At 75.5% G+C, this 112,197-nt stretch carries 115 protein-coding genes and 3 tRNA genes (2 of these 118 cut by a window edge); 63 read left to right on the forward strand and 55 right to left on the reverse strand.

The window, feature by feature from the left end:
- The 7 genes from gyrA to HL054_RS16970 form a co-directional block, all read left to right on the forward strand.
- On the forward strand, positions 1-1,943 hold the 3' portion of the coding sequence (gyrA, locus tag HL054_RS16940) for a DNA gyrase subunit A (RefSeq protein WP_369140209.1). It extends 526 nt beyond the left edge of the window; 1,943 of the gene's 2,469 nt are visible here — the last part of the coding sequence; the start codon falls outside the window, past its left edge; it ends in the stop codon at positions 1,941-1,943.
- A gap of 155 nt (positions 1,944-2,098) precedes the next feature.
- Positions 2,099-3,109, forward strand: coding sequence for a DUF3566 domain-containing protein (locus HL054_RS16945; protein WP_369140210.1), 1,011 nt, complete (start codon positions 2,099-2,101; stop codon positions 3,107-3,109).
- Between the two features lie 197 nt (positions 3,110-3,306).
- A tRNA-Ile gene (locus HL054_RS16950) sits at positions 3,307-3,380 on the forward strand.
- A gap of 115 nt (positions 3,381-3,495) precedes the next feature.
- Positions 3,496-3,639: a DLW-39 family protein gene (locus HL054_RS16955; RefSeq protein WP_369140211.1), complete on the forward strand. Its 144-nt coding sequence runs from the start codon at positions 3,496-3,498 to the stop codon at positions 3,637-3,639.
- 45 nt (positions 3,640-3,684) lie between these two features.
- Positions 3,685-3,757: transfer RNA gene (locus tag HL054_RS16960), tRNA-Ala, on the forward strand.
- 69 nt (positions 3,758-3,826) lie between these two features.
- On the forward strand, positions 3,827-4,363 hold the full coding sequence (locus HL054_RS16965) for a peptidylprolyl isomerase (RefSeq protein WP_369140212.1): 537 nt from the start codon (positions 3,827-3,829) through the stop codon (positions 4,361-4,363).
- Between the two features lie 158 nt (positions 4,364-4,521).
- Entirely contained in the window at positions 4,522-5,265 is a 744-nt protein-coding gene (locus HL054_RS16970) for a rhomboid family intramembrane serine protease (RefSeq protein ID WP_369140213.1), read from the forward strand.
- Positions 5,266-5,271: 6 nt separating this feature from the next.
- On the opposite strand, the gene HL054_RS16975 is transcribed toward HL054_RS16970, so the two are convergent.
- The gene (locus HL054_RS16975) at positions 5,272-5,673 is read right to left on the reverse strand and encodes a PH domain-containing protein (protein WP_369140214.1); all 402 of its coding nucleotides are present in this window, start codon (positions 5,671-5,673) and stop codon (positions 5,272-5,274) included.
- An 87-nt stretch (positions 5,674-5,760) separates the two neighbouring features.
- Here HL054_RS16975 and HL054_RS16980 point away from each other — a divergent pair, with 87 nt between their 5' ends.
- Positions 5,761-6,918: a thiolase family protein gene (locus HL054_RS16980; RefSeq protein ID WP_369140216.1), complete on the forward strand. Its 1,158-nt coding sequence runs from the start codon at positions 5,761-5,763 to the stop codon at positions 6,916-6,918.
- Between the two features lie 570 nt (positions 6,919-7,488).
- Here HL054_RS16980 and crgA read toward each other — a convergent pair.
- On the reverse strand, positions 7,489-7,761 hold the full coding sequence (gene crgA / locus HL054_RS16985; RefSeq protein ID WP_369140217.1) for a cell division protein CrgA: 273 nt from the start codon (positions 7,759-7,761) through the stop codon (positions 7,489-7,491).
- A 153-nt stretch (positions 7,762-7,914) separates the two neighbouring features.
- Between crgA and HL054_RS16990 the strand changes: the two genes are divergently transcribed.
- Positions 7,915-8,670, forward strand: a complete 756-nt coding sequence (locus tag HL054_RS16990; protein ID WP_369140218.1) for a DUF881 domain-containing protein — start codon at positions 7,915-7,917, stop codon at positions 8,668-8,670.
- A 56-nt stretch (positions 8,671-8,726) separates the two neighbouring features.
- Entirely contained in the window at positions 8,727-9,392 is a 666-nt protein-coding gene (locus HL054_RS16995; RefSeq protein ID WP_369140219.1) for an aminodeoxychorismate/anthranilate synthase component II, read from the forward strand.
- Between the two features lie 50 nt (positions 9,393-9,442).
- On the opposite strand, the gene pknB is transcribed toward HL054_RS16995, so the two are convergent.
- From pknB to HL054_RS17030, 7 genes are all read right to left on the reverse strand, one after another.
- Positions 9,443-11,221, reverse strand: coding sequence for a Stk1 family PASTA domain-containing Ser/Thr kinase (gene pknB, locus HL054_RS17000; RefSeq protein ID WP_369140220.1), 1,779 nt, complete (start codon positions 11,219-11,221; stop codon positions 9,443-9,445).
- Positions 11,222-11,339: 118 nt separating this feature from the next.
- Entirely contained in the window at positions 11,340-13,109 is a 1,770-nt protein-coding gene (locus HL054_RS17005) for a serine/threonine-protein kinase (RefSeq protein WP_369140221.1), read from the reverse strand.
- Positions 13,109-14,563 (reverse strand): peptidoglycan D,D-transpeptidase FtsI family protein, encoded by a 1,455-nt coding sequence (locus HL054_RS17010; RefSeq protein WP_369140222.1) that lies wholly within the window; start codon positions 14,561-14,563, stop codon positions 13,109-13,111. The genes HL054_RS17005 and HL054_RS17010 overlap by 1 nt, the downstream gene beginning before the upstream one ends.
- A complete protein-coding gene (locus HL054_RS17015) occupies positions 14,560-15,972 on the reverse strand; it encodes an FtsW/RodA/SpoVE family cell cycle protein (protein ID WP_369140223.1) in 1,413 nt (470 codons plus the stop codon). Before HL054_RS17015 ends, HL054_RS17010 begins: the two co-directional genes overlap by 4 nt.
- 70 nt (positions 15,973-16,042) lie before the next feature.
- On the reverse strand, positions 16,043-17,446 hold the full coding sequence (locus HL054_RS17020; protein WP_369140224.1) for a PP2C family protein-serine/threonine phosphatase: 1,404 nt from the start codon (positions 17,444-17,446) through the stop codon (positions 16,043-16,045).
- Positions 17,443-17,904 carry an FHA domain-containing protein FhaB/FipA gene (locus tag HL054_RS17025; RefSeq protein ID WP_369140226.1) on the reverse strand — a complete coding sequence of 154 codons (462 nt, stop codon included), beginning with the start codon at positions 17,902-17,904 and terminating at the stop codon, positions 17,443-17,445. Before HL054_RS17025 ends, HL054_RS17020 begins: the two co-directional genes overlap by 4 nt.
- A 34-nt stretch (positions 17,905-17,938) precedes the next feature.
- Positions 17,939-18,763, reverse strand: a complete 825-nt coding sequence (locus tag HL054_RS17030; RefSeq protein ID WP_369140227.1) for an FhaA domain-containing protein — start codon at positions 18,761-18,763, stop codon at positions 17,939-17,941.
- Between the two features lie 246 nt (positions 18,764-19,009).
- On the opposite strand from HL054_RS17030, the gene HL054_RS17035 reads away from it, so the two are divergent.
- Positions 19,010-19,092, forward strand: a tRNA-Leu gene (locus HL054_RS17035).
- Between the two features lie 79 nt (positions 19,093-19,171).
- On the opposite strand, the gene HL054_RS17040 is transcribed toward HL054_RS17035, so the two are convergent.
- Entirely contained in the window at positions 19,172-19,693 is a 522-nt protein-coding gene (locus HL054_RS17040) for a DUF1707 SHOCT-like domain-containing protein (protein WP_369140228.1), read from the reverse strand.
- Positions 19,694-19,848: 155 nt separating this feature from the next.
- Here HL054_RS17040 and HL054_RS17045 point away from each other — a divergent pair, with 155 nt between their 5' ends.
- Genes HL054_RS17045 through HL054_RS17055 form a run of 3 tightly spaced genes read left to right on the forward strand, consistent with a single transcriptional unit; the run spans position 19,849 to position 21,744 of the window.
- A complete protein-coding gene (locus HL054_RS17045) occupies positions 19,849-20,784 on the forward strand; it encodes an aldose epimerase family protein (RefSeq protein WP_369140229.1) in 936 nt (311 codons plus the stop codon).
- Positions 20,781-21,509, forward strand: coding sequence for an MOSC domain-containing protein (locus HL054_RS17050; RefSeq protein ID WP_369140230.1), 729 nt, complete (start codon positions 20,781-20,783; stop codon positions 21,507-21,509). Before HL054_RS17045 ends, HL054_RS17050 begins: the two co-directional genes overlap by 4 nt.
- Positions 21,510-21,528: 19 nt before the next feature.
- On the forward strand, positions 21,529-21,744 hold the full coding sequence (locus tag HL054_RS17055) for an RNA-binding S4 domain-containing protein (RefSeq protein WP_369140231.1): 216 nt from the start codon (positions 21,529-21,531) through the stop codon (positions 21,742-21,744).
- A gap of 156 nt (positions 21,745-21,900) precedes the next feature.
- On the opposite strand, the gene HL054_RS17060 is transcribed toward HL054_RS17055, so the two are convergent.
- On the reverse strand, positions 21,901-22,872 hold the full coding sequence (locus HL054_RS17060; RefSeq protein WP_369140232.1) for an endonuclease/exonuclease/phosphatase family protein: 972 nt from the start codon (positions 22,870-22,872) through the stop codon (positions 21,901-21,903).
- 113 nt (positions 22,873-22,985) lie between these two features.
- Here HL054_RS17060 and HL054_RS17065 point away from each other — a divergent pair, with 113 nt between their 5' ends.
- Positions 22,986-24,572: a CYTH and CHAD domain-containing protein gene (locus HL054_RS17065; protein ID WP_369140233.1), complete on the forward strand. Its 1,587-nt coding sequence runs from the start codon at positions 22,986-22,988 to the stop codon at positions 24,570-24,572.
- A gap of 24 nt (positions 24,573-24,596) precedes the next feature.
- Positions 24,597-25,814 (forward strand): metallophosphoesterase, encoded by a 1,218-nt coding sequence (locus HL054_RS17070; protein ID WP_369140234.1) that lies wholly within the window; start codon positions 24,597-24,599, stop codon positions 25,812-25,814.
- Positions 25,815-25,922: 108 nt separating this feature from the next.
- On the opposite strand, the gene HL054_RS17075 is transcribed toward HL054_RS17070, so the two are convergent.
- Positions 25,923-26,951, reverse strand: a complete 1,029-nt coding sequence (locus HL054_RS17075) for an ATP-dependent 6-phosphofructokinase (RefSeq protein WP_369140235.1) — start codon at positions 26,949-26,951, stop codon at positions 25,923-25,925.
- 84 nt (positions 26,952-27,035) lie between these two features.
- Here HL054_RS17075 and HL054_RS17080 point away from each other — a divergent pair, with 84 nt between their 5' ends.
- Positions 27,036-27,776: a GntR family transcriptional regulator gene (locus HL054_RS17080; RefSeq protein ID WP_369140236.1), complete on the forward strand. Its 741-nt coding sequence runs from the start codon at positions 27,036-27,038 to the stop codon at positions 27,774-27,776.
- Positions 27,777-27,811: 35 nt separating this feature from the next.
- Here HL054_RS17080 and HL054_RS17085 read toward each other — a convergent pair whose 3' ends face one another.
- Positions 27,812-28,921, reverse strand: a complete 1,110-nt coding sequence (locus HL054_RS17085) for a GAF domain-containing protein (protein WP_369140351.1) — start codon at positions 28,919-28,921, stop codon at positions 27,812-27,814.
- Positions 28,922-29,072: 151 nt separating this feature from the next.
- Here HL054_RS17085 and HL054_RS17090 point away from each other — a divergent pair, with 151 nt between their 5' ends.
- Positions 29,073-30,911 (forward strand): EAL domain-containing protein, encoded by a 1,839-nt coding sequence (locus HL054_RS17090; protein WP_369140237.1) that lies wholly within the window; start codon positions 29,073-29,075, stop codon positions 30,909-30,911.
- Here HL054_RS17090 and HL054_RS17095 read toward each other — a convergent pair.
- Entirely contained in the window at positions 30,872-31,510 is a 639-nt protein-coding gene (locus HL054_RS17095; RefSeq protein ID WP_369140238.1) for an MBL fold metallo-hydrolase, read from the reverse strand. The genes HL054_RS17090 and HL054_RS17095 overlap by 40 nt on opposite strands.
- Positions 31,511-31,651: 141 nt before the next feature.
- Here HL054_RS17095 and HL054_RS17100 point away from each other — a divergent pair, with 141 nt between their 5' ends.
- A complete protein-coding gene (locus tag HL054_RS17100) occupies positions 31,652-31,870 on the forward strand; it encodes a hypothetical protein (RefSeq protein ID WP_369140239.1) in 219 nt (72 codons plus the stop codon).
- Positions 31,871-31,906: 36 nt separating this feature from the next.
- Here the strand turns inward: HL054_RS17100 and HL054_RS17105 are convergent, their stop codons facing one another.
- Positions 31,907-32,686 carry an enoyl-CoA hydratase-related protein gene (locus HL054_RS17105; protein ID WP_369140240.1) on the reverse strand — a complete coding sequence of 260 codons (780 nt, stop codon included), beginning with the start codon at positions 32,684-32,686 and terminating at the stop codon, positions 31,907-31,909.
- A gap of 210 nt (positions 32,687-32,896) precedes the next feature.
- Here HL054_RS17105 and efeU point away from each other — a divergent pair, with 210 nt between their 5' ends.
- From efeU to HL054_RS17125, 4 genes are all read left to right on the forward strand, one after another.
- Positions 32,897-33,775 (forward strand): iron uptake transporter permease EfeU, encoded by an 879-nt coding sequence (efeU, locus tag HL054_RS17110; RefSeq protein WP_369140242.1) that lies wholly within the window; start codon positions 32,897-32,899, stop codon positions 33,773-33,775.
- Positions 33,768-34,916: an iron uptake system protein EfeO gene (gene efeO, locus HL054_RS17115; protein WP_369140243.1), complete on the forward strand. Its 1,149-nt coding sequence runs from the start codon at positions 33,768-33,770 to the stop codon at positions 34,914-34,916. The genes efeU and efeO overlap by 8 nt, the downstream gene beginning before the upstream one ends.
- Positions 34,917-34,929: 13 nt before the next feature.
- Entirely contained in the window at positions 34,930-36,219 is a 1,290-nt protein-coding gene (efeB, locus tag HL054_RS17120) for an iron uptake transporter deferrochelatase/peroxidase subunit (RefSeq protein ID WP_369140244.1), read from the forward strand.
- A gap of 68 nt (positions 36,220-36,287) precedes the next feature.
- Positions 36,288-37,652, forward strand: coding sequence for an NAD(P)/FAD-dependent oxidoreductase (locus HL054_RS17125; protein ID WP_369140245.1), 1,365 nt, complete (start codon positions 36,288-36,290; stop codon positions 37,650-37,652).
- A gap of 7 nt (positions 37,653-37,659) precedes the next feature.
- On the opposite strand, the gene HL054_RS17130 is transcribed toward HL054_RS17125, so the two are convergent.
- A complete protein-coding gene (locus HL054_RS17130; protein WP_369140246.1) occupies positions 37,660-38,103 on the reverse strand; it encodes a winged helix-turn-helix transcriptional regulator in 444 nt (147 codons plus the stop codon).
- 83 nt (positions 38,104-38,186) lie between these two features.
- Here HL054_RS17130 and HL054_RS17135 point away from each other — a divergent pair, with 83 nt between their 5' ends.
- The 4 genes from HL054_RS17135 (at position 38,187) to HL054_RS17150 (ending at position 44,621) form a co-directional block, all read left to right on the forward strand.
- Positions 38,187-39,611: an MFS transporter gene (locus HL054_RS17135; protein ID WP_369140247.1), complete on the forward strand. Its 1,425-nt coding sequence runs from the start codon at positions 38,187-38,189 to the stop codon at positions 39,609-39,611.
- A 9-nt stretch (positions 39,612-39,620) separates the two neighbouring features.
- Positions 39,621-40,757, forward strand: coding sequence for a glycerate kinase (locus HL054_RS17140; RefSeq protein WP_369140248.1), 1,137 nt, complete (start codon positions 39,621-39,623; stop codon positions 40,755-40,757).
- Positions 40,758-40,902: 145 nt separating this feature from the next.
- Positions 40,903-42,639 carry a serine/threonine-protein kinase gene (locus HL054_RS17145; RefSeq protein ID WP_369140249.1) on the forward strand — a complete coding sequence of 579 codons (1,737 nt, stop codon included), beginning with the start codon at positions 40,903-40,905 and terminating at the stop codon, positions 42,637-42,639.
- 104 nt (positions 42,640-42,743) lie between these two features.
- The gene (locus HL054_RS17150) at positions 42,744-44,621 is read left to right on the forward strand and encodes a SpoIIE family protein phosphatase (RefSeq protein WP_369140250.1); all 1,878 of its coding nucleotides are present in this window, start codon (positions 42,744-42,746) and stop codon (positions 44,619-44,621) included.
- Here HL054_RS17150 and HL054_RS17155 read toward each other — a convergent pair.
- Positions 44,614-44,949, reverse strand: a complete 336-nt coding sequence (locus tag HL054_RS17155) for a hypothetical protein (protein ID WP_369140251.1) — start codon at positions 44,947-44,949, stop codon at positions 44,614-44,616. The two genes, HL054_RS17150 and HL054_RS17155, sit on opposite strands and share 8 nt — an antisense overlap.
- Positions 44,946-45,878, reverse strand: coding sequence for a hypothetical protein (locus tag HL054_RS17160; RefSeq protein WP_369140252.1), 933 nt, complete (start codon positions 45,876-45,878; stop codon positions 44,946-44,948). Before HL054_RS17160 ends, HL054_RS17155 begins: the two co-directional genes overlap by 4 nt.
- A gap of 113 nt (positions 45,879-45,991) precedes the next feature.
- On the opposite strand from HL054_RS17160, the gene HL054_RS17165 reads away from it, so the two are divergent.
- The 5 genes from HL054_RS17165 to HL054_RS17185 all read left to right on the forward strand — a co-directional run bounded on the left by HL054_RS17165 (position 45,992) and on the right by HL054_RS17185 (position 52,883).
- Complete coding sequence (locus HL054_RS17165; protein ID WP_369140253.1) at positions 45,992-47,275, forward strand: competence/damage-inducible protein A; 1,284 nt, start codon at positions 45,992-45,994, stop codon at positions 47,273-47,275.
- Between the two features lie 156 nt (positions 47,276-47,431).
- Entirely contained in the window at positions 47,432-49,726 is a 2,295-nt protein-coding gene (locus HL054_RS17170) for a hypothetical protein (protein WP_369140254.1), read from the forward strand.
- A 327-nt stretch (positions 49,727-50,053) separates the two neighbouring features.
- Entirely contained in the window at positions 50,054-50,455 is a 402-nt protein-coding gene (locus tag HL054_RS17175) for an SRPBCC family protein (protein ID WP_369140255.1), read from the forward strand.
- Positions 50,456-50,478: 23 nt separating this feature from the next.
- Complete coding sequence (locus HL054_RS17180) at positions 50,479-52,110, forward strand: acyl-CoA dehydrogenase family protein (protein ID WP_369140256.1); 1,632 nt, start codon at positions 50,479-50,481, stop codon at positions 52,108-52,110.
- A 68-nt stretch (positions 52,111-52,178) separates the two neighbouring features.
- The gene (locus HL054_RS17185; protein ID WP_369140257.1) at positions 52,179-52,883 is read left to right on the forward strand and encodes an NYN domain-containing protein; all 705 of its coding nucleotides are present in this window, start codon (positions 52,179-52,181) and stop codon (positions 52,881-52,883) included.
- A 60-nt stretch (positions 52,884-52,943) separates the two neighbouring features.
- On the opposite strand, the gene HL054_RS17190 is transcribed toward HL054_RS17185, so the two are convergent.
- The 4 genes from HL054_RS17190 to HL054_RS17205 form a co-directional block, all read right to left on the reverse strand.
- Positions 52,944-53,291: a PRC-barrel domain-containing protein gene (locus HL054_RS17190; RefSeq protein WP_369140259.1), complete on the reverse strand. Its 348-nt coding sequence runs from the start codon at positions 53,289-53,291 to the stop codon at positions 52,944-52,946.
- A 270-nt stretch (positions 53,292-53,561) separates the two neighbouring features.
- Complete coding sequence (locus HL054_RS17195; RefSeq protein ID WP_369140260.1) at positions 53,562-54,041, reverse strand: ATP-binding protein; 480 nt, start codon at positions 54,039-54,041, stop codon at positions 53,562-53,564.
- Positions 54,042-54,139: 98 nt separating this feature from the next.
- Positions 54,140-54,496 (reverse strand): STAS domain-containing protein, encoded by a 357-nt coding sequence (locus HL054_RS17200; RefSeq protein WP_369140261.1) that lies wholly within the window; start codon positions 54,494-54,496, stop codon positions 54,140-54,142.
- A gap of 180 nt (positions 54,497-54,676) precedes the next feature.
- On the reverse strand, positions 54,677-55,648 hold the full coding sequence (locus HL054_RS17205; protein ID WP_369140262.1) for a nucleoside hydrolase: 972 nt from the start codon (positions 55,646-55,648) through the stop codon (positions 54,677-54,679).
- 1,159 nt (positions 55,649-56,807) lie between these two features.
- Here HL054_RS17205 and HL054_RS17210 point away from each other — a divergent pair.
- Together HL054_RS17210 and HL054_RS17215 are read left to right on the forward strand one after the other, a co-directional pair.
- Positions 56,808-58,628, forward strand: a complete 1,821-nt coding sequence (locus HL054_RS17210) for a gamma-glutamyltransferase family protein (protein WP_369140263.1) — start codon at positions 56,808-56,810, stop codon at positions 58,626-58,628.
- Positions 58,629-58,710: 82 nt separating this feature from the next.
- Positions 58,711-61,269 carry a SpoIIE family protein phosphatase gene (locus HL054_RS17215; RefSeq protein WP_369140264.1) on the forward strand — a complete coding sequence of 853 codons (2,559 nt, stop codon included), beginning with the start codon at positions 58,711-58,713 and terminating at the stop codon, positions 61,267-61,269.
- A 1-nt stretch (position 61,270) separates the two neighbouring features.
- Here the strand turns inward: HL054_RS17215 and HL054_RS17220 are convergent, their stop codons facing one another.
- Positions 61,271-61,711 carry an ATP-binding protein gene (locus HL054_RS17220; RefSeq protein ID WP_369140266.1) on the reverse strand — a complete coding sequence of 147 codons (441 nt, stop codon included), beginning with the start codon at positions 61,709-61,711 and terminating at the stop codon, positions 61,271-61,273.
- Positions 61,712-61,956: 245 nt separating this feature from the next.
- On the opposite strand from HL054_RS17220, the gene fabG reads away from it, so the two are divergent.
- Positions 61,957-62,712, forward strand: a complete 756-nt coding sequence (gene fabG, locus HL054_RS17225; protein ID WP_369140267.1) for a 3-oxoacyl-ACP reductase FabG — start codon at positions 61,957-61,959, stop codon at positions 62,710-62,712.
- A gap of 147 nt (positions 62,713-62,859) precedes the next feature.
- Here the strand turns inward: fabG and HL054_RS17230 are convergent, their stop codons facing one another.
- Positions 62,860-63,630 (reverse strand): SDR family NAD(P)-dependent oxidoreductase, encoded by a 771-nt coding sequence (locus tag HL054_RS17230; protein WP_369140268.1) that lies wholly within the window; start codon positions 63,628-63,630, stop codon positions 62,860-62,862.
- Between the two features lie 24 nt (positions 63,631-63,654).
- Here HL054_RS17230 and HL054_RS17235 point away from each other — a divergent pair, with 24 nt between their 5' ends.
- Positions 63,655-64,143, forward strand: a complete 489-nt coding sequence (locus HL054_RS17235; RefSeq protein ID WP_369140269.1) for a hypothetical protein — start codon at positions 63,655-63,657, stop codon at positions 64,141-64,143.
- Here the strand turns inward: HL054_RS17235 and HL054_RS17240 are convergent.
- The 4 genes from HL054_RS17240 to HL054_RS17255 form a co-directional block, all read right to left on the reverse strand.
- Positions 64,104-64,772, reverse strand: a complete 669-nt coding sequence (locus tag HL054_RS17240) for a DUF5701 family protein (protein WP_369140270.1) — start codon at positions 64,770-64,772, stop codon at positions 64,104-64,106. The genes HL054_RS17235 and HL054_RS17240 overlap by 40 nt on opposite strands.
- Before the next feature lie 79 nt (positions 64,773-64,851).
- Positions 64,852-65,409 (reverse strand): dihydrofolate reductase family protein, encoded by a 558-nt coding sequence (locus HL054_RS17245; RefSeq protein ID WP_369140271.1) that lies wholly within the window; start codon positions 65,407-65,409, stop codon positions 64,852-64,854.
- A 140-nt stretch (positions 65,410-65,549) separates the two neighbouring features.
- Positions 65,550-66,848 (reverse strand): Nramp family divalent metal transporter, encoded by a 1,299-nt coding sequence (locus tag HL054_RS17250; protein WP_369140272.1) that lies wholly within the window; start codon positions 66,846-66,848, stop codon positions 65,550-65,552.
- A 120-nt stretch (positions 66,849-66,968) separates the two neighbouring features.
- The gene (locus tag HL054_RS17255) at positions 66,969-67,577 is read right to left on the reverse strand and encodes a GNAT family N-acetyltransferase (protein WP_369140273.1); all 609 of its coding nucleotides are present in this window, start codon (positions 67,575-67,577) and stop codon (positions 66,969-66,971) included.
- Between the two features lie 161 nt (positions 67,578-67,738).
- Between HL054_RS17255 and HL054_RS17260 the strand changes: the two genes are divergently transcribed.
- Positions 67,739-68,341 carry an ATP-dependent Clp protease proteolytic subunit gene (locus tag HL054_RS17260; RefSeq protein WP_369140274.1) on the forward strand — a complete coding sequence of 201 codons (603 nt, stop codon included), beginning with the start codon at positions 67,739-67,741 and terminating at the stop codon, positions 68,339-68,341.
- A 41-nt stretch (positions 68,342-68,382) separates the two neighbouring features.
- Positions 68,383-69,150 (forward strand): MBL fold metallo-hydrolase, encoded by a 768-nt coding sequence (locus tag HL054_RS17265; protein ID WP_369140275.1) that lies wholly within the window; start codon positions 68,383-68,385, stop codon positions 69,148-69,150.
- Here the strand turns inward: HL054_RS17265 and HL054_RS17270 are convergent.
- Genes HL054_RS17270 through HL054_RS17280 form a run of 3 tightly spaced genes read right to left on the reverse strand, consistent with a single transcriptional unit; the run spans position 69,143 to position 70,447 of the window.
- The gene (locus HL054_RS17270; protein ID WP_369140276.1) at positions 69,143-69,658 is read right to left on the reverse strand and encodes a PaaI family thioesterase; all 516 of its coding nucleotides are present in this window, start codon (positions 69,656-69,658) and stop codon (positions 69,143-69,145) included. The genes HL054_RS17265 and HL054_RS17270 overlap by 8 nt on opposite strands.
- A gap of 10 nt (positions 69,659-69,668) precedes the next feature.
- Entirely contained in the window at positions 69,669-70,136 is a 468-nt protein-coding gene (locus tag HL054_RS17275; RefSeq protein ID WP_369140277.1) for a PTS sugar transporter subunit IIA, read from the reverse strand.
- The gene (locus HL054_RS17280) at positions 70,133-70,447 is read right to left on the reverse strand and encodes a glucose PTS transporter subunit EIIB (RefSeq protein WP_369140352.1); all 315 of its coding nucleotides are present in this window, start codon (positions 70,445-70,447) and stop codon (positions 70,133-70,135) included. The genes HL054_RS17275 and HL054_RS17280 overlap by 4 nt, the downstream gene beginning before the upstream one ends.
- A 151-nt stretch (positions 70,448-70,598) precedes the next feature.
- Here HL054_RS17280 and HL054_RS17285 point away from each other — a divergent pair, with 151 nt between their 5' ends.
- The 5 genes from HL054_RS17285 to HL054_RS17305 are packed head-to-tail and all read left to right on the forward strand — an operon-like array spanning position 70,599 to position 75,181.
- Positions 70,599-71,882 (forward strand): PTS transporter subunit EIIC, encoded by a 1,284-nt coding sequence (locus HL054_RS17285; RefSeq protein WP_369140278.1) that lies wholly within the window; start codon positions 70,599-70,601, stop codon positions 71,880-71,882.
- Between the two features lie 23 nt (positions 71,883-71,905).
- On the forward strand, positions 71,906-73,060 hold the full coding sequence (locus HL054_RS17290) for an N-acetylglucosamine-6-phosphate deacetylase (protein WP_369140279.1): 1,155 nt from the start codon (positions 71,906-71,908) through the stop codon (positions 73,058-73,060).
- A gap of 2 nt (positions 73,061-73,062) precedes the next feature.
- Complete coding sequence (nagB, locus tag HL054_RS17295) at positions 73,063-73,860, forward strand: glucosamine-6-phosphate deaminase (RefSeq protein WP_369140280.1); 798 nt, start codon at positions 73,063-73,065, stop codon at positions 73,858-73,860.
- Between the two features lie 44 nt (positions 73,861-73,904).
- Entirely contained in the window at positions 73,905-74,636 is a 732-nt protein-coding gene (locus HL054_RS17300; RefSeq protein WP_369140281.1) for a GntR family transcriptional regulator, read from the forward strand.
- Positions 74,637-74,638: 2 nt separating this feature from the next.
- Positions 74,639-75,181 carry a GNAT family N-acetyltransferase gene (locus tag HL054_RS17305; RefSeq protein WP_369140282.1) on the forward strand — a complete coding sequence of 181 codons (543 nt, stop codon included), beginning with the start codon at positions 74,639-74,641 and terminating at the stop codon, positions 75,179-75,181.
- 25 nt (positions 75,182-75,206) lie between these two features.
- Here HL054_RS17305 and HL054_RS17310 read toward each other — a convergent pair whose 3' ends face one another.
- Positions 75,207-75,860 (reverse strand): FMN-dependent NADH-azoreductase, encoded by a 654-nt coding sequence (locus HL054_RS17310; RefSeq protein ID WP_369140284.1) that lies wholly within the window; start codon positions 75,858-75,860, stop codon positions 75,207-75,209.
- Between the two features lie 110 nt (positions 75,861-75,970).
- Between HL054_RS17310 and HL054_RS17315 the strand changes: the two genes are divergently transcribed.
- A complete protein-coding gene (locus HL054_RS17315; RefSeq protein WP_369140285.1) occupies positions 75,971-76,324 on the forward strand; it encodes a winged helix-turn-helix transcriptional regulator in 354 nt (117 codons plus the stop codon).
- A 3-nt stretch (positions 76,325-76,327) separates the two neighbouring features.
- Here HL054_RS17315 and HL054_RS17320 read toward each other — a convergent pair whose 3' ends face one another.
- Complete coding sequence (locus HL054_RS17320; RefSeq protein ID WP_369140286.1) at positions 76,328-76,774, reverse strand: rhodanese-like domain-containing protein; 447 nt, start codon at positions 76,772-76,774, stop codon at positions 76,328-76,330.
- 301 nt (positions 76,775-77,075) lie between these two features.
- Here HL054_RS17320 and HL054_RS17325 point away from each other — a divergent pair, with 301 nt between their 5' ends.
- Together HL054_RS17325 and HL054_RS17330 are read left to right on the forward strand one after the other, a co-directional pair.
- Complete coding sequence (locus tag HL054_RS17325) at positions 77,076-77,729, forward strand: GntR family transcriptional regulator (RefSeq protein ID WP_369140287.1); 654 nt, start codon at positions 77,076-77,078, stop codon at positions 77,727-77,729.
- The gene (locus tag HL054_RS17330; protein ID WP_369140288.1) at positions 77,719-78,735 is read left to right on the forward strand and encodes a 1-aminocyclopropane-1-carboxylate deaminase; all 1,017 of its coding nucleotides are present in this window, start codon (positions 77,719-77,721) and stop codon (positions 78,733-78,735) included. Before HL054_RS17325 ends, HL054_RS17330 begins: the two co-directional genes overlap by 11 nt.
- Positions 78,736-78,798: 63 nt before the next feature.
- On the opposite strand, the gene HL054_RS17335 is transcribed toward HL054_RS17330, so the two are convergent.
- The 6 genes from HL054_RS17335 to HL054_RS17360 form a co-directional block, all read right to left on the reverse strand.
- The gene (locus HL054_RS17335) at positions 78,799-80,001 is read right to left on the reverse strand and encodes a hypothetical protein (RefSeq protein ID WP_369140289.1); all 1,203 of its coding nucleotides are present in this window, start codon (positions 79,999-80,001) and stop codon (positions 78,799-78,801) included.
- Between the two features lie 106 nt (positions 80,002-80,107).
- A complete protein-coding gene (locus tag HL054_RS17340; RefSeq protein WP_369140290.1) occupies positions 80,108-80,965 on the reverse strand; it encodes a hypothetical protein in 858 nt (285 codons plus the stop codon).
- Positions 80,966-81,127: 162 nt separating this feature from the next.
- Positions 81,128-81,844 (reverse strand): alpha/beta fold hydrolase, encoded by a 717-nt coding sequence (locus tag HL054_RS17345; protein ID WP_369140291.1) that lies wholly within the window; start codon positions 81,842-81,844, stop codon positions 81,128-81,130.
- A 2-nt stretch (positions 81,845-81,846) separates the two neighbouring features.
- The gene (locus HL054_RS17350; RefSeq protein WP_369140292.1) at positions 81,847-82,053 is read right to left on the reverse strand and encodes a hypothetical protein; all 207 of its coding nucleotides are present in this window, start codon (positions 82,051-82,053) and stop codon (positions 81,847-81,849) included.
- Between the two features lie 103 nt (positions 82,054-82,156).
- Complete coding sequence (locus HL054_RS17355) at positions 82,157-83,176, reverse strand: NADP-dependent oxidoreductase (protein WP_369140293.1); 1,020 nt, start codon at positions 83,174-83,176, stop codon at positions 82,157-82,159.
- Complete coding sequence (locus HL054_RS17360) at positions 83,173-83,940, reverse strand: SDR family NAD(P)-dependent oxidoreductase (RefSeq protein ID WP_369140294.1); 768 nt, start codon at positions 83,938-83,940, stop codon at positions 83,173-83,175. Before HL054_RS17360 ends, HL054_RS17355 begins: the two co-directional genes overlap by 4 nt.
- A gap of 141 nt (positions 83,941-84,081) precedes the next feature.
- On the opposite strand from HL054_RS17360, the gene HL054_RS17365 reads away from it, so the two are divergent.
- Together HL054_RS17365 and HL054_RS17370 are read left to right on the forward strand one after the other, a co-directional pair.
- Positions 84,082-85,206 (forward strand): class I SAM-dependent methyltransferase, encoded by a 1,125-nt coding sequence (locus tag HL054_RS17365; RefSeq protein ID WP_369140295.1) that lies wholly within the window; start codon positions 84,082-84,084, stop codon positions 85,204-85,206.
- Between the two features lie 105 nt (positions 85,207-85,311).
- Positions 85,312-86,895, forward strand: coding sequence for a methyl-accepting chemotaxis protein (locus HL054_RS17370; RefSeq protein ID WP_369140296.1), 1,584 nt, complete (start codon positions 85,312-85,314; stop codon positions 86,893-86,895).
- Positions 86,896-86,914: 19 nt separating this feature from the next.
- Here HL054_RS17370 and HL054_RS17375 read toward each other — a convergent pair whose 3' ends face one another.
- From HL054_RS17375 to uraD, 4 genes are read right to left on the reverse strand one after another with little or no spacing between them, the layout of a single operon-like run.
- Positions 86,915-87,409 carry a phosphoribosyltransferase gene (locus HL054_RS17375; protein ID WP_369140297.1) on the reverse strand — a complete coding sequence of 165 codons (495 nt, stop codon included), beginning with the start codon at positions 87,407-87,409 and terminating at the stop codon, positions 86,915-86,917.
- A 9-nt stretch (positions 87,410-87,418) separates the two neighbouring features.
- Complete coding sequence (gene pucL / locus HL054_RS17380; RefSeq protein WP_369140298.1) at positions 87,419-88,324, reverse strand: factor-independent urate hydroxylase; 906 nt, start codon at positions 88,322-88,324, stop codon at positions 87,419-87,421.
- 48 nt (positions 88,325-88,372) lie between these two features.
- Positions 88,373-88,690: a hydroxyisourate hydrolase gene (uraH, locus tag HL054_RS17385; RefSeq protein WP_369140299.1), complete on the reverse strand. Its 318-nt coding sequence runs from the start codon at positions 88,688-88,690 to the stop codon at positions 88,373-88,375.
- Complete coding sequence (uraD, locus tag HL054_RS17390; RefSeq protein WP_369140300.1) at positions 88,687-89,217, reverse strand: 2-oxo-4-hydroxy-4-carboxy-5-ureidoimidazoline decarboxylase; 531 nt, start codon at positions 89,215-89,217, stop codon at positions 88,687-88,689. Before uraD ends, uraH begins: the two co-directional genes overlap by 4 nt.
- A gap of 20 nt (positions 89,218-89,237) precedes the next feature.
- Between uraD and HL054_RS17395 the strand changes: the two genes are divergently transcribed.
- The 4 genes from HL054_RS17395 (at position 89,238) to HL054_RS17410 (ending at position 93,103) form a co-directional block, all read left to right on the forward strand.
- Positions 89,238-90,443: a DUF6986 family protein gene (locus tag HL054_RS17395; RefSeq protein WP_369140301.1), complete on the forward strand. Its 1,206-nt coding sequence runs from the start codon at positions 89,238-89,240 to the stop codon at positions 90,441-90,443.
- A gap of 183 nt (positions 90,444-90,626) precedes the next feature.
- A complete protein-coding gene (locus HL054_RS17400; protein ID WP_369140302.1) occupies positions 90,627-91,625 on the forward strand; it encodes an anti-sigma factor RsbA family regulatory protein in 999 nt (332 codons plus the stop codon).
- Positions 91,626-91,704: 79 nt separating this feature from the next.
- Positions 91,705-92,547 (forward strand): SDR family oxidoreductase, encoded by an 843-nt coding sequence (locus HL054_RS17405; RefSeq protein WP_369140303.1) that lies wholly within the window; start codon positions 91,705-91,707, stop codon positions 92,545-92,547.
- Positions 92,548-92,587: 40 nt separating this feature from the next.
- Complete coding sequence (locus tag HL054_RS17410; protein ID WP_369140304.1) at positions 92,588-93,103, forward strand: MarR family winged helix-turn-helix transcriptional regulator; 516 nt, start codon at positions 92,588-92,590, stop codon at positions 93,101-93,103.
- Here HL054_RS17410 and HL054_RS17415 read toward each other — a convergent pair.
- The gene (locus HL054_RS17415) at positions 93,100-93,477 is read right to left on the reverse strand and encodes an STAS domain-containing protein (RefSeq protein ID WP_369140305.1); all 378 of its coding nucleotides are present in this window, start codon (positions 93,475-93,477) and stop codon (positions 93,100-93,102) included. The two genes, HL054_RS17410 and HL054_RS17415, sit on opposite strands and share 4 nt — an antisense overlap.
- Before the next feature lie 87 nt (positions 93,478-93,564).
- Between HL054_RS17415 and HL054_RS17420 the strand changes: the two genes are divergently transcribed.
- Positions 93,565-94,155 carry an NADPH-dependent FMN reductase gene (locus HL054_RS17420; RefSeq protein WP_369140306.1) on the forward strand — a complete coding sequence of 197 codons (591 nt, stop codon included), beginning with the start codon at positions 93,565-93,567 and terminating at the stop codon, positions 94,153-94,155.
- 21 nt (positions 94,156-94,176) lie between these two features.
- Here the strand turns inward: HL054_RS17420 and HL054_RS17425 are convergent, their stop codons facing one another.
- Positions 94,177-94,701 (reverse strand): NUDIX domain-containing protein, encoded by a 525-nt coding sequence (locus HL054_RS17425; protein WP_369140307.1) that lies wholly within the window; start codon positions 94,699-94,701, stop codon positions 94,177-94,179.
- A gap of 34 nt (positions 94,702-94,735) precedes the next feature.
- Here HL054_RS17425 and HL054_RS17430 point away from each other — a divergent pair, with 34 nt between their 5' ends.
- The gene (locus HL054_RS17430) at positions 94,736-95,239 is read left to right on the forward strand and encodes a J-domain-containing protein (protein WP_369140308.1); all 504 of its coding nucleotides are present in this window, start codon (positions 94,736-94,738) and stop codon (positions 95,237-95,239) included.
- A gap of 3 nt (positions 95,240-95,242) precedes the next feature.
- Here HL054_RS17430 and HL054_RS17435 read toward each other — a convergent pair whose 3' ends face one another.
- Entirely contained in the window at positions 95,243-95,383 is a 141-nt protein-coding gene (locus tag HL054_RS17435) for a hypothetical protein (RefSeq protein ID WP_369140309.1), read from the reverse strand.
- 124 nt (positions 95,384-95,507) lie between these two features.
- On the opposite strand from HL054_RS17435, the gene HL054_RS17440 reads away from it, so the two are divergent.
- The gene (locus HL054_RS17440) at positions 95,508-95,687 is read left to right on the forward strand and encodes a hypothetical protein (RefSeq protein WP_369140310.1); all 180 of its coding nucleotides are present in this window, start codon (positions 95,508-95,510) and stop codon (positions 95,685-95,687) included.
- A 60-nt stretch (positions 95,688-95,747) separates the two neighbouring features.
- Here the strand turns inward: HL054_RS17440 and HL054_RS17445 are convergent, their stop codons facing one another.
- Together HL054_RS17445 and HL054_RS17450 are read right to left on the reverse strand one after the other, a co-directional pair.
- On the reverse strand, positions 95,748-97,607 hold the full coding sequence (locus HL054_RS17445; RefSeq protein WP_369140311.1) for a hydantoinase B/oxoprolinase family protein: 1,860 nt from the start codon (positions 97,605-97,607) through the stop codon (positions 95,748-95,750).
- The gene (locus tag HL054_RS17450) at positions 97,604-99,676 is read right to left on the reverse strand and encodes a hydantoinase/oxoprolinase family protein (RefSeq protein ID WP_369140312.1); all 2,073 of its coding nucleotides are present in this window, start codon (positions 99,674-99,676) and stop codon (positions 97,604-97,606) included. Before HL054_RS17450 ends, HL054_RS17445 begins: the two co-directional genes overlap by 4 nt.
- Positions 99,677-99,766: 90 nt before the next feature.
- Between HL054_RS17450 and HL054_RS17455 the strand changes: the two genes are divergently transcribed.
- Complete coding sequence (locus HL054_RS17455) at positions 99,767-99,958, forward strand: DNA-binding protein (protein WP_369140313.1); 192 nt, start codon at positions 99,767-99,769, stop codon at positions 99,956-99,958.
- Positions 99,959-100,003: 45 nt separating this feature from the next.
- Positions 100,004-100,381, forward strand: coding sequence for a VOC family protein (locus HL054_RS17460; RefSeq protein WP_369140314.1), 378 nt, complete (start codon positions 100,004-100,006; stop codon positions 100,379-100,381).
- A 53-nt stretch (positions 100,382-100,434) separates the two neighbouring features.
- Here HL054_RS17460 and HL054_RS17465 read toward each other — a convergent pair whose 3' ends face one another.
- Positions 100,435-101,256: a dienelactone hydrolase family protein gene (locus HL054_RS17465; RefSeq protein ID WP_369140316.1), complete on the reverse strand. Its 822-nt coding sequence runs from the start codon at positions 101,254-101,256 to the stop codon at positions 100,435-100,437.
- A gap of 128 nt (positions 101,257-101,384) precedes the next feature.
- Complete coding sequence (locus tag HL054_RS17470) at positions 101,385-101,861, reverse strand: MarR family winged helix-turn-helix transcriptional regulator (protein ID WP_369140317.1); 477 nt, start codon at positions 101,859-101,861, stop codon at positions 101,385-101,387.
- Positions 101,862-101,936: 75 nt separating this feature from the next.
- Between HL054_RS17470 and HL054_RS17475 the strand changes: the two genes are divergently transcribed.
- Positions 101,937-103,760, forward strand: coding sequence for an ABC transporter ATP-binding protein (locus HL054_RS17475; protein ID WP_369140318.1), 1,824 nt, complete (start codon positions 101,937-101,939; stop codon positions 103,758-103,760).
- 85 nt (positions 103,761-103,845) lie between these two features.
- Here the strand turns inward: HL054_RS17475 and HL054_RS17480 are convergent, their stop codons facing one another.
- Complete coding sequence (locus HL054_RS17480; protein WP_369140319.1) at positions 103,846-104,667, reverse strand: SDR family oxidoreductase; 822 nt, start codon at positions 104,665-104,667, stop codon at positions 103,846-103,848.
- A gap of 147 nt (positions 104,668-104,814) precedes the next feature.
- Between HL054_RS17480 and HL054_RS17485 the strand changes: the two genes are divergently transcribed.
- From HL054_RS17485 to HL054_RS17505, 5 genes are all read left to right on the forward strand, one after another.
- On the forward strand, positions 104,815-105,897 hold the full coding sequence (locus tag HL054_RS17485; protein WP_369140320.1) for an alkene reductase: 1,083 nt from the start codon (positions 104,815-104,817) through the stop codon (positions 105,895-105,897).
- Positions 105,898-106,050: 153 nt separating this feature from the next.
- Positions 106,051-107,526, forward strand: coding sequence for an MFS transporter (locus tag HL054_RS17490; RefSeq protein ID WP_369140321.1), 1,476 nt, complete (start codon positions 106,051-106,053; stop codon positions 107,524-107,526).
- Positions 107,527-107,539: 13 nt separating this feature from the next.
- A complete protein-coding gene (locus tag HL054_RS17495) occupies positions 107,540-107,830 on the forward strand; it encodes a hypothetical protein (RefSeq protein WP_369140323.1) in 291 nt (96 codons plus the stop codon).
- Positions 107,827-108,168: an iron chaperone gene (locus HL054_RS17500; protein ID WP_369140324.1), complete on the forward strand. Its 342-nt coding sequence runs from the start codon at positions 107,827-107,829 to the stop codon at positions 108,166-108,168. Before HL054_RS17495 ends, HL054_RS17500 begins: the two co-directional genes overlap by 4 nt.
- A gap of 50 nt (positions 108,169-108,218) precedes the next feature.
- Complete coding sequence (locus tag HL054_RS17505) at positions 108,219-108,452, forward strand: hypothetical protein (protein ID WP_369140325.1); 234 nt, start codon at positions 108,219-108,221, stop codon at positions 108,450-108,452.
- Positions 108,453-108,465: 13 nt separating this feature from the next.
- On the opposite strand, the gene HL054_RS17510 is transcribed toward HL054_RS17505, so the two are convergent.
- The 4 genes from HL054_RS17510 to cutA form a co-directional block, all read right to left on the reverse strand.
- Complete coding sequence (locus HL054_RS17510) at positions 108,466-108,699, reverse strand: hypothetical protein (RefSeq protein ID WP_369140326.1); 234 nt, start codon at positions 108,697-108,699, stop codon at positions 108,466-108,468.
- Between the two features lie 38 nt (positions 108,700-108,737).
- On the reverse strand, positions 108,738-109,316 hold the full coding sequence (locus HL054_RS17515; protein ID WP_369140327.1) for a hypothetical protein: 579 nt from the start codon (positions 109,314-109,316) through the stop codon (positions 108,738-108,740).
- A 336-nt stretch (positions 109,317-109,652) separates the two neighbouring features.
- Positions 109,653-110,330: an SRPBCC family protein gene (locus HL054_RS17520; protein ID WP_369140328.1), complete on the reverse strand. Its 678-nt coding sequence runs from the start codon at positions 110,328-110,330 to the stop codon at positions 109,653-109,655.
- Positions 110,327-112,197 carry the 3' portion of an aerobic carbon-monoxide dehydrogenase large subunit gene (gene cutA, locus HL054_RS17525; protein ID WP_369140329.1) on the reverse strand. The gene runs 538 nt beyond the window's last position, so 1,871 of the gene's 2,409 nt are visible here — the last part of the coding sequence; its start codon lies off the right edge, out of view; the stop codon is at positions 110,327-110,329. The genes HL054_RS17520 and cutA overlap by 4 nt, the downstream gene beginning before the upstream one ends.

Here is a 112,197-nt window from a genome sequence, read left to right on the forward strand (position 1 = left end):
TCGCCGTCGGCATGGCCACCAACATGCCCCCGCACAACCTGCGCGAGGTCGCGGCCGCCGTCTTCTGGGTGCTCGACCACCCCGAGGCCGAGGCCGAGGAGGCGCTCACCGCGTGCATGGAGCGGGTCAAGGGCCCGGACTTCCCGACCCACGGCCTCATCGTCGGCCGCGAGGGCATCGAGGACGCCTACCGCACCGGTCGCGGCTCGGTGCGGATGCGCGCCGTCGTCACCGTCGAGGAGGACAGCCGGGGCCGGGTGCAGCTCGTCGTCACCGAGCTGCCCTACCAGGTCAACCCGGACAACCTGGCCGAGGCGATCGCCGAGGGCGTCAAGGACGGCCGGCTGCAGGGCATCAGCGAGATCGCCGACGAGTCCTCCGACCGGGTCGGCCGCCGGCTGGTCATCACGCTGCGCCGCGACGCCGTGGCCAAGGTCGTGCTGAACAACCTCTACAAGCACACCCAGCTGCAGACGACGTTCGGCTGCAACATGCTGTCCATCGTCGACGGCGTGCCCCGCACGCTGCGGCTCGACGAGCTCATCCGGCTCTGGGTGACCCACCAGATCGAGGTCATCGTCCGGCGCACCCGCTACCGGCTGCGCAAGGCCGAGGAGCGCGCGCACATCCTGCGCGGGTACGCCAAGGCCCTCGACCACCTCGACGAGGTCATCGCCCTGATCCGCCGCAGCGAGTCGGCCGAGGCCGCCCGCACCGGCCTGATGGAGCTGCTGGACGTCGACGAGATCCAGGCCGTCGCCATCCTGGACCTGCAGCTGCGCCGGCTGGCCGCCCTGGAGCGCCAGCGGATCCTCGACGAGCTGGCCGAGATCGAGGCCCGGATCGCCGAGCTGCAGGCCATCCTCGACTCCCCCGAGCGGCAGCGGCAGATCGTGCACGACGAGCTGGCCGAGATCGTCGAGAAGTACGGCGACGACCGGCGCACGCAGTTCGTCGCCAACGACGGTGACGTCTCGATGGAGGACCTCATCGCCGAGGAGCAGGTGGTCGTCACGATCACCCGCACCGGCTACGCCAAGCGCACCAAGGCCGACCTCTACCGCTCCCAGCGCCGCGGCGGCAAGGGCGTCATGGGCGCGCAGCTCAAGCAGGACGACCTGGTCCAGCAGTTCTTCGTGGGCTCCACCCACGACTGGATCCTGTTCTTCACCAACAAGGGCCGGGTCTACCGGGCCAAGGCCTACGAGCTGCCGGAGGCGGCGCGGACCGCCCGCGGTGCGCACGTGGCGAACATCCTGGCCTTCCAGCCGGACGAGAAGATCGCCCAGGTCATCCAGATCAAGGACTACTCGGTCGCGCCGTACCTGGTGCTCGCCACCGCCCGCGGTCAGGTGAAGAAGACCCGGCTGACCGACTTCGACTCCCCCCGCAGCGGCGGCGTCATCGCGATCAACCTCCGCGAGAACGACGAGCTGGTGGGCGCGGCGCTGATCAGCCCCGAGCAGAACCTGCTGCTGGTCACCCGCAAGGCGATGTCGATCTGCTTCAAGGCCGACGACGCGCAGCTGCGCCCGATGGGCCGGGCCACCGAGGGCGTCCGCGGCATCTCGCTGGCCGACGACGACCAGCTGCTGTCGATGATCGTCGTCACCGAGGGCGTCGACGTGCTGGTGGCCACCGAGGGCGGCTACGCCAAGCGCACCGGCATCGAGCACTACCCGGAGCAGAACCGCGGCGGCAAGGGCGTGCTGACCGCCGACCCGAAGGCGCGCAAGGGCGTCCTGGTCGGTGCGCTGGCCGTGGTGCTCGGCGACGAGCTGTACGCGATCACCTCCGGGGGCGGCGTGATCCGCACCCCGGTGAACGGCGTCCGGCACACCCGCGACCGCGCCACCATGGGCGTCAAGCTCATGAACTTGCCGGACGACGTGTCCATCGTGGCGATCGCGCGTACGACGGACAACGACGAGCCCGACGCCTAGTCTGAGGCGGATGCCAGACCCCGGTGGCGGACGACGTCGTCCGCTCCCGGTGCTGCGCAACGACCACGGCAGTGACCGGGCCGTCGTCGCCTTCAGCGACGGCGGTCCGGTGGGTGCAGCGACGCGGCGAGGGCCGCTGGGGACAGGAGACTGGGATGAGCGACCGGGCGCGCAGTTCGGTGCGTACCGGGACCCGTGACGGGTCCGGGACGTCCGACGTGGTGCCGGAGGCCGCTGCTCCGGTCGACGACGCAGCCGCGTCCGCGGCGACCCCTCCGGCCAACGGCTCCTCGGCCGGCGGCACCGCTGCCTCCCGCGGTGCGACCTCGGCCGGGAAGGCAGCAGCGGCGCCGGCCGCCGGTGCCGCCCGCGACAAGGCCGACGCCGCGGCGGCCAAGCGGCCGGCCTCCCGGGCCGCCGAGGCAGGGCCCGCCGAGTCCGGCCCGGCCGGCGCCGTCGCTGCGCCGTCCGGAGGGGCAGCCCCGGCCGCCCACCCGGTCACCCCGCTGGGGCCCACCGGCGCCAGCGGCACCCGCTCCCGGCCGGCCGACAACGCGGCGCGTCCGGCGTCCGCACCGCCCGCGCCGGCCACCGGCGCCGGCCGCGCGGTCGGCTCCCGCGGCGGCGCCCCGGAGTCCGGGCAGCTGCCGATCGACTCGACCCAGGCGGTCAGCGTCCCCCCGGCCGCCCGCCCGGTCGACACCTCGCGCCCCCCGGCCGCCCGGACGGCCGCGGCCGCCGCTGCCGGGGCCGCCGCCGGAGCCGCCGCTCGCCCGTCGCGGGCCCGCTCGGGCAAGGGCCCGCGTCGCGCCCGGCTGCAGCTGCGCCACATCGACACCTGGTCGGCGCTGAAGATCTCGCTGGTGCTGTCCATCGCGCTGTTCTGCGTCTGGATGGTGGCCGTCGGCATCCTCTACGGCGTGCTCGGCCAGCTGGGGGTCTTCGACACCCTCAACGACCTGATCGGCCAGCTGGGCAGCTCCTCCGGTGAGGAGGCGGCGACCGACGACGTGATCAACGCCCAGATCGTGCTCGGTGGGGCTGCGGTCATCGGCGCGGTGAACATCGTGCTGCTGACGGCGCTGTCCACGGTCAGCGCGTTCGTCTACAACCTGTGCTCGGACCTCGTCGGTGGCCTCGAGGTCACCCTGGCCGAGCGCGACTAGGCACATCGCGACCCTCCGGGCCGCACCGCGGCCAGGAGGCGTCCCCGGTCGTCGCTGAGCTGTTGGCTCCGTCCCGACCGGGGACCCCCCGGGCCCCGCGGTCGAGACGGAGAGCGGCCTCCGGCCGCACCGTCCCCGGCTGGTGGCCCCCCGCGTCGATGGTGATGCGGGGCCAGGTAAGCTCTTCTTCGGTCCACGGGCCTGTAGCTCAGGCGGTTAGAGCGCATCCCTGATAAGGATGAGGCCGGAGGTTCAAGTCCTCCCAGGCCCACCCGTGCACCGCCGGCGGGACGACCGGCACCCCTCGGGGTCCGGTCCCCCGCTCCCCGGTCGCCCGCAGCGGTTCCCGGCGCAGCGGTGACCACCACCGATCGAGGAGGTCCCGCGTGCTGAAGCAGCTGGCGGTGGCAGCGCTCGCTGCCAGCGCCGTGGTCGCCGTCCGCAAGCGGGGCGCCGGCAAGGGCGAAGCCGACCTGTGGGCCGAGGCCACCCGCGGCCCCGGAGCGGTCAGCACGCCCCGCACGCCCTGATCAGCACCGCCTGAACGGGGGGCGCGGCAGGCCCGCGCCACCTCCGGGGACGTAGCTCAATTGGCAGAGCACCGCCTTTGCAAGGCGGGGGTTAGGGGTTCGATTCCCCTCGTCTCCACCCACCGCACAGCGCCCGCCCACCGGGTACCCGGCACCTCGACGGCCGGGGAGTGGGAGAGTGGTGCCCGTGACTGAACAGACTCCTGCCGCACGGCGCGCCGTCCTGCACACCAACCGCGGCGACATCACCGTCGACCTGTTCCCCGACCACGCACCCAAGACGGTCGCCAACTTCGCCGAGCTGGCCGAGGGCACCCGCGAGTGGGTCGACCCCCGCACCCGGGAGAAGACCACCGCCAAGCTCTACGACGGCACGGTCTTCCACCGGGTCATCGACGGCTTCATGATCCAGGGCGGCGACCCGCTCGGTCAGGGCACCGGCGGCCCCGGCTACCGCTTCGGCGACGAGTTCCACCCCGACCTGGCCTTCAACCGCCCCTACCTGCTGGCGATGGCCAACGCGGGCCCCGGCACCAACGGCTCGCAGTTCTTCATCACCGTCACCAGCACCCCGCACCTGAACAACAAGCACACGATCTTCGGCGAGGTGGCCGACGACGCCGGCCGCCAGGTCGTCGACGCGATCGCCACCACCCCGACCGCCCGCGGTGACCGCCCGGTCGAGGACGTCGTGATCACCTCCGTCGAGGTGCAGCGCAGCTGAGCGCACCTGACGGCACCCCGGCCGAGGGGCACGGGGGCACCGGGGGCGCCGGCGCGGGTGGACCGCAGCCGGCGCCTCCGGCCACCTGCTACCGGCACCCCGACCGGCCGACCGGGATCCGCTGCGTCCGCTGCGGGCGGCCGATCTGCCCGGAGTGCATGAACCCCGCCGCAGTCGGCTTCCAGTGCCCGGACGACGTCGTCGCCGGCAACGCGGGCATCCGGCAGCCCCGCCGGACCACCGGCCTGCGGCGGGCGGGGCGCCGCTGGGGCCCGGTCACGCTGACCTTGATCGGCGTCAACGTCGTCATGTTCCTGCTGACCGCGCTGCTCACCGGCATCGACGGCCAGGACCCGACGCAGAACTACCGGGCCGCGCTGTTCCAGCAGCTCGCCCAGGTGCCGGTGTTCGTCGACGCCGGCGACTGGTGGCGGCCGTTCACGGCCGCGTTCCTGCACTACGGCCTGCTGCACCTCGCGCTCAACATGGTGTCGCTGCTGGTCTTCGGCTCGGAGCTGGAGCGGCTGATGGGCCGCGGCCGCTACCTCACCGTCTACCTGGTCTCGATCGTGGGCGGCGCCGCGGCCATCCAGCTGTTCGGCCAGCCCTTCGGTCAGGTCGCCGGCGCCTCCACCGCGATCTACGGCCTGATGGGCGCCTTCGGCGTCGTCCTGGTGCACCAGAAACAGGACCTGCGCGGGCTGCTGACGCTGCTGGGCATCAACCTGGTGATCAGCTTCCTGCCGGGCGTCTCGCTGATCGGCCACCTCGGCGGCCTGGTCGGCGGCGCGGCGGCTGCCGGGGTGCTGGTCGCCGCCCGGCGGTCGCGGCCGGCCACCGTCGGCGGGGTCGCGGCCCTCACCGCGGTGCTGCTGGCGCTGGTCTTCGCCGGCCTGGGCTGAGCCGGCTCAGGAGCCCGCGCCTCCGGCCTGCAGCGCCTGGGCCACCAGCGCCGGGTCGGCGCCGAGCTCACGCCGGCCGAGCACCACCAGGACGGCGTCGTCGGCGGTGTCCTCCAGCTCCAGGGTCCGGGCCTGCAGCCCCCACCGGCGCTGGGTGCGCAGCCGGGCCCGCAGCCGCGGCCAGGGGATGCTGGCGCCCCCCGACAGCGCCCGCACCGTGACGCCGTCCGGACCGGTCTGCAGCCGGGGGCGGACCAGGGCGTCCCGGAGGGCGAGCCCGAGCAGCAGCAGGGCCGCGCCGCCCACGAGCACCCGGCCGACCGGGTCCACCAGCAGGGCGGCGACGCCCAGGCCGAGGCCCGCGACCGCCGTCCCGGCGACCTCACCGGCCCGGGGTGACCACTGCACCCACCCAGCTTGTCAGCCCCCGCTGGTACACCGGTCCGCGGCGCCTAGCATCGATGCACAGGCAGCGTCGCCGAACGAGGAGTGGTCATGCGAGATGCCGTCATCTGTGCCGCCGTCCGCACCCCGGTGGGCAAGCGGGGCGGGGGCCTCTCCGGCGTGCACGCCGCGGACCTCTCCGCCGCCGTCCTCACCGCGCTGGTCGAGCGCACCGGGCTCGACCCGGCCGTCGTCGACGACGTCCTCTGGGGCTGCGTGAGCCAGGTCGGCGAGCAGACGTACAACATCGGCCGGGTCGCCGCGCTGGCCGCCGGCTGGCCGGAGTCCGTGCCCGGCACGACCATCGACCGGCAGTGCGGGTCCAGCCAGCAGGCCCTCGCCTTCGCCGCGGCCACCGTCGTCAGCGGTCAGGCCGACGTCGTCGTGGCCGGCGGCGTGGAGTCGATGAGCCGGGTGCCGATGGGGTCCTCGGTGGGGGACGGGTCCACCGGCCGGCCGCTGGGCCCGGCCTTCCTCGCCCGCTACGGCGGGGTGGCGCCCAACCAGGGCGTCGGCGCCGAGATGATCGCCGCCCGCTGGGGCTTCTCCCGCAGCCGGCTCGACGAGTTCGCCCTCCGCTCGCACGAGCGCGCGGCCAAGGCCCAGGCCGACGGCGCCTTCGACGACCAGATCGTCCCGGTGCACACCCCGGACGGCGTGGTGACCGCCGACGAGGGCATCCGGGCCGGCGGCACCCTGGAGAAGCTGGGTGCCCTGAAGACGCCGTTCCAGGCCGACGGGGTGATCAGCGCGGGCAACGCCAGCCAGATCTCCGACGGGGCCGCGGCGCTGCTGGTCACCACCTCGGAGAAGGCCCGGGAGCTCGGCCTCACCCCGATCGTCCGGGTGCACACCACGGTGGTGGCCGGCGACGACCCGGTCATCATGCTCACCGCCCCGATCCCGGCCACCGCCAAGCTGCTGGCCCGCTCCGGGGTGCCGCTGTCGGAGATCGGCGTCTTCGAGGTGAACGAGGCCTTCGCGCCGGTGCCGCTGGCCTGGCAGCACGACGTCGGTGCCGACCTCGAGCTGGTGAACCCCCACGGCGGCGCCATCGCCCTCGGTCACCCGCTCGGTGCCTCCGGTGCCCGGATCACGACCACGCTGGTGCACCACATGCAGGCCTCGGGCACGCGCTACGGGCTGCAGACCATGTGCGAGGGCGGCGGCATGGCCAACGCGACCCTGCTGGAGCTCGTCACCGACTGAGCCGTCCCGCACCCGCGCTGGGTGCGCGACCGGGGCCGGTGGACCCGGCTGTGGGTGGGATGGGCGTCGCGACGGTGTGGAGAGGTGCCCCGGGAGTCGACAACACGCCCGGACACGCGCGGGACCGGCCCGTCACGCTGGCCGTTTGCGCAACCGGGGTGGGGGTAGTAAAGGCGTGCCCGGCCCCTCCGCTGTCCACGTTTACCCACAGGTGTGTACACAGCTGGGGAGAACTTCCAGCGATGTAGTTACCTCGCTGCCGTTCCCGTCCCACGAGTCACAGCGGGACCATCTGCCCAGGTCAGGCCGGTGGCGAGCGGTGCGGACACTCCACATGTCGTGGACAACCCTGAGGACGGGCAGCCGGGCCCCCTGTGGACGGGCGAGCGCGCTGTGCACAGTCGATCACCTGTCCGGTCGGCCGACGGGGGTCTGACCTGCGGGTTGACCGTTTGTCGACTCCGCGAGGCGGTGACCCACAGCGCTGGTCCGGTCACCGGACGGTCGCGGACACGACACAGGCCCCTGTCCCGGGCGGGACAGGGGCCTGTGGAAGGACCTGGGGGCGCGTCAGCGCCAGCGCATCGACATCACGAGGCCGGCGACCATGGCGCCGAAGCCCACGGCGAAGTTCCAGGCGCCGAGGGACACCATGAAGCCGATCCGGTCGCCGGCGACGTAGTAGACGACGATCCACAGCAGCCCGACGAGCATCAGCCCGATCATCACGGCGGCGTACCAGCGGGGGCTCGGCTCGGCGGCCTTGGCGCGTGCCGCGCGCGAGGGCAGGACGCCCTCGGGCGGCGTGTACACCGACTTCTTGCGCACCTTCGACTTGGGCACCGTGCGGACTCCCTCCCGGGCCGGTGGCCTGTCGCCCCGGCGTGTGGTCGCACCAGCCTAAGCTGACCGCCGAGCAGACCTGCCCCGCGGCGGGCGCGCGTCACCCTCCGGGCCGCGCGCACGGCCGCCGGCGACGCCAGCCAGGAGGTGACCGTGCCGCGCACCCGACGCCTGCGGCGCCCCTCGCTGTGGACGGTGCTGGTGCCGGTCGTGGCCATGCTGGCCGGCCTGCTGTTCGCCACCTCCAGCCGCACCGCCCTGGGCACCGACCTGCGGGCCGGGGAGAGCTCGCAGCTGTCCGGCCTGATCGAGCAGCGGGACGACGCCGTGGCCCGGCAGCAGGACGAGCTGGCCCTGCTGCAGCAGCAGATCCAGCTGCTCACCGACCAGGCCGCCGGCCGCAACGGTGCGGTGGCCGAGGCCGCGGCCGAGGGGGAGCAGGGGCTCGCCTCGGCCGGCCTGACCCCGGTGAGCGGTCCCGGGCTCACCGTCCGGCTGGACGACGCCCAGCAGCAGACCGGCGACGGGCTGCCCAGCGGTGCGACCGGCGACGACCTGGTGATCCACCAGTCCGACGTCCAGGGCGTGGTGAACGCGATGTGGGCGGCCGGCGCGGACGGCGTGGCCATCATGGGCCAGCGGCTGATCAGCACCAGCGCGGTGATCTGCGTCGGCAACACCCTGCTGCTGCAGGGGCGCAAGTACTCCCCGCCGTTCGTCGTCACCGCGGTGGGCGACCCCGACGAGATCCGGCGGCAGCTGGCGGCCTCCTCCGAGGTGCAGCTGCTGCGCTCGGCGGTGCAGCAGTACGGGCTGACCTACCAGGTCGCCGACGAGCGCGAGGTCAGCCTGCCGGCCTACGAGGGCACCCTGGAGATGCAGTACGCCGCGCGGGCCGAGGCGGGGTAGCGGCCGTCCCTCCAGCGGGTGTGACGGAACGGCGGGCGGGCGTGTACACCTGTCCTGTGGTCCTCCCCGATGCCCTGCGGCCGGTGCTCGTCGTCGACAACTTCGACAGCTTCGTCTACAACCTCGTCCAGTACCTGGGTCAGCTCGGCGTGCCCAGCCTGGTGCGCCGCAACGACGCCGTGACGACCGAGGAGCTCGCCGACCTCGACGTCGCCGGGGTGTTGCTCTCCCCCGGCCCCGGCACCCCCGTGGACGCCGGCGTGACGGTGCCCATGGTGCGGGCCGCCGCGGAGGCCGGCCTGCCCGTGCTGGGCGTCTGCCTGGGCCACCAGGCCATCGCGGAGGCCTTCGGTGGCGTGGTGGGCCGGGCGCCCGAGCTGCTGCACGGCAAGACCAGCCAGGTCGTGCACGACGGGGTCGGCGTGCTCGCCGGGCTGAGCTCCCCGTTCACCGCGACCCGCTACCACTCGCTGGCGGTGGAGTCCGACAGCGTCCCCGCCGAGCTCGAGGTGACCGGCCGGACCCCCTCGGGGATCGTGATGGCCCTGCGGCACCGGGAGCTGCCGATCGAGGGCGTGCAGTTCCACCCCGAGTCGGTGCTCACCGAGGGCGGGCACCAGCTGCTGGCGAACTGGCTCGCCGGGTGCGGGATCGCCCCCGACCCCGAGCTGGTCGAGACGGCCGCGGCCGGCGCCCGGCGCCTGACGGTCGCCACCGTCTGACCCGGGGGCCACCCCCGCCGACACCGGACCCGCCTCGGGGCGGCCCGCCGTCAGCTCGTCGGGGTGGGCGTGCCCGTGGGGGTGGGAGTCGGGGTGGCCGGCGGTGCGCTCGGCGGCGTCGACGGCGTGGTCTCGACCGGGACGGCGACGGCCACCAGCAGGGTGATCTCGTCGCCGGCGGCGACCGCGGAGCGGGCACCGGGCTGGGTGCCGGCGACCAGGCCGGGGGCGACGTCGCCGGTCTCGGCGTTGTTCTCGACGATGTCCGTGGCGGCGATGCCGAGCGCGACCAGCTGGGCCCGCGCCTCGGCCGGGGTCTTGCCGACCAGGTCCGCCGGCAGGTCGATCGTGCCGGTGGAGATGCCCAGCGTGAAGCCGGCGTCCGGCGGCGCGGCGGAGCCCTCCGCGGGGTCGATGGACACGACCGTGCCCTCCGGCTCCAGCGAGTCGACCTGGTCGGTGCTGATCGAGCCGGTGAACCCGGCGCTCTCCAGGTTGCTCACCGCCCGCTCGCGCGACAGCCCGACGACCTGCGGGACGTTGATGGTGTTGGGGCCGCCGCTGAGGGTGAGCGCGACCGCGGTGCCCTCGTCCACCTCGGTGCCGGCGGCCGGGTCGGAGCCGATGACCCGGCCCTCGGGGACGGTCGGGCTGGCCTCGGTGGCGACGGTGCCGACCTCGAGGCCGACCCGGGCCAGCGCCGCGGTGGCCTCCTCCTGGGTGCTGTTGGCGAGCACCGGCACGGCCACCTGGGTGACCGGCGGCGGGGCGTCGTCGCCGCTGGTGAGCGCCAGCGCGATGCCGACGGCGGCGCCGATGAGCACCAGGGCGCCGACCACCACCGCGATGACCCGGTTGCGCTTGCGCTTGCGGTCGGCCTCGTCGTCTCCGTCGCCGTCCCACTCGTCGGCGTTGCCGTAGCCACCGGGGGTGACGCCGATGATGGTGGTCTTCTCCGCGTCGCTCATCACCGGCGTCGCCTCGACCCGCTGCCCGGCGACGGCACGGAGCAGGTCTGCGCGCATGTCGGCGGCCGACTGGTAGCGGTTGGCCGGGTTCTTGCTCATCGCCTTGAGCACGATCGCGTCGAGCTCCGGCGGGATCTCCGGGTTGATCGACGACGGCGTCCGCGGGTCCTCACGCACGTGCTGGTAGGCCACCGCGACGGGGGAGTCGCCGGTGAACGGCGGGGTCCCGGTGACCAGCTCGTAGAGCAGGCAACCGGCCGAGTAGACGTCCGAGCGGGCGTCGACGCCCTCGCCGCGGGCCTGCTCGGGGGAGAGGTACTGGGCGGTGCCGATGACGGCGGCCGTGGAGGTCATCGTCGCGGCCGAGTCGGAGACGGCACGGGCGATGCCGAAGTCCATCACCTTGACGGTTCCCTGCGGCGTGATCATCACGTTCCCGGGCTTCACGTCCCGGTGCACGATGCCGTTGCGGTGGCTGAAGTCCAGCGCGGCGCAGATGTCGGCGGCCAGCGACATGGCGCGGTCGGGGGACAGCCGGCCCTCGCGGCGGATGACGTCGCGCAGCGTCTCGCCCTCGACGTACTCCATGACGATGTAGGGGGTCGCCCCCGCGGGCCCGCGGTCCTCGCCGGTGTCGTAGACCGCGACGATCGCCGGGTGGTTGAGCGAGGCCGCTGCCTGCGCCTCGCGCCGGAAGCGGACCTGGGACGACGGGTCGCGGGCGAGGTCCTGGCGGAGCACCTTGACGGCGACCTCCCGGCCCAGCCGCAGGTCCCGCCCGCGGTGCACCTCCGCCATGCCGCCACGGCCGAGCACCCCGCCGATCTCGTAGCGCTCACCGAGCACTGAGGGCGTGGTCATCGGAGGTCCTCTCGGGCAGTGCGGCGGACGGCTGGGGTGGGCTGCACCACGCCGTCCGGGAGCCTAATCGCTGGCCGGGCGCCCGCCGGCGCGACGCGGGGTACCCGGGGCGGGTGTGTCACGGGGTGTCCACGAGCCGAGCCGACTCGTTCTGCACGGTCCCCGACCCCGACTCCAGGTCACCCTGGGCGTCCTCGTCCCCGTCACCGCCGACGGCATCCGACGACGACGGCACGCTCGAGGTCGTGGTGGTCGGCGGAGCGGAGGAGGAAGAGCTGCTCGACGACGACGTGTTGCTGCGCGAGCTGGAGACCGACGAGCTGCCGCCCGGGGCAGGGACACCGGCACCGCCGCCTCCCGTCGGCGCTGCGGACGTCTGCGCACTGGTCGGCTGGTCGGGCGCGGACGACTCCCCGTCGTCCCCGTCCTCGCCGTCCTCGGGGGTGTACGGGGCACCGGTGACGAACAGCGTCACCGTGTCGCCCTGCGCGAGGGGGCCGGTGGTCGGGTCGGCGGTCACCACGACGTCCTCGTCGAGCTGACGGGCCAACGCGGCCAGCTGCGCCCCGGTGGCCTCCTCCCGGCCGACCTCGAGACCCAGGCCCCTCAGCTCGTCCTCCACGTCACCGGCGTCCCGGCCGACGTAGGCGGCCACGTCGAACTCGATGCCGCCGGTGGCGTTGGTGGTGGCGGGCGGTCCGGTGGGAGCGGTGGCCGACGCGCTGGGGGCGGCCGTGCCCCCCCCGCCGCCGCCACCGTCGTCGCCGCCGGAGAGCAGCACCGCGGCGCCGCCGCCGACCACCAGCAGCAGCGCCAGGGCGGCCGCCGCCCAGATCAGCCGGGTGCGCCGTCGCTTCGTGTCGTCGGCGTCCTGGCCCGCCCAGTTCTCGTCGCCGTCGCCGTCGTCGCCGTCGACGGGCGGGCCCTGCAGCGGCGGCATCACCCGCGGCGCGGTCGAGGGACCGACCACCCGGGTGCCGCCCGTCGCCGGGATCATCGCGGTCGCGGCGTCGTCCCCGCCGACGACCGTGGTCATCGCCGTGGGCGGCGGGACGAGCCGGCCGGCCGCCACCGCCCGGACGGCGTCGGCGAACTCACCGCCGTCCGGGAACCGGGCGGCCGGGTCCTTGGCCAGCGCCCGCTCGATGAGCGCGCGCACCTGCGGCGGCACGTCGGCGGGCAGCGGCGGCGGGGGCCGGTTGATCTGGGCCAGGGCGATGGCGACCTGGGACTCGCCGTCGAAGGGCCGCGCCCCGGCCACGCACTCGTAGCCGAGCACGCCCAGCGAGTAGACGTCCGAGGCGGCGGTGACCACGTGGCCCTGCGCCTGCTCGGGGGACAGGTACTGCGCGGTGCCCACGACCATGCCGGTGCGGGTCAGCGGCGCGGCGTCCCGGGCGTAGGCGATGCCGAAGTCGGTCAGCTTCACCACGCCGTCCGGGCGGACCAGCAGGTTCCCGGGCTTGATGTCGCGGTGCACCATGCCGGCGGCGTGCGCGGCGGACAGGCCGTCGCCGGCCTGGCCGAGGACGTCGAGGGTCTGCTCGGGGGTGAGCCGGCCGCGCTCGGCCAGGATCGTGACCAGCGGTTTGCCCTCGACGAACTCCATGATCAGGTAGGCCAGCCGCTGGCCCTCGATCGTGGTCTCGCCGTAGTCGTAGACCGAGGCGATGTTCGGGTGCGACAGCGCCGCGGTGTGCCGGGCCTCGTTGCGGAAGCGGATGAGGAAGCTGGAGTCGCCGGTGTACTCGCTCTTGAGGACCTTGACCGCGATGGTCCGGCCCAGGGTGCGGTCCCGCGCCTTCCACACCTCGCCCATGCCGCCGGTCGCGATCGGTGCGGTGATCTCGTACCGGCCGGCCAGCACGGTGCCCACGTGGACGGCCATCAGCCCCCGGCTCCCTGGGCGTCGAGGTAGGCCTCGATCACCGAGCGCGCGATCGGCGCCGAGGTGTCGCCCCCGGTGCCACCGCCGTTGCGGATGAAGACCGCGACGGCGATCTGCGGGTCGTCGGCGGGGGCGAACCCGATGAACCAGTTGTGGTCGGGGGCGTCGGTGCCGGTCTCCGCCGTGCCGGTCTTGCCGGCCACCTCGACGCCGTCGATCCGCGCCCGCCGGCCCGAGCCGTTGTCCACGACGCTGACCATCATCTCCGTCAGCTGGCCGGCGACGTCGGCGGAGAAGGGCTCGCCGAGCTCCTCCGGGTCGGTCTGGTCGATGACGGTGAGGTCGGGGGCCTGGACGGCGTCGACCAGGTACGGCTTCATCAGCGTGCCGTCGTTCGCCACCGCGGCGGCGATCATCGCGGCCTGCATCGGGGTGAGCGCGACGTCCTTCTGCCCGATCGAGGTCTGCCCCAGCGCGGCGTCGTCCGGGATGTCGCCGATGGTGCTGGGCGACACCGTGAGCGGCATGTCGAAGCCCTCGCCGTCGATGCCGAACGCCTCGGCCATCTCCCGGACGGCGTCCTCGCCGAGGTCGATGCCGAGCTGGGCGAAGGCGGTGTTGCAGGAGATGGTCAGCGCGTCGATCAGCGGCTGCTCGCCGCTGGGGCTGCAGGCCTCGTCGCCGAAGTTCCGCAGCTGGGTGCTGGTGCCCGGCAGCGTGTAGTCCTGCGGGGCCGGGACGACCGTCTGCGGGGTGTACTCGCCGCCGGCCAGGGCCGCCGCCGAGACGATGACCTTGAAGATCGACCCGGCCGGGTAGCGCTCGTTGATCGCCTGGTTGACGCGGGGGTCGGTGTCCAGCGCGTCGAGCTCGGCGTCGTAGGCGCGCATGTCGGCCGGGTCGTGGCTGGACAGCCGGGCCGGGTCGTAGGTCGGCGTGCTGGCCAGGCCGAGCACGGCGCCGGTGGACGGGTCGAGCGCGACGACGGCGCCGGTGACGCCCTCGAGGCCGCTCATCGCCGCCTCCTGCACCGCGGGGTCCAGGGTCAGCTCGACGTTGCCGCCGGAGGGGTCGCGGCCGGTGAACAGGTCGCCGAGCCGGCGCAGGGCCAGCCGGTCGTCGGTGCCGGCGAGGACGTCGTTCTCCGCCCGTTCGAGCAGCGTGTTGCCGAACAGCACCGAGTAGTAGCCGGTGACCGGGGCGTACAGCGGGCCTTGCGGGTAGGTGCGCAGGTAGGTGAGGGAGTCCTCGGTCTCCACCGAGGAGGCGACCTCGTTGCCGGCGACCACGATCGCGCCGCGCTCGCGGTCGTACTCCTCGGTGAGCACCCGGGTGTTGCGCGGGTTCTCCCGCAGCGACTCGGCGCGGACGACCTGGATGACGTTGACGTTGACGATCAGCAGGGTGAACAGCACCAGCACGCTGATCGCGACCTTGCGCAGCGGCGCGTTCACGGTCGGACCACCTCGGTCGGGGCGTCCACGAGCTTCGGCGGGGTGGGCTGCGCGGCGGCGGCCGGCCGGCGGGCCGCGTCGCTGATCCGCACCAGCAGGGCGACCAGGCCGAAGTTGGCGACCAGCGAGGAGCCTCCGTAGGCCAGGAAGGGGGTGGTCAGGCCGGTCAGCGGCAGCAGCCCGGTGACGCCGCCGAGGACGACGAACACCTGCCAGGCCACCGCGAAGGCCAGCCCGGCGGCCAGCAGCTTCCCGAAGCCGTCGCGGACCACCAGCGAGGTGCGCAGCCCGCGCTCGACCAGCACCAGGTAGAGCACGATCACCGCGACCAGGCCGAACAGGCCCAGCTCCTCACCGATCGCCGAGGCGATGAAGTCGCTCTTGGCCACCGGCACCTGGTCCGGCCGCCCGCCACCGAGGCCGGCGCCGAACAGGCCGCCGGTGCCGAGGCTGAACAGCGACTGGACGATCTGGTAGCCGCCGGTGTCGACGTAGGCGAACGGGTCCAGCCAGGTGTCCACCCGGACCCGCACGTGGGCGAAGACCTGGTAGGCGACGAAGGCGCCGCCGGCGAACAGCAGCACGCCGATGACCAGCCAGCTGGCCCGCTCGGTGGCGATGTAGAGCATCACCACGAAGATCCCGAACAGCAGCAGCGAGCTGCCCAGGTCGCGCTCGAAGACCAGCACCAGGATCGAGGCGACCCAGGCCAGCAGCACCGGCCCCAGGTCGCGGCCTCGGGGCAGCTCCAGCCGCAGCACGCGGCGGCTGGCCAGCGCCAGCACGTCGCGCTTGTCGACCAGGTAGGCGGCGAAGAAGACGACCAGGCAGATCTTGGCGAACTCACCGGGCTGGATGGAGAAGCCGGCCACCCGGATCCACAGCTTGGCGCCGTTGATCTCGGAGTTGGGCAGCACGGCCGGGATGGCCAGCAGCACCAGCCCGATCAGCGCCAGGGTGTAGGCGAAGCGGGCGAGCACCCGGTGGTCGCGGACGACGACCAGCACGGCGACGAACAGCACCAGCCCGACCGTGGCCCACAGCAGCTGGACCGGGGCGTCCTCCCCGCTGCTGTTGCCGCCGAGCTGGTCACCGGCGATGTCCAGCCGGTGGATCATGGTCAGCCCCAGGCCCATGAGCACCGCCACGCAGGGCAGCAGCAGCGGGTCGGCGTAGGGCGCGAAGCGGCGGACGACGACGTGCGCGATGCCCCACAGCGCGGAGAACCAGGTGCCGAAGGTGGCCAGCTCCGGGCTCAGCGACCCGGTGACGGTCAGGTCGACGATGCACTGCGCGGCCAGCGTGATGAGCACCGCGAAGCCCAGCAGCAGCAGCTCGGTGCCGCGCCGGGTCGGGACCGGGCCGCTGCCGGCCGCAGCCGCCCGCGGGTCGGTGCCGGGGCCGCTCACCGGGAGGCCTGCCCGGTCACGCGTCGGGCGGCGGGTCGGGCGGCGGGGCTGTCGGCTGGTCGGCGGGCCATCAATCGGCCTCCCGGCAGTCCACTCCCGGCTCACCGGAGCCGGACGACCCCGCGCTCGTCGTCGATCCCGTGGGGGAGGCCGTCGTCGGGGTGCTGGGCACCGGGGCCGCGGTGGCCGCGGGGTCGGTCACGTCGGTGGGCACGGCGTCCGAGGGGGCCGCCGAGGTGGTGGCGGGGGTGCTCGAGGACGTCCGGCACGGCTCCAGCCGCTGGTCGCGCAGGTTGGCCAGGATGCGCTCGGCGTCCGCGCGGTCGCTGGCGTCGATCCCGCCGGCGACCCGGCTGCGGGCCGCCTGGGTGAGGTCGGTGGTGGCCAGCCCGGTGGCGTGGTCCAGCCGGTAGAGCTCGATGCCGACGAAGGAGGCGTCCAGGCCCTGGAACACCGCGACCTCGCCGCCGTCGGCGGTGCCGCTCACGCCGACGAACCAGTGGTCCATCACGAACAGGTAGGCACCGACGGCGGCGGCCCCCAGGACGACGACCGTGGCCAGCGCGACGAGGGCGGTCCGCACCGGCCGGCGACGGCGGGGCGGTGGCGAGCTGCTGGCCACCGCCGACGCCTGCTGCGCCGGTTGCGGGTCGGCCAGCGCCGCGCGGCCGGCCGCCGACCGCGGGTCGACCTCGCGCTGGCCGCGGTTGTCGCCGGCGGCGCCGTCGACCACCGGGTCGATCAGCGCACCGCGGCCGTCGTCCTCGACCACGTCGGCGACGATGCAGGTGATGTTGTCCGGGCCCCCGCTGCGCAGCGCCAGCTCGATCAGCCGGTCGGCGGTGGCCTGCGGGTCGGGGTCGGACATCGCCGAGGCGATGGTCTCGTGGCTGACCACGCCGGACAGGCCGTCGGAGCAGATCAGGTAGCGGTCCCCGGCCCGGGCGTCGCGCATGGACAGGTCCGGCTCGACGTCCTGGCCGTTGAGGGCACGCAGCAGCAGCGACCGCTGCGGGTGGCTGTTGGCCTCCTCCTCGGTGATCCGGCCGTCGTCGATCAGCGACTGGACGAACGTGTCGTCGTGTGTGATCTGGGCCAGCTCGCCGTCGCGCATCAGGTACGCGCGGGAGTCGCCGACGTGGCACAGGCCCAGCCGGCCGCCGGCGAACAGCACGGCGGTGAGCGTCGTCCCCATGCCCTCCAGGTGCGGCGACTCGCGGATCACCTCGCGCAGGTGCTCGCTGCCGTCGAACACCGCCTGGCGCAGCGCCTGCAGCAGGTCGCCGGAGGGCGCGTCGTCGTCCAGGTGCTCGAGGGCGGCGATGACCACCTTGCTCGCCACGTCGCCGGCGGCGTGGCCGCCCATGCCGTCGGCGACGGCCAGCAACCGGGGCCCGGCGTACACCGAGTCCTGGTTGGTGCCGCGGATGAGGCCGCGGTCGGAGCGCGCGGCGTAGCGCAGGACGAGTGTCATGAACGGAGCTCCAGCACGGTCTGCCCGATCCGGATCGGCTGGCCGGGGGAGACCAGCAACGGGCCCTGCACGCGCTGCTGGTCGAGGTAGGTGCCGTTGGTCGAGCCGAGGTCCTCGACGTACCACTGGCCGGTGCGGTTGGTCAGCCGCGCGTGCCGCGACGAGGCGAAGTCGTCGGTGAGCACGAGGGTGGAGTCGTCGGCACGGCCGATCAGGATCGCCTGCTCCCCGAGGGTGATGCGGGTGCCGGAGAGCGGCCCCGCGGTGACGACCAGGTGGCGGGGGCCGCGGGCGCCGCGCTTGCGGCCGGCCGGTGCGGCCCGGGGTGGGACGGAGGCCACGCGCCCGGCCCGGCCGCCGAAGAGGTCGGCGCGGACGACGCGGAACGCGGCGAAGATGAACAGCCAGAGCAGCAGCAGGAAGCCGAACCGGAACACCTGGACGAAGATCTCCGCCATCAGCGGTCCGCCCCCGGCCGCGGCGCGGCCACGGTCATGCGCCGTCCTGCCGGTAGACCAGCACGGAGTGGCCGATGCGGATGACGTCGCCGTCGGCGAGGTCCTGGCTGGCCACCCGGCGGCCGTTGACCAGCGTGCCGTTGGTGGAGCCCAGGTCCTCGACGACGACCGTGGTGCCGTGCAGCTGGACGTCGGCGTGCTTGCGGCTCACCCCGGTGTCGGGGAGCCGGATGTCGGCCTCGGTGCCGCGGCCGAGCACGTTGCTGCCCTGCTCGAGCACGTGCTTGGTGCCCGGGCCGTCGACGACGAGGACGTGCAACACCCGCTGGCCGGGGCGGCCGACGACGGGAGGCTCCTGGGCGCCGGTGTCGGTGGCGTGCGTGCGCATGCCGGGCAGCGGGGGCAGCGGCGGCAGCCCGGGCATCGCCGGGGGGACGGCGGCCGGGGGCTCGGCGCGGAGCGGTGCCCCGGCGCGGTGCGGTGCCCCGGCGCCGGCGACGTGCGAGGCGACCTCGAAGACGCCGGTGCGCAGCTCCTCGTCGCGCTCCAGCCGGACCTCGATCTCGCCGAAGGTCTGGTAGCCCTCGGACTCGATGTGCTCGGCGACCATGTCGGCCAGCTCACCGGCCAGCTGCTCGGACCACTCGGCCAGGTTGTCGAAGTCGACCGGGCCGAGGCTCACCACGAACAGGTTGGGCGAGAGCACCCGCCCGCCGCTGAGCACCGACCGCTGCTCGTCGGCCTCGCGCTGCAGGGCGTGGGCGATCTCGGCCGGGTGGACCTTGCCCTTGAAGACCCGGGCGAACGCCAGACCCACCATGCCCTCGAGGCGTCGCTCGAAGCGCTGCAGCACACCCACAGTCGCTCCCTCGCGTCTCGGCTCGACCTCCCACTGCCCTGAGCCCCGATCGTAACCGGGGGAGGGTGGCCGGACCGGTCGGGAAGCGCGGGACGCCCCGGACGATCTCGTCCGGCCGACGTCCCGGGCACTGTCTACCAGCGCGGCCGCCGGCGGCTGCAGGGCGCGCCGGAGCGGGCGCCCACGACCGGCCCGGGGGTGGCGGCGAGAGGTCCCGTCGTCGGCTGCTAGTGTCCTTCCTCGCCAGGGCAAGTGGCGGAATGGCAGACGCGCACGGTTCAGGTCCGTGTGTCCGAGAGGACGTGGGGGTTCAACTCCCCCCTTGCCCACCCGTGATCCTCCCCGCAGAGGGCCGACGAGAGCGCCGGAGACCCAGGGTCCCGGCGCTCTCGTGCGTCCGGGGCCGGGTCAGCGGCCCCGCTCGGGTGCGTCCGAGCGCAGCTCCGTGCGCGACCGGTCGCGGCCGGGGCCGGCTCCGAGGCTCTGGGCCAGGAGGACGACGCCCCACGGGCCGATCACCCAGACCGGCCACGGGTAGAGGACCTGGCCGGACGCGACCGAGGTGACCAGCCAGATCCCGACCACGATCACCGCGGTGGTCAGCCAGCTCCCCCAGGCAGCCCGCAGCCCGCCGTTGCCGGCCCAGCCGCCGTGCCAGCCGGCCGCCCAGCCGTGCACCCCGCCCGGGCCGCCGCAGCCGGCCGGACCGGTGGCCGGTGCGGGCCGTGCCGCCGGTGCGGGTGCCGGCTGGGTGCTCGGCAGGTCGGTGGTGAGCTCGGCGAGCTCGCCGTAGGTGCGTGCGGCGTAGGCGCGGGACAGCCGGTCGTCGTACTCGTCCACGGTCAGCCGGCCGGCGGACAGGTGGCCGCCCAGGACCTCGGCGACCGCGGCACGGTCGGTGTCGGCGGCGCGCAGGTGGGGATCGGGCATGTCCGGGCTCCTCGGGTGGTCGCTGCGACCAGTCTGCTGCCGCGGACCGGCCCGGGACCACTGACGTCCGTCACCAGTCCGCCGTGCAGTTCCACGTGGAACCGGCCGCTCCGGCTGTGGTGAGCTGTCCGGACCTGATGTCCGAGGAGGACCGCATGTCGCTGGACCAGCCGTGGCCGTCCACCAGCCCCCGGGACGCCGAGGTGTCCGCCGGGGCCGCCCGGCTCACCGTCGACCTCCGCGGCGGGGGGCTGCGGGAGCTCGTCGTCGGCGACTGGCACGTGCTCGACGGCTACCCCAGCGGCACCGTGCCGGCGGCCCGCCGGGGCGGGGTGCTGCTGCCCTGGCCGAACCGGCTGCGCGACGGCCGGTGGAGCTGGGCCGGCCGGGACCTGCAGCTGGACGTGGTCAGCGGGCAGTCGCCCAACGCGGTGCACGGCCTGGTCACCGCCCAGCCCTGGGCCGTGCTGGCGCAGGCCGACGGCGCGGTGACCCTGGGCACCGTCGTCGAGCCCCGGGCCGGGTACCCCTTCCGGCTGGCCGCGGCGGTCGACTACGAGCTGACCGGGGAGCGGCTGTCGGTGACCGTGCGGGTGCGCAACGACGGCGACGCCGACGCCCCGCTGGGCGTGGGCATGCACCCGTACTTCGCCGTGGGCGGCGGCCCGGTGTCGGACCTGCCGGAGGGGGCGGTCGACGACGCGGAGCTGACCGTCCCGGCGCGGACGGCGATGGACACCGACGGCGGCCTGCCGACCGGGAGGACGCGGCCCTTCGACGGTGCCGTCGGCCGGATCGGCGACCGGGTGCTCGACGTCCCGCTCACCGACCTGGTCCGCGACGACGACGGCTGGGCGCGGGTGCACCTGCGCGGCGCGGCCGGCGCGCTGGAGCTCGCGGTCGACGGGGCCTGGCGGTGGCTGCAGGTGTTCTCGGCCGACACCCTGCCGGCCGGCCAGCGGCGGCGGAGCCTGGCCGTCGAGCCGATGACCTGCCCGCCCAACGCGCTGGCCGACGGCGCCGACCTGGTCGTGCTGGCCCCCGGGGAGGCCTGGTCGGGCACCTGGACGCTGAGCTGGACGCCGGCGTGACCGACGAGCTGCGGGTGCTGGAGATCTGGCGGTTCCCGGTGAAGTCGCTGCTCGGCGAGCGGCTGGACCGGTCCGGAGTGGAGCCGGAGGGGCTGGCCGGCGACCGCGGCTGGGCGCTGTTCGACGTCGCCACCGGGTTCGGGCTCACCGCCCGCCGGGTGCCCGAGCTGCTGTTCGCCGCGGCCCGGCTGCGCGCCGACGGCGGGGTGGAGGTGGTGCTGCCCGACGGCACCGTCACCGCGGACGACGCCGTGCTCTCCCGCTGGGCGGGCCGGCCGGTGACGCTGCGCCCGGCGGCCGAGGTCCGCGGCGACCGGCGGTACGAGAGCCCCGACGACGACGAGCAGGAGGACGCAGCCCGGTGGAACCCGTTCGCCGGCGCGGACGGCGCGTTCCACGACAACGCCGGCGCCCGGGTGACCCTGGTGTCCACCGGCACGCTCGGCGGCTGGGACCGGCGGCGGTTCCGGGCCAACGTGGTCCTGGCCGGCGCCGGTGAGGACGCGCTGGCCGGCACCCGGGTCCGGCTGGGCACCGCCGAGCTCGACGTCGTCGAGGGGGTGCCGCGCTGCGTGATGACCACCCGGCCCCAGGCCGGCGGCATCGGCCGGGACACCGGGGTGCTGCGGACGATCCACCGGGAGCGCGGCGGCACGCTGGCGGTCGGTGCGCTGGTGGCCCGGCCGGGGGAGCTCGCCGTGGGCGACGTCGTCACGCCGGTCTGACCGGGGGAGGATCGGTCCCGTGCGCACCATCGAGCTCCGCTCCGGCGAGGAGTCCATCCGGCTCGGTCAGCTGCTGAAGCTGGTCGACGCCGTCCCCTCCGGCGCCCAGGTCAAGGACGTCCTGACGTCCGGCGACGTGACCGTGAACGGGGAGCCCGAGGAGCGCCGTGGCCGCCAGCTGCGCCGCGGCGACGTCGTCGCGGTGGCCGGCCAGGAGGACGTGCGGATCGGTTGATCGCGCAGCGTCGATTGCAGCTGGCGCTGCGTCACCCCACGCCGGGCGACGCGCGTGTTCACACAGATGTCACACAGCGAGGGTGCGTCCCGGCCGGTCCGGGGCATGGCGGGACAGCCCGGGCGGCGGTGGTGCGGAACCCGCCGCCCGGGGCTCTCACCCCGCCGGCGGCAGCCGCAGGTCGGCCACGAGGGCCCGGTGGTCGGTCCCGGGCACGCGCACCACGCGGAACGCGGCGACGCCGATCCGGGGGTCGACCAGCACGTGGTCCAGGCTGAGCCGCGGCACCGGGCACCGCTGCGGCGCCCAGGTGGGGCGCAGCCCCTGCCCGGTGGCCCGGGCGGCGTCGACCCAGCCCCGGCGGAGCAGCCGGCGGAACGCCGCGTGGTCCGGCGTCGCGTTGTAGTCCCCCGCCAGCACCCGCAGCACGTCGGCGTCCGGGTCGGGCAGCAGGCGCAGGTCACCCTCCCAGCGGTGCACGTGGTCGGTGTTGCGGGCCGGCGGGTGCGTGTGCACCGCGGTCACCTCGACGTCCAGCCCGCCCGGGACGGCCAGCCGGGCCGCGGGCTGGCCGAAGCGGCCGGGGACGACGGTGCGGGACAGCACCTCCAGCCGGGTCCACAGCGCGCCGCCGGCGCCGCGGGGCTGCCCCTCGCCGGCCGGCACCACGTGCGCGTTCGGCAGCCGGTCGGCCACGCCCGCCTCGACCAGGGCGGTCACCGCCTCCGGGGTCACCTCCGACAGCGCCAGCACGTCGGCGGCGCACTCCGCGGCCAGCGCGACGACCGTGGCGGCGTCCGCCCGCCCGTAGAGCATGTTGAGCGACACCAGGCGCAGCGGCCGTCCCTCGGGTGCCGACCCCGCGGTCCGGCGGGCGCCGGCCAGCACGGTCGGGCCGAGCACCGAGCCGGCCAGCACGGCCGCCGCCCCGCCGGCGACCAGCGCCGCGGCCCGCGAGCGGGTCAGCGCTGCGGCTGCGAGCGGGAGCAGGCTGGTGCCCGCCGCGTAGCGGGTGAAGGCCATCGCGGGCACCAGCGGGTACCCGCGGTCGGCGCCGGCTGCGCGGGCGAGCGCCCACCCGGCCCAGGGCAGGGCGAGGGTCAGGGCGGCGCGTCGGGGGAGGGGCACGGCACCATCCTGCCCACCCCCGTGGGGCGGCCCTGACGTGGCCGTTCACCTCCGTCGGGTAGACCCTGGACCTCCGGGCCGAGATGAACGGCCCCTGGACGAGGAGTGGACGCGTGGCTGTGCAGCATCTGGAGATCGAGCGCAAGTTCGACGTCGAGGAGACGTTCGTGCTGCCCGACCTGACCGGGGTGCCGGGCGTGGCCGAGGTCCGTGAGCCCGTCGAGCACGCCCTGGAGGCGGCCTACTACGACACCGCGGACCTGCGGCTGGCCCGCGCCCGGGTGACCCTGCGCCGGCGGACCGGGGGCACCGACGCCGGGTGGCACGTGAAGCTGCCCGCGGTGGCCGGCGCCCGCCGGGAGCTGCACTCGCCGCTGGGCCGCAGCGCCCGGACGCCACCCAAGGCGGTGCTCGACCCGGTCCTGGGCATCGTGCGCCGGGCGTCCGCGGTCCAGGTCGCGACGCTGCGGACCCGCCGGGTGCTCACCGAGCTCGTCGACGCGGACGGCCGGGTGCTCGCCGAGGTCGCCGACGACCACGTCACCGGCACCGCGCTGCCGGCCGAGCCGGGCGAGGCCGCCGTGGTCACCGCCTGGCGCGAGGTCGAGGTCGAGCTGGTGGACGGCGACGACGAGCTGCTGGCGGTCGTCGCGGCCGCCCTCGGCGAGGCCGGCGCCCGGCCCGCCGACTCGCCGTCCAAGCTGAGCCGGGTGCTGGCCGACCGGCTGGCGGCGGTGGTCGGCCCCGAGCTGCCGCCGGCCGCCGCGGAGGCGGAGGGCACCAAGAAGGGGAAGAAGAAGGGCAGGAAGAAGGCCAAGGGCCGCACCTCCAGCGCCCCGGCCGGCGAGGTCGTGCGCGCCGCGCTGCAGCTGCAGGTCCGCGCGCTCCAGGACGCCGACCTGATGGTGCGCACCGGCCAGCACGACGGCGTCCACCAGGTGCGGGTCGCCTGCCGCCGGCTGCGCAGCACGCTGGCCGCCTTCCGGCCGGTGCTCGACCGGGCCCAGACCGACCCGCTGCGCGCCGAGCTGGCCGCGGTCGGCACGGCGCTGTCCCCCGCCCGGGACGGGGAGGTCGCGCTGGCCCACCTCCGCGAGCTCGTCGCCGCCCAGCCGGTCGAGCTGGTGCTCGGCCCGGTCGCCGCCCGGCTGCAGCAGGCCGCCGTCAAGGACGAGCAGGTCGGGGACGCCGGCGCCCGCAAGGCGCTGGCCTCCCCCGCGTACCTGCAGCTGCGGGACGACCTGGACGCGCTGGTCGCCGAGCCGCCGCTGACCGAGGACGCCGCCCGGCCCGCCGACGACGTCCTGCGGGAGGTGCTCGCGCACACGGCGAAGCGGCTGCGGCGCGCGGTCGACGCCGCGCAGGACAGCGACGACCCGGAGGCGCTGCACGAGGTGCGCAAGGCGGCCAAGCGGGTGCGGTACACCGCCGAGGCCGCCGTGCCGGTGCTGGGCCGGCCGGTCGCCCAGCTGGTCAGCGTGCTCAAGGGCGTGCAGGAGGTGCTCGGCGACCGGCAGGACACCTACGTCACCCGCCCGCTGTGCACCCAGCTGGGGCTGCAGGCCTTCGCGGCCGGCGAGAACGCCTGGACCTGGGGCCGGCTGCACGCCCTCGAGCAGGCCCGGGGCGAGGCGGCCGAGCGCGAGTTCTGGCAGCGCTGGCCCCAGCTCCGCCCGGTGCTGACCAGCTCGACCAAGTAAGGGGGCGGGCACCGGGAGGAGCCGGTGGGCCTCATCGAGGTGCTCGGCTTCGGCGTCGTGGTGCTGCTGGCGATGGCGCTGCTGCACGGCTACCTGTGGTGGCGGCTGGTCCGCGGCACCACGCGGCCCGGGCGGGCGCGTCGGCGGCTCACGCTGCTGACCGTCGTCCTGGCGCTGCTGCCCGCCCTGGCGGTGGTGCTGCGCGGCCGGCTGCCGACGGGCGTGGCCGCCCCGCTGGGCTGGGTCGGCTTCATCTGGCTCGGGCTGGCGTTCTACCTGTTCCTGGCCGTGCTCGCGACGGAACCGATCCGGGTGGCGCTCCGGCTGTTCCGGCGCAGCCGGGACGAGGCCGACGCCGACGCGGACCGGGCGGCTGCCGAGCGGGCGGCCGTCCTCTCCCGGCGCCGGTTCCTGGCGGTGGCGGCCGGAGCCGTGGCCGTCGGCGTGGCCGGTACCGGGGTGGCGTACGCCAACTCCGCCCCGGTGGTCCGCCGGGTGCCCGTCCGGATCCCCCGGCTGGACCCGGCGCTGGCCGGGCTGCGGATCGTCACCTTCTCCGACGGCCACCTCTCCGCCACCTACGGCGGGCGCCGGTTCGAGCGGCTGGTGGAGACGGTGAACGCCCAGCGGCCCGACGTGGTGGCGATCGTCGGTGACCTGGTCGACGGCGACGTCGACGAGCTGCGGGAGGACGCCGCGCCGCTGGCCGACCTGGTCAGCGAGCAGGGCGTCTTCTTCGTCACCGGCAACCACGAGTACTTCGTCGACACCACCGGCTGGCTGCGGCACCTGCCGACCCTCGGCGTCGACGTGCTGCGCAACGAGCGGGTGCCCATCCGCCGGGGCGGCGCCTCGTTCGACCTGGCCGGCATCGACGACCGCACCGCCGCGGCGTCCGGGCTGCCCGGGCACGGGGCCGACCTGGACGCCGCGCTGGACGGCCGGGACGACGACGTGCCCGTGGTGCTGCTGGCGCACCAGCCGGTGATGGTCGAGCAGGCCCGCTCGGCCGGGGTCGACCTGCAGCTGTCCGGGCACACCCACGGCGGGCAGCTGTGGCCCTTCGACTACGCCATCCTGCTCGACCAGCCGGTGGTGGAGGGCTGGTCGCAGCAGGGGGACACCCAGCTCTACGTCACCGCCGGCGCCGGCTACTGGGGCCCGCCGATGCGGGTCGGCGCCCGCCCGGAGGTCACCGTCATCGAGCTCCAGCCCGGCGCCCCGACCCGCCCACCCCGCTGACCCCTGCGGACCCCACGGCTCAGGACCCCACGGCGGAGATGGCCATGTTCGCCCCTGTCCTCAGGGGCGGACATGGCCATCTCCGCCCCGGGGGGAAAGGGTCCAGGGTCAGCCGGTGAAGGCGGTGGTCTCCTGGAGGCGGGTCTTCGGGACGGTCTTCAGCTCGGCGACCGCCTCGGCCAGCGGCACCAGCTCGATCTCGGTGCCGTGCAGGGCGACCATCTGACCGAAGTGCCCCTCGTGCGCGGCGATCGCGGCGTGCAGCCCGAAGCGGGTGGCCAGCACCCGGTCGAACGAGGTCGGGGTGCCGCCGCGCTGCACGTGGCCGAGCACCGTCGTCCGGACCTCCTTGCCGGTGCGCCGCTCCAGCTCGTCGCCGAGCTGCTGGGCGACGCCGGTGAAGCGGCGATGGCCGAACTCGTCCATCCCGCCGTCGCGCAGCGGCATCGTGCCCGGCACCGGGGTGGCGCCCTCGCTGACCACGCCGATGACGTGCCGGTGGCCCCGGTCGAAGCGGGCGGTCACCAGCCGGCAGACCTCCTCGATGTCGAAGGGCTCCTCCGGCGTGATGGTCAGGTGCGCCCCGGAGGCGAGCCCGGCGTTCAGCGCGATCCACCCGGCGTGCCGGCCCATCACCTCGACCAGCAGCACCCGCTGGTGCGACTCGGCGGTGGTGTGCAGCCGGTCGATCAGGTCGGTGGCGATGCTGACCGCGGTGTCGAAGCCGAAGGTCAGGTCGGTGCCGTGGATGTCGTTGTCGATGGTCTTCGGGATGCCGATCACCGGCACGCCCTCCGAGGCCAGCCAGGCGGCCGCGGTGAGCGTGCCCTCCCCGCCGATCGGCAGCAGCGCGTCGACCCCGTGGGCGTCGAGCACCTCGCGCATCCGGCCCAGCCCGTCGCGCAGCTTCTGCGGCGCCACGCGGGCCGAGCCGAGCACGGTGCCGCCCCGGGTGAGCAGTCCGTTCACCACCGGCCGGTCCAGCACCATGGCGTCGTCCTCGAGCAGGCCGCGCCAGCCGTTGCGGAAGCCGACGACCGTGCTGCCGTACTCCTTCTCGGCCGTACGGACGACGGCCCGCAGTACGGCGTTGAGGCCGGGGCAGTCGCCGCCGCCGGTCAGCACTCCGATGTGCACGTGCTCTCCTCCGAAAGGGTGGGCGGGCAGGTGAACCGTACGTCATGACGTCTAGACGTCTCCTGGTGCAGTACCTTTCACGGCGTGGCGACTGTCGAGGCGGGGCCCAAGTACCTCGCCGTCCGTGAGGCGCTGCGGCGCCGCGCGTCCGCCTTGCCGGAACACACCCTCCTCCCCCCGGAGCCGGTGCTGTGCGCCGAGTACGGCGTCAGCCGGATCACCCTCCGCCGGGCCGTCGACGGCCTGGTCGCCGACGGCCACCTGGTCCGTGAGCAGGGCCGCGGCACGTTCGTCAGCCGCCCCGGCATCCGGCACGAGTACCGCGAGAGCTTCGTGCACCGGATCGCCGGCTTCCACTCGGTGATGACCGAGCAGGGCGCGCAGGTGGGCACCACGGTGCTCGCCCAGCGGGTCGTGCCGGCCGCGCCGGCCATCGCCGTCGAGCTGTCCATCGCCACCGCGGACGACGTGGTGGAGCTGGTGCGGCTGCGCAGCGTGGACGGCCTGCCCAACCACGTGGTGCGCAGCTTCCTGGCCGCCGGCCGCTACCCCAAGGCCGCCACCGAGGACTTCGGGCACGGCTCGCTCTACGAGTTCCTCCGCCGGGAGTACCAGGCCGACCTGGCGCACGCCCGGCTGGTCGTCGACGTCGGCACCGCGGCCGCCGACGAGGCGGAGATCCTCGACGTCATCACCGGGTCGCCGCTGCTGGTCGTCCGGACGACGGTGCGCGACAGCGCCGGCCGCCCGCTCGTGCACAGCTTCTCCCGGCTGCGGCCGGACGTCAGCCAGGTCGAGTTCGAGGTCTCCGTCGGCGGTCGCTGACCTCGTCGGTCAGGCGGTCACGGCGGTCATGTCGGTCAGGCGGTCACCGACAGCGGGGCCGACGGCGCTCCCAGCGCCAGCCGCTGCTCGCGCAGCAGCACCCGCTCCAGGGCGTGGCCCACCGGCCGGGCCAGGTCGCCGACCACCACCTGCACCTGCTCGTCGAGCTCGCGGGGCAGCCCCCAGCCCACCAGCAGGCTGCCCGACGAGCTGTGCTGCCCGAGCCCGAGCGGCACCGTCAGCGACGTCTGGGCGCCACCGGCCGGCAGCCGCAGCAGCCCGGGGTGCGCGGACTCCCCGGCCGCGCGGCTGGGCACCGGCACCGCCCGGCGCTCCCGGACCGCCACCGCCAGCGGGTGCGCGTCGGTGACCAGCAGGCCGGTGCGGGGCGTCAGCGAGGGCGGGGCGCCCGCGGCCAGCGCCCACACCCGCACCTCGGGCCGGCCGGCCTCGGTGAGCGCCAGCAGGGCCACCACGGCGCCCAGCGGTGAGCGGAGGAACCGGTCGACGGCCCGCAGCACGTCCAGCAGGCTCTCCGCGGGCAGCAGCTCCTGGCTGAGCCGGGCCACCACCCGGGCCCGGTCCGCGGCGGCCTCGGCCTCGACCAGGGCGGCGGAGGCGGCGACCGAGGCCTTGTGCGCCGCGCCGTCGGCGCGTTCGGCGGCGGCCGTGGCCTCGCGTTCGGCCACCTCCAGCGCCCGGAACTGCAGCCGGCGGCTCGCCTCGGCCGCCGTCCGGTGGAGGGTGCGGAGCTCGGCCGCCGTCCAGTCCCGCACCCGCTCGTCGGAGACCGACAGCACGCCGATCGGATGGCCGTGGACGTCGGTCAGCGGCATCGCGGCGTAGCCCACGACGGCGTGCTCGCGCACCCCGATGCGGGCGCTCAGCTCCGGGTCCAGCCGGGCGTCGCGCAGCACCACGGGCTCGCCGGAGGCCACCACCCGCAGGCTCATCGACTCGGTGAGCGGCAGCGACCGGCGGCTCGCCCACGGCTCGGGCAGGCCGAAGGCGCCGGGGTAGACCTGGCCGCCCTTCGACACCAGCACCACCAGCACGCGGGTGACGTGCAGCTCGGTGGCCAGCCGCCGGGCCAGCTCGTCGAAGTCGGCGTCCGGGCGGGCCGGCAGCGCTGCCCAGGTGGGCAGCTCCCAGCCGGTGCTCTCCGTGGCCGTCGCCCCTCTGTCGGTGGTCGTCGGGCCGGTCGCCGCGGGTGTCCGCTCGCGTGCGCTCCCCCGGTGGTGTCACGTGGATGCTGTCAGACTCCAGACCGAGGTGCCCGGGTCCGATGGGGGCGACGTGGAGCAGATCCAGCGCGCACCGGTGCGGACTGCCCGGGCGGTGGTCGAGGCCGGCGCGGTGACCAGCGTGTTCCAGCCGATCGTGGAGCTCGACAGCGGCCGGGTGGTCGCCTACGAGGCGCTGGCGCGCGGACCGGAGGGCCCGCTGGGCGCGCCCGACGAGCTCTTCGCGGTGGCCCGCGCCGAGGGTTTCCTCACCCAGCTCGACCAGGCCTGCCGGGCCGCCGCGCTGCGCGGCGCGGTCGAGCAGGGGCTGCTCGCCCCGCTCACCGTCTTCGTCAACGTCGAGCCCGACGCGCTGGACGACGCCCCGCTCGCCGCGCTGTTCGACCTCCCCGACCGCCTCCCCGACGACCTGCAGGTGGTCCTGGAGATCACCGAGCGCGCGCTGGCCGCCCGCCCGGCCGAGCTCCTGCGCACGGTGGCGCGGGTCCGCGAGGCGGGCTGGGCGATCGCCCTGGACGACGTGGGCGCCGAGTCGCTGTCGCTGGCCTTCATGCCGCTGCTGCGGCCGGACGTGGTCAAGCTGGACCTCCGGCTGGTCCAGGAACGCCCCGGCCCGGCCATCGCCGAGATCATGAACGCGGTCAACGCCTACGCCGAGGCCTCCGGCGCGGTGCTGCTGGCCGAGGGGATCGAGGACGGGCGGCACCTGCGGATGGCGCGGGCGCTGGGCGCCACCCTGGGCCAGGGGTGGCTGTTCGGCCGCCCGGGTCCGGGCCCCGTCCCGGGGCAGCGCACCGGGGCGCTGCGGCTGCCCGAGGCCCGGCCGGCGGACGCCGACGCGGCGGAGGTCTCGCCGTTCGCCTGCCTGCCGCCGGAGGTCGCGGTGCGGGAGGCCCCCAAGGCGCTGCTGATCGAGCTGAGCAAGCAGCTGGAGCGCCAGGCGATGCGGCTGGGGGAGACCTGCGTCGTCGCCTCGACGTTCCAGGAGTCCCGGCACGTCACCCCGGCGACCCGGCTGCGGTACCGGGACCTGGCCGAGCGGGTGGCCTTCGTCGCCGCCGTCGGCGAGGACCTGCCGGTCGAGCCGCTGCCCGGGCTCCGCGGCGCCGACCTCGCCCCCACCGACCCGGTGCGCGGCGAGTGGGACGTCGTGGTGCTCAGCCCGCACTTCAGCGCGGCGCTGCTGGCCCGCGACCTGGGGGACGACGGGCCGGACCTGGACCGGCGGTTCGCGTTCGCCCTGACCTACGAGCGGGACACCGTCGTCCGGGCGGCGAACTCGCTGCTGTCCCGGGTCGCCCCGCACTCCGGGGAGCGGGCACCGGCGGCGCCGCCCGCGGAGCCGGCGGCGACGACCGCGCACCGGCTGCTCGCCGGCGCCGGTGCGGGCCGCCCCGGCGTGGCCCTGCTGGAGCAGGCGCTGGCCGTCGTGGGGTCCGGCGTCACGATCGTCGACCTGCGGCTGCCCGACCAGCCGCTGGTCTACGTGAACCCGGCCTTCGAACGGCTCTCCGGCTTCCCGGCCCGCGAGGTGCTCGGCCGCAACTGCCGCTTCCTGCAGGGCGCCGACACCGACCCGGCCGCCGTCGCCCGGATGCGCGCCGCCGTCGCGGCGGGGGAGCCGGTGCAGGAGGTGCTGCTCAACCTGCGCGCCGACGGCAGCAGCTGGTGGAACGACTGCTCGCTGACGCCGGTCCGGGACGCCACCGGCGCCGTCGTCCAGTACATCGGCGTGCAGGCGGACGTGACCGCCCGGGTCGAGGCGGAGCGGGCGCTGGCCACCGAGCAGGACCGCTCCCGCGACCTCGAGGCGCAGCTCGGCCCCCGGCTGCGCGCCGACGGCCACCCCGGTCAGACCTCGGCGGTCTCCCCGGGGGCCAGCCGCTCGTAGGGCGTGGGCTGTCCCGGCCCGCGCGCACCGAACAGCCCGCTGAGCAGCCCCTGGCCGGTGTCGTTGAGCAGCCCGTCGTGCACGGCCAGGGCCCGCTGCGCCTGCACCGCGCGCAGGTAGTCGATCAGCTCCGAGGTCTTCGACCACGGCGCGTGCGCGGGCAGCAGCAGGGTCGGGACGGCGACCTCGGGGACGGTGAGCGCGTCGCCGGGGTGGAACACGGTGCCCTCGACCAGGAAGCCGACGTTGCGCACCACGGGCAGCTCCGGGTGGATGACCGCGTGCCACTCGCCGTGCACCGAGACGTCGAAGCCCGCCGCGGTGAACGTGTCGCCGGCGCCGACGACGTGCACCCGCGGGCCGGCGCCCTCCAGCAGCGCGGCGACCGAGGAGTTGGTCCACACCTCCAGGGCCGGGTCGGCGTCCAGCGCGGCCCGGACCCGGTCCGGCACGAGGTGGTCCATGTGCTCGTGGGTCACCAGCAGCGCCGAGGCACCGGCCCAGGCGTCGTCCGCGGTGAAGGCGCCGGGGTCGATGAGCAGGCGGCGGTCCTGGTCGGTCAGGACGACGCAGGCGTGTCCGTGCTTGGTGAGCTGCACCGGGTCCTCCTCGGGATGCGGGGTCTCCCGGGCACGGTGCCAGGCGGGCCGGAGGACGGCCGGACCGGGGCCGTCCCCCGATCGGGTGAACGGCCGGCGGGGCCGCTGTGCCGGCGCTGCGCGGTTGCCGACCACCAAGGGGTGACCGAGACCACGACCACCCACGTCGCCGCCCGCAGCCGCGCACACGGGCCGACGGCCGCCCTCTGGCACGCCGTCGAGGTGCACCGGACCGCCGCCGACCTCGACGGCGCCTGCGAGCTCACCGTCTGCGGCGCCCTCGCCCGCGTCACCACCGAGCGCGCCTGGCCGGCCGCCGGCACCGACGTCTGCCCGGCCTGCGCCACCTCCACCCGCTGACGGCTGGCCCGTTCCACGTGGAACGGGGCAGCAGGCTCAGCGGCCGGTGAACTCCGCGGGCCGCTTGGCCAGGAACGCCTCGACCGCCTCGCGGTGGTCGGCGGTGGCGCCCAGCCCGCTCTGCAGCGACGCCTCCAGGGCGAGGGTGTCCTCCAGCGAGTCGGTGGCGGCGGTGGCCAGCACCGTCTTCAGCGCCCGGAAGGCCAGCGTCGGCCCGGCCGCGAGCCGCGCGGCCAGCGCCCGCGACTCGGCCAGCACCTGGTCGGGCTCGACCACCCGGTGCACCAGCCCCCACATGCCCGCCGTCTCGGCGGTGAACGGCTCGGGGAGCAGCAGGATCTCGGCGGCCCGCGAGCCGCCGACGCAGTGCACCAGCCGGGACGCCAGCCCGGAGTCGCTGGACAGGCCGATGGCGGCGAACGCGGTGGTGAACTTCGCGCCGGCCGCCGCCACCCGCAGGTCGCCGGCGAGCGCCAGGCCCAGGCCGGCCCCGGCGCAGGCGCCGTTGATGCCCACCACCAGCGGCACCCGGAGCGCCGCCAGCGCCAGCACCAGCGGGTTGTACTCGGCCTCCACCACCGACAGCGACGCCTCCGCGTCCCCGCGGAGCACCTCGACGTGCTCGGCGAGGTCCTGACCGACGCAGAAGGCCCGGCCGGTGCCGGTGAGCAGCACGGCGCGCACCGAGGCGTCGTCGGCGACCGCCCGCACGTGCTCGAGCAGCTCCGCCCGCAGCCGGGTGGAGAGCGCGGGGCGCTGCAGGGTCAGCGTCGCGACGCCGTCGGCATCGGTGCGGGTGACGGTGGGCTCGGGCATCGTCGTCCTCTCAGCGGTGGTCGGAGGAGCCGCGGCCGGTCGTGCGGCCGGGTGCGCCGGCCGCCACCCTGCCACGCGGCGGCTGCGGCGGACCGGTCGCCGTCGTGCCCGCGGCGGGACGGGTGTGTACGCGGCCCGGGGGACTGTCTAAGGTGAGCCTGCCCTACGTCACCGGACGCGGGGAGACCCCGTCCGTCCGGAGGTGCAGCCATGCGGCCGGTGTTCACCGCCAGCTACCTCATCGGTCTGCGTGAGGGCCTGGAGATGGTCCTCATCGTCAGCGTCCTGGTCGCCTACCTCGTCAAGACCGGACGGCGTCAGCACCTGCTGCCCGTCTGGGCCGGCGTCGGCGCCGCCGCCGTGCTGTCGATCGGCTTCGGCTGGGCGCTGAGCTACGTCTCGACCACGGTCCTCGGCGGCCCCGGGCAGGAGCTCTTCGACGCGATCACCTCGGTGCTCGCCGTCGTCCTGGTCACCTGGATGGTCTTCTGGATGCGCCGCACGGCCCGCCGGCTGTCCGGTGAGCTGCGCGGCCGGCTGGACGGCGCCATCGGCCTCGGGGTCGGCGCCGTCGTCGGCATCGCGTTCCTCTCCGTCGCCCGCGAGGGGCTGGAGACGACGCTGCTGTTCTTCGCCTCCGCGCGCGGCGCCACGTCGTCCTCGCCGCTGCTGGGGCTGGGCGCCGGGCTGCTGACCGCGGTGGTCGTCGGCGTGGGCCTGTACGCCGGGGCCATCCGGATCAACCTGTCGCGCTTCTTCATGGTCAGCGGCGGCCTGCTCGTGCTGGTCGCCGCCGGCATCTTCAAGTACGCCGTGCACGACTTCCAGGAGGCCGGCGTCCTGCCCGGCCTGTCCACCTACGCCTTCGACGCCACCGGCTGGCTGGACCCCACCAGCTGGTACGGCGCGCTGGCCGCCGGGCTGTTCAACATCACCCCGCAGCCCACCGTGCTGGAGACGATCGCCTGGCTGGCCTACCTGGTGCCGGTGCTCGTCCTGTTCCTCCTGCCCACCCGCACCCGCACCACCCCGGCCGCCGTCCCGGCGCCGGCCCCTGACGCAGTCCCGGAGAGCACCCCGCATGTCTGATCCCGCGCGTAGCCGCATCGCCCTCCTCACCCTGACCGGGCTGACCGCGGTCACCCTGGCCGCCTGCGGCGGTGACGACGGCGCCTCCGAGGGCTCCGGGGGCGCCACCGACGACATCGCGGTCGCGGCCGCCGACGACAGCTGCGAGGTGGCGACGACCGAGCTGGACGCCGGCGTGCACCAGTTCACCGTCACCAACTCCGGCAGCAAGGTCACCGAGTTCTACGTCTACGCCGACGGCGACCGGGTGATGGCGGAGGTCGAGAACATCGCCCCCGGCGTCGCGCGTGAGCTGCGGGTCGAGCTGCCGGCCGGGGAGTACGAGACGGCCTGCAAGCCCGGCATGGTCGGCGACGGCATCCGCTCGGACCTCGTCGTCTCCGGTGAGGCCGCGACCCTGTCCGAGGACGAGACGCTCGCCCAGGCCGGCGTGGACTACCAGCGCTACGTGCAGTCTCAGACCGGCGCCCTGCTGGAGCAGACCACCGCCTTCACCGACGCGGTCAAGGCCGGCGACATCGAGGGCGCCAAGGCGCTGTTCCCGGTCTCCCGCACCTACTGGGAGCGGATCGAGCCCGTCGCGGAGATCTTCGGCGACCTGGACCCGATCATCGACGGCCGCGAGGGCGACCAGGCCGAGGGCGAGGACTTCACCGGCTTCCACCGGATCGAGAAGGCGCTGTGGGAGGCCGGCGACGTCTCCGACATGGGCCCGTACGCCGACAAGCTGAAGGCCGACGTCGAGGAGATCGTGGCGCTGGCCAACGACGTCACCCTCGACCCGCTGCAGCTGGCCAACGGCGCCAAGGCGCTGCTCGACGAGATCGCCACCGGCAAGATCACCGGCGAGGAGGACCGGTACTCGCACACCGACCTCTGGGACTTCTCCGCCAACCTCGAGGGCTCGGAGGCCGCCGTCCAGGCGCTGCGCCCGTACCTCGAGGAGAACGACCCGGACCTGGTCGCCGAGATCGACGAGCGCTTCGCCGCGACCGAGGCGGAGCTGGAACAGTACCGGTCGGGCGACGGTTGGACGTCGTACGACCAGCTGACCGACGAGCAGCTGCGCGGCCTGAGTGACAGCATCACCGCCCTGACCGAGTCGGTCAGCCAGGTGGCCTCGGTCGTCGCGGGGAAGTGAGACCTGACCAGCGATGAGCACTGACGCGCGCTCCGGCGGCCTGTCCCGACGCCGCTTCTTCGGCCTCGCCGGGGCCGGCACCGCCGGGGTCATCGCGGCCGGGGCGACCGGCGGCGTGATCGGGCGGGCCACCGCCGACGAGCAGGCGCCGTCGCCGTCCGCCGCCGCCGACGACGCGGTGCCGTTCACCGGTGAGCACCAGGCCGGGATCGTCACCCCGGCGCAGGACCGGCTGCACTTCGTAGCCTTCGACGTGATCACCGACGACCGCGCCGAGCTGGTCGAGGTGCTCCAGGCCTGGACGGCGGCCGCCCGCCGGATGACCGCGGGCTCCGACGCCGGCGAGGTGGGCGCGGTGGGCGGCGGCCCGTACGACGTCCCGGACGACACCGGCGAGGCCCTCGGGCTGCCCGCCAGCGGCCTGACCCTCACCGTCGGGTTCGGCCCGACGCTCTTCACCACCGCCGACGGCGTCGACCGGTTCGGCCTGGCCGCCCGCCGGCCCGCGCCGCTCGCCCCGCTGCCGGCCTTCCCCGGCGACGCGATCGACGAGGCCATCAGCGGCGGTGACCTCTGCGTGCAGGCCTGCGCCAACGACCCGCAGGTCGCGGTGCACGCGATCCGGAACCTGGTGCGGCTGGGCGCGGGCGTGGTCAGCGTCCGCTGGTCCCAGCTCGGGTTCGGCCGGACGTCGTCCACGTCGAGCGCGCAGGCGACGCCGCGGAACCTCTTCGGGTTCAAGGACGGCACCGACAACCTCAAGGCCGAGGCGCCGAAGGCGCTGGACCAGTTCGTCTGGGTGGCCGACGGCGACCCGGGCGCCGACTGGCTGGCCGGCGGCTCGTACGTGGTGACCCGGAAGATCCGGATGCGGATCGAGCCCTGGGACACCTCGACGCTGGCCGAGCAGGAGGCGACCATCGGCCGGACGAAGAAGGCCGGGGCCCCCCTGGGCCAGCAGGCCGAGTTCGACCCGGTCGACTTCACCACCCAGGTGGACGGCGACTTCGCGATCCCGCAGACCTCGCACGTCTTCCTCGCCCACCCGACCAACTCCGGGACGGCGATCCTGCGGCGCGGCTACAGCTTCGTCGACGGCTCCGACGGGCTGGGCCGGCTCGCCGCGGGGCTGTTCTTCATCGCCTACCAGCGCGACCCGGACACCGGCTTCACCCAGGTGCAGCGCAACCTGCGGCTGGACGCGATGAACGAGTACGTCCAGCACACCTCGTCGGCGGTGTTCGCCTGCCCGCCCGGGGTGCGCGGCGACGACGACTGGTGGGGCCGCGCGCTGTTCTCCTGACCGGCGTCCCGGCGCAGCCCCGGCGGGCGGCGCTGGACGGCCGGGGGCCGAACGGCCAGGCTGGGCCCATGGTCGAGGGCACCCCGCGCATCGTGGTCGTCGGCGGCGGGTTCGCCGGGTTCTACGCACTCCGGTACCTGCACCGGCGCCTGGCCGCCGAGCAGGCCGAGCTGGTGCTGGTGAACCCGACCGACTACCTGCTCTACAGCCCGCTGCTCCCCGAGGTGGCCACCGGCGTCATCGAGGCCCGGCACATCGCCGTCTCGCTGCGGCGGGCGCTGCCCCGGGCCCGGCTGGTGCTGGGCCACGTCACCGGCGCCGACCTCGCCGCCCGGACCGTCACGGTGACGTCCGCGCCGGCGTCCGGGCCGACCGAGGTGACCCGGGAGCGCTGGGACCGGCTGGTGCTGGTGCCCGGCTCGATCACCCGGCAGTTCGACATCCCCGGCGTGGCCGAGCACGCCCGGGGGCTGAAGACGCTGGTCGAGGCCGTCTACCTGCGCGACCACCTGATGCACCAGCTGGACGCCGCCGACGCCGAGCCGGACACCGACGAGGGCCGGGCCCGGCGCCGTGAGCGGCTGACCGTCGTCGCGGTCGGGGCGGGCTACACCGGCACCGAGTTCGTCGCGCAGACCCAGCGCTGGCTGCGGACCATCGAGCGCCGCTGGAACCGCACCGGTGCCGGTGACATCCGCTGGATCCTGGTCGACCTCGCCCCGACGGTGCTGCCCGAGCTGGGCCCCGACCTGGGCCTCCTCGCCCTGGACCTGCTGCGCGACCGGGGCGTCGACGTCCGGCTGGGGGTGAGCGTGGCGTCCGCCGACGACCGCACCGTCACGCTGACCGACGGCACGGTCGTGGCCACCCGCACGCTCGTCTGGGGGGCCGGGGTCACCGCCAGCCCGCTGGTGGCCGGCCTCGGCCTGCCGACGAGCAAGGGCCGGCTGCAGGTCGACGCCGACCTGTCCGTGCCCGGCGTGCCGAACCTCTGGGCGGCGGGGGACGCCGCCGCCGTCCCCGACCTGGCGGCCGCGCTGCCCGCGGCGACGCCGCCGCCCACCCCGCCGACCGCGCAGCACGCCCAGCGGCAGGGGACGGCGCTGGGCCGCAACGTCGCCGCGAGCCTGGGCGTGGGCACGGCGCGGCCCTACCGCCACCGCGACCTCGGCCTGGTCGCCGACCTCGGCGGGCGGGACGCCGTGGCCAAGCCGCTGGGGGTGCCGCTGACCGGTCCGCTGGCCAAGGTCGTCACCCGCGCCTACCACCTGTACGCGCTCCCGGCGATGGCCAACCGGCTGCGGGTGGCCACCGACTGGCTCTGGCAGGCGGTGCTGCCGCCCGAGAGCACCCAGCTCGACGTCGTCCGCCCCGAGGACGCCCGGCTCGCCGCCGCCCAGGGCACCCGCGTGTACGGGTCACCGGCCGGCTGACGTCCGGTCAGCCGGCGGGGGTGTTGGCCTGCGTGTGCACCTCGCCGGCGCGCACCCGCTCGCCGCAGGTCGCGCAGACCGTCGTCGGCTGCAACGGGTGGTCGTGGTGCAGCAGCGTGACCGGCGGGGTCTCGACGGCCCACCGGTCGCCCCAGGCCATCAGCGAGCGCAGCACCGGCACCAGGTCCCGGCCGGAGGCGGTCAGGTGGTAGTCGAACCGCGGCGGCGCGTCGGAGTACTGCCGCCGCTCCAGCACCCCGGCCTCGACCAGGGCCTTCAGCCGGGCGGAGAGCCGGTCCCGGGGGGCGCCGGTGCCCGCCAGCACCTCACCGAACCGGTGGTGGCCCAGCGAGACCTCGCGGACGGCGAGCAGCGACCAGCGGTCGCCGACCACCTCCAGGGCGGCAGCGATCGAGCAGAACCGTCCGGGCAGCTCCGTCACCAGCGTCACGCCTCGAGGTTTGCACATCAAACCGACGCGCGCTAACGTCCGCCGCGTCAGTCCGAGGACCAAACCGACCGGTAGGGGCTCGCATGCCGGACAGCGCCGACGTCCGTCCCCGCCGCGGCAGGGCGGCCCGCCCGGAGCCGGCGACGCCGGTCCAGGTCCGCACCCTGGCGATGGCGTCCCTGGCCACGGTGCTGGTGCTGGTCACCTTCGTCACCCCGCTGGCCACCGCCGTCCGGACGTCGGTGTCCCTGGACGCCGGTCCGGGCGCCCAGGCGTGGCTGCTGAGCGCGATGAGCGTGGGGCTGGCCACCGCGCTGCTCACCGTGGGCGTGCTCGCCGACGACCTCGGCCGGCGGCGGGTGTTCTGCGCCGGCCTGGTGGTCCTCGGCCTGGGCGCGGTGCTGGTGGCGGTGTCGGGGTCGCCGGCGGTGTTCGTCGCCGGCCGGCTGCTCCAGGGCGTCGGCGGCGCCGCGGTGCTCGCCGGCGCGCTGGGCGTGATCAGCCACGTCTTCCCGCTCGGCCCCGCCCGCGCCCGGGCGGCCGCGGCCTGGGGCGCCAGCGTGGGGGCCGGCACCGGCCTGGGCGGGCTGGTGGCGGTCGCGCTGGACCACGGCCAGGGCTGGCGGACGACGTACTGGGCCACCGCCGCCGCGGCCGTCCTGCTGGCCGTCGTCGCCCGGTGGGCGCTCCTGGAGTCCGGGGGCCGGGCCGACCGCCGGGTCGACGTCGCCGGCATCGTGCTGCTCGCCGGCGGCATCAGCACGCTGCTGAGCGGGCTGGTGGAGTCGCGCAGCGGGTGGGCGCAGCCCGAGGTCGTCGTCCTGCTGCTGGGCGGCGCCGCGCTGCTGGCCCTCTTCGTGGTGGCCGAGCTCCGGCAGACCGCGCCGATGATCGACCTCCGGCTCTTCCGGGTCCCCGGCTTCCTGGCGGCCACCATCGGCGCGTTCGTCACCGGCGCGACGGTCGTGGGGCTGTGCTCCTACGTGCCCACCGTGCTGCAGCGCGGCCTGGGCGAGAGCCTGCTCCAGGCCACCCTGCTGGTGCTCGCCTGGTCGGCGGTCAGCACCGTCACCGCGCTCGCCGTCCGGCTGGTGCCCGGCCTCGACGGGCGGGTGCTGCTGGCGATCGCCCTCGCCGTCTCGGCGGTGGGGCTGTGCGGCTTCGCCGTCCTCGGCGTGGGGTCTTCCGGCGCCCGGCTCCTCCCCGGCCTGGTGGTCCTGGGCGTCGGCTACGGCGCCGCGAACGCGGCGCTGGGGCGCGAGGCCGTCGCGCACGTGCCCCCGGCTCGGGCCGGGATGGGCAGCGGGGCCAACAACACCGCGCGGTACCTCGGTGCCGCCGTCGGGGTCACGGTGGTGGTGCTGGTCGTCGGCACCGGCACGCCGGCCGAGCTGCTGGCCGGCTGGGACCGGGCGGCCATCGGCGGGGCGGCGCTCACGCTGCTGGGCGCGCTGCTGGTCGCCGTCATCCGGCCGGCCCGGGCGCTCCGGACGGCCACCGCGCCCTAGGGTCGGCCCATGGTCGCCGACGCCCACCCGCCGATGCGCGTGGTCGTCGCGCCGGACTCCTTCAAGGGCACGCTCGGCGCGGCCGAGGCCGCCGACGCGCTGGCCGCCGGGTGGCGCGTCGTCCGGCCGGACGACGAGGTGCGCACCGTGCCGCTGGCCGACGGCGGAGAGGGCACGCTGGAGGCGCTGGGGCACGAGCTGCCCGCCGACTGCTGGCGCACCGCACCGGTCACCGGCCCTGACGGCCGGCCGGTGGACGCCGCCTGGCTGCTGCTGCCCGACGGCACCGCGGTGGTGGAGATGGCGCGGGCCGCCGGCCTGCCGCTGCTGGACCGGCCCGACCCGCTCGGGGCGACCACCCGCGGGCTCGGCGAGCTGCTCGCCGCCGTCGTCGCCACCGGGGTCGACCGGGTGCTGCTCACCCTGGGCGGGTCGGCCACCACAGACGGGGGCACCGGCGCGCTGGCGGCCCTCGGCGCCCGGTTCCTGGACGCCGACGGCGCCGACCTGCCGCCCGGTGGCGGGGCGCTGGCCCGGCTGGACCGGGTCGACCTCGACGGGCTCGTCCCGCCGCCGCCGGGCGGGGTGCGCTGCCTGGTCGACGTCACCGCGCCGCTGCTGGGCCCGCTCGGCGCCGCCGGCCAGTTCGGTCCGCAGAAGGGCGCGTCCCCGGAGCAGGTCGCCGTCCTGGACGCCGCCCTGGCCCGGCTGGCCGACCTGCTCGGCGGGGACCGGGCGGCGCCGGGCGCGGGCGCGGCCGGCGGGACGGCGTACGGGTTCGCGGCGTGCTGGGGCGCGGAGTTCGTCAGCGGCGCCGCCGCGGTGGCCGAGGCCGCCGGGCTCGACGAGGCGCTGGCCGGCGCGGACCTGGTGCTCACCGGGGAGGGCCAGTTCGACGCCCAGTCGCTGCGCGGCAAGGTGGTCGGGGCCCTGGTCGAGCGGGCCGATCGCGCCGGGGTGCCGGTCACCGTCGTCGCCGGCCGGGTCGACGCCGCCGGTGTGGACGGGGAGGGGGACCGCCCGGTGCACCGGGCGGTCTCCCTGACCGACCTGGCCGGGTCGGTCGCCGCGGCGATGGCGGAGCCCGCCCGGTGGCTGGCCGAGGCCGGTCGGCAGGAGGCGCGGGAACAGTCCGTCACACCGTGACGTTCCCCGCTACGGTCGACAGGGCCTCCGAACGCATGTGTGAGAACGCTCCACCTGGGCACCCCCCGGTCGGTGCGTCCAGCCCGCCAGCGGCCGGTCGGTCGGGGTCCGTACCGGACGAGCAGGCAGGACGAGGGGACAGCACGTGGTGGAGCCAGCGAGGAAGACCCTCGCCGACCGCTACGAGCTCCGCGGGCTGCTCGCCGCCGGGGGCATGGGCCAGGTCTGGCGCGCGCACGACCAGCTGCTCGGCCGCCCGGTCGCGGTCAAGGTGCTGCGCAGCGAGTACACCGGCGACGAGCTGTTCCTGGCCCGCTTCCGCGCCGAGGCCCAGCACGCCGCCGCGCTGAGCCACCCGAACATCGCCGCCGTCTACGACTACGGCGAGGAGCCGGCCATCGACGGGTCGGGCGAGCACCTCGCCTACCTGGTCATGGAGCTGGTGGAGGGCGAGTCGCTGTCCAGCCTGCTGGCCCGCTCCGGCTCGCTGAGCCCCGAACGGACGCTGGACATCCTCCAGCAGACGGCGGCCGCGCTGGCCGTCGCGCACGAGGCCGGCGTCGTCCACCGGGACGTCAAGCCGGGCAACGTGCTGGTCCGCTGGGACGGCATGGTCAAGATCACCGACTTCGGCATCGCCTGGTCGGCGGGCAGCGTGCCGCTGACCCAGACCGGTCAGGTGATCGGCACCGCCGCCTACCTCTCCCCCGAGCAGGCGGCCGGCGCGCACGCCACCGCGGCCAGCGACGTCTACGCCCTGGGCATGGTCGGCTACGAGTGCCTCGCCGGACGGCGGGCCTTCGACGGCGACAACTCCGTCGCCATCGCGCTGCGGCACCTGCGCGACCAGCCCGACCCGCTGCCGGAGTCGGTCCCGGCCGGCATCCGCACGCTCGTCGAGCACGCCCTGGTCAAGGACCCGGTGCAGCGCTACCCGGACGGTGCGGCCTTCCTCACCGCCGTCGACGAGGTCCTCGCCGGCCGGCAGCTGCCGCCGGTGCACCGCACCGACACGCAGAGCTTCTGGCTGCTCCCCGACGCCGCGGCGCTGGCCGGCGCCGCCCCGGCCACCGGCGCGACCCGACGTCCGGCGGTGGGCGTCCGCAACCGGGTCGGCCGGCTGCTGGTGCCGGTCGTCGCGCTGCTGGTGGGCGCGGGTCTGGCCGCGCTGGTCCTGCAGCCGGAGACCGCCGTCCCGTCGCCGGCCACCACCGCGGCCACCGCGCCGGCCACCTCCAGCCCCGTTCCGGCCCCGCTGGTCCTCGAGGGCGCCGACTACCTGGGCCGCCCGGTGGAGGCCGTCCGGCAGCAGCTCGAGGCGATGGGCCTGCTGGTGCAGCTGGAGGCCGTCGAGACCGCGGACAGCGCCCCGGACACCGTCGTCGACGTCGCGCCGCTGTCGGTGGGCCTGCAGCCCGGCCAGACCGTGCTGGTCACCTACGCGGTCGCGCCCGCGCCCCGCAGCAGCACCCCGCGGGCGCCGGCCGAGGCCGTCGTCCAGGCCCCGGAGCCGGCTCCCATCCCGACCACGCCGGCGCCCACCACCACCTCGCCGGCGCCGGTCGACACCGCCGCGCCGGGGACGACGGACGGGCAGCCCGGCGGCGAGGGCACCGACGGCGGCACGGACAGCGGCGACGAGGACCCGGCTGACGGCTCGGACGACGGCTCCGACGACGGCTCGGACGACGGCTCGGACGACGACGGCGGGGACACCGCCGCCCCGAGCCCCGGCGGCACGACGACCGGCTCCTCGACCGGCTCCTCGACCGGCTCCTCGACCGGCTCCTCGACCGGCTCCTCGACCGGCTCCTCGACCGGCACGTCGGGCGGGTTTGCGGGCGGCTCGTCGACCGGCTCCTCGGTCAGCGCCCGGGGCTGAGCGAAGGCGCGCTGCGGCGGCCGTCCGCCGGTATGTTCTGCGCCACGGGCCCGCCGCAGCGTGGCGGTGGACCCCGGGGGTCGTGAGGGGCCGTGGTCGCGCGGGTGGACGAGCCGGAGGACGCGCCCGGCTCCGCCGCGACCGGGGTCGACCACGCCGCCGTCTTCACCGCGATGCCCACCCCGTACCTGGTGCTCACGCCGGACCTGGTCATCGCCGACGCCAACCCCGCGTTCCTGGCGACCACCGGCCGCACGCTCGGCGAGCTCGTCGGCCGCGGCGTCTTCGAGGCCTTCCCGGGGAACCCGAACGACGCCGAGCCCGACGGTGGGGCGGCCAAGGTGCGCGCGGCCATGGAGCGCGCCCGGGACTCCGGCCGGGCCCACCCCATGTCAGTGCAGGAGTACGACATCCCGGACGGCACGGGCGGCTTCGAGAAGCGGTTCTGGAGTCTGATCAGCGTGCCGGTGCTCGACCCGGGCGGGGGCTGCCGGTACCTGCTGCAGCGCGCCGACGACATCACCGACTACGTCCGCGAGCAGGCCCAGGCGGTGCACCCCAGCGGCACCGGCAAGAAGTGGCAACGCCGGGTGCTGGAGGTGGAGAGCGACCTGTACGCCCGCGGCGCCGAGCTGCGGGCCGCCCGGGAGGCCGAGGCCGACACCGCCCGCCGGCTGGCCGCGCTCTCCGGGGTGGCGCTGGCGCTGGGCCGGGCGGAGACCCTCGACGACCTGGCCCGGGCCGTCACCGAGCGCGGCCTGGTCGCGCTCGGTGCCCGCGGCGGCGCCGTCGCGGTCTACGAGGGCGACGACGACCTGCGGCTCGTGCTCACCGAGGGGATGAGCCCCATCGGCGTCGGCCCGGACGCGCTGCTGCCGCTGACCGCGCCCTACCCCGGCTGCGTGGCCGCCCGGACCGGGGAGCGGGTGCTGCTGGTCGACCGCGCCGGCAGCGAGGCGTTCTCCCCGGAGCTGGCCGAGCTGGTCGCCACGACCGGGGTGCAGGCGTGGGCGGCGGTGCCGCTGGAGAGCGCCGGCCGCCGGATCGGCTCGCTGAGCGTCGGCTGGACGTCCCCGCAGGTGCTCGCGCCGGCCGACGACGAGCTGCTGGGCGCGCTGGCCGCGCAGTGCGCGCAGGCGCTGGAGCGGATCCGCGCGCGGGACGCCGAGCGGGAGCGGCACGCCGCCGTCCAGGGCATGGCCGAGGCGCTGCAGCGCAGTCTGCTCACCGCGCCGCCGGAGCCGGACCACCTGCAGATCGCCGTCCGCTACCTGCCCGCCGCGTCCCAGGCCCAGGTCGGTGGCGACTGGTACGACGCCTTCCTCCTGCCCGACGGCCGCACCGCGCTGGTCATCGGCGACGTCACCGGGCACGACCGGCACGCCGCCGCAGCGATGGCCCAGGTGCGCAACGTGCTCCGCGGCATCGCCCACAGCCGCCAGGAGCCGCCGGCCGCCGTCCTGTCGGCCCTGGACCGGGCGATGTGCGACCTGGAGGTCGACACGCTGGCCACGGCGGTGCTGGCGACCGTCGAGCAGCCGGCCGAGGACGAGGAGCGCGGGGTGCGGCTGCTGCGCTGGAGCAACGCCGGGCACCCGCCGCCGCTGCTGGTGTCCCCGGAGGGCGACGTGACCCTGCTCGAGCACGAGCCGGACCTGCTGCTCGGGCTGGACCCCTCGGCCACCCGGGCCGACCACGTGCAGGAGCTGGCGCCCGGGTCGACGGTGCTCTTCTACACCGACGGCCTGGTGGAACGGCGCGGGACGTCGCTCGACGCCGGCCTCGCGTGGCTGGCCGCCGAGCTGCACCGGGTCGGCCGGCTCCCGCTCGAGGAGCTCTGCGACCAGCTGCTCGGCGCGCTGGAGGGAGCGGTCGAGGACGACGTCGCGCTGCTCGCCGTCCGGGCGCACCCGCAGGACCGGCCACGCCCTGCGGCAGCCGGCCGCAGCCGGCTGCCGGAGGGGCACAGCGCGCTCAGCTGACCGGCGGGCCGACCGTCCGGCGGGGCAGCAGCGGGACGCCGGCCGCGCGGCAGCCGAGCACCAGGCAGACGACGGCGCCGGCCAGGGCCACCCGCCCGGGGCTGGCGTCCAGCCCGCCGCTCAGCACGCCCACCACGCCCGCCCCGGCGGCTGCGGCGAGCAGCCGGCCGGAGCGCCGGCGGTAGCCGGTCCAGCCGAGCAGCAGGCCGACGACGATCGCGGCCCGGGCCGGGTGCGCGGCACCGGAGACCTGCCCGGCCCAGGACAGGCCGAGCGAGGCGAGGGCGAGCACGGCCGCGCCGAGGGACCAGCCGCGGCCGCTGCTCACTCGCTGCGCCCCGGGGCCAGCCACAGCGCGGCACCCGAGGCGGCGACCGCCGCGGTGAGCCAGAACCCACGGTCGCTGGCTGCCAGTGGCAGCGCCACCAGCACCCAGGTGGCGACCAGGGCGGCCAGGCCCACCGCGCCGGCCCGCCAGGCCGTCCGGGCGGGCAGCCGGCCGGCCAGCGCCGCGACGGCCGGCACCAGGGCCACCAGCGCGGCCACCGTGGCGAAGGCCGACCAGGTCGGGACGACGTCCCACAGCGACTGGTTGCCGAACTCGCGGGTGAGGCCGAGCTGCAGCAGCGCCAGGCCGACCACGCCGAGCACGAGCGGCAGGACCGCGGTGCGCGCGCCGCCGCCGAGGGCGGCGAGCGGGGACCGCCGGCGGCCCAGCGACGGGTGCGCCGGGCGACCGGGGGAGGTGCCCGCGCCCGGGGGAGGCGGGAACGGAGCCGCCGTGCTGCCGGCCGGGCCGGCCTGCCGGTCGTCCGCGGCGAACCCCGGCACGAAGCCCACCGGGCCGGTGACCTGCGAGGGGCCGGGTGCGTACCCGGGCTGGCCGCCGAACTGCTGGGTGTCGAACGACTGCTGGTTGCCGTACGACTGCTGGTTGCCGTACGACTGCTGGTTGCCGTACGACTGCTGGTTGCCGTACGACTGCTGGGCGTCGAACTCCTGCTGGCCGCCGAAGGACGGCTGGGGGTCGTAGGGCGGCTGGTCGAACTGGCCGGGGGCCGGCTGCTCGAACTGCGCGGTCCCCGGTCCGGACTGCCCGGGCAGCGGCTGGCCCACGACGGGCGGCTCCGGCTGCTCGGCCTGGGCCGGCTCCCCCGCCTCGGTCTGCCGCTGGCTCGGCGGCAGCAGGATCGACTGCGTGCGGGGCTCGTCGCCGTCGGTGTGCGGCTGCGGTTCGGGGATCGGCGGGTGGCTCATCGGTCTCCTGGTGGCGGGCGGCGGAGGGCGCCCCGGCGGCGGACGGCCGGGGGTGCGGACCGCGGGGCAGGGGCGTGGCCAACCGTAGCGGCGCCGACGCCTAGGGTCGGGCCGTGGCAGTGCGTGCGGGCATCGTGGTCACCGGCACCGAGGTGCTCACCGGGCGGGTCGCGGACCGGAACGGCCCCTGGCTGGCCGAGGCGCTGCGGGACGTGGGCGTGGACGTCGGTCAGGTCGTCGTGGTCGGTGACCGGCCGGAGGACCTGCGCGCCGCGCTGGCGTTCCTGGCCGGCAACGGGACCGACCTGCTGGTCACCAGCGGCGGTCTCGGGCCGACGGCCGACGACCTGACCGCGGCGGTGGTCGGCGACTTCCAGGGCCGCCCGTCGGCGGTGGACGCCGCGCTGGAGCAGCGGATCACGGCGGTGGTCGAGCGCCTGTCGGCGCGCCGCGGCTGGCGGCTGGACCCGTCCGCGACCGCGGCCGGCGTCACCAAGCAGGCGCAGGTGCCGGTCGGGGCCACCGTGCTTGAGCCGGTCGGGACGGCGCCCGGGCTGGTCGTGCCGCCGGCCGAGGGGCGCAGCGGCCCGCCGGTGCTGGTCCTGCCCGGGCCGCCGTCCGAGCTGCAGGGCATGTGGCCGGCCGCGCTCGCTTCGCCACTGGTGCGCGCGGCGCTGGCCGGCGCCACCGAGCTGCGGCAGCGGACGCTCCGGCTGTGGGGCACCCCGGAGTCCGAGCTCGCGGCGACCCTGCGCCGGGTCGACGACCAGCTGACCGGGCTGGAGGTGACCACCTGCCTCCGCGACGGCGAACTGGAGATCGTCACCCGCTACGAGCCCGGCGCCGAGCCGGCCTGGGAGCGGCTCGACCAGGCGGTCCGCGCCGACTTCGGCGACACGCTCGTCAGCGACGGCCCCACGGTCGACGACCTGGTCGCGGCCGCGCTCGCCGACCGGGGCTGGACGCTGGCGGTGGGGGAGTCGTGCACCGGTGGGCTGCTGACGGCACGCCTCACCGCGGTCGAGGGCTCCTCGGCCTGGGTGCTGGGCGGGGTGGCTGCGTACGCGAACAGCGCCAAGGAGCAGCTCCTCGGGGTGCCGGCCGCGACGCTGGCCGCCGCCGGTGCGGTGAGCCCCGAGGTGGCGCTGGCGCTGGCCGAGGGCGTGCGCGACCGGTTCGGTGCGGACGTCGGGGTCGGCGTCACCGGCATCGCCGGACCGGGCGGCGGCACCCCGGACAAGCCGGTCGGCACCGTCCACCTGGCGGTCGTCGGCCCGGACGGGACGGCGACCCGCTCCGTCGTCCTGCCCGGCTCGCGCGAGGCGGTCCGGCAGCGGACGACGACGATGGCCCTGCACCTGCTGCGTCAGCTGCTGCTCGGCGGTCCGCCCGCCTGAGGCGTTCCACGTGGAACAGCGCCGGGGGTCGTAGAGGAATCGCCGACGGCGTGGTTGCCCGTCGACCCGATGGGGAACGGCTCTGGCGTGGAACACCGCCGGGGTGCCGACGAGCGACGGGAACCCTCCCGTTGGTTGTGGACCCGGCGGGCCCTGGTGACGTTCGGCTGCGCGGCCGGTGGCTACCTGGCGATCGGCCTCGGCGCCGGTGCGGCCTCGGCCGAGGAGCCGAGCCTGCTCGGCGCCGTGGAGTCGGTCGTCGAGACCACCGTCGACACCACCGTCGCCCCGGTTGAGAGCCCGGCCGATGAGGTGCCGGTGGCGTCGGTCGTCGAGACCGTGGCGGACGTCGCCCCGGTCGCGGAGGTCGTCGACACGGTCGCCGAGCCGGTGACCGAGGTCGTGGAGCCGGTCTCCGACGTGGTCGAGCCGACCGTCGAGGTCGTCGACACGGCCGTCGACACGGCCGTCGACACGGCCGTCGACACGGCCGTCGACACGGTGGTCGAGCCGGTGGTCGAGCCGGTGGTCGAGCCGGTGGTCGAGCCGGTGGTCGAGGCTGTGGAGCCTGCGCTCGAGGTCGTGGGACCGGTCACCGACGTGGCCGAGCCCGGCGTCGAGGTCGTGGAGCCCGGCACGGACGTGGTGGAGCCGGCCGTCGAGGTCGTCGACACGGTCGTCGAGCCCGCGGTCGAGGTGCTGGAGCCCGCCACGGACGTGGTCGAGCCCGCCGTGGAGGTCGTCGACACGGTGGTCGACACCGTGGAACCCGCGGTCGACGTCGTCGAGCCCGTCACGGAGGTCGTCGCGCCGGTCGCGCCTTTGGTCGAGTTCGGGGAGCCGGTGACCGAGTCGGTCGTCGAGCCGGTGACCGAGGTGGCCGAGTCCATCGTCCTGCCGCTGGTCGAGGTGGTCGAGCCGGTCACCGAGGTGGCGCTCCCCGTCGTCGACGAGGTCGTGTCGCCGGTGGTCGAGCCGGTCGCTGACATCGCGCCCGTCGTGGTGGAGGCAGTCGCGCCGGTCGTCGAGGCCGTCGCTCCCGTGGTCGAGGCGGTGACGCCGGTGGTCGAGGTCGTGACCCCGGTGGTCGAGCCGGTCGTCGAGCCGGTCGTGGAGACGGTCGCCCCGGTCGTCGAGGCGGTGACGCCGGTGGTCGAGGTCGTGACCCCGGTGGTCGAGCCGGTCGTGGAGACGGTCGCCCCGGTCGTCGAGGCGGTGACGCCGGTGGTCGAGGTCGTGACCCCGGTGGTCGAGCCGGTCGTGGAGACGGTCGCCCCGGTCGTCGAGGCGGTGACGCCGGTGGTCGAGGTCGTGACCCCGGTGGTCGAGCCGGTCGTGGAGACGGTCGCCCCGGTCGTCGAGACCGTGACTCCCGTGGTCGAGGCAGTGACTCCGGTGGTGGAGGCCGTGGCTCCCGTGGTCGAGGCGGTGACGCCGGTCGTGGACGCAGTCGTCCCCGCGGTGGAGGCCGCGGCTCCCGTGGTGAGCCCGGTGGTCGAGGCCGGTGCTCCTGTGGTCGAGGCAGTGGCGCCGGTGAGTGACGTCGCGACGCCGGTGGTCGAGCCCGTCGTGGACGCGGTCGTCCCGGTGTCCGAGGCTGCCGCTCCCGTCGTCGGGTCGGTGACCCCGGTGGTCGAGGTGCCGACCCCCGTGGTCGAGCCGGTCGTGCAGACGGTGGTCTCGGGGACCGAGGACGTGGCCCCGGTGCGGGACCCGGTCGTGGAGGTCGGCGTCCCCGTGGTCGAGCCAGCGGCTCCCGTCGCGGCGCCGGTCACCGCGCCCGTCCCGCTGGTCCCCGCAGCCGTCGTCCCGGTCGCCACCCCGCCCCCCGCGGTCGTGTCGCCCGTCGTCCCGGTGGTCGAGGCCACCGCAGCCGTGGTCCAGCCCGTCGTGGCCGCCGTCCGGCCGGTCGTCGACGGGGTGGTCGCCCCCGTCGCCGTCGGCGTCCTTCCCGTGGTCGAGCTCCGCAGCTCTCCGGTGATCGCCCGGCCGGCCTCCGCGACCCCCGGCCTGACCGCCCCGTCGGTGGAGCCCGTCCGAACGCAGCCCGCCGTGGCCCTGCCGATCGCCGTCCCGACGGCGTCCGCCGCCGCGCCGGCCTCGGCGGCCGGGAGCAGCGCCGCCGTCCTGCCGGTGCACGAGCGCGCCGACCTCCGGGTGTCACCGGTGGCCGACCCCCGGCAGGGCGCCCAGCCGCAGCCCGAGCCGGCCGGCACCGCGACCTCCGTGCCGACCCCGGCCCCGGCTCCCGACCTGCCCTCGGGCGCACCCGCACCGGCCGCGCCCAGCCCCACCGCGCCGTCCGACGGACCGCGCACCGGCGGCGGAGCGCTCCTCGCGACGCTCCCCGCACCCCCGGTCCAGCCTGCGTTGGCTGACCTGGTCTCGACCGCTCCGGTCGCGGCCCTCGACGACGGCTCGGACGCCGAGCCCTCCGTCTCCCCCGCCTGACGGCCCCTCCCGCAGGTCCGGCCCCGGCCGGCGCGCCGCTGCGCGCCTGAGTCCCCGCCGCACCTGCCTCTCGCACCAGCGAGAGCGGTGACCCCTGCGCGCCTCCGGGCAGCGCGGGTCGCCACCACCTCCGGAACACCAGACCGGTGGTCCCGGCCGCAGCGACGCACCGTCCTCGGCCCGGTCGACCACCCCTGTACCGGTCGGGGCCCCGTGCACGGGGGGCGGGGCCTCGACCACCCAACGGCCGGGGTCATCCTCGGGGGCGGATCCCGGCTCCCCGCCCGCCCGGGTGTCGCGAGGCACCCGGGCGGGCACCCCCGTCCCGTGACCTCCTTGACGCTGCACGCCACCGGCCCGGTCGACCCGGCCGAGGTGTGGGACCGCTACCTGCACCCCTCGCGCTGGTCGGAGTGGTCGCCGCAGATCAAGCGGGTGGAGGCGTCGGCCGACCGCATCGAGCAGGGGGTGACCGGCCGGGTGCACGACCCGATCGGCACCTCGGTGTCCTTCGTGGTCGACGAGGTGTCCGAGGCGCAGCGGCGGTGGGTCTGGCAGGTCGTCGTCGGTCCTACCCGGCTCGGGCTCGTGCACTGGGTCAGCCCGGCCCCGGACGGCGGCACGACCGCCGGGCTGCGGCTCTCCGGCTTCGCACCACTGGTCGTCGGCTACTCCCCGCTCGCCCTGCTGGCGCTCAAGCGGCTGGTCACGGTCCGCACCGCGAGCTGACCGGGGTCTCGTACCGTGCGTCCATGAGCGGGACGCACGAGGTGACCAACCAGGCCCCGCCGCTGGTCGGGCACGACCCGATCGCCGGGGACGCCGTCCTGGCCGAGGCCTGTCTGCGGCACGCCGACGCCGACGCGCTGGGCTCGCTCGCCGAGCTGGGGGCGCTGGCCGGCAGCGAGCAGGCGCAGGAGTGGGGCCGGTTGGCGAACGAGAACCCGCCGCGGCTGCGCACCCACGACCGGTACGGGCAGCGTGTGGACGAGGTCGAGTTCCACCCGGCCTGGCACGAGCTGATGGGCGCCGCGGTCGGGCACGGTCTGGCCGGCGCACCGTGGGCCGACCCGAGCCGGCACGCCCACGTGCGCCGCGCGATCGGGTACCTCGGCTGGACGCAGGTGGAGATGGGCCACGGCTGCCCGGTCACCATGACCTACGCCGTCGTCCCCGCCCTGCGCCGCGCCCCGGAGCTCGCGGCGGAGCTGGAACCGGGGCTGACCAGCCGGGAGTACCAGTTCGGGCTCGCCGACCCGCGGACCAAGCGCGGGCTCGTCGCCGGGATGGGGATGACGGAGAAGCAGGGCGGCTCCGACGTCCGGGCGAACACCACCCGGGCCACCGCGAACGGCGACGGCAGCTGGTCGCTGACCGGGCACAAGTGGTTCACCTCGGCGCCGATGAGCGACCTGTTCCTGGTGCTCGCGCAGACCGCCGAGGGCCTGTCCTGCTTCCTGGTGCCGCGGGTGCTGCCCGGCGGTGAGCGCAACGCCTTCGCCCTGCAGCGGCTGAAGGACAAGCTCGGCGACCGGTCCAACGCCTCCAGCGAGGTCGAGTTCGCCGGGACGACGGGCTGGCTGGTGGGTGAGCCCGGCCGCGGCGTGCCGGCCATCATCGAGATGGTCGCGACCACCCGGCTGGACTGCGTGCTCGGCTCGGCCGCCACCGTCCGCGCGGCCCTGACCCAGGCGGTCCACCACGCCCGGCACCGCCGCGCCTTCGGCGCCCTGCTGGCCGAGCAGCCGCTGATGCAGAACGTGCTGGCCGACCTGGCGCTGGAGAGCGAGGCCGCGACCGTGCTCGCCGTCCGGCTGGCCGCCGCCCAGGACGCCGGCGAGCGGGACCTGCTCCGGCTGGCCGGGGCGGCGGCGAAGTTCTGGGTCTGCAAGCGCACCCCGACCGTGGTCGCCGAGGCGCTGGAGGTGCTCGGCGGCAACGGCTACGTCGAGGAGTCCGGGATGCCGCGGCTCTACCGGCAGGCGCCGCTGAACTCCATCTGGGAGGGCTCGGGCAACGTCATCGCCCTCGACGTGCTCCGCGCGCTGGGTGCGGGGTCGGCGTCCCTGGCCGCGGTGACCGCCGAGCTGGACGCCGCCCGGGGCGCGGACGCGCGCTACGACGCGGCGCTGACCCGGCTGGCCGCCGAGCTCGCCGACCCCGACCAGCTGCCGCTGCGCGCCCGGCGGGTCGCCGGGCAGCTGGCGGTCTGCCTGCAGGCGGCGCTGCTGCTGCAGCACGCCCCGGCCGCCGTCGGCGACGCCTTCTGCGCCACCCGGCTGGGCGGTGACTGGGGCGGGGTGCTGGGCACGCTGCCGGCCGGCACCCCGGTGGCCGAGCTGGTCGACCGGGCCGTGGTGGCGCCGGTCCGGGGAGCGGCGTGAGCGAGGGCCGACGGCGCCGCCGGGCGACCAGTCCCGCGGGCGCCCCGACCGACCGGCACACTGACCCGGTGACCGAGAGCTTCGCCGTGGAGACCATCGCGGCCGACGGGTACGACGCCGGTGCCTCTCCGACCGACGCCGTCCGGCCGGCGCTGGACCTGCTGGTCTGGGACGCGCCCAACATCGACATGACGCTGGCCAACGTGATCGGAGCCCGGCCGACCGCCGCGTCCCGCCCACGGTTCGACGCGATCGCCGCGTGGTTCGTCGACGGTGCCGAGCAGCCGGGCGCCGCGCAGCAGCCCGAGGTCGAGGCCAGCGTCTTCGCCAACGTGCCGCCGCAGCACGCCACCTCGCTGCAGCGCTGGGTGGAGGCGCTGCGCAGCTTCGGCTACGCCGTCTTCGCCCGGCCGAAGCTCCAGCCCGACGACGACATCGACCAGTCGATGCTCGACCACATCAGCGTGCGGGCGCACAGCCACCACCTCCGCCGGCTGGTGGTGTTCTCCGGCGACGGCCGCAACTTCGCCGAGCCGCTGGAGGACCTCGCCCGGGCCGGCACGCAGGTCGTCGTGGTCGCCTTCAGCGAGGTCGCCGGCTACGCGATCAGCTCGGAGCTGCTGCAGTTCGTCGACATCGAGGACGTGCCCGGGGCCTTCGCCGCGCCGCTGGACCGCGTCCGGCTGGACGCGCTGCCGGTGGACGGCGCCTGGCTGCGTCCCACGAAGAGCCTGCGGGACGCCGCCGGCGCCTTCACCGCGCGCCGGGCCTAGCGGAAGGACCCCCTGCCCCCCAACACTCGCAAGCTCGCGCTGGGACCCTGCAGGGGGCCGTCAGCGGCGGGCCAGCCGCCGGACGCCGGGGGTGTAGGGCAGCCCGTAGTGCTCGAAGACCGCCGGCTCGTCCTCGGCGGCGAGCTCGCCGTCGGTGTCGATCGACGGGGCGTTCTTCGCCAGGTCCTTGCTCACGGTGACCCGGATGTGCGCGGGGGCCACGGTGGCGTTGGTCAGCGGCACGAAGGTCAGCTTGTGCCGGCCGATCATGCCGGTGACCACGGCGGCGAAGAACGGCAGGTCGGTGGTGGTGTCCACGTACACCGACTCCAGGCTCCCGATCTTGCTCCCGTCCGGGTCGACCACGTCTCGATTGCGCCAGTCACGGATGTTCTCGGCCGGGAACACAGGGGCCTCCTCTGGATGCGGACAACTGTTCCTCCCTGCCCCCAACCGGCCCCGCTGAACCGTTGACCACCTCCCCACCGGCCCGCCGTGGGAAGGCGCGCGAAACCGCGCGCGGCAAGGCGCGCGAAACCACGCCACGGGAAGGCGCGCGAAACCGCGCGTGGGAAGGCGCGCGTGGGTAGGCGCGCGAAACCGCGCGTGGGAAGGCGCGCGAAAGCGCGTGTGGGAAGGCGCGCTAAAGCGCGCTCGGGCGGGTCTGGTGGCGTGGGGTTACGCGCCGGGGCCGGAGGAGCGGGGCTGCGGGACCGTGGCGACCGAGCTGCCGGAGGGGAGCCTGGCCCAGACGTGCTTGCGGCCGGGCTCGCTGGACCAGCCGTAGTCGACCGAGAGCTGGGCGACCATCGGCAGGCCCATGCCGCCGAAGGCGGGGTCGCGGTCGACGGCCGGGCGCGGCGGGGCGTCCGGCGCTCCGTCGGTCAGCACGATCAGCCAGCCCGTCGGCACGGCCACGATCACCGCCTCGACGTCACCGCCACCGTGCCGCAGGGCGTTGGAGGACAGCTCCTCGAACACCAGCAGCAGGCCCTCGCGGGCGTCCTCGGTCGAGCGGGAGGCCAGCGACGGGTGGGCCAGCCGGGCGCGCAGGTCCATCCGCACCCGGGACGCGTCGTGCACCGTCGGCAGCACCCACCGCCACACGTCGCCGTCCTCGCGCGGGATCGCCGCCGAAGGCCAGACCGGTCCAGTCATGCTCGGGGCCCCCTCCCTCTGGCGGGGTCTCCGCCGGGGACCATCGTGGCCGACGCCGGGCCGTCGTGCAGCACGGGGGTCCGATCGCGTGCGCCGGGTCAGCCGGTCGCGGGGGTCCCGCGGTCGCCGGGGCGGGGCAGCTCGCCGGCCAGCCCCTGCACGTCCAGCCGGTCCAGCAGGCCGGTCAGCTCCAGCGGCCCGGTGACGACGCGGCTGGTCGCGACCACCGTGACGTGCTTGCCGTCGGCCTCCGGGTGCTGGCTCAGCCACACCAGCGCCGTGACGCCGGCCGACCCGAAGAAGGTCACGCCGGACAGGTCGAGGGTCAACTGGCGGGTGGCCCGGCGCAGCGCCTGCAGCAGCGTCTGCTGGAGCAGCGGGTTCTCGGCGGCGTCCAGCTCCCCGCGCACCTGCGCGACCACCTGGCCCGCCTCGGGGCCCTCGACCAACGTCACCTCGAACGGTGCTCCGTCGGCGTCCGACCTGACCGTGTTGATGTGCCCCCCTCGCAGGACCCCGTGGCCCCGCTGCGTGCTCCGCCGTGTGTTCGACGGGTGCTGCGTCCCTGATCGTCGTGCTCCGGCGACGGGTTCCGGAACCCGTCCCGACAGATCGTCCTCCCATCGGGGGACGGCTCAGCCGCCCCCGCCCCCGGTCGTGCCCGCCCCGTGGCCGAACCGGACCAGCCGGTCGACCAGGAACTGCACGGCCGCCGCGCTGTCGACGTCCTCGGCCACCTCGACCGCCGTCACCGCGGACGACGGGGTGCGCCGGTCGACCAGCGTCTGCCCGCGACCCGCGCCGTGCCCGGTGTCCACGACGACGTCGCGCCGGACGGTCCGCAGGGTGCCGGGGGCGATCGCCTCGGTGAGCGCCAGGGCGTCGTGGACGACGACGCCGTCGGTGCCGTAGGCGGTGCGGGCGTGGTCGAGGTACTGCCGCAGCACGGCGGCGGCCTGGGCGCCGACCGGGCCGGCCGCGGCGAACTGCGCGATCCCGGCCTCGTCGAGCACGGTGGGCAGGGTGACGTCCAGCCCCACCATCACCGTGGGCAGGCCGCTGGAGAAGACGACCGCGGCCGCCTCCGGGTCGGCCCAGACGTTGAACTCCGCCGCGCCGGTGACGTTGCCGCCGCGCGTCGCCGAGCCGCCCATCACGACCAGCCGGCCGATGCGGGCCGCGGCGTCGGGGTACACGCCCAGCAGCAGGGCGATGTTGGTCAGCGGCCCGATCGCGGCGACGGTGACCGGCTCCTCGCCGGCCAGCAGCAGCTCGGCGAGGGCGACGACCGCCGGCCGGGGGTCGACCGTGGCCGGGGACGGCGGCAGGACGACGCCGCCCAGCCCGGCCGTGCCGTGCACGTGGCCGGCCCGCTCGGCCTGCGGGACCACCAGCGAGCTGCGCGCACCCGCGGCCACCGGAACGTCGGAGCGGCCGGCCAGGTGCAGCACCCGGAGGGCGTTCTCGGTGGTCTGCGCGAGGTCGACGTTGCCGTGCACGGTGGTCACCAGCCGCAGGTCGACCTCCGGGCTGGCCAGGGCGAGCAGCAGCGCCAGCGCGTCGTCGATGCCGGGGTCGGTGTCGATCACCAGCGGGGTCGCGGCCATGACCTCATCCCACCAGACGCGTCCGACACGCCGGTGCGTCGCCTCCGCCGCCGAGGTCATCGACCGCCGATCTCGATGCTGACCTGGGCTTTCCAGCCAGGCTGTCGACAAGTGACCGGCCCGGGAGGCGGGTCGTCGACCGGTTCGAGGGGGTCGGGCAACGGTTCGGTCACGCGCCTCGGCCGGGGTGTCCGGGGACGGCTGCCGGGGGCGTCGCCGTCCGTAGGTTCTCCCTTGCCCGCGGTCCCTTCCCCGACCGCGGCTCTACGTCACCGGGAGGGCAGCACATGGCGATCGAGACCACCCAGGTCGGGCGCACCGACGTGCCCGCCCCCCGGTCTGCCGACCGCCTCGGGCTGTTCGGCACCGGACCGGCGCACCCGGCCGGCGCGCACACCGCCGCCGCACCCGCTCCCGCCCCGCCCGTCACCGGTGACCTCGCCCGGGGCCTGGCGTTCGGGCTGGCGGTCGGTGTGCTGGGCGTCGAGCCGGGCAGCACCCCGGTCCGCCCGGCAGCGGTGCCCGCCCCTGCGCGGCCCTCGCGCCGTCGGCGGCTGGTCACCCGGGGGGCCACCTGGGGCGCCGGCCCGGACGGCGCGCACCTGGCCTGGCGGTCGACGCCGCTGCGGGTGCACCGGCTCGGCGCCGCGACCGCCCCGCCGGTCGCCGTCCCGGCCGTGCCCTCCCGGGCCGTGCCCTCCCCGGCCAAGCCCGCCGTGGTCCGGACGCGACCGGTCGCCGTCCCGCCGGTGGACGCCGAGCTGGAGGCGGCCATCGCGTTCGCCACCGACTTCTCCGTCGACCTGCTGCGTCCCCCGGCCCGGCTGGCACCGCCGCCGTCCCGGCTGACCGCGCCGGTGCGGGACCTGCTGTCCGGGCTGCGCGGCCTGGCCCGCCGTGCCGCCGGCTGGGGCAGCGGCACGCACGGGCACCGGCTGAGCTGGGACCGTCCGGTCCCGCCGACGGAGTACGCGCTCACCCTGCCGCCGACGCCGGCCGCCCCCGTGCTGCGGCACCGGGCCCCGGACGACGACCCGGCGCCGCTGCGCGAGCAGCCCGGCACGCCGCCCGAGCCCGCGCCGCGCCGGCAGTCGGAGCAGCGCGCGCACCGTCGTCCGTCCCCCGGGCCGCCGTCCCGCCCGGTCCCTAGGCTGGCCGCGTGTTCACCACGCGTCCGGAACTGGCCGGCACCTTCGGGATGGTCGCCTCGACCCACTGGCTCGCCAGCGCGGCCGGCATGGCGACCCTCGAGGCCGGTGGCAACGCCTTCGATGCCGCGGTCGCTGCGGGTCTCACCCTGCAGGTGGTCGAGCCGCACCTCAACGGCCCGGGGGGCGAGGTCCCCGTCCTCTTCGCCCGGGGCCCGCGGGCAACCACCGGCGCGGGGGTCCCCGTCGTGCTGTCCGGTCAGGGGGTCGCCCCTGCCGCCGCGACGATCGAGTCCTACAGCCAGCTGGGTCTCGACCTCGTCCCGGGCACCGGACTGCTCGCCGCCACCGTGCCAGGCGCCCTCGGGGCCTGGCTGACCCTCCTGCGCGACCACGGCACCCTGCCGCTGGACGCCGTCCTCCGCTTCGCCATCGAGTACGCCGAGCACGGCCACCCGCTCCTCCCGCGGGTAGCCGCGACCGTCGCCTCGGTCTCCGAGCACTTCCGCACCCACTGGCCTACCTCGGCCGCCACCTGGCTCGCCCCCGACGGAGCACCCCCCACCGCCGGCCGCCTGTTCCGCAACCCGGTCCTCGCCTCGACCTACCGCCGACTGCTCGACGCAGCGCGCGGACCCTCCCGAGAGGCGCAGATCGACGCGGCACTCGCCGCCTGGTACTCGGGGTTCGTCGCCGAGGCGATCGACGAGTTCTCCCGTTCCCCGGTCATGGACGACTCCGGTCGTCCGCACCGCGGCTTCCTCACGGGTCAGGACCTGGCCGGCTGGCAGGCGACGTACGAGCCGCCGGTCACCCTGGACTGGCGTGGGTGGAGTCTCGCGAAGGCCGGGCCGTGGTCCCAGGGCCCGGCGCTGCTCCAGGCGCTCGCGATGCTGGACGGCCACCCAGCGGCAGCTGCCGGGGCCGGGTACGCCTCGGGCACCGCTGACGCCGACCTGGTCCACGCCAGCGCCGAGGCGGTGAAGCTGGCGATGGCCGACCGCGAGGCCTGGTACGGCGACACGGCAGAGGCACCGGTGGACGACCTGCTCAGTCCCACCTACACCGAGCAACGGCGGGCGCTCATCGGCGACCGGGCCAGCACCGAGCTGCGGCCCGGCTCGCCCGGTGGGCGCCCGCCCAGGCTCCCGGCCTACGTCACCGACACCTCCCCGGGCCTCCGCCCGGCGGCGGGCACGGTCGCCGGGGTCGGCGAGCCCACGGTCGACACCCGCGGCACGACCCGCGGCGACACCTGCCACGTCGACGTCGTCGACCGCTGGGGCAACATCGTCTCGGCCACCCCGTCCGGTGGCTGGCTGCAGAGCTCGCCGGTCGTCCCGTCGCTGGGCTTCGCCCTCGGCACCCGGGCGCAGATGTTCTGGCTGGAGCCGGGGCTCCCCAACTCCCTGCTGCCCGGCAAGCGCCCGCGCACCACCCTCACCCCGTCGCTCGCGCTGCGCGGCGGTGTGCCCACCCTGGCCTTCGGCACCCCCGGCGGCGACCAGCAGGAGCAGTGGCAGCTGTGCTTCTGGCTGGCGCACGCGCTCGGCGGCCTGGACCTGCAGGCGGCGATCGACGCGCCGGCCTGGCACACCACGAGCTTGCCGTCGTCGTTCTACCCGCGGGACACGACCCCCGGCGAGCTCGTGGTGGAGGACCGGCTCGGCACGGCCACGATCGACGAGCTGCGCCGTCGCGGGCACGCGGTCACCGTCGCCGACGGCTGGTCGCTGGGCCGGCTCTCCGCCGTCTCGATCGACCCGGACACCGGCGTGCTGCGCGCCGCGGCCAACCCCCGCGGCATGCAGGGGTACGCCGTCGGCCGCTGAGGCGCGTCGTACCGGCCGGATAGCCTCGTGGTCGTCCACCGGCCGGTGGAGCGGGCGGTCCCGGGGGAAGGAGGGGTGCGGCGTGAGCGGCACCCCTGAGGGCACCGACGACGCCGCGCGGCTCGCCACGGTGCAGGCGCTGGCGGCCGCGGTCGTCGGGTCGCCTGGCCTGCAGCGCCTCACCGAGCTGGCCGCCACGCTGCTGGCCGTCGACGCCGCCCAGGTCTCGCTGGTGGGCACCGTGCAGACCGCGGCCGCGGTCGCCGGGCCGGCGGCCGACCGGCCCGGTGCCGAGCGGCCGCTGGACGACTCGCTCTGCGCGGTGACCGTCCGGGACGGCTCGGCGCCGCTGGTGGTGCGCGACGCCGTCCACGACCCCCGCGTCGCCGACCGGTCGCCGGTGGTCGGCGGTGGGGTGGGCGCCTACCTGGGGGTGCCGCTGAGCGTGGACGGGCACGCGGTGGGCGCCCTGTGCGTCGTCGGCGCCGGCCGCCGGGACTGGACCGACCGGGACGTCGCGGTGCTCGAGCTGCTGGCCGAGTCCGCCACCGCCGAACTGCGCCTCGCACGCGTCACCGCCGAGGCCGAGACCACCCGGGTGCGCTGGGCGCTGGCCATCCAGGCCGCGGAGATCGGCAGCTTCGACTGGGACGTCGCGGCCGACCGGCTGGTCTCGGACGACCGGCTGCTGCAGGTCTTCGGCTGGGACCAGGAGGACTTCCCGGGCACGATCGAGGCCCTGCTGTCGCGCGTGCACCCCGACGACCTCGACCGGGTCCGGGTCACCGTGCGCGCCGCGCTGCAGACGGGCGACGGCTTCGAGCACGAGTACCGCGTCGTCCTGCCCGGCGGTGAGGTCCGCTGGGTGCACGCCCGCGGCCGGGCGGTCGACGGCACCGGCGCGCCGCTCACCCGGCTGGTCGGCATCGCGCACGACACCACCACGCAGCGGCACGGGGACGCGCGGGTGGCGCGGGTGCTGGAGTCGATGCCGGCCGCCTTCTTCTCGCTGTCCCGGGACTGGCGGTTCAGCTACGTCAACGCGGAGGCGGAGCAGCTGCTCGGGCTCAGCCGGGCCGAGCTGACCGGCGGCGTCATCTGGGACCTGTTCCCGGCGTCCCTGGCCAGCGAGTTCGAGGACCGGTACCGCACGGCGATGGAGTCCGGGGTCCCGACCCAGTTCCAGGCGTACTACCCGGCACCACTGGACAGCTGGTACGAGATCCGGGTGTGGCCGAGCTCCGAGGGCCTCTCGGTGTACTTCCTCGACATCACCGAGCGCCGCCGGGCGGAGGAGGAGCGGGAGCGGGACGCCCGCCGGCTCGCGCTGATCGCCCGGGTCTCGGACACCCTGTCCCGGGCGCTGGTCGACCGGCGCGGCGGGCACGGCGCCCTGCAGGAGCTGCTGGAGGCCGTGGTGCCGGAGCTGGGCGACTGGGCGATCGCCAGCCTGGTCGAGGACGACGGCCGGCTGCACGACGTCGCGAGCTGGCACACCGACCCCGCGCAGCGCCCGGTCGCGGCGGAGTACGCCCGGGTCCGCCTCGCCGCTCTCAGTTCCACCGCGCCGATCGTCGACGCGCTGGCGACCGGGGAGACGACGGTGGTCCCCGACGTCGCCGCGGCGGTCGGGCGGGGGCTCGCCGACGGGCCGGCGAAGGACGCCTACTGGCAGCTCGACCCGGGGACGGCGGTCGCCCTCTCGCTGCGCGCCCGGGGGCGGGTCCTCGGCGCGATGAGCGTCTACCGCGGCCGGCAGCGCGCTCCGATGGACGTGCTGGACCAGGAGGCGCTGCGCGAGGTGGCCGACCGGGCCGCGCTGGCGCTGGACAGCGCCGCGCTGCACGAGCAGCAGCGCCGGATGGCCGAGGAGCTGCAGCGCAGCCTGCTCACCGACCCACCGGAGCCGGACCACTCCCAGGTGGCGGTGCGCTACGTCCCCGCCGTCCAGGCCGCCCAGGTGGGCGGCGACTGGTACGACGCGTTCCTGCAGCCCGGCGGGGCCACCGTGCTGGCCATCGGTGACGTGGTCGGCCACGACACGGTGGCCGCGGCCGCCATGGGCCAGCTGCGCAGCCTGCTGCGCGGGATCGCCTACAGCGGTGGCGCCGGGCCGGCCGCCGTCCTGGCTGCCCTGGACCGGGCGATGGAGGGTCTGCAGGTGCACACCCTCGCCACCGCCGCGGTGGCCCGCCTGGAGCAGGAGGCCGTCGACCGGGAGCGCGGGGAGACCCGGCTGCGCTGGTCGAACGCCGGGCACCCGCCGATGCTGGTGCTCCGCGCCGACGGGTCGGTCCAGGTGCTGGCGACCGAGCGGGCGGACCTGATGCTGGGCGTCGACCCGCTCGCCGTCCGCCGGGAGCAGGTGACCGTGCTGGACCGGGGCGCCACCGTGCTGATGTACACCGACGGTCTGGTCGAGGGGCCGGACCTGCCGCTGGACGACGGGGTCGCCCGGCTGGTCGCCCTGCTCGGCGAGCTGCGGGGTCTCGAGCTCGAGGAGCTGTGCGACCAGGTGTTGGCCCGGATGCGGCCGCAGGGCTCGGAGGACGACGTCGCGCTGGTCGCCGTCCGGTTGCACTGGGAGGACCGGCCGCGACCGGCCGAGGCCGGACCGGAGGTCGTGCCGCCGACGCCGTGAGTCAGCGGCGGGGGAGCAGCGCCCAGACGCTCTTGTGGTCGCCGGCCAGGTGCCAGCCGTGCCCGTGGGCCATCTCGGCGATCAGGTAGAGCCCGAGGCCGCCCTGGCTGGGGTCGCGGCCGACGGCTGGCTGGGGCGGGGCCTCCGCGGCGCCGTCGCGGACCTCGACCAGCCAGGCGTCGGAGGTCTCCTGGACGCGGGCACGGACGCCGCCCCCGCCGTGGCGCAGCGCGTTGGAGGCCATCTCGTCGAAGGCCAGCACGACGGCCTCGTCGCGCTCGGTGGCCACCGGGTCACCGGTGGACCGCTCGGCCAGGCCGTGGCGCAGCTGGGCGCGCACCCGGGGCAGTTCGGAGACGTGCGCGAGCTCCCAGCTCCACCCGGCGGTGGCCGCGGGGGGCGGGGACAACGGCCAGGACAGGCCGCCGGTCTCGCCCGTCACTCGGTCTCCTCGCGCTCCGGCCGGCGACTGCTCGACGGCGACTCCCTGTCTTGGCCGGGCACGACCGGGCCAAACCTGTACGGGCGTGTGACTCGCACCTCACCCCATGAGCCGGCCGGCCGCCGCCGGCGGCCCGGTGGCCCGGCAGCCGGGTGCGCGGCCGTGCGGCGCCGGGTGGTAGGCAGGACCGCAGGACGACGGGTCTGCGGAACGCGGCCCGCTGACGAACTCGACGAGGAGACGCAGTGGCAGAGCAGCGGACGGCCATCATCACCGGGGCGGCGCGCGGGATCGGCGCAGCTGTCGCACGACGGTTCGCCCAGGACGGCATGCAGGTGGCGGTGCTGGACCTCGACGAGGCGGCGTGCGCCGGCACCGTCGACGCGATCACCTCCGCCGGGGGCGAGGCGCTGGCCGTCGGCGCCAACGTGGCTGACGAGGAGTCGGTGGCCGCCGCGGTCGAGCGGGTGGCCCAGGAGCTCGGCGCGCCCACCGTGCTGGTGAACAACGCCGGCATCACCCGGGACAACCTGCTGTTCAAGATGAGCGTCGACGACTGGGACGCCGTGCTGGGCGTGCACCTGCGGGGTGCGTTCCTGATGACCCGCGCGGCGCAGAAGCACATGGTGGCGGCCGAGTACGGCCGGATCGTGAACCTCTCCAGCGTCTCCGCGCTGGGCAACCGCGGCCAGGTCAACTACTCCGCGGCCAAGGCGGGCATGCAGGGCTTCACCAAGACCCTCGCCATCGAGCTGGGCCGCTACAACGTGACCGCCAACGCGATCGCGCCCGGCTTCATCGAGACCGAGATGACCGCGCAGACCGCCGAGCGGGTGGGCGTGCCGTTCGAGCAGTTCAAGGAGATGGCGGCCAAGCAGATCCCGGTCGCCCGGGTCGGCCAGCCCGAGGACATCGCGCACACCGCGTCGTTCCTGTGCAGTGAGGGCGCCGGCTTCGTCTCCGGCCAGGTCATCTACGTCGCCGGCGGCCCCAAGGACTGACGGCCCCGCCGCCTGGCGTTGATCAGGTCCCCTGATCAACGCCCGTCCTCCCGCACCAACGTTGGTGCGGGAGGACGGCGTTCGATCAGGGGACCTGATCGAACGCGGGCGCCCGAACCCCCAGCCCGTGCGACGGCTGGGGCCGGGTCAGTCGCCCGGGTTGCCGTGCAGGCCGCGGCGGGACATCGCCGCGGTCACCGCGGTCCAGGCGCGCACCGGCACCACCCGCGCCAGCTTCATCAGCACCGCCATCGGCAGTGGGAAGACGATCTCCGCCTTGTCCCGGGCGATGCCGTCGGCGATGGTCCGGGCGGCGTCGGCCGGCTCGACCATGAACGGCATCGGGAAGCGGTTGCGGTCGGTCATCCGGGTGCGCACGAACCCCGGCGACACCGTCTGGACGACGACGCCCTGCGGCGCCAGCGACCCGCGCAGCGCCTCGAGCAGGTTCAGCAGCGCCGCCTTGCCCGCCCCGTACGCCTCCGAGCCCGGCAGCCCGCGGTACCCGGCGACCGACGCCACCCCGACGACCCGGCCGCGGCCGGCGGCGACCATCTGCGGGACGACGGCCTCCAAGGTGTGCACCGCGCCCATGACGTTGACCTGCAGGTGGGCGGCGAACAGCGCGGAGTCCCACGGTTCCACGTGGAACTGCGACCAGGTGCCGGCGTTGAGCACCGCGACGTCCAGGCCGCCGAGCGCCCGGCGCACCGCGTCCCCGGCCGCCACGGTCGCCGTCCGGTCGGTGACGTCGAGCGGGACGACGACCATCCGGTCCCCGGCCACGGCGGCGAGCTGGTCGGCGTTGCGGGCGCTGACCGCCACGCGGGCACCGCGGTCGGCCAGCTCCTCGGCGAGGGCGGCACCGATGCCGGTCGATGCGCCGGTGACCCAGATCCGTGCGCCGCTGATCTCCATGCCCCCAGCCTGGATGATGGGGCCGTGGCAGCGCGCAAGGGGTCGAGGAAGCCGGCCGCCGGGGCGGCACCGCAGCTGGGGCGCGGGGAGTTCGTCGTCTACCCGGGTGGCCCGGCCGCGGTCTACGACCTGCTGGAGCGGCTGACCGCCGCGGCCGGCGACTCCCCCGACCTCGGCACCCCGGGGATCAGCCTGGACCGCACCCGGCTGGTCGTCCGCTGGTTCGGCGACCCGCCGCCGGCGGTGCAGCGGGTGCTCGCCGACGCCGGGGGCGTCGAGGTGACCGTGCAGCGGACCGCCTACCGGCCGGGTGACCTGGCCGACGAGGCCGGCCGGCTGCGCCGCGACCACCCGGACGTCGTCGCCGCGGCCACCCCGCGTCCCGAGGGTGACGGGATCGAGGTGCTGGTGCCGCCGGCGGTCGCCGACGCCGCCGGAGGTGCAGCGGCGGCCATCGCCGGCGTCCCCAGCGCCTACCCGCTGACGGCCGAGGTCGGCGAGGCCCCCGCCTGAACGAGCCCGGCCGGCACCCGGCCGGCCGCCGAGGCGAAGCCGAGCCAGGTGTGCCGGTTGCCCGCCCAGCACCAGCCGAGCTTCGGTGCGCCCCTGCGGTCCCGGCCGTCCCGGCCGGTGCCGTTGGACAGCCACAGCGCGGGCGTGCGGGCGTCGAGCCGGCCGTCGGGTCGGCGGAGGCGGGAGCCGATCGTCATGAAGCACCGGTTCCGCTCCAGCGCCTCGGGCCGTTGCAGCAGCCAGTGCAGCCCCTCGGTGAGGGTCAGCGGGGTGCGGCCGCGGCCGGTGATCTCCGGCAGCGCCTCGTCCGGGCTCCAGTTGGTCAGCTCGTCGCCGCGGTCGGGCCCGTCGAGCAGGTAGACCGGCCCGTCCGGCAGCGCGGCCTGCTCGATCGGTGCGAACGCGTCGACGTCCGTCATGTCCGCCACGACGAACCCCCGCCTGCCCTCGCGTTGCACGAGCGGGGCGAGCCGGGAGGCGGGAGCGCGGACGACGAGGAGCGCCCCGTCCCGGGGTCCGGCGGACGCGGCGGCGTCGCAGAGCTCGGCCGGTGTGAGGCCGGCGAGCTCGTGCACGCCGAGGGCGACGAGCCGGTCGGCCTGGGCGGTCAGCGGGGGGAGGGGCAGCACGGGGGACCTCCACGGCAGCGGGAGCGAGCGGGCGGTCCGGCGTCAACGAGGCACCGGACCGCCCGGTTCCCGCCGGAGCTCAACGTGCGGCGGCCGGGCCGTACGTCAGGTGGGCCACCCCGTTGCTCAGGCTCTCCACCCCGACCAGGGACATCGTCTGCTGGGTGCCCTCGGGGAACAGCCGCAGCCCGGTGCCCACGGCCAGCGGGTAGACGTACAGGTGCAGCTCGTCGACCAGCCCGTCGGCCAGCAGCGCGCGCACCAGGGTGGCGCTGCCGCTGACGTACAGGTCGCCGTCCACCTCGCCCTTCAGGTCGCGGAGGCGGTCGGCGGAGTACCCACCGACGACGGTGGAGTTCCGCCAGACCGACTCGGCGTCGGTCAGCGTCGAGCTGACCACGTACTTGCGGGTGTCGTTGAAGAACGGGGCGCCCGGGTCCTCCTCCACGGTGCGGGTGGACCAGGCCGGCGCGAACATCTCGAAGGTGGTGCGGCCCAGCAGGATGCCGGACGACGAGCTGGTCAGCTGCCCGATCGAGGCGGCCAGGTCGTCGGGGAAGCCGTAGTCCACCGTCCACATCGGGGCGTCGACGACGCCGTCGACGGTGGTGAACTCGTGGACCTTGATCGCGCCCATGTGCAGTGCTCCTCGCTCGTCGTGCGGCCGGGTGGCCGTCGACGGACTAGACGGTGGTCGCCGGACCTTCTCATCGGTGCCGGTCCGGCGACCAGCACGCCGTCGTCAGCCGGCACGATGTCAGCCCACCTCCCGGCCGGTCAGCCCAGCACGGTGCTGACCAGCAGGTAGCCGTTGAGCCCGATGATCAGCGCGGCGACCACCGAGCCGGTCAGCGTGGTGACCCGGCGGTTGACCCAGCCGCCCATCAGGTCGCGCCGGGAGGTCAGCCAGAGCAGCGGCACCAGGGCGAAGGGGATGCCGAAGCAGAGCACCACCTGCGACCAGACCAGCGCCGTCGTCGGGTCGCCGCCCAGGCCCAGCACCAGCAGCGCGGGGGCCAGCGTGATCAGCCGGCGGACCAGCACCGGGATGTGCTTGCGCAGGAACCCGGCCATCACCACCTGGCCGGCGTGGGTGCCCACCGAGGAGGCGGCGAAGCCCGAGGCCAGCAGCGCCAGCGCGAAGGCCAGCGCGGCGCCGCTGCCCAGCTGGTCGCCCAGCCCGGCGTGCACGCTCTCCAGCGAGGTGATCGAGGCGTCGCCGGTGAACAGCTGGGCGGCGATGACCAGCATCGCCGCGTTGACCAGCCCGGCCAGGCCCATCGCCAGCAGGACGTCGAGCCGCTGGGCCCGCAGCAGCCGGCCCCGGCCGGCCTTCGTGCGGCCGGCGGTCACCGCGTCGCCGTACCGGCCCGGCGTCAGCGCGGAGTGCACGTAGATCACGTGCGGCATCACCGTCGCGCCCAGGATGCCGGTGGCCAGCAGCAGGCTGTCCGCGCCGGCGAAGCTGGGCACCATCCCGGTGGCGACGCCGCCCACGTCCACCCCGGAGCCGACCAGCGTGTAGGCGAAACCACCGCCGATCACCAGCAGCAGGCCGGTGATCACCCGCTCGAAGGGCCGGTGACCGCGCGACTGGGCCGCCAGCAGCACGAACGCGACGACGGCGGTGATGATCCCGCCGATCGGCAGCGGTACCCCGAACAGCAGGTTCAGCGCCACCGCGCCACCGACGATCTCGGCCAGGTCGGTGGCGATGGCGACCGCCTCGGCCTGCGCCCACAGCCCCCAGGTGACCGGCCGGGGCAGCCGCTCGCGGCAGCAGGTGGCCAGGTCGCGGCCGGTGGCCAGGCCCAGCTTGGCGGTCAGCGACTGGATGAGCATCGCCATCAGGTTGGCCGCGACGATCACCCACAGCAGCGTGTAGCCGAAGGAGGCGCCGCCGGAGAAGTTGGTGGCGAAGTTCCCCGGGTCGACGTAGGCCACCGCGGCGACGAACGCCGGACCGAGCAGCGGCCACAGCCGGCGCTTGGCCTTCGGTGCAGGCGGCGTGGGCCGGGGGAGGGTGCGCGGCAGCGTGCTGGTGAGGACGGCGGCCTCGGTCTTGGACAGGTACACGGTGACCTCGCGGGGGCGGGACGGGAGCGGTCACCCCTGTCCTGCCCGACCCGCGGGGGCCGCCGGGGCCGACCTGTGGCCCCCGGGGGTCAGGTGAGCCTGGCCTCGGGCGCCGGTCGCTCAGCGGCGCGCCGGCTGGCGGACCAGGGTCCAGATCGGCAGCTCGTGGTCGACCGCGGTGCGGGTGGAGTGCGTGACGGCGAACCCGGAGCGCTGCAGCCAACGGACGACGGTGGAGGTGTAGACGGTCGCCGCGGCCGGCACGCCCTCGGCGTCGCAGCGCTCGAGCACCGGCCGGAGCACCGCCGCGCCCCGGCCCTGGTGCCGTGCGGCGGGCCGGGTGCCCACCGCGTGCAGCCACCAGTGCGGCTCGTCGGGCCGGCCCAGCGCCCCGAGCCGCTCGCTGGCCAGCACCACCGGCTGCCGGGCGCCGAACACCCGCGGCAGGTCGCGGTCGATGACCGCCTGCAGGTCCGCGGCGGGCGGCGGGGCGTCCGGGGCGGTCCAGGCGGCCACGCTGGTGCAGTCGTCGGTCACCCACGCCGTCCCGGCGAGCACCGGCACCAGGCCGCCCCACAGCTCCGCCCACCGGGACAGCCGCTGGGCCAGGCCGTCCTCGGGCAGCGCCCACGACGTCCAGCGGTAGTCGGGGTAGGCGGCGGCCAGCGTCGCCGCGATCCGGGGGACGTCGGCGCGGGTGGCGACCCGGACGGCGGGCGGTTCGGTCACCGCGCCATCAGACCACGCAGCCCCGCGGGGACGCCGTCCAGACCATTCCTCCGACAGCACAAGAACTGCGCGGAGAGCGCAACACGCCATTCCGGTGTCGCTTTCCGCGCGCCCCGGGGATTGGCTGGCCGTCCATTCCCCGTGCGAGAGGAACTGCTCCGATGACCCTGCCGAGCACCACCGCGACCCTGGGCGACGCCGTGTACGAGCGGCTGCTGCGCGAGCGGATCGTCTTCCTGGGCCAGGAGGTCGACGACGTGATCGCCAACCAGCTCGCCGCGCAGATGCTGCTGCTGTCCGCCGAGGACCCGCGGCGCGACATCCACCTCTACGTCAACTCGCCCGGTGGCGGGGTCACCGCCGGGATGGCCCTGTACGACACGATGCGGTTCATCGACTGCGACGTGGCCACCTACGCGATGGGCATGGCCGCGTCGATGGGCCAGTTCCTGCTCACCGCCGGCACGCCGGGCAAGCGCTACGCCTTGCCGCACGCGCGGATCATGATGCACCAGCCGTCGGCCGGGCTGGGCGGCACCGCGGCCGACATCAGCATCCAGGCCGACATGCTGGCCAGGACGAAGCGGCAGCTGAACGAGCTGCAGGCGGAGCACTCCGGGCAGACCGTCGAGCAGGTCGAGCGCGACTCCGACCGGGACCGCTGGTTCACCCCGGCCGAGGCGCTCGAGTACGGCCTCGTCGACGCGGTGCTGGCCGACGCGTCGTCCCTGCCGGAGGGGCGGGTGCCCTTCGGCCTCGGCTGACCGCGGCGACGGCGACGGCGACGGCGTGGCACCGTGACCTCGTGGCCACCTCCCCGCTCGCCGTGACGCTGACCGGCGGGCCCACCGCGCTGCTCGAGCTGGGCGCGGTGCGCCTGCTGGTCGACCCGACGTTCGACCCGCCCGGCGACCACCCGCTCGGCGGGGGGCGGGTGCTCACCAAGACGGCGCCGGCCGCGCTCACCGCGGCCGAGCTCGGACCGGTCGACGCGGTGCTGGTCAGCCACGACCAGCACCCGGACAACCTGGACACCGCCGGCCGGGCGGCCCTCGCCGACGCCCCGCTGGTGCTCACCACCGAGCTGGCTGCCGAGCGGCTGGGCGGCACCGCCCGCGCCCTGCGCACCGGCGAGACGGTGCCGGTCGGGGCGCTGTCGGTCACCGGGGTGCGCGCCGAGCACGGCCCCCCCGGCGCCGAGCGGCTCACCGGCCCGGTCACCGGCTTCGTGCTGCACGGCGCCGGCCTGCCGACCGTCTACGTCAGCGGCGACAACGCCTCGCTGGACTGCGTGGCCGAGGTCGCGGCCGCGTTCCCGCAGGTCGACGTGGCGGTGCTGTTCGCCGGTGCCGCCCGCACCGCGCTGTTCGACGGCGCCCCGCTCACGCTGACCGGCGAGGGCGTCGCCGAGGCGGTCCGGCTGCTCGGCGCCGACCGGGTCGTCGTCGTGCACGTCGACTCCTGGGCGCACTTCAGCGAGGACCGGGACGACGTCCGGGCCGCGCTGACCGCCGCCGGCCTGGCCGACCGGCTGGTGGAGGCCGCACCGGGGGTGCGCACCCAGGTCAGCTGACCGCTGCCCCCGGCTGCGGGCGGATCAGCAGGATGCTGCTGACCGCGGTGGCGAGCAGCCGGTCGGCGCCGTCCAGCAGCCGTGCCTCGGCCAGCGCCGTGCGGCCGCCGAGGTGGGTGACCGTGCCGAGGGCCCGCACCCGGCCGGTGCCGACGGTGATGGCCCGCAGGAACTTCACGGTCAGGTCCAGGCTGGTGTAGCCCACGCCGGCGGGCAGCATGGTGTGCACCGCGCAGCCGGTGGCCGAGTCCAGCAGGGTGGCGTAGACGCCGCCGTGCACCGAGCCGATCGGGTTGTAGTGGAACTCGCCCGGCTCCACCGAGAACTGCACCCGGCCGGGCTCCACCTCGTCCAGGGTGAAGCCGAGGGTGGCCGCGATGGGCGCGCCGGGCAGCTCGCCCCGGGCCAGCGCCTGCATCAGCTCCAGGCCGGCCGAGGTCCGGACGGCGCCGGCGCTCAGGGAGGGGTCGCCCCAGGAGTAGGTCCGCTCACGAGTCGGTTCGATCATCCAACCGACGCTACGGGACGGGCCACCGGAACAGCACGTCCCCCGTCGCGACCCGCGCGCCGGCGGTGACCGGCGGCATCGACTCGGCGGCGGCGTCCATCACCACCACCGGGCTCACCGGCGACATCCCGGCCGCCCGCACCGCGGCCACGTCGACCGTCACCACCCGGTCGCCGGCCGCGACGTCGTCGCCCTCGGTCACGTGCAGCGTGAACGGGGCGCCGGCCAGCCGCACCGTGTCGATCCCGACGTGCACCAGCACGCCGCGGCCCTCCGGGGTCAGCACGACGAAGGCGTGCGGGTGCACCTTGAGCAGCCGGCCGGCCACCGGCGCCACCACGTCGACCGCCTCGGCGTCCGGGTCCGGCTCGACCGCCACCCCGGCGCCGACCATCGACGCGGCGAACACGGGGTCGGGCACGTCGGTGATCGCCAGCACGACGCCCGGCAGCGGGGCGGTGACGACCAGGTCGTTCACAGCAGGTCGTTGACGTCGTCGGCCAGCGAGTCCGCCTCCGGCCCGACGACGACCTGCACGATCTGGCCGGCGACGAGCACGCCGTGGGCGCCGGCCGCCTTGAGGGCCGCCTGGTCGACCAGCGAGGGGTCCTTGACCTCGGTCCGCAGCCGGGTGATGCAGCCCTCGACGTCGTCGATGTTCGCGGCGCCGCCCAGTCCGGCGACGATGTCCTCTGCCTTGCCCACGCTTGCTCCTCCCGGCGGCCTCGCAGGCCGCGATCGGTGGGTGTCGTGCCGTACAGGTACGGCACCGGACCGGTCGGCGTCCAGGGTGTTGACAGGTGGCGGTGGAGCCCGCCATCCTCCCCGGTCAACTGGTCATGACCGGACGGTACCGGTTGGTGGGTGCCCGAGGGAATGGCTGGTGAACAGCACTCCTCGCCGTCGCACCCACCCCAGCGCGCACCCCTGGAGAACGCTCATGAGCTTCCTCAACGCCCCACCCACCGGCCTGCGTGGCCTCGGCGGCCTGCAGCGCCTGGGCCGGAGCCTGATGCTGCCGATCGCCGCCCTGCCGGCGGCCGGCCTGCTGCTCCGGCTCGGCCAGCCGGACATGCTGGGGTCCTTCTCCTGGCTGGAGGACGTCGCCGCGGTGCTCGCCGGGGCCGGCGGTGCGCTGTTCGACAACCTGCCGCTGCTGTTCGCCGTCGGCATCGCGATCGGCTGGGCGAAGAAGGCCGACGGGTCGACCGCGCTCGCCGCGGTCGTCGGCTACCTGGTGCTGCAGGGCGTGTTCAAGGCGATGAGCCCGATCATGCTGGGCGCGGCCGCCGAGGGGGAGACCCAGGAGCTCATCAACTACAGCGTGCTCGGCGGCGTCGTCACCGGGTTGATCGCCGCGGTGCTCTGGCAGCGGTTCTACCGGATCAAGCTGCCCACCTACCTGGCGTTCTTCGGTGGCCGGCGGTTCGTCCCGATCGTCACCTCGTTCGTGATGATCGTGGTCGGCGTGCTCATGTCGCTGGTCTACGACTGGTTCGACACCGGGCTGACCAACCTCGGCGAGGCGGTCGACGCCAACAGCGTCGTCGGCGGCGGGATCTTCGGCACGGTCAACCGGCTGCTCATCCCGCTGGGCCTGCACCACATCCTGAACTCCGTCGTCTGGTTCGTGATCGGCGAATACGACGGCGCCACCGGCGACCTCAACCGGTTCTTCGCCGGGGACCCCGAGGCCGGCACCTTCATGACCGGCTTCTTCCCGATCATGATGTTCGCGCTGCCGGCCGCCGCCATCGCCATCTGGCACGAGGCCAGGCCCGAGCAGCGCAAGGTCGTCGGCGGGATCATGCTGTCGACCGCGCTGACCGCCTTCTTCACCGGCATCACCGAGCCGCTGGAGTTCTCCTTCCTGTTCGTGGCCTGGCCGCTGTACGTGGTGCACGCGGTGCTGACCGGGACGTCGCTGGCCCTCACCAACGCACTCGGCATCCACGACGGGTTCACCTTCTCCGCCGGGCTCTTCGACTACGTGATCAACTTCGGGCAGGCGACGAAGCCCCTGCTGCTGATCCCGATCGGCCTGGCCTACGCGGTCGTCTACTACGTGCTGTTCCGCTTCGTGATCCGGAAGTGGAACCTCAAGACGCCCGGCCGCGAGGACGACGCCGAGGCCGTGGTGGGCAGCACGGACGACGCCGTCGCCCCGGCCGCCACCCCGGCGACGGTCGCCCCGACCAGCACCCTCGAGGAGCCGCGACCCTGACCCGGACCACGCCGGCCGGCCCCGTGCTGCGGGGCCGGCTGGTCACCGGCGGCTCGGTCGTCGACGACGGGGTCCTGGCCCTGGACGGCGACCGGGTCGCCTTCGCGGGCCCCGCGTCCGGCTGGACGACGGGGCCGCTGCCGCCGCCCGCGCCGGACGTGCTGCTGCTCCCCGGGCTGGTGGACGTGCACTGCCACGGGGCCGCCGGGCACGGCTTCCCCGACGACGACGCCGACGGGGTGCTCGCCGCGGCCGCCCACCACCGCGGCCGCGGGACGACGACGCTGCTCGCCAGCCTGGTGTCCGCGCCGGCCGCGGTGCTCCGCGAGCGGCTGGCGCTGCTGGCCCCGCTGGTCCGGGCCGGCGAGCTGGCCGGCGTGCACCTGGAGGGACCGTTCCTGTCCGCCGCCCGGTGCGGCGCCCAGGACCCGGCGGCGCTGGTCCCCGGCGACCCGGCGCTGCTGGCGGAGCTGCTGGTCACCGGCGTCGTGGCGTCGGTGACCCTGGCGCCGGAGACGGCGCACGCCGCCGACCTGGTCGCCGTCTGCCGGGCGCACGGCGTGCTGCCGAGCTTCGGGCACACCGACGCCACCGCCGCACAGACCACCGCGGCGATCCGGGCGGCGGCCGGTGGCCGGCTGTCGGCCACCCACCTGTTCAACGGGATGCCGCCGCTGCTGTCCCGGGCGCCCGGCCCGGTGGCCGCGTGCCTGGCGGCGGCGGCGCGCGGCGAGCTGGTGCTCGAACTGGTCGCCGACGGGGTGCACCTGGCCCCCGAGACGGTCGCGACCGTGTTCGACCTGGTCGGTGCGGAGCGGGTCGCGCTGGTCAGCGACGCGATGGCCGCCACCGGGATGGCAGACGGCCGCTACCGGCTCGGCGCGCTGCCCGTCGAGGTGGCCGGCGGGGTCGCCCGCCTGGTCACCGACGACGGCCCCGGCGCCATCGCCGGCGGGACCGCGACCCTGCTCGACGTCGTCCGGGAGACGGTCGCGGCCGGGGTCCCGCTGGCCGACGCCGTCCGGGCCGCGACCGAGACCCCCGCGCAGCTGCTCGGCCGGGACGACGTGGGGCGGCTGCGGCCGGGTGCCCGCGCCGACGTCCTGGTCACCGACCCCGAGCTGGTCCCGACGGCGGTCCTGCGGGCCGGCCGTCGGGTGGACCGAGAGGAGAACTGACCGTGGAGGTCGTCCTGCTGCCCACGCCCGAGGACTGCGGGCGGGTCGTCGCCGACGCCGTCGCCGGCTCGGTGCTGGCCGCGCTCGCCGGGGGCGGGCCGGTGGTGCTGGGCCTGGCCACCGGGTCCTCGCCGCTGCTGGCCTACCGGGAGCTGCTGCGCCGGCACCGCGAGGAGGGGTTGTCCTTCACCGGGGTGCAGGCCTTCCTGCTCGACGAGTACGTCGGGCTCCCGGCCGGGCACCCGGAGTCCTACCGCGAGGTGATCCGGCGCGAGCTGACCGACGCCCTCGGCCTGGACCCGGCGGTGGTGCACGGTCCGGACGGGTCCGCGGCCGACCCGCTGGCGGCCGCCCGGGACTACGAGCGGCGGCTGCTGGCGGCCGGGCCGGTCGCCGTCCAGGTGCTGGGCATCGGCGCCAACGGGCACCTCGGGTTCAACGAGCCGGGGTCCTCGCTGGCCAGCCGCACCCGGGTCAAGACGCTGACCGAGCAGACCCGCCGTGACAACGCCCGCTTCTTCGGCGGCGACGTCGACGCGGTGCCGCGGCACGTGCTCACCCAGGGCCTGGGCACGATCCTGGGCGCGGAGCACCTGGTCCTGGTGGCGACGGGGGAGGGCAAGGCGGCCGCGGTCGCCGCGGCGGTGGAGGGGCCGCTGACGGCGTCCTGCCCGGCGTCGGTGCTCCAGCTGCACCCGCACGCCACGGTGGTCGTCGACGAGGCGGCGGGCAGCGGGCTCGCTCGGGCGGCGCACTACCGGTACGTGCTCGGCCACAAGCTGGCCGACCAGGGGTGGTGACCGTCGGCGGTCGGCGCCGCGGCCGCACTGGCAGCATGGCCGGCGTGTCCGCCGACCCGTTCATCGTCGACGGGGTGGTCCCGAAGCACGAGCAGCTGCGCGGCCGGCTGACCGAGCTGGCCGCCCGGCTGCCGGCCGGGTCGCCGCTGCCCGGGGAGCGTCAGCTGTGCGTCGAGCACGGGGTCAGCCGGATCACGGTCCGCGAGGCGATCGGCCAGCTGGTCGCCGAGGGCGTGCTGGTGCGGGTGCGCGGCAAGGGCACCTTCGTCGCCGAGCGGGCCGCCCGCTCGCGGCTGCACCTGGCCTCCTTCCACTCCGACATGCGGCGGCTGGGGCTGCAGCCCGGCACCGCGGTGCTCGCCGTCGCCCGGCTGGTGCCGCCGCCGGCGACCCGCCGGGCGCTGGAGCTGCCCGCCGGCGCGCCGGCCTGGCACGTCCGCCGGCTGCGGCTGGCCGACCAGCAGCCGATGTCGATCGACGACGCCTGGTACGCCGCCGACGCGTTCCCCGACCTCGACGCCCAGGACCTCACCGGCTCGCTGTACCAGCTGTTCTCCGAGCACTACGGCTGCACGATCGACCGCGCCGAGCAGACCGTGCGGGCCGCCGAGGCCGACCGGGAGGCGGCGATGCTGCTCGGGCTGCCCGCGGGCCGGCCGGTGCTGGTGTTCGACCGGGTGTCCTACAGCCGCGGCCGGCCGGTGGAGCACGCCGAGTCCACCTACCGCGGCGACCGCTACGAGGTGCAGATGACCGTCGAGCTGGGCGCGGGCTGACCGTGGAGCCGGTCAGCCTCCCGGTCGGGGAGCTGCTGCTGCGGCCCTGGCGCGAGGACGACGTCGACGCCGTGCAGGCCGCCGTCCGGGACCCCCTGCTGCAGCGTTGGAACGACCTCGGCTCGCGGACGCCGGAGGGGCTGCGGGAGAAGCTGGCCCGGTTCCGGGACTGGACCGCCGGGGACCACTGCTCGTGGGCGGTGGAGGAGGGCGGCACGCTGGTCGGCTCGGTGGCGCTGCACTCGATCGACCGCGCGCAGGTCGAGGCGGAGCTGGGCTACTGGACGACGGCGGGTGCCCGGGGCCGGGGGGTCGCCGTCCGGGCCGCCGACGCGGCCTGCCGCTGGGCCTTCGCCGAGCTGGGCCTCGACCGCGTCCAGCTGTTCCACGCGGTGGAGAACGCCGCGTCGGGCCGGGTCGCGGAGAAGGCCGGTTTCACGCTGGAGGGCCGGCTGCGGCGGTCGCACCGCTACGGGGACGGCGTGAAGCACGACGAGCTGCTGTGGAGCCGGCTGTCCGACGACCCGCCCCCGGCGCTGCGCTGAGCCGGGGGGCGGCCGGCACGGGGGGTCAGGCCGCGACGCGGGTGGTGCTGAGCAGCCGGCCGTGGTCGGCGGCCTCGCGCTCGGCGGTCTGCTTCAGCTCGGCCGCCAGGTCGGCGAAGGAGTCCAGCGCCGGGTTGACGCCGACCAGGGTGAAGTCGCGCTCCACCACGCGCAGGTCGAGCTGCCAGACGTCCTCGAGGATCCGGCGGGTCCACGAGGTGGCGTGGTCCCAGCCCTCGCGCGGCGTGCCGGCGCTGTAGTTGCCACCGCGGACGGTGACCAGGACGGCGGGCTTGCCGGTCAGCAGCGGCTCCGCGCGCGGGCCCATCCGCGGGTCGGTGATGACCAGGTCGACCCAGGTCTTGACGTGCTGGGAGATGCCGAAGTTGTACAGCGGGACGGCGAAGAGCAGCGCCTCGGCGTCGACCAGCTCGTCGGTCAGCGTGGCGGCCAGGGCCAGCGCCTCGGCCTGCCCGGCGGTGCGCTCCTCGGCGGGCAGGTACGAGCCGGCCACGGCGTCGGCCCACGCGGTGGCGGGCAGGGGCTCGGTGCCCAGGTGGCGGCGGGTCACCGGGGCGTCCGGGTTCCCGGACCGCCACTCCCGCTCGACGATGTCGGCGATCTCGCGACTGGCCGATCCCTCGACCCGGATGCTGGCGTCCAGACGGAACAAGGACATGGTGGGGCTCCCTCGAAGCTAGTGACTAGTGGAAAGCTAGTGCTTCGGGGAAGCTAGCACTACGGAAAGAGAAGCGCTACGAAAAGGCGAGCACGGCCTAGGATGGCGGCGTGACCGAGGAGCTGCTGCACACGCCCGAGGCGTGTGACGGGGCCCTGGTGCGCGCCTTCGGCTTCCTGGGCAAGCGGTGGAACGGGCTGATCATCGGCGTCCTGGCCGGCGGGCCGGCGAGCTTCACCGGGCTCCGGCGGGCCGTGGGCGGCATCAGCGACTCGGTGCTCTCCGACCGGTTGACCGAGCTCGCCCTCGCCGGGCTGGTCCGGCGCACGGTCGACGACGGGCCGCCGGTCGCGGTGACCTACCAGCTCACCGAGGCCGGCGCGTCGCTGCGGCCGGTGCTCGACCAGCTCGCGACCTGGGCCCGCGACAGCCTGCCCGAGGAGCGCTGCACCGGGTCGTGCTGACCCTCAGCAGCCGCAGCTGACCGCGGCGGGTGCGGTGAGCGGGTCGACGTCCGGGCGGGTCGTGCCGTGCGCCGTCCGCACCGGCAGGCCCTCGCGCGCCCAGTACTCGAAGCCGCCGATCATCTCCCGCACGCGGTAACCGAGCCCGGCGAGCGTGAGCGCTGCGCGGGTAGCGCCGTTGCAGCCCGGTCCCCAGCAGTAGGTGACGACCGGGACCGCGGGGTCGAGCTCCGCTGCGGCCCGGGCGGCCAGCTCGCGGCCGGGCAGGTGGACGGCGCCGGGCACGTGGCCCTGCTCCCACGACCCGGCGCTGCGGCTGTCGACGAGCACGAAGCCCGGCCGGCCCGACTCCAGCGCGGCGTGCACGTCCGACACGTCGGTCTCCACGGCGAGCCGGCGGGCGAAGTGCTCGGCGGCGTCGGCGGGTGCGGTGGTCCAGTCCAGGCTCATGCCACGGACGCTAGGCACGACCCGTCGCCCCGACGAGGCCCAGAGCGGCCCACGACCGCAACGATCCCGCCCCGTCGTCATCCGGCCCGTCCCTGCCGCGCTCTCACGCGTCCCTGCCCCTGCGCTTTCGCGCGTCTTTGCTCGCGCGGTCCCGCGCGTCTTCGCCACGCGGTCCCGCGCGCTCACCCCCGCGCGGTCCCGCGCGTCTTCGCACACGCGGTTTCGCGCGTCTTTGCACATGTGGTCGGTGCCCCGGGTCAAGTTGGTTGACATCGCGGCAACTGACATGTCAGATGTCAGTGTGCCGTTCACGCCCGTACCGCGGGTCCTGCTGCGCGACCGGGCGGCGTCACTGATCCGGTCGGCGATCGTCAGCGGTGAGCTCGCGCCGGGCGCCGTCGTCAAGGACACCGAGCTGGCCGGCCGGCTGGGGCTGTCGGTCGCCCCGGTCCGCAGCGCGCTGGCCCGGCTGGCCGACGAGGGGCTGGTGGAGAGCAAGCCGCAGAGCCACACCCGGGTCACCCCGCTGGTGCCGGGGCAGGTGCGCGATGCCGCCGTCGTCGTCCGGGCCATGCACGAGCTCGCCGTCCGGGAGGCCGCCGGCAGCGTCACCGCGGACGACGTCGCGGCGATGCGCGCGGCCAACGAGCGGTTCGCCGCCGCCGTCGGGTCGGGCGACCTGGACGCGGCGCTCGCCGCCGACGACGACCTGCACGAGGTGCTGCTGGCCCGCTGCGGGAACGGCGCGGTGCGGGCCACGATCGACCGCTTCACCCCGGCCGTCCGCCGGCTGGAGCGGCAGCGGTTCGCCGCCGCCCACGGCCGCGGGTCCGTGGCCCTGCACGACTCCCTGATCGCCGCCTGCGCGGCTGCCGACGTCGATGCCGCCGTCACCACCACCACCGAGATCTGGACGGCGCTGCTGTCGGAACTGGAGACCCCCGATGTTGAGTGACTTCCCGCGCCACCCGCTGCTCTTCGGCCCCTCGCCCGTGCACCGCCTGGACCGGCTGACCGCCCACCTGGGCGGCGCGGCGGTCTGGGCGAAGCGCGAGGACGTCAACTCCGGCATCGCCTTCGGCGGCAACAAGACCCGCAAGCTGGAGTACCTGGTCGCCGACGCCCTGGCGCAGGGCTGCGACACGCTGGTGTCGATCGGCGGCGTGCAGAGCAACCACACCCGCCAGGTCGCCGCGGTCGCCGCGCACGTCGGTCTGCGGTGCGTGCTGGTGCAGGAGAGCTGGGTCGACTGGCCCGACGCGGTCTACGACAAGGTCGGCAACATCCTCATCTCGCGGTTGGCCGGTGCCGACGTCCGGCTGGTCAAGGCCGGCTTCGGGATCGGGTTCAAGGAGAGCTGGGAGACCGCGCTGCAGGAGATCACCGACCGCGGCGGCAAGCCCTACCCGATCCCGGCCGGCGCGTCGGACCACCCGCTCGGCGGGCTGGGGTTCGCCGGCTGGGCGCACGAGGTGGCGGCGCAGGAGGCGGAGCTCGGGGTCTTCTTCGACACCGTCGTCGTCTGCTCGGTGACCGGGTCGACGCAGGCCGGCATGGTCGCGGGCTTCGCCCAGCTCGAGGAGCAGGGCGCGCGGCCGCGGCGGGTGCTCGGCATCGACGCCTCGGCCAAGCCGGCCGAGACACGGGACCAGGTGCTCCGGATCGCCCAGCGGACGGCGACCGCGATCGGCCTGGAGCGCGAGCTCACCGCGGACGACGTCGAGCTCGACGAGCGGTACCACGCCGGCATCTACGGCATCCCGGACGCGACGACGATCGCCGCGATGGAGCTGGCGGCCCGGACCGAGGGCATGGTCACCGACCCGGTGTACGAGGGGAAGTCGATGGCCGCGACGATCGACCTGGTCGGCCGCGGGGAGATCGACCCGTCGGCCACCGTGCTCTACGCGCACCTGGGCGGGCAGCCGGCGCTGAACGGGTACAGCGCGCTCTTCTCCTAGGCAGCCTCCGGGCAGCGCGACGGGCCCGGCCACCGAGGTGGCCGGGCCCGCGTACCGCTGGGGTCAGCTCACGCGCCGCCGGGACGCGACGGTGAGGCCCAGGCCGAGCGCCAGGGCCAGCAGACCGGTGAGCAGCAGGCCGGTGACCGTCGTGCCGGTGAAGGCGAGCTCGCCCGCGGTGCTGCCGGCGGTGGTGCTGCCGGCGGTCGTGCTGCCGGCCGAGGCGCTGCCGTCGAGCAAGACCGGCAGGCCGGCGGACGCCGGGGTGACGACGCCCGGGAAGGCGCCGGGCTGGCCGGACACCGGGACCTCGGGCGTGGCCGGGGTGGTCGGCGTACCCGGGGTCGCCGGGGTGGTGGTGCAGCCGCCGGTGGCGTCGCCCAGGAGGCCGATGCCGAGACCGCAGACGGTCACCGGGGCGTCGACGTCGACGGTGGGGTCACCGTCGGTGCCGGGACCGTCGGTGCCGGGGGTGCTGCCGGCCGGGGTGGTGCAGCCGCCGGTGGCGTCGCCGAGGAGGCCGATGCCGTTGCCGCAGACCAGGACGGGGACGTCGACGTCGGCCAGGGTGTCGGTGTCGCCGGCGGTGCCGGTGCCCGTGCCGCCGGTGGTGCCGGCGGGGGTGGTGCAGCCGCCGGCGGCGTCGCCGAGGACGCCGATGCCGTTGCCGCAGACCAGGACCGGGACGTCGACGTCGGCCACGCTGCCGGCGTCGCCGGGGCCCGTGCTGCCGGCCGGCGCGGTGCCGGTGGCGGTGGCGTCGCCCAGGACGGCGACCGCGTTGCCGGCCACGGTGACCGGCACGTCGGCGTCCACGGCCGAGCCGCCCGCGTCGCCACCGGTGCTGCCGGCCGGCGCGGTGCCGGTGGCGGCAGCGTCGCCGAGGACGGCGACGGCGTTGCCGGTGACGGTGACCGGTACGTCGGCGTCGACGACCGACCCGTCCGCCCCGCCCTCCGCCGGCGCGGCGGCCGGCTGGGCGACGTCGATGCCCGCGGCGTCGGCGGCGTTGCCACCGATGGTGATCGGCACCGACACCGTGACGGCGCCGAGGTCGGCGGCGACCGCGCCGCTCAGGTCGGGCAGCTGGACCTCGGCCGGCGTGGTGCCGGTCGTGCCGAGCACGGCGACGGCGTTGTCGGTGATCGTGACCGGGACGGTCACGTCGAGGGCGCTGTCGTCGGCCGAGGCGATGCCCGAGCCGAGGGCGAGCAGGCCGCCGGTGAGCAGGCCCGTCTGCAGGGTGCGCTTCATCCACACGTTCATGACTGGTTCCTTCTCGAGGTGGTGCCGGACTGAGGGGGACCGGTCCCGCACAGGCGGTGGACCGGGGAGTGCCGCAGGTCAGCGGGGTCCGCTGACGGCGGCGTGCTCAGTCGGGCGAGAAGGAGGGGTCGAACGGGGTGCTGCCCGGCGCACCGGACCCCGGGTGGCCGGCCGCCGGGAGGGCGGTCGGGACCGGGGTGCGGGCGGCGGAGGAGAGGTCGGCGGAGAGCTGCTCCCCGGCCGAGGACGTCGACGCGGAGGCCGTCGTCAGGACCGCGCCGACGGGCAGCCCGGTGGGCAGGCCGACCGGCGGGGCGGCGGGCGCCGCGGGCGACGAGAACGCCGCGGCGGGGGAGCCGGCGGGGGCGTCGACGCTGCCGACCGGGGCGGCCGTGCGGGCCTCGCCGCCGGCGGTCTGCGGCCCGGCGACCGGACCGGCCACCGGGGCGTCGGTCGGGAGGTCGGCCGGCGGGACGACGGCGGTGACCGGGGCGACGACGTCCGGCACCACGGCCGGGACCAGCGGTGCGACGACGGGGGTGACCGAGGTGACGACCGGGGTCACGACCTGCGTGACCACCGGCGTGACGACCTGGTCGACCACCGGGACGACCACCTGGTGGACGACGGGCGCGACGACGTGCTCGACGACCGGTGCGACCGCCGGCGTCACGACGCGGTCGACCACGGGGACGACGACCTCTGTGACGACGGGGGTGACGACCGGCGCGACGACCTGCTGCACCACCGGCGCGCTGACCACCGGGGCCGTCACCGGCTCCAGCGGAGCCAGCAGCTCACCGGCCAGCGAGGTCAGCGAGGCGGGCGGGGGCGGCAGCTCGTCCGCGGAGGCGCTGGCACCGGTCGCGCCGGCCAGCCAGACCCCGGTGCCGAGGCCGGCGAGCAGCAGCGCCCGGCCGGCCCAGCGGGGCAGACGGGTGGCGCGGGACTCGTGCTCGGTCATCGCGCCTCCCTCCACCGTCGGTCATCGTGTGCTCACGTCGAGTCAACGCCGATGTGCCAGAGCCGGCTCGGTGGGACGGGTAGCCCGATGGGGTGCACCTGGGCCGGATCCGGTCACCGTCGGTGAACCGGTCACCCGTCCAGGGGTGGTGGACCAGGCCGGTCAGAGCGGGACGGCGAGGCCCTCGGGCGTGGCCTGCCCGAGCGCGGTGCTGATGTCCGGCCGCATCGGCGCCAGACCCGCGCCGGCCAGCACGACGTCCCGGGCGAAGACGTGCCACCGCTGCGCCCGCCGGACCATGCTGTGCCCGCCGTCGATCTCGAACCGGGCGACGCGGGCTCCGGCCCGGCGCGCCCGGACGGCGAAGTCGGCGGAGAGCCGGGCCGGCACCCAGCGGTCGGCCCGGCCGTGCAGGACGGCCACGGTCTGGTCCCGCAGGTGCATGACCGGCTCGCCGGGCGGGGTCCACGGTGCGAGGGCGCAGACCGCGGTGACGGACGGTTCGCCGCCGGCCCGGAGCGCCGCCCGGCCGCCCATGGAGTGGCCGACCAGCACGACGGGGAGGTCGGTGCCGTGCTGCTCGCGGAGCTGCGCGATGGCCCAGCGGACGTCCTGGAAGGCGTCGGCCGCCTCCCCGTTCCAGCCGGCGACCCGGTAGCGGAGCAGCGCGGTGGCGATGCCCTGACCGCCGGCGGTGGCGTGCACGTGGTTCTCGAAGGCGCGCATCCGCACCAGCGAGAGCGCGCGCTCCCGGGGCGGTTCGAGGCTGGCGACCGTGCCGCCGTGGCAGAACAGCGCGATGCCGCGGGTCTCGCCCGTGGCGGCGCGCTGCTCGAGGGCGGGGGAGCGGGGGTCGGGCCGGTCGGCGTCGGGCTGCACGGTCAGCGGCCGCGGCGCGGCTTCCCGCCCAGCTTCACGCGGGCGCGCTCGCCGAGGTCCCCGGCCTTGAGCAGGCCGTTGCTGACGGCCGAGGGGCCGCCGCGCCGCTCCAGCAGCTGGCCCAGCGAGCGCAGCACCTTCGTGGCGAGCGGGGCGAGCAACGTCAGGATGACCCACATGCGGAACCGGCGGGTGAGGAAGAGCCACATGATCAGCAGTCTGCCCGTTGCGGGCGCCGCTCAACCGATCCGGCCTCGGTGACGTCTGCGGTCTCGTGGCCTCCCCGCCCGGGAGGCCACGAGACCGCAGGTCTCAGCCCGGGTCCGGCGCCAGCCGGACGACCATCTTCCCGGTGTTGCCGCCGCTGAGCAGCGACCGGAACGCCTCGACGGCGGTGTCCAGCCCGTCGACGACGGTCTCCCGGGCGACCAGCGACCCGTCGCGCAGCCAGCCCTGCACGGCGGGGACGAACTCCGGCCGGAGGTCGGCGTGGTCGCCGACGATGAAGCCGCGCAGCGACAGCCGCTTGCCCACGACCAGGCTGAGGTTGCGCGGCCCGGGCGGCGGGCTGGTGGCGTTGTAGGCCGAGATCGACCCGCACAGCGCCGCCCGGCCGTGGGTCCGGAACGCCCCGATCGCCGCCTCCAGGTGCTCGCCGCCGACGTTGTCGAAGAAGACGTCGATCCCCTCCGGCGCCGCCTCGGCGAGCAGGTCGGCGAGGGGCCCGGCGTGGTAGTCGAACGCGGCGTCGAAGCCGATCGACCGCAGCCAGTCCACCTTCTCGGCCGTGCCGGCGCTCCCGACCACCCGCGACGCGCCCCGCAGCCGGGCGAACTGGCCGACCAGGCTGCCGACCGCGCCGGCGGCGCCGGAGACCAGGACGGCGTCACCGGCGGCGAACGACGCCAGCCGGAACAGCCCCGCCCAGGCGGTCAGCCCGGGCATGCCGAGCACGCCCAGGTACAGCGACAGCGGCAGCCCCGGCAGCGGGTCGACCACCTGCACGTGCGCGGCGGGCACCACGGCGACGTCCCGCCAGCCCAGCCCGTGCAGCACCAGCGCGCCGACCGGCACCTCGTCGGACCGGGAGTCGACCACCTGCCCGATCGCGCCGCCCTGCATGGTCTCGCCCAGCTCCCAGCTGGGCGCGTACGACTTCGCCGCGCTCATCCGGCCGCGCATGTACGGGTCGACCGACATCGCGATCGTGGCGACGGCGACCTCGCCGGGCGCCGGGTCGGGCCGCTCCCGCGACACCAGCGCGAAGTCGGCGTCCACCGGCTCCCCGTGCGGCCGGCGGACCAGCTGCCACTCGCGGGTCGGGATGCTCACCGCGGGAAGTCCGGCTCGTTGCGCGGCACCACGAACACCTCCGGCACGAAGCTGGTGCCCGGCATGGTCACCATCGTCAGCACCATCCGGGCCACGTCGGACGGCGGCATCATCCGGTGCACCGGGATGCCCCAGCGCTCCATCATCGGGGTGTCCATCGCCGCCGGGACGATGCTGTGCACCCGGGCGGGGAACGGCGTCTCCGCGCCGTCGGGTGCGACGGTGGCCTTCTCGCGCAGCTCCCGCTGGATGCACCGGGTCGCGCTGCGGAAGGCCGCCTTCGAGCTGTTGTAGGCGATCGCCCCGGCGCCCGAGGTCACCGCCGACAGCGACGTCACGTGCACGACGTCGGCGACCGTGTCGGCCGGCCGGTGCTGCACCACCTTGAGGAACTCGCTGGTGAGGAAGACCGGGCCCTCGCAGTTCACCGCGTGCACCATCCGGTAGTCGGCGAGGTCGATGTCGGTGATGTAGCCGGGCCGGTCGATGCCGGCGACGTTGACCAGCAGGTCGAACCGGTCGCCGTGCCGCTCGAACAGGTCGGCGACCACCCGGCGGCGGGCGTCGTCGGAGGTGACGTCGAGCGCCACCACCTCGGCGTCCGCGCCGATCTGCGCCCGGCTCTTCTCCGCCCCCTCGACGTCGATGTCGCCCAGCACCACGGTGGCCCCGGCCTCGGCGAGGGCGGCGGCGACCGCCCGGCCCAGTCCGCTCGCCGCCCCGGTGACCAGCGCGACCCGTCCCGACAGCTGCTCTGTGCTCATCTGCTCCCGTTCTCCGTCGTCCCCGGCCCTCCGGGGCCGGGTGACCACCCTGACGCAGGTGCGGCGTGGTCGCAGGCCGGGCCGGCGACCGCGGCGCACCCCCGCGGCCCCGCCCGCCGCTGCTCGTGCACAGTGGGTGCCGTGGACGCAGCCGAGCTCTTCGCCCAGGTGCGCCGTGAGCCCGACGTCGACGCCCCCGACCTGGTCGCCGTGGACGCCACGGACCGGCTGCTGCTCGACGAGGCGGCTCCCGACCTCGCCGCGGCCCCGGGTGCGGTCGCGGTCGTGGACGACGGCCACGGCGCGCTGACCCTCGGCGCCGTCGGCCTGCACGGGGCCACCGGGGTGCGGGTGCACCAGGACCTGCTGGTCGGCGAGCTGGCGCTGGCGGCCAACGCCGGGCGCACCGGGCTGACCGGCACCTACACGCAGCACTGCCTGGACGCCGACCTGGTGCGCGGCGCCCGGGTGGTGCTGGCCAAGGCGCCCAAGAGCCTGGAGGCGCTGCGCGAGCTGGTGCAGGTGGTGGCCGCCGGCGCCGACCCGGCGGTGGCCCTCTACGTCGGCGGGCGGGTCAAGCACATGACCCTGGGCATGAACGACGTCCTCGCCGAGGGCTTCACCGACGTGCACGCCACGCTGGCCCGGCAGAAGTCGCGGGTGCTGGTCGCCCGCGGGCCGCGCCCGGTGCCGGGCTCGTTCCCGGTCTGCCGGCAGCACGCCGACCTCGGGCTCACCGTCTGCGCGCACGGGGCGGCCTTCGCCGGGGCCAAGGTCGACCGCGGCACCCGCGCCCTGCTCGCCGCGCTGCCCGGCGCGGTCCCGGACGCCACCACGGCGCTGGACCTCGGCTGCGGCACCGGCGTGCTGGCGGCGGCCCTCGCCGCCGCGCGGCCGGGGCTGACGGTGGTCGCCGCCGACCAGTCCGCGGCGGCCTGCGCGTCGGCGGCCGCGACCGCCGCCGCGAACGGGCTGGCCGACCGGGTCCGCGTGGTCCGGGACGACGCCGCGGCGAGCCTGCCCGACGGCAGCGTCGACCTGGTCGTCTGCAACCCGCCGTTCCACCTGGGCGTCGCGGTGTCCGAGACCCTCGCCCACCGGCTGTTCGCCGGCGCCGCCCGGGTGCTGCGGCCCGGCGGCGAGCTGTGGTGCGTCTTCAACAGCCACCTCCCGCACCGGGACGCGCTGCGCCGGCTGGTCGGGCCGACCCGGCAGGTCACCCGCGACCCCACCTTCACCGTCACGGCCTCCACCCGGTCTCGCTGACCGGACGGGACCGTCCGGCGGGTCGGCTGGACTCCTCGCGGCTGCTGCCGACACTCCGAGCACGAGGGGTGGTCACGCTCACCCTCCTGCCCTGGAGGAGAGCGCATGTCCCAGTCCTGGTGGTCCGACCGGCCCCTCGGCGTCAAGCTGTCCTCGCTCGTCGTCGCCGGTTCGCTCGCGCTCGGCGTCCTCGGGGTGATCGCGGTGACGGCGCTGCAGGACACCGGGGATCGCACCGACGAACTGCTGCTGACCACGACGGCGACCGGCTCGGCGCTCGAGGCGGACATGATGCACGACGCCGTCCGGGCCGACGTGCTGCAGGCGATGCTCACCGGCAGCGGCAGCCTGTACACCTCGGCGGTCACCGACCTGCAGGACCACGCCGCCACGCTGCAGTCCGCGCTGGCGGCCGTCCGGGACGGTGGTCTCGGCGACGACGTCACCGCAGCGGTGGACTCGGTGGCCGACGAGGTCGACGCCTACCTCTCGTCCGCCCAGCAGATCGTCGCCCTGGCGGGCACCGACCCCGCCTCGGCCGGCGCCGCCTACCCGCAGTTCCTCACCGCCTTCGAGGGGCTGGAGGAGGCCCTGCCCAGCGTGGGCGACGCCGTCGGTGCCGAGGCCGCCGGTGCCGCGGCCGAGAGCCGGGCGCAACGGGCGTCGGCGATCACCTCGGTCGTCGCGGTCGGCGCCTGCGCGGTGGTGGTGCTGGTCGTGCTCGGCTGGGTGGTCACCCGGTCGGTCGTGCGCCCGCTGCGGCGGGTCCGCGCCGTCGTCGCCGGGCTCGCCGAGGGTGACCTGCGCGGCACCACCGGCGTCACCAGCACCGACGAGGTCGGGACCATCGCCACGGCCCTGGAGGCCTCGATGGGCACGATGCGCGGGCTGCTCACGACCATCGGCGACAGCTCGACCACGCTGGCCTCCGCCACCGAGGAGCTCTCGGCGACCGCCCAGGACATGACGCGGCTGTCCGAGGAGTCGGCCGCGCAGACCAGCCGGGTCGCGGAGACCGCCGGGCAGGTGTCGGGCAACGTGCAGACCGTGACGGCCGGGACCGACGAGATGGGCAGCTCGATCCGGGAGATCGCGCAGAACGCCGCCGACGTCGCCCGGATCGCCGGGCAGGCCGTGGGCGCCGCGGAGTCGGCCACCGCGACCGTGGGCAGGCTCGGGGAGTCCTCGACGGAGATCGCCGTCGTGGTGGGGGTCATCACCTCGATCGCCGAGCAGACCAACCTGCTGGCGCTCAACGCGACCATCGAGGCCGCCCGCGCCGGCGAGGCCGGCAAGGGCTTCGCCGTCGTCGCCAACGAGGTCAAGGAGCTGGCCCGGGAGACCGCCGAGGCGACCCGGGACATCACCTCCCGCGTCGAGGGCATCCAGGCCGACACCCGCGGCGCGGTGGCGGCGATCGAGGAGATCGCCGCGGTCATCGCCCGGATCGACGACGCCCAGGGCACCATCGCCGCCGCCGTGGAGGAGCAGACCGCGACGGCGGCCGAGATGAGCCGCAGCGTCAGCGAGGCGGCGTCCGGGGTCGGGCAGATCGCCGGCAGCGTCGGCGCGGTGGCCGAGACGACGAGCTCCACGACGCGGGCGATGGCCGACGCCAGGGTGGCCATCGACGAGGCGGCCCGGCTCGCCGCCGAGCTGAACACCGCCGTCGGGCGGTTCCGCTACTGAGCCGCGGCGGTGCCCCCGCTCAGTGGCCCGAGCCGCCGCGGAAGGCGACCGGCGGCAGGGTCGACCACGGGAAGTCGATCCAGGCGTCGGTCTGCTTCCAGGTGTAGTCGCAGCGCACGACCGACCGCGGCTTCTCGTAGACCACCGCCGTCCGCACCTCGGTGACGTGCCCGGCGCAGAAGTCCTTGACCAGCTCGAGCGTCTTGCCGGTGTCGGCGACGTCGTCGGCGATCAGCACCTTCGTGCCGCGCAGGTCGACGACGTCCAGCGTCGGCGGCAGCACCACCGGAAGCTCGAGCCGCTCGTCGACGCCGGTGTAGAACTCGACGTTCATCACGAAGAGGTTCTTCACGTCCAGCGCGTAGCCCAGCGCCCCGCCGAGGAACAGCCCGCCGCGGGCGATGGACAGGATGATGTCGGGCTCGAAGCCGCTGTCGGCGACCTGCTGGGCCAGCTCCCGCGCCGCCCGGCCGAAGTCGGTGTAGGTCAGGGTCTCGCGCTCGACGTCGGTCACCGGGCGATCTCAGCAGAAGCCGGGGGTGCCCAGCCAGGCGGCCGGCGCGGCCGGGACGTCGTCCCGGAGCACCGTGCCCTCGATCAGCCCGTAGGGCCGGTCGTCGGCGTGGTAGACCACCGCGCCCGGCCCGTCCAGGGCGTTGTCCAGCCCGAAGGTCGACAGGTCCTGCAGGAAGTGGTGCTTGTTCGGCATCGAGAACCGCACCTCGGCGACGGCCGGGTCGGCCTCGAGCACCGCCTCGCCCATCGCGTACAGCGTCTGCTGCAGGGCCAGCGAGTGGGTGCCGGCGAAGGTCTCCAGCAGCGTCGTCCGGACGGCGGCGTACGCGGCGTCCCAGTCGACGTCGGTGCCGGTGTACCGCCAGCGGGCGGTCACCGCCGTCGCCAGGATGCGGTCGGTGGTCTCCGGCAGCGTCGTGTAGCGGTCGCGCGGGAAGCCCCAGAACTCCGACCCGGTCGACTTCAGGACGACGAGGTCGGTCAGCCCGGCGAGCACGTGCACGTCGTCGCCGTCGACGGTGACCACCGCCGTGCGCACCTCGCCCCCGTTCCGGGAGAAGGCGTGGTCGTGCGGGGTGCCGCCCACGGTGATCCGGTCCCAGCCGTAGGACTCGACCGCCACCCGGGCGCCGGAGACCCAGTCGTAGGAGCCGGCGAAGTGCCGGGCCAGCCGGAGGCCGAACTCCTCCGGCGAGCCGACGCCGTCGCGGGCGAACGCGAAGACGGTGTTCTTCTGCGCGTCCGTGGTCAGCACGTGGGCGTTGTCGCCGCTGGTGTGCGCGGCCGCGAAGTCACCGCGCAGCGCCGAGCTCACGTTGAGGTCGACCAGGGAGTGGCGGGGGGTCGAGCGGTCGACCGCGACGACGCGGACCTCCGCCTTCCCGTACTGGTTGGGCCCGAGGACGATCGCCATGCGCGCACCTTCACCGAGGGAGATTGCGTGGATGTTTCCCGTGGAACGTCAGGACCCGCGGTACGTGGAGTACGCGAACGGGCTCAGCAGCAGCGGCACGTGGTGGTGGTCGGCGGGCTCGGCGACGGCGAAGGTGAGCACCACCTCCGGCCAGAAGGTCTCCCGGCCCTGCTCGGCCGACCACGGGCCGGTGCCGAACACCAGCCGGTGCGGGCCGGTGGCGGTCGGGTCCTCGACGAGCCGGCAGCGCCCGTCGTCGTCCGTGGTGCCCTCGGCGACCAGGCCGTGGGCGTCCAGCAGCTGCACCCGCATCCCGGCCGCAGGCCGGCCCAGCACCGCGTCCAGCACGTGCGTCGACACGCTCATGAGACCAGCGCCCGGACCCGCAGCGCCGTGATCTGCGCCAGCTGCTCGGTGACCTCGGCGCGCTCGGCCTCCGGGGAGTTGCCCAGCCGGCGCTGCAGCTCGGCCAGCATCTCCTCCGCCGAGCGGCCCGCGGCCCGGATCAGGAAGACGTGGTCGAACCGCTCCTCGTAGGCGCGGTTGCCCTCGAGCACCGCCGACCGCAGCGCGTCGTCCGCCGTGCCCATCGCGCTCTGCTCGCGCCGGGAGGCCTCCGCCTCGGCCGACGAGCCCTCGACCCGGTCGCCGATCCGCGGGTGCGCGGCCAGCGCGGTGGTCACCTGCCGCCAGGACAGCGCCCGGGCCAGCTGCTCGGCCTTCTCCACCACGGCGTCCGCCGACGGGTACGGCCGGCCGGCGGCCAGCACCATCGCGAACGCCGGGACGGCGAGGCAGCTGTGGGCCAGCTCCGCGGCGCGGCCGGCCGGGGCGGTGTTGAAGCGGGTCAGCGCGTCGTCGGTCGGTGCACGGTCGGTCGGGGCGGCGTCCACGTGAGGGAGGATGCCAGGCCATGGTCCCCGAGCACCTCCTCGCCGAACTCGACGCCCGGCTGCGGCCGGTCGACGCCGCCCGGCTGGCCGCCTTCCCCGGGGAGCCGTCGTCCCGGCAGCCCGTGCACACCTGCTACGTGCCGGCCGACGCCGTCGTCCCCGGGCTGGTCGCGGGCTGGGGGAGCGCGGCGCTGGCGGCGCTGGACGAGCACGGCCTGCCGGACCTGGGCCTGGACGCCGGCCTGGTCGCGCAGGTGCTGCCGCGGGTGCGGGCGAAGCTGGCCACCGAGCCGGTCGAGGACCTGCGGGTGGACGCCGAGGACGGCTACCGGGGCGCGCCGGACGACGAGGACGGCGACGTCACCGCGGCTGCCGCCGTGCTGGCCGCCGAGCCGGCGCTGCCCCCGTTCCTCGGCGTCCGGGCCAAGTCGCTGGAGGAGGCGACCCGGCGGCGCGGCGTGCGCAGCCTGGACCTGTTCCTCACCGGGCTGGCCGGCGCGGGCCGCGAGCGAGCGGTGGTCACGCTGCCCAAGGTCACCGCGGTGGAGCAGGTCAGCGCCTTCCTCCCGGTGCTGGACGCGCTGCAGGACGCCACCGGCCTCGCCCTGGACCTGGAGCTGCAGGTGGAGACGCCGCAGGCGGTGCTCGGGCCGGACGGGACGGCGACCCTGGCCCGGATGCTGCACGCCGGCGCCGGGCGGGTGACCGGGCTGCACTACGGCACCTACGACTACAGCGCCTCGCTCGGCATCGCCGCCGCGCACCAGTCCTCCGACCACCCCGCCGCGGACGCCGCCAAGGAGGCGATGCAGGTGGCGGTGGCCGGCACCGGCGCCCGGGCCGTCGACGGTTCGACCAACGTGCTGCCGGTCGGCCCGACGGCCGAGGTGCACGCGGCCTGGCAGCTGCACGCCCGGCTGGTCCGGCGCGCGCTGGAGCGCGGCTTCTACCAGGGCTGGGACCTGCACCCGGCCCAGCTGGTCACCCGGTACGTGGCCACCTACGCCTTCTTCCGGGCCGCACTGCCCGCGGCGGCGGCCCGGTTGGCCGCCTACGTCAGCCGGGTCGAGGGCGGCGTGCTCGACGAGCCGGCGACCGCGCGGGCGCTGGCCACCGTCGTCCTGCGCGGGCTCGACTGCGGCGCGCTGGACGTCGCCGAGGTCGAGCAGGCCACGGGTCTGGACCGGCCGGCCCTCGACGCGCTGGCCGGCCGCCGCCCCCGCTGACCCGACACGCCGACGACCTGCCGCCGGTGCGGGAGGGTGCTGGTCAGCCACCGGTCACCCCGCGGAGCAGGTGCGGGGGGCCGGGGTGGTTGCCCTCGACCGGGGTCGATGGATGAGAATGCAACGAACCCCCGAGCTCCTGTCCCCCGAGAGGTGCCGTTGTCCGCAGTCCGAGGCCAGCCCGTGCGCTCCCTGCAGCGCGCCCGGGAGGACGGCGGTGGCCGCCCGGCCCCGGTCGCCGCGGAGCCGTGCGCCCACGGCCACGCCGCCGCCGTCATCGGCTCGGACGAGCAGCTCCGGGCGGCCGCGGTCCCGTGGCTGGAGGCGGGGCTGGCGGCCGGCGACCTGACGGTGCTCTCCTGCGACGAGGCGACCGCCGACCTGCTGCGGGCCGAGCTCGGTTCCCCGGCCGCACTGGTCAGCGAGCCGCGCGCCTCGCTGCGCGGCGTCCGCCCGCCGGACGGCGTGCTCGCCCTCCGCCGGCTGCTCGCCCGCGCCGCGGACGCGCCGTCGGGGCGGCTGCGCGTGCTGGGCTCCCCGGCCTTCGGTGCCGAGCCGCGGGACTGGCGCGAGGCCCAGCGCTACGAGTCGGTGCTCAACCGGCTGCTGGCCGGGTCCCCGGTCGACGCGCTCTGCCTGTACGACCAGCGGCAGCTCCCCGAGCCGGCCGCCGCCAGCGCCTCGGCCACCCACCCCGAGCTGCTCACCGGCGGGGTGCGCGCCGCGAACCCGGCGTTCCGGCGTCCCGGCGACTACGTCCGCGACCTGCCGCTGCTCCGCGAGCCGATGGAGCAGGAGGAGCCGGTCTACGCCGTCTCCGGCGCGCCCACCCTGGCCGACCTGCGCCACCAGCTCGCCGCGGTGCTCGCCGCCTGGGTGCCCGACCGGGAGCAGCGGGAGGACCTGCACCTCGGGGTCAGCGAGATGGCCGCCAACGCCTTCCGGCACGGCACGCCGCCGGTGTCGGCGAGGGTCTGGGCCTCCTCGAGCTGGATCGTCTGCACGGTCACCGACCGGGGCACCAGCTACCGCGACGAGCTGGCCGGGTTCCAGCCCGCGCACGGCGACGACCTGTCCCGCGGCGGCATGGGCCTCTGGCTGGCCCGCAAGCTCTGGGACCACGTCGACCTGCTCACCGGGCCGGACGGGCTGACCGTCCGGCTCAGCTCGCCGCTGCGCTGACCCGCCCGCCCCGCCGCCACGTCCGGGCCGAGGCGCCGGGTGCCCGCCCGGCCCGGTACCTCAGCCCTAAGGTGTCGGGATGATCGTGGTGACCGCGGCCGGCGGGTCCACCGGGACCGCGGTGGTGCGCGAGCTGCGCGCCCGCGGCGAGCAGGTGCGCGCGGTCGTCAGCCGCCGGGGGCCGCGCCCGGAGCTGACCGCGCTCGGCGCCGAGGTCGTGGTCGCCGAGCTGACCCAGTCGATGGCCTGGTCGGGGGTGCTGGCCGGGGCCGACGCGCTGTACCTGATCTGGCCGAACTTCGACCCGGACGAGCCGGAGGGGGCGCCGGCTCTCTTCGCCGAGGCGCGCCGGGCCGGGGTGCCGCGGGTCGTCTACCACTCGGTGCTCCGGCCGCAGCTGCGGGTGATGCCGCACCACGCCGCCAAGGACCGCGCCGAGGAGGCGCTGGACGCCAGCGGGCTGCGCAGCTGGCGGGTGCTGCAGCCGTGCGCCTACGCCGACAACATCGACGGCCAGCTGGAGGCGGTCCGGGCCGGCGGCGTGCTGCGCAGCCACTGGGGCCTCCGGACGGCGCAGTCGCTGGTCGACCTCCGGGACGTCGCGGCCGCCGCGGCGGTGCTGCTGACCGAGGACGGCCTGGACGGCGGGACGTTCGAGGCGGCCGGCCCCGAGGCGCTCACCGCCCCTGACCTGGCCCGCCTGATCGCCGACCGGCTGGGGGTCGAGGTGGTCGCGCAGGACGTCGTCCCCCGCGGGGAGGTGCCGACGTCCTACGCCGGCCGCTGCCGCCGCACGATGTTCGACCACTACCGGGCGCACGGCTTCACCGGCAGCCCCCGGGTGCTCACCGACCTGCTGGGCCGCGCGCCGCGGACCTTCGCCGAGCACCTCGCCGACCTGCCCGTCCCGGGCCGGGCATGAGCGGGCGGCGCCGGTGAGCGACCCCACTACGGTGCAGCGCGTGGGCGACGCCATGGACGTGATCCTCGAGCAGTGGGCCCGGGAGCGACCCGACCTGGACTGCTCGCCGATGGGGGTCATCGGCCGGATCAGCCAGCTGCAGCGCGAGGTGTTCCTGGCCCAGCGCGCCACCTTCGCCCGGCACGGCCTGGACGCGCCGTCCTTCGACGTGCTCGCCGCGCTGCGCCGGGCCGGGGCGCCCTACCAGCTGACCCCGACCGCGCTGATGCGCACGGCGCTGGTCACCTCCGGGGCGATCACCCAGCGGCTGGACCGGCTGGAGGAGAAGGGGCTGATCACCCGGGGCCGCAGCGAGGCCGACGGGCGGGCGGTCGTCGTCACGCTCACCGAGGAGGGCCGGCAGGCGCTGGACACCGCGCTCCCCGACCACCTGGACACCGAGCGCGGGATGCTCGCCGGCCTGTCGGCGGAGGAGACCGAGCAGCTCGCCGGCCTGCTGCGCCGGTGGCTGGTCACCCTCGGTCGGGTCCCCGGGAGCACCCCCGACCCCAGCTAGTCCGTGGCCTCGTGGACGACGGGCGGTGCGCCCTCGCGCCGGTCGACGATGGTGAACCGGTGCCACAGCCCGCTCAGCTGCAGCGGCCGGGTGACCTCGCTGCCGTGCACGACCAGGGTGAGGTCGACGCCGCGCGGCTGGCACATCTTCTGCAGCTGCACCAGGGCGGACATGCCGGCGGAGTTCATGAAGGACACCTCGCTGGTGTCCAGCTCGACCCGGCGGAGCTGGGGCGCGGTGAGCAGCAGGTCGGTGAGCACCCGGACCAGCGGCCGGCGGGCGTTCTCGGTGAGCTCGCCGACCAGCCGGACCGCGGCGTGCTCGGCGTCCTGCTCGGTGACCGTGACCTCGACACTGGGATCAGCCTCGTCCATGCCCGTGTCCTGCCCGGCCCGGACGCCGTTCATGCCGGTCGCGGCTACGGTTGAGTCCTCAACGACCGTGATCCCCGGAGCCGCCCCGTGTCCCAGCCCGTCCTGCAGGTCGTCGTCGGCAGCACCCGTCCCGGCCGCAAGGGCCTCGCCGTCGCCCGCTGGGTGCAGCAGCTGGCCGAGGCGCACGGCGGTTTCGACGTCGAGCTGGTCGACCTGGCCGAGGTGGGGCTGCCGGTCTTCGACGAGCCCGAGCACCCGCGGCTGCAGCGCTACAGCCACCAGCACACCCGGGACTGGAGCGCGGTCGTCAGCCGCGCCGACGCGTTCGTGTTCGTCACCCCCGAGTACAACCACTCGTTCCCCGCGGCGCTGAAGAACGCGCTGGACTACCTGAACGCCGAGTGGGCGGACAAGGCCGCCGGCCTGGTCTCCTACGGCGGCGTCTCGGCCGGGCTGCGGGCGGCGACCGCGCTCAAGCCGGTGCTCACCGCGCTGCGGATGGTGCCGGTCGTGGAGGCCGCGACCATCCCGTTCTTCACCCAGTTCCTCACCGAGGACGGCCGCTTCGAGCCCAACGAGCAGCTGGCCGCCGGCGGCACCGCGATGCTCGACGAGCTGCTGCGGCTCACCACCGCGCTGCGCCCGCTGCGGCACCCGGTCGGGCAGCCGGTCGCCTGAGGCCCCGGCGACCGGGCCCGCTCAGCGGCTGAGCAGCAGCAGGCTGTACGCGGCCAGCGAGGGGCTGTCGGTGAACCGCCCGTCCCGCACCATCGCCCGGAACTCGGTCTCCGGGACGAACGCCGTGCGCATGTCCGCCTCGGACTCCTCGCGGGCGGTCTCGCCCTGGGTGAGGCCCTCGGCCAGCCAGACGTCGAACTCCTGGGTCATCAGCCCCGGCGCGAGGTCGAGGTGGCCCAGGTGGTGCAGCGCGGCGGCGCGCAGGCCGGTCTCCTCGGCGAGCTCGGCGCGGGCCAGGGCGTCGGCGGCACCGTCGTGGCCGGCCGGCCAGGTGCCCTGCGGGAACTCCCAGGAGCGCCGGCCCAGCGGGTGGCGGAACTGCTCGACCAGCCAGAACCCGTCGCGCTCCGCCGGGATCACCAGCCCGAAGTGCGCGCGCTCCACCACCCCGTAGACGCCGGTCGAGCCGTCGTCCCGCTCGACGGCGTCCTCCCGGACCCGGATCCACGGGTTCCGGTACACCTCCCGGCTGCTCGTCGTCCGCATGCGACCTAGCCTGGCAGACCGGGGAGGACGGCTGATGACGGAGCGCAAGCCGCAGGGCATGACGTTCGAGACCTGGGTCGAGCAGCAGATCCGGCGGGCCGCGGACGAGGGCGCCTTCGAGGACCTGTCGCTGAGCGGCAAGCCGCTGCCCCGCCGGGACCGGGACAAGACCAGCTACGAGTGGGCGCTGGAGTGGGCCCGCCGCGAGGAAGCGGACGTCGCGGCGATGCTGCCGACCGGGCTGGCGCTGCGCAAGGAGCGCGAGGAGCTGCCGGGCCGGGTCGCCGCGCAGACCTCGGAGGACGCCGTCCGCGCCCTGGTCGAGGCGCACAACGACCGGGTCGACCAGTACTACCGGCGGCCGGTCGACGGCGTCTGGGTGCCGGTGGGGATGGCCGACGTCGAGGAGGTGGTCGCCGGGTGGCGGCGGTCCCGGCCGTCCGTCCCGCCGCCCGTCCCGCCGTCCGCCCAGCCGCCCGGGCCCCCGGCTGCCCCGCCGTCCCGGCGCCGTGGCTGGTGGCGGCGCCGGGCGGGGTGAGGGTCAGTCCTCCGCGTCGTCCTCCTGCTCGTGCTCGTGCTCGTGCTTGGCCTCGAGCTCGCGGGTGGCCATGCCGCCGTGCCCGCCCTCGTCGTGCTGCCCCGGGTGCAGGTTGACCGTCTCGTCCTCGTGCGGCTCGCTCATGCCCCCAGCCTGCCGACCCCGGCCGGTGCGCGCTGGGCGAGGGCTTCGCGCTGGGCGAACGCGCGCCGCGGGTCGACGCTCGGGGGCCGGGTAGGTGCAGGGCCCCGAGGAGACGAGGTCCACCATGACCGAAGTGCCAGGAACCGACCGCGACCAGGCCCGTGAGGACGTCCTGCGGGAGACCCCGCTGGTCCCGGAGTCCGTCGAGGACTCCGACGACGACCCGCGCAGCACCGACGACCCGACGAACACCGGGGACGAGGGCCAGACCGGCGACAGCGCCAAGCCCGGCGGCGACAGCTGACCTGAGCCGGCTCGAGCCCTGCCCACAGGTGTGGGCAGGGCTCGAGCGGTGCCGGACCTCCTACAGGAGGTCGAACTCGTTGTAGGCGTCGCCGCCGGAGAGCAGCGCGTAACCCGGGCCGCGGTCGAAGAACGGCTCCACCTCCGGCCGGCCGGCGCGCAGCGAGGAACGCAGCTCCTCGGTCGCCGCCTCGTCCGCCGTCCCGTCCTCGCGCACGACGACGCCGTAGTCGCGGCGGGCGCCCTCCACGCTGACCTTGCGCCAGGCGAGGTCGCGCAGCACCTCCTCGACCGGGCGCTCCAGCGGGTCGCCCCAGCCGCCACCCCCGGTGGTGCGCACCCGCACGACCGTGCCGGCCTTCAGCGGCTCGGCGTCGGCCAGCGCGTCGACCTCGTGCTCGTCGGGCCCGCCGGGGTCGACCGTGATCGAGAACGGCCGCCCCGCCTTGCCGCCCTTGACGCCCCAGCAGGCCAGGATCGAGCGGTCGGCGATCGACATGAAGTGCGCGTCCCGCAGCACGCGGATGTCCTTCTCGTACCCGCAGCCCCCGCGGTGGCGGCCGGGGCCGCCGGAGTCCACCGCCAGGCCCAGCCGCTCGATCCGCAGCGGGAAGCGCGACTCGGTGAACTCGGTCGGCAGGTTCCGGGAGTCCGGGACGACGTGGATGGTGTCCTCGCCGTCGGCGTAGTACCGCCCGCCCGAGCCGCCGCCGAGCACCTCGCGCATCAGGTACGGCTCGCCGTCGGCGTCGGTGCCGTAGACGCCGGTGTAGCGGATCGTCTCCTGGTCGGCGGGCATCCGGCCGCCGGTGGCCTTGGCCAGCACCCCGGCCAGCACGCCGAGCAGCCGCAGGATCACGAACGTCCGGGCGTTGGTGGGCGCCGGGAAGATCGGGGTGAGCAGCGTGCCCTTCTCCGGGAAGCGCATCTCGATCAGCGGGACGACGCCCTCGTTGACGTCGAGCTCGGCCATCCGCTCCGGGGTGGCCGCCAGGTTGCGCAGCACCGGTGCCAGCCACTTCTTGAGGAAGTTGCCGTCGGCGTAGTCGCCGCAGTGGTTGATCGGCCCCTTGGCCTGCGGCCCGGTGCCGGTGAAGTCGATGACCAGCGGGACGTCCCGGGTCGAGTCCATGGTCAGGGTGATCCGCTGGCGGTGCAGCTGCGGCTCGTCCACGCCGTCGTGCTCGGCGTAGTCCTCCCACACGTAGGTGCCGTCGGGGATCTGGGACAGCACCTCGCGCCGGTACACCTCGGTCGAGCTGGACAGCAGCGCCTCGAAGCAGGCCTCGACCGCCTCGACCCCGTACCGGTCGAACAGCTCGCCCAGCCGGCGGGCGCCGGCCAGGCAGGCCGAGCACTCGGCGTCCAGGTCGGCGGCGAGCGAGTCGGGCATCCGCGAGTTGCGGGTCATGATCGTCAGCGCCGCCTCGTTGCGGACGCCGCGGTCCCACAGCTTGATCGGGGGGACCATCAGACCCTCCTCGAACACCGACGTCGCGGCCGAGGGCATGGAGCCCGGCACCGCGCCGCCGATGTCGTCGTGGTGGCCGAACGCCTGCACGAAGGCGACGACGGTGGGCTCGCCGGCCACGTCGGCGAACACCGGCACGGTCACGCACAGGTCGGGCAGGTGGCCGATGCCGCCCTCGGAGAGGTAGACGTCGTTGTGGAAGTAGACGTCGCCGGGGTTCATCGTCGGGATCGGGTGGTCCCGGACGACGGGGTGCACCAGCGCGGAGTACGACCGGCCGGTGAGCTTGCGCAGTTGCCGGTCGTGGATGCCGGCCCGGAAGTCGTGGGCGTCGCGGATCATCGGCGAGCGCGAGGTGCGACCGATCGACGTCTCGACCTCCTTCTCGATCGCCGCGAGGGTGCCGGCGACGATCTCGACCAGGACAGGGTCGGCGGCGGGCTTGCTCATCGGTCGTTCTCCCTCGTCAGCAGCAGGTTGCCGAACCGGTCGACGGTGGCGACGAAACCGGGGTGCACCGGCACGGTCGAGCCGAACTCCTCCACGACCGCCGGGCCGACGACGACGTCGCCGGGCGCCAGGTCGGGCCGCCAGTGCAGCGGCGCCTCGGTCCACGCGTCGAAGAACACCCGCCGGGTGCCGGTGACGGACCGGTCCACGCCACCCTCCTTCGCCGCCAGCTCGACGACGTCGGGACGGCGGATCGGGCCGATGCCGCTGACCCGGAGGTTGACCCACTCCACGGCCTGGCGCGGGTCCTCGGCGAAGTCGTAGCCGTAGAGCTGGGAGTGCGCGGCGTGGAAGGCGGTGGCCACCGCGTCCAGCGCGGCGTCGTCCAGCGGGCCCGTGCCGACCGGCACCCGCACCTCGAAGGCCTGCCCGACGTAGCGCAGGTCGGCGGTGCGCTGCATCCGCTGCTGGTCCCGGGCGAAGCCCTCTTCGTCGAGCGCCGCGGCGGCCTGGTCCTCCAGCGCCGCGTAGGCCGCGGCGACCGCGTCCGGCGCCAGAGTGGCGTGCCGGGACACCATCGTCTGCACGTAGTCGTTGCGGACGTCCACGGTGAGCAGGCCGAACGCGCTGACGTTCCCCGGGTTCGGCGGCACCAGCGTGCGCGGGAGGCCGAGCACGTCCATCAGCCGGCAGGCCAGCAGCGAGCCGGACCCGCCGAACGTGGTGAGCGTGAAGTCCCGGACGTCGAGGCCGCGGGCGACGGTGACCTGGCGCAGCGCGTTGGCCTGGTTCCACGCCGAGATCTCCAGGATCCCGGTGGCCAGCTGCTCCACGCCCATGTCCAGCTGCCCGCCGAGCCGCTCGAGGCCGGCCCGGGCGGCGTCGACCGACAGCGGGATCTCCCCGCCGAGCAGGTGCGGGGGGATCCGGCCGAGGACGACGTGCGCGTCGGTGACCGTGGGCTGGTCCCCGCCGTTGCCGTAGCAGATCGGGCCCGGGTCGGCGCCGGCCGACTTCGGCCCCACCTTGAGGGTGCCCTCCGGCGACAGCCAGGCGATCGAGCCGCCGCCGGCGCCGACGGTGACCACGTCGATCATCGGGATCTTGGACGGGTAGTCGCCGACCGAGCCCTCGGTGGTGAGCGTCGGCTCGCCGTCGATGACCACGGTGACGTCGGTCGAGGTCCCGCCGCCGTCGCAGGTCAGCACCCGGTCGTGGCCGGCCGTGCCGGCGATCAGCGCCGCGCCCAGCGCCCCGGCCGCCGGGCCGGAGAGCATCGTGGTGATCGGCTGGTTGACCACCTCGGACGCGCTGAGCACGCCGCCGTTGCTCTTCATCACGTAGAAGGGGACGTCGGGGGCGATCTCGTCCAGCCGGCGGCGGATGTTGGTGACGTAGGCGCCCACCTTGGGCTTGACCGCGGCGTCGACCAGCGTGGTGACCGAGCGCTCGTACTCGCGGTACTCGCGCAGCACCTGCGAGCTGATCGACACCACCGCGTCCGGGTGCTCCTCGCGCAGCACCGCGAGCATCGCCCGCTCGTGGGTGTCGTCGGCGTAGGCGTGCAGGAAGCAGACGCCGACGGTGGTGATGCCGGCGTCCCGGAAGAACCGGGCGGCGGCCACGGCGTCGTCCCGGTCGAAGGGGCGGACCTCCGCGCCGGAGACGTCGAGCCGGCCGCGGACGGTGCGGACCAGGTCGGCCGGGACGATCCGCGGCGGCTTGACCCAGAAGTAGCTGTTGCCGTAGCCGTCGGGCACCGACTGGCGGGCGATCTCCAGCACCGACTCGTAGCCCTCGGTGGTGATGAACCCGATCCGGTCCAGCTTGCCCTCGAGCAGCTGGTTGGTGGCCACCGTCGTCCCGTGGCTGACCGCGGTGACGGCGCTGCCGTCCAGGCCCAGCTGGCCGAGGACCTTCTGCACGCCGGCGAGGAAGCCGTCGGCCGGGTCGCCCGGCGTGGAGGGGGTCTTCGTCGTCCAGACCTCGCCGGACTCCTCGTCGACGGCGACCACGTCGGTGAACGTGCCCCCGGTGTCGATCCCGATGCGGACGCGCCGAGCACTCATGCCGAGAAACCTTAGCGGTGAGATACCTGCACGGGAAGGGACGTGGCGTGGTGACCGATGAGCCCGGCCCGCCCCGGAAGTCCGTGGAGCATGACGGACGACGACCTGCCCGCGATCGGCGCGCCCGCGCGCCGGGCACTGCACGGCGCGGGGGTCACCCGGCTCGACCAGCTGCCGGCTCACACCGAGGCGGAGGTCGCGGCCTGGCACGGGGTGGGGCCCCGGGCGGTCGGCGTGCTGCGCGCGGCGCTGGCGGAGCGAGGGCTCTCGTTCCGTCGGTGAGCGGTCCTACGGTGGCGTCCCAGCCGGATCCCCAGGGAGGCTCCCGTGCCCGACCGTCCGCGCACGACCCTGACCAGCACGGTGCTCGGCACCCCCGACCCGCGCGGCCTCGCCCGGTTCTACGCCGCGCTGCTCGACTGGCCGATCGGCACCGACGAGCCGGAGTGGGTGACCCTGCGCCCGGGCGGCCCGGGGCTGTCCTTCCAGCTGGAGCCCGACCACGTGCCGCCGGTCTGGCCGCAGGGGCCCGGTGACCAGCAGATGCAGCTGCACCTGGACATCGAGGTGGACGACCTGGTGGCCGCCACCGGGTTCGCCCAGTCGCTCGGGGCGCGGGTCGCCGAGTTCCAGCCGCAGGACGACGTCCGGGTGCTGCTCGACCCGGCCGGCCACCCGTTCTGCCTGTACACCCCGGGCGGCTGACCGCCCGGGGTGTCCGCTCAGGCCCCTGCTCGGGCCCCTGCTCAGGCCCCTGCTCAGGCCTCGGCGGTGGTCCGCACCCCGAGCCGCTCGCGGAGGAAGTCGACGACCTGGGCGCGGGCCTCGTGCGTCGGGTGACCGGGCGTCTCGACGTCCTTGCTGGTCAGCACGCTGTGCTCGGTGCTGCTGATGCCGGCCGGGTTGCCCGGCCGCGAGTTCAGCGGGATCGGCAGCCAGCCGTCGCCGAAGGTGGCGCGGAGGGCGCGGAAGCGGTCGGCGGGCGCCCCCTTGTCCTCGCTGAAGCGCAGGCCGACCAGGCAGAGGCCGTCGTCGGTGACCCGGGTGGAGATCGCCTCGCGCTCGCGGTCGGACATGCCGAGGTCGCGGCGGCGGCCCGTGGTGAGCGGCAGCGGCAGCGAGGGCTGGCTGGCGACCGGCGCCAGCACGGCGGGGTCCGCGGCGCTGGCCAGGGCGAAGCCGCCGCTGAAGCACATCCCGATGACGCCGACGCCCGGGCCGCCCACCCGGTCGTGCACCCGGCGGGCCACCGCCCGGACGTACTCGGCCACCGGCCGGTCGGCCCGCCGCGCGAAGGCGCGGAACTCCCGGCTGATGCAGGCGCCGGCGAAGGACCGGGCCGCGTAGCCGGGGGACGGCGGCCGCCCCGGTTCACCGAACAGCGAGATGACGGTGACCGTGAAGCCGGAGTCGACCAGGTGGTCGGCCAGCCCCAGCACCGCGGGGGTCATGCCCGGGATCTCCGGCAGCAGCACGACCCCGGGGCCGGACCCGCGCGTGTAGAGGTCGTGGGTGATGCCGGCGTTGGTGAAGGGCTCGACGGCCCAGCCGGTCAGGACGGAGGACGACGGCTCTGTCATCGGCTGATCGTGGGGCACCAGCCGCCCGGCGTCGAGCCCTCGGGTGCGCGGCGCCGTCCGCGATCGTGCGCCGATCGTCGTCTCCCGGCCCCGGACACGACGATGAGTGCACAACGGCGGCAGCCGGTTCAGTCGGCGAGCGAGCGGAGGATGCGGCCCAGCTCGGTGCGGTCGGCGGGGGACAGCCGGGCGAAGAGCTCCTCGGCGTCGGCGGCCCGGGCGGCGTCCACCTCGCGCTGCACCCGCCGGCCGTCGTCGGTGGGCGTGAGCACCACGGCCCGCCGGTCGGCCGGGTCGGCGGCGCGCACGACCAGGCCCCGCTCCTGCAGCCCGTCGGCGACCTCGGTGGCCGAGCGCGGCGCGATCCGCAGCGCCTCGGCCAGCTCCGAGAGCCGCATGCCGTCGCGGGCGCAGACCACCCGCAGCGCCCGGGCCTGGTGCGGGGACAGCTCCCACGGCTCGAGCACCGCGCTGAACCGGCGGCGCAGCGTGCGGGCCAGCCGCATCACCAGGTCCCCGAGCAGCGCCGTCCCGTCGTCGGGCCGCGGGGAGTCGGGCCGCGGGGAGTCGGTCCTCGGGGAGTCGGTCCTCGGGGAGTCGGCCACCCGGGAATCGTAGCCATGGCTGTGCGGTTACCACACCGTGAGGTAACCTCAGCATCAATCCGAAGGGGTGGTCGCTTGGACGACAACACCAACACCGGGGGCCGCCGCGGCGGCCGACCCGACCCGGCCGACAAGGCCCAGCTGGAGCGCTCGCCCGTGCGCTGGAGCCGCGTCGTCGGGCTGTTCGGCCCGTACCGCTGGCAGCTGGCCCTCGTGGTCGCGCTCATCGTGGCCTCCTCGCTCGCCGCGCTGGCGACGCCGTTCCTCGTCCGGCTGGTCATCGACGAGGCCCTCCCCGCCCAGGACGTCGCACTGCTCGGCTGGGCCGTCGCCGGGATGGTCGCGGTCACCGCCGTCACCGCCGTCCTCGGCGTGCTGCAGACCTGGCTGTCCACGACCGTCGGCCAGCACGTCATGCACGGCCTGCGCACCGCGGTCTTCAGCCACCTGCAGCGCCAGTCGCTGGGCTTCTTCACCCGCACCAAGGGCGGCGAGGTGCAGTCCCGGCTGACCAACGACATCGGCGGCATGCAGTCGGTGGTCACCTCGACCGCCACGTCGCTGGCCGCCAACGCGACCACGGTCGTCGGGACCGCCGTCGCCATGGCCGTGCTGAGCTGGCGGCTGTCGCTGCTGTCCCTCGTCGTCCTGCCGCCGGCCATCTGGCTGACCCGCAAGGTGGCCCGGATGCGCCGCACCATCACCGCCGAGCGCCAGCGGTACCTCGCCGACCTGCACTCCCAGGTCGAGGAGGGGCTGAGCGTCAGCGGGGTGCTGCTGGGCAAGACGCTGGGCGCCGGGCCCGCGCAGTCGCGCCGGTTCGCCGGGACGTCGGACGACCTGGTCGGGCTCGAGGTCCGCTCCCAGCTCGCCGGCCGCTGGCGGATGGCCACCATGAGCATCGTGTTCGCCTGCATCCCGGCGCTGATCTACCTGGCCGCCGGCCTGCCCGCGACGTCGGGCGGGATGACCATCGGCACGCTGGTCGCGTTCACCACCCTGCAGGGCGCGCTGTTCCGCCCGCTGATGGGCCTGCTGGACGTCGGCGTCGCGCTGACCGCCTCGATGGCGCTGTTCAGCCGGGTGTTCGAGTACCTCGACCTGCCCGTCGACATCGACGACCCGGCGCACCCGGTGCCGCTGGACGACGTCCGGGGCGAGGTGCGGTTCGACCACGTCGGCTTCTCCTACGCCGACGGCCACCGCGCCGCCCTGGACGACGTGGACCTCGTGGTGCCCGCCGGCGCCACGCTCGCGCTGGTCGGCGAGACCGGGTCGGGCAAGTCGACGCTGGCCTCGCTGGTGGCGCGGCTCAACGACCCGACGTCCGGGCGGGTGACCATCGACGGCACCGACGTCCGGGACGTCGCGCTGGCCGACCTGGCCCGGGTGGTCGGCGTCGTGTCGCAGGAGACCTACCTGCTGCACGGCACCATCCGGGAGAACCTGCGGCACGCGAAGCCCGACGCGACCGAGGCCGAGATGGTCACCGCCGCCCGGCGGGCCCAGGTGCACGACGTGATCGCCGCGCTGCCGGACGGCTACGACACCGTGGTCGGCGCCCGCGGGCACCGGTTCTCCGGCGGGGAGAAGCAGCGGCTGGCCATCGCCCGCACGCTGCTGCGCGACCCGCGGGTGCTGGTGCTCGACGAGGCGACCAGCGCGCTGGACAACGCGACCGAGCGGGCGGTGCAGCTGGCGCTGGACGAGGCCAGCCGGGGCCGGACGACGATCACCATCGCCCACCGGCTGTCGACGGTGCGCGACGCCGACCTGATCGCGGTGCTCTCGCACGGCCGGGTCGTCGAGCAGGGCACGCACGCCGAGCTGATGGCCCTGGGTGGGCGGTACGCCGACCTGGCCGGCGCCGCCGAGCGCGAGGTCGCCCTCGTCGGCTGACCCTGCTCCGTTCCCCTCTGGGTGCGCGCGGGAGCCCCCGCCCCGGTTCGGGGCGGGGGCTCCTGGGCGCGATCGCCGGGCGGGGTCAGCCCTGGGCGAGCTTGGAGACGTGCTCCCACTGCCGCCACTCGGCCAGCCGGGACTCGTAGTCGCGGGTGGCGATGCCCAGCGGCCCGTCGCCGAAGAAGACCCGCAGCGGCGGGTTCTCGGCGTCCACGACCTGCAGGACGGCGGCGGCGCTGGCCGTCGGGTCGCCCGGGGTGGCCACCCGCGCCCGGCGCTGCTCGGCGGCCTTCTCCCGGAAGGTGTCGTAGGCCGGGTTCGGCTCGGCGTGCTTGGCCGAGGCGCCGCCCCAGTCGGTGGAGAACCCGCCGGGCTCGATCAGCGTGACCTTGATGCCGAAGTCGGCGACCTCGGCGGCCAGCGACTGGCTGAACGCCTCGAGCGCCCACTTGGAGGCGTTGTAGATGCCGATGTTCGGGAACGCGGTGATGCCGCCGATGCTCGACACCTGCAGGAAGTGCCCGGAGCCCTGCGCGCGGAGGTAGGGCAGCGCGGCCTGGGTGACGAAGAGCGCGCCGAACACGTTGGTGTCGAACTGGGCCCGCGCCTCGGCCTCGGAGACCTCCTCGACCATCCCGAACTGGCCGTAGCCGGCGTTGTTGACGACGACGTCGAGCCGGCCGAAGTGGTCGTGCGCCCGTGCCACGGCGGCGAACACGGCGTCCCGGTCGTCGACGTCGAGCTGCAGCGGCAGGACGCGGTCGCCGAACTGCTGCACCAGGTCGTCGAGGGAGGACGTGTCCCGGGCGGTGGCGGCGACGCTGTCGCCGCGCTCGAGGGCCGCGACCGACCACTCCTTGCCGAAGCCGCGCGATGCGCCGGTGATGAACCAGGTCCTGGCCATGGGTCTCTCCTCTGCTGTGGTCCTGCTCCGCTGCTGTGGTCGTGCGTCCGAGGGAGCCCAGCGCACAGGGGCCCGGTTGTGTTCCGGGACCACGTGACGGTCACCGCACCCGGAATGCCGGGCGCTGCCGTCCGCCTTGGCCCCGGTATGGACTTGTTCTCCCCCGTCACCCTCGGCGACCTCGAGCTCGCAAACCGTGTCGTCATGGCCCCGTTGACCCGCATGCGGTCCGGGGCGGCCGGCGTCCCCGGGGACCTCGTCGTCGAGCACTACCGCCAGCGAGCCGGCCTCGGCCTGATCATCACCGAGGGCACCTACCCCCGGTACGAGTCGCAGGCCTTCGTCGGCCAGCCGGGCATCGTCACCGACGAGCAGGTGGCCGGCTGGCGCCGGGTCGCCGAGGCCGTCCACGCCGAAGGCGGCCGGATCGTCATGCAGGTCATGCACGGCGGCCGGGTCACCCACCCCGACGTCAACGGCGGGCGCCGGGTCGAGGCGCCCAGTGCGATCGCCATCGAGGGCGCCGGCCACACCGAGAAGGGCAAGCAGGCCTACCCGGTGCCGCACGCGCTGACCGTCCAGGAGGCCGGCCAGGTCCGGGACGACTTCGTCGCCGGCTCCCGCCGCGCCATCGAGGCCGGCCTGGACGGCGTGGAGCTGCACGTCGCCAACGGCTACCTGTTGCACGAGTTCCTCTCCCCTGCGTCCAACCAGCGCGACGACGTGTACGGCGGCAGCCCGGAGAACCGGGCGCGCTTCGTCATCGAGGTCGTCACCGCGGTCGCCGAGGCCGTCGGCGCCGGCAGGGTGGGCCTGCGGATCTCCCCCGAGCACAACATCCAGGGGGCCCTGGAGACCGATCGGGACGACGTGCTGGCCACCTACGGCACGCTGCTGGACGCGCTGCGCTCGCTGGGCCTGGCCTACCTGTCGGTGCTGCACGCCGAGCCGGCCGGTGAGCTCGTCCAGGAGCTGCGCCGCCGCTTCGCCGGCCCGCTGATCGCCAACAGCGGCTTCGGCACCGTGACCACCCGCGAGGAGGCGGTGCGGCTGATCGAGGCCGCGCACGCCGACGCCGTCGCGGTGGGACGGCTGGCCATCGCCAACCCCGACCTGGTCGAGCGCTGGGCCGGCGAGCACCCGGAGAACGAGCCTGACGCGGCGACGTTCTACGCCGTGGGCGCCGAGGGCTACACCGACTACCCGGTGCTGGCGGCCAGCCGGGGCTGAGCGCCGACGGAAGGGCCCGGCGCCTGCGGGCTGCCGCGCCCTTCCGCAGGGCCGCCGCTGCAGTTGTGCTCTGCACCGATCTGGGTGAGGGTCCAGGGTGCCCCGGGTCTGCCGGACACCGACCCGGGCGACGACGAGGACGGGCACCGCTGCATGAGCACCACCGGACGTCGCACGTCCCACCGGGTCACCTTCGCGGTCCTGGCGACCGGGGTGATCGCCTTCTCCCTGCTGCAGTCGCTGGTCACCCCGGTGCTGCCGACCCTCGAGGAGGGGCTGGGCACCAACCAGTCCGACGTCACCTGGGTGCTCACTGCCTACCTGCTGTCGGCGTCGATCTTCACGCCGATCCTGGGCCGGCTCGGCGACATGACCGGCAAGAAGCGGATGTTCGTGGCCGCGCTGGGGGCGCTGGCGGTCGGCTGCCTGATGGCCGCGCTGGCCGACGACCTGACCACGATGGTCGTCGCCCGGGTGGTCCAGGGCGTCGGCGGCGGCGTGCTGCCGCTGGCCTTCGGGATCATCCGCGACGAGTTCCCGCGGGAACGGGTGGCCGGTGCGGTCGGCGCCGTCTCCGCGCTGGTCGCGGTGGGCGCCGGCGTCGGGCTCGTCGTCGCTGGTCCGATCGTCGAGGCGCTCAGCTACCACTGGCTGTTCTGGTTCCCGCTGATCGTGCTGGTCCTCGCCGGGCTCTCCGCCCAGTTCCTGGTGCCGGAGTCCCGGGTGCGCACCGCCGGCTCGATCAACTGGCCGGCCGCCCTGCTGCTGTCGGCCTGGTTGGTGGCGCTGCTGCTCGCGGTCAGCCAGGCGCCGTCCTGGGGCTGGGGGTCGGTCGAGGTGCTCGGTCTGCTCGCCGCCGCCGTCGTCCTGCTGGTCGGGTGGGTGGTGGTCGAGTCCCGGGCGGCGCAGCCGCTCATCGACATGCGGATGATGCGGGTGCGCGGGGTCTGGGCGACCAACCTGGTGGCGCTGCTCTACGGGATGGCGATGTACGCGGCCTTCGCCTTCCTGCCGCAGTTCCTGCAGACGCCGCCCTCGGCGGGGTACGGCTTCGGCGCCACGGTCACCGAGTCGGGCCTGCTGATGCTGCCGCAGACCGTCGCCTCGTTCTTCCTGGGGCTGGTGTCCGGGCGGCTGGCGCAGCGGATCGGCTCGAGGATGGTGCTGCTGGCCGGCACGATCGTGACCGCGGTCGGCTACCTCGGGTTCGCGCTGGCGCACGACACGCAGGCCGCGATCCTGGCCGTGTCGGTGCTCATGGGCGTCGGCTTCGGGTTCGCCTTCGCCTCCATGTCGAACCTGATCGTGGCCTCGGTGCCGCCGGAGCAGACCGGGGTGGCCAGCGGGATGAACGCGAACATCCGCACCATCGGCGGGTCGATCGGGGCCGCCGTGATGGCCTCGGTGGTCACCGCCGGCGCCGGCGCGTCCGGGCTGCCGGCCGAGTCCGGCTACACCCACGGGTTCCTGGTGCTCACCGGCGCGCTGGTGCTGGCGGCCGGTGCGACGCTGCTGATCCCGGCCGTGGGCCGCGACCCGCGGACGCACCAGGAGCCCGACGTCCCGCTGCGCCACCCCGAGGCCGCGCTGGTCGCCGGCGGGACCCTGGTGGGCGACGGCCCGGAGTGACACGCTGCCGGGCATGAGCACCCGGTCGTGGCTGTCCGTGGCATCCCGGCACTCCGCGCTGTCGATCGCCTCGGAAGGCTCGTTCCTGTCCATCGGCAGCGTCGGCTCGTTCGCCTCGATCGGCAGCGTCGGGTCCTCGACGTCGCTGCTGTCGGTGGGCAGCTGGATGTCGGTCGGCTCGGCGCTGTCGGCGCAGTCCGTCGGCTCGGTGCTGTCCTGGCGGTCGGTCGGTGGGGCGTCGAAGGCGGCCTGCGTCGCCAGCGCCGCCGTCCTGGGGCTGGTCCTGGCCGGACGGGACGGATGACCGCCACCGTCGACGGGTACCTCGCCGGGCTGCCGGACGACGTCCGGGCCCGGATGGCGGAGGTGCGCCGGATCGTGCACGAGGTGGTGCCGGACGCCGGGGAGACGATCAGCTACGCGATGCCGACGTTCACCCTCGACGGGTTGCCGCTGCTGCACGTCGCGGCCTGGAAGCGGCACATCGGGCTGTACCCGCTCCCTGCGCTGGACCCGGACCTGGCCGCGCTGGTCGCTCCGCACCGGGGCGCCAAGGACACGATGCGGTTGCTCCACGTGGAACCACTGCCGGCGGAGCTGCTGGCCCGGGTGGTCCAGGCGATGGTCGACCAGCGCGGCTGAGCCCGGGGGGCGGCCGGTGGTGGCGGTCCGCCGCCGGACATGATGGCCCGGTGGAGATGATCGTCGTCGCGGACGCCGCCGAGCAGGCCGGTGCGCTGGTGGGGCGCCTGCTGCTGCCCGTCCTCGGGATCGTGCTGGTCGTGCTGGGCAACCGGAGGCGCGCGGCGGCGCGCCGCTCACCGGTGCCGCAGTCGACCGGGAAGGGCCTGCGCGTCACCGGCTGGGTGCTCGTGGTCGTCGGCGTCCTGGGCGCCCTGGCCGCCGGCGTCAGCACCGCCCCCTGACTCCCCCGGGCGGTCAGTCGTCGCGGTTCGGCCGCGTCTCGCGGTAGGTCGCGGCCGCGTCGGCGAGGAAGGTGGCCACCGTCGTCCGGGAGTGCTCGTCGAGGCCGTCGATGAGCGCGTCCAGGCGGGCGAGCAGGGCCGCGATGTGCTGGGCGGCCTGCTCGGCGGTCGCCGGGTGCACGGTGACGACGACCTTGCGCCCGTCCGCGGCGTGCCCATCTGGTCCGGCGGTGACGGACGGCGGCACCCGGCCGCACGCCGGGTGCCGCCGGGCGCCGTGCGGCGTCAGTCCGTCGTGCCGTCCCCGCGGTCGGGGCGCTGCGGCCGGTCGCCCAGGCTGCTGTCCACCCGCTCGGTGACCCGCGCCTCCAGGTCGGCCAGCCGCTCGTCGGCCTCCTCCTGGGTCAGGTCGCCGTCGGTGACGGCCTGGGCGATGCGCTCCTGCGCGGCCGCGACCAGGGCGTCGACCAGGGTGTCCACGGCGACCCCCTGCTCCTCGGCGATCGAGGCCAGCGTGGCGCCGTCGGCCTGCAGGGCGGTGCGCAGGTCGTCCTCCGTCATGCCGAGAGCGGTCGCGGCGGCCTCCAGGCCTGGTCCACCGCCGGGGCCGCCGCCGTGCCCGCCCCCCGGACCACCGCCGGGGTCGGCGGCGTCCAGGGTCGCGGCCACCTCGTCGACCTGCTCCTGGGTGAGGGAGCCGTCGGTGACCAGCCCGGCCAGGGCCTCGGTGATCCGCTCGACCCGCGAGGTGCCCGTACCGGCGGGGTCCGAGGAGTCGGTGGCGGCCAGGGCGGGGACCGCGACGGCGGCGCCGCCGACGGCGAACAGGCCGGCGGCGGTGAGGGTGATCAGCTTCGTGCGCACGTGGGTGTCCTCCGAGTCCGGCCGGACCGTCCGACCGCTGCCCCCACCGTCGGAGACCCGCCTGTGCGCAGCCTGTCCCACCCCTGGGCCGCGCCCCTGACCTCGCCCGCCCGCGCCGAACTCGGCCATCTCCGCCCCGCCACCGCCCCCGGACATGGCCATGTTCGCCCCTCGACCAAGCCCGAAGATGGCCATCTTCGGCCCTCCACCGGCGCCGAACATGGCCATGTTCGGCGCTCTGGAGGGGGCGAAGATGGCCATCTTCGGCCCGGGGTGGGGCAGCGGGGTGCTGCGGGGGCGAGCTGGGAGCGGCGCCGCGCGGGGCGGCGCGCGGGATCAGCTGCGGCGGCCCAGGAGGTAGCCGACCCAGACGCCGAGCAGGGTGAGCAGGCCACCGCCGGCCGCGCCGACCAGCAGCGGTCGCGCCTCGGCCGGCACCCAGCCGGCCGCGGCGGTCGGGGCCTTCGCCGCCGCGTAGGTCACCGGGGCGGTGGACGGCGCCGCGGGGCCGTCGGCCGGGGCCGCCGCCTGCACCAGGGTGTCGCTGACCGCGGCCGCCGACGGCGTGACGTCCGCCGGTGCGGACAGCTCCCGGTCCACGGCGGAGAAGAACTGGCCGGCCATCCGCTTGGCGACGCCGCTGATCATCCGCTGCCCGACCCCGGCGACGGCCCCGCCGACCACGGCGTCGGCCGAGTAGGTGAGCTTCGTGCCGCCCTCGACCGCCTCCAGGGTGATCGGCACCGTCGCCCGCACCGAGCCGGGCCCGCCCGAGCCCGACGCGTGCATCACGTACGACGTCGGGAACTGCAGGTCCGACAGTCGCACCTCGCCGGAGTACTTCCCGCGGACCGCGCCGACGCCGGCCGAGACGACCATCGTGTAGCTGTCCTCGCCGACCTGCTGCAGGGTCTCGCAGCCGGGGATGGTCCGCGCCAGCACCGCCGGGTCGGTGATCACCGCCCACACCTGCTCGGGGGTGGCCGAGAGCACCGCACTGCCGTCGAGGTTCACGCGAGGACTCCTGGGTGAGAGTTGGTCACCTGGTCGGCGTCGGACCGCACCAGGTCGTACAGCTCGGTCGGCGAGATCGGCATGGCCGCGATCCGCCGTCCCACCGCGTCCTCGATCGCCGAGGCGATCGCCGCCGACCCGGGGATGACGCCGGCCTCACCGGCGCCCTTGAGACCCAGCGGGTTCAGCGGCGACGCCGTCTCCTGGTGGTCGATGACCACGTCGGGCACCTCGGAGGCGTAGGGCATCAGGAAGTCCATGAACGAGGCGTTCAGCAGCTGCCCGTCCCGGTCGTAGGCCATCCGCTCGTACAGCGCGCCGCCCACGCCCTGGGCGACCCCGCCGTGCACCTGGCCCTCGACGATCATCGGGTTCACCACGTTGCCGCAGTCGTGCACCACGGCGTAGTCGACGACGTCGATCTCCCAGGTCAGCGGGTCGATCTCCACCACCGCGGCGTGCGCGCCGGAGGCGAACGTGGACCGCACGGGGGAGTAGTAGTCGGTGTGCTCCAGGCCCGGCGCGTCCCCGGCCGCCACCGGCGGCTTCGAGTCGTCGCCCGGGCCGGCGAACTGGGTGGCCTGCTTGGCCGCCTCGTCGAAGGCGTACCGCAGCGGGTTGGACAGCACCGCGACCGTCCGCAGCGGGATCGACGCCCCCGGCGTCCCCTTGACCTGGACCAGGCCCTCGTCGATCTCCAGGTCCGCCGGGTCGACCTCGAGCACCTCGGCGGCGATCCGCAGCGCCTTCTCCTTGACCCCGCGCGCCGCCAGCGCCACCGCGTTGCCGCTCATCACCGCGGCCCGGGAGGCGAAGGTGCCGACCGCGTAGCCGAAGCGCCGGGTGTCGCCGGTGACCACCTCGACGTCCTCCATCGGGACGCCGAGCTCGGAGGCGACCAGCTGGGCGAAGACCGTCTCGTGCCCCTGGCCCTGCGACGTCAGCCCGGTCGAGACCAGCACCTTGCCGCTGCCCAGCACCTGCACGTGCCCGCCCTCGTACGGCCCGGGCCCGGTGCCCTCGACGTACATCGCCATCCCGATGCCGAGGTGCTTGCCGCGGGCGGCGGCCTCGGCCCGGCGGGCCTCGAACGAGTCCCAGTGCACCAGCGCCTTCAGCTTGGCCATCAGCCCGACGTAGTCGCCGGAGTCGTAGATGACCGGCCGGCCGTCCTGGAAGGTCAGGTGGTGGTCGTAGGGGAACTGGTCGGCCTGGATTAGGTTGCGCTCGCGCACCTCGGCGCGGTCCAGCCCGCGCTCCTGCGCGATCCGGTCCATCGCCCGCTCCATCGCGAAGCAGCCCTGCGGCCGCCCGGCACCGCGGTACGGCGTGACGATGACGGTGTTGGTGAACAGGCTCTCCACCTGCACCCGGTAGACCGGGATGACGTACGGGCCGACCAGCTGGGTCGCGGTCACGATCGGCACGATGATCCCGTAGGGCGTGTACGCGCCGTTGTCGTGCCAGACGTGGACGTCGAGGGCGGTGATCCGGCCGTCGTCGTCGTAGCCGATCGTCACCTCCTGGCGCTGCTGCCGCTCGTGCGCGGAGGAGATGAAGTGCTCGCGGCGGTCCTCGCTCCACTTGACCTCGTGGCCGAGCATCCGGGCCGCCATCGGCACCAGCAGCTCCTCGGGCCACGGGTGCACGATCTTCACGCCGAAGCCGCCGCCGACGTCGGGGGCGATCACCTCGACCTTCTCCAGCGACAGCTGCAGCTTCGCCGCGATCGCCGCGCGCACCGACGTCGAGGCCTGGGTGCTGGTGTAGACCCGCAGCGAGGAGTCGTCGTCGTCCCAGCGGGCGTGCACGCCCTTGCCCTCCATCGGCATGGCGGCGCTGCGCTCGAAGTACTGGGTGAAGGAGA

Source organism: Modestobacter versicolor (assembly GCF_041028285.1).
Classification (GTDB): domain Bacteria; phylum Actinomycetota; class Actinomycetes; order Mycobacteriales; family Geodermatophilaceae; genus Modestobacter; species Modestobacter versicolor_A.

Coding starts and splice junctions, on each gene's coding strand:
- efeO (WP_369140243.1), top strand. CDS start 33,768: ATGTCTGATCCCGCGCGTAGCCGCATCGCCCTCCTCACCCTGACCGGG.
- HL054_RS17260 (WP_369140274.1), top strand. CDS start 67,739: ATGACCCTGCCGAGCACCACCGCGACCCTGGGCGACGCCGTGTACGAG.
- HL054_RS17415 (WP_369140305.1), bottom strand. CDS start 93,477: ATGGACGAGGCTGATCCCAGTGTCGAGGTCACGGTCACCGAGCAGGAC.
- HL054_RS17430 (WP_369140308.1), top strand. CDS start 94,736: ATGACGGAGCGCAAGCCGCAGGGCATGACGTTCGAGACCTGGGTCGAG.
- HL054_RS17360 (WP_369140294.1), bottom strand. CDS start 83,940: ATGAGCACAGAGCAGCTGTCGGGACGGGTCGCGCTGGTCACCGGGGCG.
- HL054_RS17465 (WP_369140316.1), bottom strand. CDS start 101,256: ATGACAGAGCCGTCGTCCTCCGTCCTGACCGGCTGGGCCGTCGAGCCC.
- HL054_RS17440 (WP_369140310.1), top strand. CDS start 95,508: ATGACCGAAGTGCCAGGAACCGACCGCGACCAGGCCCGTGAGGACGTC.
- HL054_RS17005 (WP_369140221.1), bottom strand. CDS start 13,109: ATGGCCGTCCACGTGGGCACCGTGCTGGCCGGCCGGTACGAGATCACC.
- HL054_RS17230 (WP_369140268.1), bottom strand. CDS start 63,630: ATGGAGATCAGCGGCGCACGGATCTGGGTCACCGGCGCATCGACCGGC.
- efeB (WP_369140244.1), top strand. CDS start 34,930: ATGAGCACTGACGCGCGCTCCGGCGGCCTGTCCCGACGCCGCTTCTTC.
- HL054_RS17335 (WP_369140289.1), bottom strand. CDS start 80,001: ATGAACGTGTGGATGAAGCGCACCCTGCAGACGGGCCTGCTCACCGGC.
- HL054_RS17490 (WP_369140321.1), top strand. CDS start 106,051: ATGAGCACCACCGGACGTCGCACGTCCCACCGGGTCACCTTCGCGGTC.
- HL054_RS17425 (WP_369140307.1), bottom strand. CDS start 94,701: ATGCGGACGACGAGCAGCCGGGAGGTGTACCGGAACCCGTGGATCCGG.
- HL054_RS17270 (WP_369140276.1), bottom strand. CDS start 69,658: ATGATCGAACCGACTCGTGAGCGGACCTACTCCTGGGGCGACCCCTCC.
- HL054_RS17195 (WP_369140260.1), bottom strand. CDS start 54,041: ATGACTGGACCGGTCTGGCCTTCGGCGGCGATCCCGCGCGAGGACGGC.
- HL054_RS17310 (WP_369140284.1), bottom strand. CDS start 75,860: ATGTCCTTGTTCCGTCTGGACGCCAGCATCCGGGTCGAGGGATCGGCC.
- HL054_RS16980 (WP_369140216.1), top strand. CDS start 5,761: ATGCGAGATGCCGTCATCTGTGCCGCCGTCCGCACCCCGGTGGGCAAG.
- HL054_RS17370 (WP_369140296.1), top strand. CDS start 85,312: ATGTCCCAGTCCTGGTGGTCCGACCGGCCCCTCGGCGTCAAGCTGTCC.
- HL054_RS16970 (WP_369140213.1), top strand. CDS start 4,522: ATGAACCCCGCCGCAGTCGGCTTCCAGTGCCCGGACGACGTCGTCGCC.
- HL054_RS17445 (WP_369140311.1), bottom strand. CDS start 97,607: ATGAGCAAGCCCGCCGCCGACCCTGTCCTGGTCGAGATCGTCGCCGGC.
- HL054_RS17485 (WP_369140320.1), top strand. CDS start 104,815: ATGGACTTGTTCTCCCCCGTCACCCTCGGCGACCTCGAGCTCGCAAAC.
- HL054_RS17025 (WP_369140226.1), bottom strand. CDS start 17,904: ATGGCGGAGATCTTCGTCCAGGTGTTCCGGTTCGGCTTCCTGCTGCTG.
- HL054_RS17500 (WP_369140324.1), top strand. CDS start 107,827: ATGACCGCCACCGTCGACGGGTACCTCGCCGGGCTGCCGGACGACGTC.
- HL054_RS17135 (WP_369140247.1), top strand. CDS start 38,187: ATGCCGGACAGCGCCGACGTCCGTCCCCGCCGCGGCAGGGCGGCCCGC.
- HL054_RS17395 (WP_369140301.1), top strand. CDS start 89,238: ATGGTCCCCGAGCACCTCCTCGCCGAACTCGACGCCCGGCTGCGGCCG.
- pknB (WP_369140220.1), bottom strand. CDS start 11,221: ATGACCACGCCCTCAGTGCTCGGTGAGCGCTACGAGATCGGCGGGGTG.
- uraH (WP_369140299.1), bottom strand. CDS start 88,690: ATGAGCGTGTCGACGCACGTGCTGGACGCGGTGCTGGGCCGGCCTGCG.
- HL054_RS17495 (WP_369140323.1), top strand. CDS start 107,540: ATGAGCACCCGGTCGTGGCTGTCCGTGGCATCCCGGCACTCCGCGCTG.
- efeU (WP_369140242.1), top strand. CDS start 32,897: ATGCGGCCGGTGTTCACCGCCAGCTACCTCATCGGTCTGCGTGAGGGC.
- HL054_RS17020 (WP_369140224.1), bottom strand. CDS start 17,446: ATGACACTCGTCCTGCGCTACGCCGCGCGCTCCGACCGCGGCCTCATC.
- HL054_RS17105 (WP_369140240.1), bottom strand. CDS start 32,686: ATGCCCGAGCCCACCGTCACCCGCACCGATGCCGACGGCGTCGCGACG.
- HL054_RS17330 (WP_369140288.1), top strand. CDS start 77,719: ATGTTGAGTGACTTCCCGCGCCACCCGCTGCTCTTCGGCCCCTCGCCC.
- HL054_RS17435 (WP_369140309.1), bottom strand. CDS start 95,383: ATGAGCGAGCCGCACGAGGACGAGACGGTCAACCTGCACCCGGGGCAG.
- HL054_RS16945 (WP_369140210.1), top strand. CDS start 2,099: ATGAGCGACCGGGCGCGCAGTTCGGTGCGTACCGGGACCCGTGACGGG.
- HL054_RS17405 (WP_369140303.1), top strand. CDS start 91,705: ATGATCGTGGTGACCGCGGCCGGCGGGTCCACCGGGACCGCGGTGGTG.
- HL054_RS17450 (WP_369140312.1), bottom strand. CDS start 99,676: ATGAGTGCTCGGCGCGTCCGCATCGGGATCGACACCGGGGGCACGTTC.
- HL054_RS17040 (WP_369140228.1), bottom strand. CDS start 19,693: ATGCCCGATCCCCACCTGCGCGCCGCCGACACCGACCGTGCCGCGGTC.
- HL054_RS17180 (WP_369140256.1), top strand. CDS start 50,479: ATGAGCGGGACGCACGAGGTGACCAACCAGGCCCCGCCGCTGGTCGGG.
- HL054_RS17205 (WP_369140262.1), bottom strand. CDS start 55,648: ATGGCCGCGACCCCGCTGGTGATCGACACCGACCCCGGCATCGACGAC.
- HL054_RS17480 (WP_369140319.1), bottom strand. CDS start 104,667: ATGGCCAGGACCTGGTTCATCACCGGCGCATCGCGCGGCTTCGGCAAG.
- HL054_RS17245 (WP_369140271.1), bottom strand. CDS start 65,409: ATGGGCGCGATCAAGGTCCACGAGTTCACCACCGTCGACGGCGTCGTC.
- HL054_RS17340 (WP_369140290.1), bottom strand. CDS start 80,965: ATGACCGAGCACGAGTCCCGCGCCACCCGTCTGCCCCGCTGGGCCGGC.
- HL054_RS17045 (WP_369140229.1), top strand. CDS start 19,849: ATGTCGCTGGACCAGCCGTGGCCGTCCACCAGCCCCCGGGACGCCGAG.
- HL054_RS17285 (WP_369140278.1), top strand. CDS start 70,599: ATGAGCTTCCTCAACGCCCCACCCACCGGCCTGCGTGGCCTCGGCGGC.
- HL054_RS17160 (WP_369140252.1), bottom strand. CDS start 45,878: ATGAGCCACCCGCCGATCCCCGAACCGCAGCCGCACACCGACGGCGAC.
- HL054_RS17125 (WP_369140245.1), top strand. CDS start 36,288: ATGGTCGAGGGCACCCCGCGCATCGTGGTCGTCGGCGGCGGGTTCGCC.
- HL054_RS17350 (WP_369140292.1), bottom strand. CDS start 82,053: ATGTGGCTCTTCCTCACCCGCCGGTTCCGCATGTGGGTCATCCTGACG.
- HL054_RS17455 (WP_369140313.1), top strand. CDS start 99,767: ATGACGGACGACGACCTGCCCGCGATCGGCGCGCCCGCGCGCCGGGCA.
- HL054_RS17140 (WP_369140248.1), top strand. CDS start 39,621: ATGGTCGCCGACGCCCACCCGCCGATGCGCGTGGTCGTCGCGCCGGAC.
- pucL (WP_369140298.1), bottom strand. CDS start 88,324: ATGGCGATCGTCCTCGGGCCCAACCAGTACGGGAAGGCGGAGGTCCGC.
- HL054_RS17320 (WP_369140286.1), bottom strand. CDS start 76,774: ATGAGCCTGGACTGGACCACCGCACCCGCCGACGCCGCCGAGCACTTC.